The organism is Streptomyces paradoxus, from assembly GCF_014202475.1.
In the GTDB taxonomy this organism is placed as follows: domain Bacteria; phylum Actinomycetota; class Actinomycetes; order Streptomycetales; family Streptomycetaceae; genus Streptomyces; species Streptomyces paradoxus.
In genome coordinates, this window is record NZ_JACHGV010000017.1 from 1 (window position 1) to 112558 (window position 112558).

At 71.5% G+C, this 112558-nt stretch carries 101 protein-coding genes and 6 pseudogenes; 57 read left to right on the plus strand and 50 right to left on the minus strand.

What is annotated here, in order from left to right:
* From HNR57_RS35570 to HNR57_RS35590, 5 genes are all read right to left on the minus strand, one after another.
* The coding region (locus tag HNR57_RS35570; RefSeq protein ID WP_184566894.1) for an SDR family NAD(P)-dependent oxidoreductase at nt 1-537 on the minus strand (537 nt) is incomplete at its 3' end.
* A gap of 77 nt (nt 538-614) precedes the next feature.
* Entirely contained in the window at nt 615-1724 is a 1110-nt protein-coding gene (locus HNR57_RS35575) for an alanine racemase (protein ID WP_184566896.1), read from the minus strand.
* 149 nt (nt 1725-1873) lie between these two features.
* The gene (locus HNR57_RS35580) at nt 1874-2362 is read right to left on the minus strand and encodes a RidA family protein (RefSeq protein ID WP_184566898.1); all 489 of its coding nucleotides are present in this window, start codon (nt 2360-2362) and stop codon (nt 1874-1876) included.
* An 861-nt stretch (nt 2363-3223) separates the two neighbouring features.
* Complete coding sequence (locus tag HNR57_RS35585; RefSeq protein WP_184566900.1) at nt 3224-4195, minus strand: succinylglutamate desuccinylase/aspartoacylase family protein; 972 nt, start codon at nt 4193-4195, stop codon at nt 3224-3226.
* 212 nt (nt 4196-4407) lie between these two features.
* Nucleotides 4408-7434, minus strand: coding sequence for an aminotransferase class III-fold pyridoxal phosphate-dependent enzyme (locus HNR57_RS35590; protein WP_184566902.1), 3027 nt, complete (start codon nt 7432-7434; stop codon nt 4408-4410).
* Nucleotides 7435-8330: 896 nt separating this feature from the next.
* On the opposite strand from HNR57_RS35590, the gene HNR57_RS35595 reads away from it, so the two are divergent.
* The 4 genes and pseudogenes from HNR57_RS35595 to HNR57_RS35610 form a co-directional block, all read left to right on the plus strand.
* On the plus strand, nt 8331-9548 hold the full coding sequence (locus HNR57_RS35595; RefSeq protein ID WP_184566905.1) for an RsbRD N-terminal domain-containing protein: 1218 nt from the start codon (nt 8331-8333) through the stop codon (nt 9546-9548).
* A 510-nt stretch (nt 9549-10058) separates the two neighbouring features.
* Complete coding sequence (locus tag HNR57_RS35600; RefSeq protein ID WP_184566907.1) at nt 10059-10742, plus strand: haloacid dehalogenase type II; 684 nt, start codon at nt 10059-10061, stop codon at nt 10740-10742.
* A gap of 57 nt (nt 10743-10799) precedes the next feature.
* The gene (locus HNR57_RS35605; RefSeq protein WP_184566909.1) at nt 10800-12083 is read left to right on the plus strand and encodes an NAD(P)/FAD-dependent oxidoreductase; all 1284 of its coding nucleotides are present in this window, start codon (nt 10800-10802) and stop codon (nt 12081-12083) included.
* A gap of 106 nt (nt 12084-12189) precedes the next feature.
* Nucleotides 12190-12372 (plus strand): annotated as a pseudogene (locus HNR57_RS35610) (transposase); the annotation flags it as partial.
* An 83-nt stretch (nt 12373-12455) separates the two neighbouring features.
* On the opposite strand, the gene HNR57_RS35615 reads toward HNR57_RS35610, so the two are convergent.
* Nucleotides 12456-13142 carry a GntR family transcriptional regulator gene (locus tag HNR57_RS35615; protein ID WP_184566911.1) on the minus strand — a complete coding sequence of 229 codons (687 nt, stop codon included), beginning with the start codon at nt 13140-13142 and terminating at the stop codon, nt 12456-12458.
* 257 nt (nt 13143-13399) lie between these two features.
* Here HNR57_RS35615 and HNR57_RS35620 point away from each other — a divergent pair, with 257 nt between their 5' ends.
* The 5 genes and pseudogenes from HNR57_RS35620 (at nt 13400) to solA (ending at nt 17577) form a co-directional block, all read left to right on the plus strand.
* Nucleotides 13400-14080, plus strand: a complete 681-nt coding sequence (locus HNR57_RS35620; protein WP_184566913.1) for a haloacid dehalogenase type II — start codon at nt 13400-13402, stop codon at nt 14078-14080.
* 74 nt (nt 14081-14154) lie between these two features.
* A complete protein-coding gene (locus tag HNR57_RS35625; protein WP_184566915.1) occupies nt 14155-14640 on the plus strand; it encodes a RidA family protein in 486 nt (161 codons plus the stop codon).
* A gap of 58 nt (nt 14641-14698) precedes the next feature.
* Nucleotides 14699-14914: pseudogene (locus tag HNR57_RS40720) on the plus strand (hypothetical protein); the annotation flags it as partial.
* A 93-nt stretch (nt 14915-15007) separates the two neighbouring features.
* On the plus strand, nt 15008-16411 hold the full coding sequence (locus tag HNR57_RS35630) for an NAD(P)/FAD-dependent oxidoreductase (protein WP_246555334.1): 1404 nt from the start codon (nt 15008-15010) through the stop codon (nt 16409-16411).
* 20 nt (nt 16412-16431) lie between these two features.
* The gene (solA, locus tag HNR57_RS35635; protein ID WP_184566919.1) at nt 16432-17577 is read left to right on the plus strand and encodes an N-methyl-L-tryptophan oxidase; all 1146 of its coding nucleotides are present in this window, start codon (nt 16432-16434) and stop codon (nt 17575-17577) included.
* 136 nt (nt 17578-17713) lie between these two features.
* Here solA and HNR57_RS35640 read toward each other — a convergent pair whose 3' ends face one another.
* Nucleotides 17714-18892 (minus strand): acyl-CoA dehydrogenase family protein, encoded by a 1179-nt coding sequence (locus HNR57_RS35640; protein WP_184566921.1) that lies wholly within the window; start codon nt 18890-18892, stop codon nt 17714-17716.
* Between the two features lie 76 nt (nt 18893-18968).
* Nucleotides 18969-19343, minus strand: a complete 375-nt coding sequence (locus HNR57_RS35645; protein ID WP_062931270.1) for a four-helix bundle copper-binding protein — start codon at nt 19341-19343, stop codon at nt 18969-18971.
* A 129-nt stretch (nt 19344-19472) separates the two neighbouring features.
* Here HNR57_RS35645 and HNR57_RS35650 point away from each other — a divergent pair, with 129 nt between their 5' ends.
* The 10 genes from HNR57_RS35650 to HNR57_RS35695 all read left to right on the plus strand — a co-directional run bounded on the left by HNR57_RS35650 (nt 19473) and on the right by HNR57_RS35695 (nt 28364).
* Nucleotides 19473-19823 (plus strand): DUF6479 family protein, encoded by a 351-nt coding sequence (locus HNR57_RS35650; protein WP_184566924.1) that lies wholly within the window; start codon nt 19473-19475, stop codon nt 19821-19823.
* A 47-nt stretch (nt 19824-19870) separates the two neighbouring features.
* Nucleotides 19871-20224 (plus strand): DUF8129 domain-containing protein, encoded by a 354-nt coding sequence (locus HNR57_RS35655; protein WP_184566925.1) that lies wholly within the window; start codon nt 19871-19873, stop codon nt 20222-20224.
* A 163-nt stretch (nt 20225-20387) separates the two neighbouring features.
* Complete coding sequence (locus HNR57_RS35660) at nt 20388-20894, plus strand: SigE family RNA polymerase sigma factor (protein ID WP_184566927.1); 507 nt, start codon at nt 20388-20390, stop codon at nt 20892-20894.
* Nucleotides 20895-20905: 11 nt separating this feature from the next.
* Nucleotides 20906-21430: a cellulase gene (locus HNR57_RS35665; protein ID WP_184566929.1), complete on the plus strand. Its 525-nt coding sequence runs from the start codon at nt 20906-20908 to the stop codon at nt 21428-21430.
* Between the two features lie 138 nt (nt 21431-21568).
* On the plus strand, nt 21569-22840 hold the full coding sequence (locus HNR57_RS35670; protein WP_246555324.1) for a glycosyltransferase: 1272 nt from the start codon (nt 21569-21571) through the stop codon (nt 22838-22840).
* The gene (locus HNR57_RS35675; protein WP_184566931.1) at nt 22837-24099 is read left to right on the plus strand and encodes a putative hexosyltransferase; all 1263 of its coding nucleotides are present in this window, start codon (nt 22837-22839) and stop codon (nt 24097-24099) included. Before HNR57_RS35670 ends, HNR57_RS35675 begins: the two co-directional genes overlap by 4 nt.
* A 121-nt stretch (nt 24100-24220) precedes the next feature.
* On the plus strand, nt 24221-25885 hold the full coding sequence (locus HNR57_RS35680; protein WP_184566934.1) for a purine-cytosine permease family protein: 1665 nt from the start codon (nt 24221-24223) through the stop codon (nt 25883-25885).
* A 167-nt stretch (nt 25886-26052) separates the two neighbouring features.
* Nucleotides 26053-26508, plus strand: a complete 456-nt coding sequence (locus HNR57_RS35685) for a hypothetical protein (protein WP_184566936.1) — start codon at nt 26053-26055, stop codon at nt 26506-26508.
* Nucleotides 26509-26636: 128 nt separating this feature from the next.
* Nucleotides 26637-27125, plus strand: coding sequence for a cation:proton antiporter regulatory subunit (locus HNR57_RS35690; RefSeq protein WP_184566938.1), 489 nt, complete (start codon nt 26637-26639; stop codon nt 27123-27125).
* Nucleotides 27126-27131: 6 nt separating this feature from the next.
* Nucleotides 27132-28364 carry a cation:proton antiporter gene (locus HNR57_RS35695; RefSeq protein ID WP_184566940.1) on the plus strand — a complete coding sequence of 411 codons (1233 nt, stop codon included), beginning with the start codon at nt 27132-27134 and terminating at the stop codon, nt 28362-28364.
* 87 nt (nt 28365-28451) lie between these two features.
* Here the strand turns inward: HNR57_RS35695 and HNR57_RS35700 are convergent, their stop codons facing one another.
* The 9 genes and pseudogenes from HNR57_RS35700 to HNR57_RS35735 all read right to left on the minus strand — a co-directional run bounded on the left by HNR57_RS35700 (nt 28452) and on the right by HNR57_RS35735 (nt 36064).
* On the minus strand, nt 28452-29033 hold the full coding sequence (locus tag HNR57_RS35700; protein ID WP_184566942.1) for an Rv1733c family protein: 582 nt from the start codon (nt 29031-29033) through the stop codon (nt 28452-28454).
* 211 nt (nt 29034-29244) lie between these two features.
* Nucleotides 29245-29418 (minus strand): annotated as a pseudogene (locus HNR57_RS40095) (winged helix DNA-binding domain-containing protein); the annotation flags it as partial.
* A 170-nt stretch (nt 29419-29588) separates the two neighbouring features.
* Nucleotides 29589-30716: an LLM class flavin-dependent oxidoreductase gene (locus HNR57_RS35705; protein ID WP_184566944.1), complete on the minus strand. Its 1128-nt coding sequence runs from the start codon at nt 30714-30716 to the stop codon at nt 29589-29591.
* Nucleotides 30717-30782: 66 nt separating this feature from the next.
* Nucleotides 30783-31766, minus strand: a complete 984-nt coding sequence (locus HNR57_RS35710; RefSeq protein ID WP_184566946.1) for an ABC transporter substrate-binding protein — start codon at nt 31764-31766, stop codon at nt 30783-30785.
* 34 nt (nt 31767-31800) lie between these two features.
* Complete coding sequence (locus tag HNR57_RS35715; RefSeq protein WP_281403943.1) at nt 31801-32565, minus strand: amino acid ABC transporter ATP-binding protein; 765 nt, start codon at nt 32563-32565, stop codon at nt 31801-31803.
* Entirely contained in the window at nt 32562-33494 is a 933-nt protein-coding gene (locus HNR57_RS35720) for an amino acid ABC transporter permease (RefSeq protein ID WP_184566948.1), read from the minus strand. The genes HNR57_RS35715 and HNR57_RS35720 overlap by 4 nt, the downstream gene beginning before the upstream one ends.
* Before the next feature lie 4 nt (nt 33495-33498).
* Nucleotides 33499-34437 carry an ABC transporter substrate-binding protein gene (locus tag HNR57_RS35725; protein WP_184566949.1) on the minus strand — a complete coding sequence of 313 codons (939 nt, stop codon included), beginning with the start codon at nt 34435-34437 and terminating at the stop codon, nt 33499-33501.
* Nucleotides 34434-34931 carry a GNAT family N-acetyltransferase gene (locus HNR57_RS35730; protein WP_184566951.1) on the minus strand — a complete coding sequence of 166 codons (498 nt, stop codon included), beginning with the start codon at nt 34929-34931 and terminating at the stop codon, nt 34434-34436. The genes HNR57_RS35725 and HNR57_RS35730 overlap by 4 nt, the downstream gene beginning before the upstream one ends.
* Entirely contained in the window at nt 34928-36064 is a 1137-nt protein-coding gene (locus tag HNR57_RS35735) for an LLM class flavin-dependent oxidoreductase (RefSeq protein WP_184566953.1), read from the minus strand. The genes HNR57_RS35730 and HNR57_RS35735 overlap by 4 nt, the downstream gene beginning before the upstream one ends.
* Nucleotides 36065-36613: 549 nt before the next feature.
* Here HNR57_RS35735 and HNR57_RS35740 point away from each other — a divergent pair.
* The 3 genes from HNR57_RS35740 to HNR57_RS35750 all read left to right on the plus strand — a co-directional run bounded on the left by HNR57_RS35740 (nt 36614) and on the right by HNR57_RS35750 (nt 39648).
* Nucleotides 36614-37603, plus strand: a complete 990-nt coding sequence (locus tag HNR57_RS35740) for an amino acid ABC transporter permease (RefSeq protein WP_184566955.1) — start codon at nt 36614-36616, stop codon at nt 37601-37603.
* A 117-nt stretch (nt 37604-37720) separates the two neighbouring features.
* Nucleotides 37721-38959: an acyl-CoA dehydrogenase family protein gene (locus HNR57_RS35745; RefSeq protein WP_184566957.1), complete on the plus strand. Its 1239-nt coding sequence runs from the start codon at nt 37721-37723 to the stop codon at nt 38957-38959.
* 212 nt (nt 38960-39171) lie between these two features.
* On the plus strand, nt 39172-39648 hold the full coding sequence (locus HNR57_RS35750; protein ID WP_246555326.1) for a DUF6174 domain-containing protein: 477 nt from the start codon (nt 39172-39174) through the stop codon (nt 39646-39648).
* Between the two features lie 482 nt (nt 39649-40130).
* Here HNR57_RS35750 and HNR57_RS35755 read toward each other — a convergent pair whose 3' ends face one another.
* Nucleotides 40131-41225, minus strand: a complete 1095-nt coding sequence (locus tag HNR57_RS35755; protein ID WP_184566961.1) for a carboxylate-amine ligase — start codon at nt 41223-41225, stop codon at nt 40131-40133.
* Nucleotides 41226-41664: 439 nt separating this feature from the next.
* Between HNR57_RS35755 and ctaD the strand changes: the two genes are divergently transcribed.
* Nucleotides 41665-43377: an aa3-type cytochrome oxidase subunit I gene (gene ctaD, locus HNR57_RS35760; protein ID WP_184566963.1), complete on the plus strand. Its 1713-nt coding sequence runs from the start codon at nt 41665-41667 to the stop codon at nt 43375-43377.
* A complete protein-coding gene (locus HNR57_RS35765) occupies nt 43374-43748 on the plus strand; it encodes a hypothetical protein (protein WP_313675718.1) in 375 nt (124 codons plus the stop codon). The genes ctaD and HNR57_RS35765 overlap by 4 nt, the downstream gene beginning before the upstream one ends.
* Nucleotides 43749-43757: 9 nt before the next feature.
* On the opposite strand, the gene HNR57_RS35770 is transcribed toward HNR57_RS35765, so the two are convergent.
* A complete protein-coding gene (locus HNR57_RS35770; RefSeq protein ID WP_184566965.1) occupies nt 43758-43922 on the minus strand; it encodes a hypothetical protein in 165 nt (54 codons plus the stop codon).
* Nucleotides 43923-44436: 514 nt separating this feature from the next.
* Between HNR57_RS35770 and HNR57_RS35775 the strand changes: the two genes are divergently transcribed.
* From HNR57_RS35775 to HNR57_RS35795, 5 genes are all read left to right on the plus strand, one after another.
* Nucleotides 44437-46473 (plus strand): glycoside hydrolase, encoded by a 2037-nt coding sequence (locus tag HNR57_RS35775; protein WP_184566967.1) that lies wholly within the window; start codon nt 44437-44439, stop codon nt 46471-46473.
* Between the two features lie 68 nt (nt 46474-46541).
* On the plus strand, nt 46542-47507 hold the full coding sequence (locus HNR57_RS35780) for a glycoside hydrolase family 6 protein (protein ID WP_184566969.1): 966 nt from the start codon (nt 46542-46544) through the stop codon (nt 47505-47507).
* 184 nt (nt 47508-47691) lie between these two features.
* Entirely contained in the window at nt 47692-48684 is a 993-nt protein-coding gene (gene dhaK, locus HNR57_RS35785; RefSeq protein WP_184566970.1) for a dihydroxyacetone kinase subunit DhaK, read from the plus strand.
* A 49-nt stretch (nt 48685-48733) separates the two neighbouring features.
* Nucleotides 48734-49333, plus strand: coding sequence for a dihydroxyacetone kinase subunit DhaL (gene dhaL, locus HNR57_RS35790; protein WP_184566972.1), 600 nt, complete (start codon nt 48734-48736; stop codon nt 49331-49333).
* Nucleotides 49326-49736, plus strand: a complete 411-nt coding sequence (locus HNR57_RS35795) for a PTS-dependent dihydroxyacetone kinase phosphotransferase subunit DhaM (protein WP_184566974.1) — start codon at nt 49326-49328, stop codon at nt 49734-49736. Before dhaL ends, HNR57_RS35795 begins: the two co-directional genes overlap by 8 nt.
* A gap of 64 nt (nt 49737-49800) precedes the next feature.
* On the opposite strand, the gene HNR57_RS35800 is transcribed toward HNR57_RS35795, so the two are convergent.
* Entirely contained in the window at nt 49801-50499 is a 699-nt protein-coding gene (locus HNR57_RS35800) for a glycoside hydrolase family 75 protein (protein ID WP_184566976.1), read from the minus strand.
* Between the two features lie 409 nt (nt 50500-50908).
* Here HNR57_RS35800 and HNR57_RS35805 point away from each other — a divergent pair, with 409 nt between their 5' ends.
* Both HNR57_RS35805 and HNR57_RS35810 read left to right on the plus strand, forming a co-directional pair.
* Nucleotides 50909-51898, plus strand: coding sequence for a fibronectin type III domain-containing protein (locus tag HNR57_RS35805; RefSeq protein ID WP_184566978.1), 990 nt, complete (start codon nt 50909-50911; stop codon nt 51896-51898).
* Nucleotides 51899-52068: 170 nt separating this feature from the next.
* Nucleotides 52069-52599 (plus strand): hypothetical protein, encoded by a 531-nt coding sequence (locus tag HNR57_RS35810; protein ID WP_184566980.1) that lies wholly within the window; start codon nt 52069-52071, stop codon nt 52597-52599.
* Nucleotides 52600-52684: 85 nt separating this feature from the next.
* On the opposite strand, the gene HNR57_RS35815 is transcribed toward HNR57_RS35810, so the two are convergent.
* The gene (locus HNR57_RS35815) at nt 52685-53236 is read right to left on the minus strand and encodes a PadR family transcriptional regulator (protein ID WP_184566982.1); all 552 of its coding nucleotides are present in this window, start codon (nt 53234-53236) and stop codon (nt 52685-52687) included.
* A 28-nt stretch (nt 53237-53264) separates the two neighbouring features.
* Nucleotides 53265-55280 (minus strand): NADPH-dependent 2,4-dienoyl-CoA reductase, encoded by a 2016-nt coding sequence (locus HNR57_RS35820; RefSeq protein WP_184566984.1) that lies wholly within the window; start codon nt 55278-55280, stop codon nt 53265-53267.
* 97 nt (nt 55281-55377) lie between these two features.
* Here HNR57_RS35820 and HNR57_RS35825 point away from each other — a divergent pair, with 97 nt between their 5' ends.
* Nucleotides 55378-56547, plus strand: a complete 1170-nt coding sequence (locus HNR57_RS35825) for a M20 family metallopeptidase (protein WP_184566986.1) — start codon at nt 55378-55380, stop codon at nt 56545-56547.
* Nucleotides 56548-56554: 7 nt separating this feature from the next.
* On the opposite strand, the gene HNR57_RS35830 is transcribed toward HNR57_RS35825, so the two are convergent.
* Nucleotides 56555-56923, minus strand: coding sequence for a hypothetical protein (locus HNR57_RS35830; RefSeq protein ID WP_184567119.1), 369 nt, complete (start codon nt 56921-56923; stop codon nt 56555-56557).
* 250 nt (nt 56924-57173) lie between these two features.
* Between HNR57_RS35830 and HNR57_RS35835 the strand changes: the two genes are divergently transcribed.
* Nucleotides 57174-59276, plus strand: a complete 2103-nt coding sequence (locus HNR57_RS35835; protein ID WP_184566988.1) for a SpoIIE family protein phosphatase — start codon at nt 57174-57176, stop codon at nt 59274-59276.
* On the opposite strand, the gene HNR57_RS35840 is transcribed toward HNR57_RS35835, so the two are convergent.
* The gene (locus HNR57_RS35840) at nt 59224-60072 is read right to left on the minus strand and encodes a putative protein N(5)-glutamine methyltransferase (protein ID WP_184566990.1); all 849 of its coding nucleotides are present in this window, start codon (nt 60070-60072) and stop codon (nt 59224-59226) included. The two genes, HNR57_RS35835 and HNR57_RS35840, sit on opposite strands and share 53 nt — an antisense overlap.
* A gap of 309 nt (nt 60073-60381) precedes the next feature.
* Here HNR57_RS35840 and HNR57_RS35845 point away from each other — a divergent pair, with 309 nt between their 5' ends.
* From HNR57_RS35845 to HNR57_RS35880, 8 genes and pseudogenes are all read left to right on the plus strand, one after another.
* The gene (locus tag HNR57_RS35845) at nt 60382-60756 is read left to right on the plus strand and encodes a MarR family winged helix-turn-helix transcriptional regulator (protein WP_376772331.1); all 375 of its coding nucleotides are present in this window, start codon (nt 60382-60384) and stop codon (nt 60754-60756) included.
* 110 nt (nt 60757-60866) lie between these two features.
* Nucleotides 60867-61472, plus strand: a complete 606-nt coding sequence (locus HNR57_RS35850) for a sulfite oxidase-like oxidoreductase (protein ID WP_184566994.1) — start codon at nt 60867-60869, stop codon at nt 61470-61472.
* Nucleotides 61465-62220 carry a ferredoxin reductase gene (locus tag HNR57_RS35855; RefSeq protein WP_184566996.1) on the plus strand — a complete coding sequence of 252 codons (756 nt, stop codon included), beginning with the start codon at nt 61465-61467 and terminating at the stop codon, nt 62218-62220. The genes HNR57_RS35850 and HNR57_RS35855 overlap by 8 nt, the downstream gene beginning before the upstream one ends.
* A 201-nt stretch (nt 62221-62421) precedes the next feature.
* Nucleotides 62422-63007 (plus strand): annotated as a pseudogene (locus HNR57_RS35860) (Rv1733c family protein).
* A 157-nt stretch (nt 63008-63164) separates the two neighbouring features.
* Complete coding sequence (locus tag HNR57_RS35865; RefSeq protein ID WP_184566998.1) at nt 63165-64133, plus strand: acetylxylan esterase; 969 nt, start codon at nt 63165-63167, stop codon at nt 64131-64133.
* A 112-nt stretch (nt 64134-64245) separates the two neighbouring features.
* Nucleotides 64246-65412, plus strand: coding sequence for a serine hydrolase domain-containing protein (locus tag HNR57_RS35870; protein WP_184567000.1), 1167 nt, complete (start codon nt 64246-64248; stop codon nt 65410-65412).
* A 130-nt stretch (nt 65413-65542) separates the two neighbouring features.
* Nucleotides 65543-66352 (plus strand): GntR family transcriptional regulator, encoded by an 810-nt coding sequence (locus HNR57_RS35875; protein ID WP_246555328.1) that lies wholly within the window; start codon nt 65543-65545, stop codon nt 66350-66352.
* A gap of 68 nt (nt 66353-66420) precedes the next feature.
* Nucleotides 66421-67242 carry an alpha/beta fold hydrolase gene (locus HNR57_RS35880; protein ID WP_184567002.1) on the plus strand — a complete coding sequence of 274 codons (822 nt, stop codon included), beginning with the start codon at nt 66421-66423 and terminating at the stop codon, nt 67240-67242.
* Between the two features lie 7 nt (nt 67243-67249).
* On the opposite strand, the gene HNR57_RS35885 is transcribed toward HNR57_RS35880, so the two are convergent.
* On the minus strand, nt 67250-67993 hold the full coding sequence (locus HNR57_RS35885) for a class I SAM-dependent methyltransferase (protein WP_184567004.1): 744 nt from the start codon (nt 67991-67993) through the stop codon (nt 67250-67252).
* 4 nt (nt 67994-67997) lie between these two features.
* Nucleotides 67998-68561: a PadR family transcriptional regulator gene (locus HNR57_RS35890; RefSeq protein WP_184567006.1), complete on the minus strand. Its 564-nt coding sequence runs from the start codon at nt 68559-68561 to the stop codon at nt 67998-68000.
* Nucleotides 68562-68630: 69 nt separating this feature from the next.
* Between HNR57_RS35890 and HNR57_RS35895 the strand changes: the two genes are divergently transcribed.
* The 4 genes and pseudogenes from HNR57_RS35895 to HNR57_RS35910 all read left to right on the plus strand — a co-directional run.
* Nucleotides 68631-69029: a nuclear transport factor 2 family protein gene (locus tag HNR57_RS35895; protein ID WP_184567008.1), complete on the plus strand. Its 399-nt coding sequence runs from the start codon at nt 68631-68633 to the stop codon at nt 69027-69029.
* A 70-nt stretch (nt 69030-69099) separates the two neighbouring features.
* Complete coding sequence (locus HNR57_RS35900) at nt 69100-69927, plus strand: class I SAM-dependent methyltransferase (RefSeq protein ID WP_184567010.1); 828 nt, start codon at nt 69100-69102, stop codon at nt 69925-69927.
* A 247-nt stretch (nt 69928-70174) separates the two neighbouring features.
* Nucleotides 70175-71317, plus strand: coding sequence for a transcription termination factor Rho (rho, locus tag HNR57_RS35905; protein WP_184567012.1), 1143 nt, complete (start codon nt 70175-70177; stop codon nt 71315-71317).
* A gap of 88 nt (nt 71318-71405) precedes the next feature.
* Nucleotides 71406-72242: pseudogene (locus tag HNR57_RS35910) on the plus strand (D-alanyl-D-alanine carboxypeptidase family protein); the annotation flags it as partial.
* Between the two features lie 59 nt (nt 72243-72301).
* On the opposite strand, the gene HNR57_RS40725 reads toward HNR57_RS35910, so the two are convergent.
* The 15 genes from HNR57_RS40725 to HNR57_RS35980 all read right to left on the minus strand — a co-directional run bounded on the left by HNR57_RS40725 (nt 72302) and on the right by HNR57_RS35980 (nt 88481).
* A complete protein-coding gene (locus tag HNR57_RS40725; protein WP_313675732.1) occupies nt 72302-73681 on the minus strand; it encodes a glycosyltransferase 87 family protein in 1380 nt (459 codons plus the stop codon).
* Nucleotides 73678-75072, minus strand: a complete 1395-nt coding sequence (gene mptB, locus HNR57_RS35915) for a polyprenol phosphomannose-dependent alpha 1,6 mannosyltransferase MptB (RefSeq protein ID WP_184567016.1) — start codon at nt 75070-75072, stop codon at nt 73678-73680. The genes HNR57_RS40725 and mptB overlap by 4 nt, the downstream gene beginning before the upstream one ends.
* 158 nt (nt 75073-75230) lie before the next feature.
* Nucleotides 75231-76163, minus strand: coding sequence for a glutaminase (locus tag HNR57_RS35920; protein ID WP_184567018.1), 933 nt, complete (start codon nt 76161-76163; stop codon nt 75231-75233).
* A gap of 34 nt (nt 76164-76197) precedes the next feature.
* Nucleotides 76198-77607 (minus strand): aspartate ammonia-lyase, encoded by a 1410-nt coding sequence (gene aspA / locus HNR57_RS35925; RefSeq protein WP_184567020.1) that lies wholly within the window; start codon nt 77605-77607, stop codon nt 76198-76200.
* Between the two features lie 119 nt (nt 77608-77726).
* A complete protein-coding gene (locus HNR57_RS35930; RefSeq protein WP_184567022.1) occupies nt 77727-78743 on the minus strand; it encodes an asparaginase in 1017 nt (338 codons plus the stop codon).
* 32 nt (nt 78744-78775) lie between these two features.
* Nucleotides 78776-80218 carry an amino acid permease gene (locus HNR57_RS35935; protein WP_184567024.1) on the minus strand — a complete coding sequence of 481 codons (1443 nt, stop codon included), beginning with the start codon at nt 80216-80218 and terminating at the stop codon, nt 78776-78778.
* A complete protein-coding gene (locus HNR57_RS35940; protein WP_184567121.1) occupies nt 80215-80904 on the minus strand; it encodes a FadR/GntR family transcriptional regulator in 690 nt (229 codons plus the stop codon). The genes HNR57_RS35935 and HNR57_RS35940 overlap by 4 nt, the downstream gene beginning before the upstream one ends.
* A 176-nt stretch (nt 80905-81080) precedes the next feature.
* On the minus strand, nt 81081-81917 hold the full coding sequence (locus HNR57_RS35945) for an undecaprenyl-diphosphate phosphatase (RefSeq protein ID WP_184567026.1): 837 nt from the start codon (nt 81915-81917) through the stop codon (nt 81081-81083).
* 81 nt (nt 81918-81998) lie between these two features.
* Nucleotides 81999-82346: a fluoride efflux transporter CrcB gene (crcB, locus tag HNR57_RS35950; protein ID WP_184567028.1), complete on the minus strand. Its 348-nt coding sequence runs from the start codon at nt 82344-82346 to the stop codon at nt 81999-82001.
* Nucleotides 82343-82723, minus strand: coding sequence for a putative PII-like signaling protein (locus tag HNR57_RS35955; RefSeq protein WP_184567030.1), 381 nt, complete (start codon nt 82721-82723; stop codon nt 82343-82345). Before HNR57_RS35955 ends, crcB (HNR57_RS35950) begins: the two co-directional genes overlap by 4 nt.
* A complete protein-coding gene (gene crcB / locus HNR57_RS35960; RefSeq protein ID WP_184567032.1) occupies nt 82720-83172 on the minus strand; it encodes a fluoride efflux transporter CrcB in 453 nt (150 codons plus the stop codon). The genes HNR57_RS35955 and crcB (HNR57_RS35960) overlap by 4 nt, the downstream gene beginning before the upstream one ends.
* A gap of 168 nt (nt 83173-83340) precedes the next feature.
* Nucleotides 83341-84300, minus strand: coding sequence for an SMP-30/gluconolactonase/LRE family protein (locus HNR57_RS35965; protein ID WP_184567034.1), 960 nt, complete (start codon nt 84298-84300; stop codon nt 83341-83343).
* Between the two features lie 48 nt (nt 84301-84348).
* Complete coding sequence (locus tag HNR57_RS35970) at nt 84349-84606, minus strand: ArsR/SmtB family transcription factor (protein WP_184567036.1); 258 nt, start codon at nt 84604-84606, stop codon at nt 84349-84351.
* 185 nt (nt 84607-84791) lie between these two features.
* Nucleotides 84792-86351, minus strand: a complete 1560-nt coding sequence (locus tag HNR57_RS35975; RefSeq protein ID WP_184567038.1) for a glycoside hydrolase family 53 protein — start codon at nt 86349-86351, stop codon at nt 84792-84794.
* A 108-nt stretch (nt 86352-86459) separates the two neighbouring features.
* Complete coding sequence (locus HNR57_RS35980) at nt 86460-88481, minus strand: beta-galactosidase (RefSeq protein WP_184567040.1); 2022 nt, start codon at nt 88479-88481, stop codon at nt 86460-86462.
* 184 nt (nt 88482-88665) lie between these two features.
* Here HNR57_RS35980 and HNR57_RS35985 point away from each other — a divergent pair, with 184 nt between their 5' ends.
* The 5 genes from HNR57_RS35985 to HNR57_RS36005 all read left to right on the plus strand — a co-directional run bounded on the left by HNR57_RS35985 (nt 88666) and on the right by HNR57_RS36005 (nt 93392).
* Nucleotides 88666-89985, plus strand: coding sequence for an ABC transporter substrate-binding protein (locus HNR57_RS35985; RefSeq protein WP_184567042.1), 1320 nt, complete (start codon nt 88666-88668; stop codon nt 89983-89985).
* Nucleotides 89982-90959 (plus strand): carbohydrate ABC transporter permease, encoded by a 978-nt coding sequence (locus HNR57_RS35990; RefSeq protein ID WP_184567044.1) that lies wholly within the window; start codon nt 89982-89984, stop codon nt 90957-90959. Before HNR57_RS35985 ends, HNR57_RS35990 begins: the two co-directional genes overlap by 4 nt.
* A complete protein-coding gene (locus HNR57_RS35995; protein ID WP_184567046.1) occupies nt 90956-91864 on the plus strand; it encodes a carbohydrate ABC transporter permease in 909 nt (302 codons plus the stop codon). Before HNR57_RS35990 ends, HNR57_RS35995 begins: the two co-directional genes overlap by 4 nt.
* Complete coding sequence (locus HNR57_RS36000) at nt 91861-92892, plus strand: LacI family DNA-binding transcriptional regulator (RefSeq protein WP_184567048.1); 1032 nt, start codon at nt 91861-91863, stop codon at nt 92890-92892. Before HNR57_RS35995 ends, HNR57_RS36000 begins: the two co-directional genes overlap by 4 nt.
* Nucleotides 92893-92966: 74 nt before the next feature.
* Complete coding sequence (locus HNR57_RS36005; RefSeq protein WP_184567050.1) at nt 92967-93392, plus strand: MarR family winged helix-turn-helix transcriptional regulator; 426 nt, start codon at nt 92967-92969, stop codon at nt 93390-93392.
* Here the strand turns inward: HNR57_RS36005 and HNR57_RS36010 are convergent.
* Nucleotides 93389-93787, minus strand: coding sequence for an SseB family protein (locus tag HNR57_RS36010; RefSeq protein WP_107460221.1), 399 nt, complete (start codon nt 93785-93787; stop codon nt 93389-93391). The two genes, HNR57_RS36005 and HNR57_RS36010, sit on opposite strands and share 4 nt — an antisense overlap.
* 344 nt (nt 93788-94131) lie before the next feature.
* On the opposite strand from HNR57_RS36010, the gene HNR57_RS36015 reads away from it, so the two are divergent.
* From HNR57_RS36015 to HNR57_RS36030, 4 genes and pseudogenes are all read left to right on the plus strand, one after another.
* Nucleotides 94132-95265 (plus strand): MFS transporter, encoded by a 1134-nt coding sequence (locus HNR57_RS36015; protein WP_184567123.1) that lies wholly within the window; start codon nt 94132-94134, stop codon nt 95263-95265.
* A gap of 33 nt (nt 95266-95298) precedes the next feature.
* A pseudogene (locus tag HNR57_RS36020) lies at nt 95299-97057 on the plus strand (glycoside hydrolase family 35 protein).
* Complete coding sequence (locus HNR57_RS36025; RefSeq protein WP_184567125.1) at nt 97051-99438, plus strand: beta-galactosidase; 2388 nt, start codon at nt 97051-97053, stop codon at nt 99436-99438. Before HNR57_RS36020 ends, HNR57_RS36025 begins: the two are co-directional and overlap by 7 nt.
* Nucleotides 99439-99527: 89 nt before the next feature.
* On the plus strand, nt 99528-100598 hold the full coding sequence (locus tag HNR57_RS36030; RefSeq protein ID WP_184567052.1) for a LacI family DNA-binding transcriptional regulator: 1071 nt from the start codon (nt 99528-99530) through the stop codon (nt 100596-100598).
* 10 nt (nt 100599-100608) lie between these two features.
* Here the strand turns inward: HNR57_RS36030 and HNR57_RS36035 are convergent, their stop codons facing one another.
* Entirely contained in the window at nt 100609-102576 is a 1968-nt protein-coding gene (locus HNR57_RS36035) for a heavy metal translocating P-type ATPase (RefSeq protein WP_184567054.1), read from the minus strand.
* Nucleotides 102577-102778: 202 nt separating this feature from the next.
* Between HNR57_RS36035 and HNR57_RS36040 the strand changes: the two genes are divergently transcribed.
* Nucleotides 102779-104428 carry a PucR family transcriptional regulator gene (locus HNR57_RS36040; RefSeq protein ID WP_184567056.1) on the plus strand — a complete coding sequence of 550 codons (1650 nt, stop codon included), beginning with the start codon at nt 102779-102781 and terminating at the stop codon, nt 104426-104428.
* A 195-nt stretch (nt 104429-104623) separates the two neighbouring features.
* Here HNR57_RS36040 and paaE read toward each other — a convergent pair whose 3' ends face one another.
* From paaE to paaA, 5 genes are read right to left on the minus strand one after another with little or no spacing between them, the layout of a single operon-like run.
* Nucleotides 104624-105739 (minus strand): 1,2-phenylacetyl-CoA epoxidase subunit PaaE, encoded by a 1116-nt coding sequence (gene paaE, locus HNR57_RS36045; protein WP_246555330.1) that lies wholly within the window; start codon nt 105737-105739, stop codon nt 104624-104626.
* Nucleotides 105739-106254, minus strand: a complete 516-nt coding sequence (gene paaD, locus HNR57_RS36050) for a 1,2-phenylacetyl-CoA epoxidase subunit PaaD (RefSeq protein ID WP_184567058.1) — start codon at nt 106252-106254, stop codon at nt 105739-105741. The genes paaE and paaD overlap by 1 nt, the downstream gene beginning before the upstream one ends.
* Nucleotides 106248-107075 carry a 1,2-phenylacetyl-CoA epoxidase subunit PaaC gene (gene paaC / locus HNR57_RS36055; RefSeq protein ID WP_184567060.1) on the minus strand — a complete coding sequence of 276 codons (828 nt, stop codon included), beginning with the start codon at nt 107073-107075 and terminating at the stop codon, nt 106248-106250. Before paaC ends, paaD begins: the two co-directional genes overlap by 7 nt.
* A 10-nt stretch (nt 107076-107085) precedes the next feature.
* Nucleotides 107086-107379, minus strand: a complete 294-nt coding sequence (gene paaB / locus HNR57_RS36060) for a 1,2-phenylacetyl-CoA epoxidase subunit PaaB (protein WP_031142175.1) — start codon at nt 107377-107379, stop codon at nt 107086-107088.
* On the minus strand, nt 107376-108362 hold the full coding sequence (gene paaA / locus HNR57_RS36065) for a 1,2-phenylacetyl-CoA epoxidase subunit PaaA (protein ID WP_184567062.1): 987 nt from the start codon (nt 108360-108362) through the stop codon (nt 107376-107378). Before paaA ends, paaB begins: the two co-directional genes overlap by 4 nt.
* A 158-nt stretch (nt 108363-108520) precedes the next feature.
* On the opposite strand from paaA, the gene paaI reads away from it, so the two are divergent.
* Entirely contained in the window at nt 108521-108949 is a 429-nt protein-coding gene (gene paaI / locus HNR57_RS36070; protein WP_184567064.1) for a hydroxyphenylacetyl-CoA thioesterase PaaI, read from the plus strand.
* Nucleotides 108946-110304, plus strand: a complete 1359-nt coding sequence (gene paaK, locus HNR57_RS36075) for a phenylacetate--CoA ligase PaaK (protein WP_184567066.1) — start codon at nt 108946-108948, stop codon at nt 110302-110304. The genes paaI and paaK overlap by 4 nt, the downstream gene beginning before the upstream one ends.
* Before the next feature lie 22 nt (nt 110305-110326).
* On the opposite strand, the gene HNR57_RS36080 is transcribed toward paaK, so the two are convergent.
* Together HNR57_RS36080 and HNR57_RS36085 are read right to left on the minus strand one after the other, a co-directional pair.
* Nucleotides 110327-111538 carry a PP2C family protein-serine/threonine phosphatase gene (locus tag HNR57_RS36080; RefSeq protein WP_184567068.1) on the minus strand — a complete coding sequence of 404 codons (1212 nt, stop codon included), beginning with the start codon at nt 111536-111538 and terminating at the stop codon, nt 110327-110329.
* 114 nt (nt 111539-111652) lie between these two features.
* Nucleotides 111653-112411: an IclR family transcriptional regulator gene (locus HNR57_RS36085; protein WP_184567070.1), complete on the minus strand. Its 759-nt coding sequence runs from the start codon at nt 112409-112411 to the stop codon at nt 111653-111655.
* Between the last annotated feature and the right edge of the window lie 147 nt (nt 112412-112558).

Genomic DNA, 112558 nt, shown 5'->3' on the forward strand with positions numbered 1-112558 from the left:
GACGGTCAGGCCCGGAGCGACGACGTTGACCCGGATGTTGCGCGGGGCCCATTCGATCGCCGCGCCCTTGGCGAGCATGATGAGGCCCCCCTTGGCGGCGGAGTACAGGACCTGCCCGGACATGCCGACCATGCCCAGCCGTGAACTGACGCAGACGAACGAGCCGCCGGTCTCGGGCATCAGCGGCGCGAAATGCTTCATCACCAGGAACGCGCTGAGCAGGTTGCTCTCGAGCACGTTCTTCGCGTCGTCGTAGGCCATCTCGGTGAGCGGACTGGTCGCCTGCAGGCCGTGGTTGAGGACGACGACGTCGACGGTGCCGAAGGACTCGGCGGCCTGCTTGGCCAGGTGCTCGACGAACGTCTCGTCGTTGAGGTCTCCGGGAACATACAGGTCGTCGGGCTCAGCGCTGTCGAGCCGCTCCCTGCGGCCGGTGAGCAGCAGCCGCGCGCCCTCGCGGCGGAAGTGGGAACTCACCGCCTGCCCTATGCCGCTGCTGGCGCCGGTCACCAGGGCCGTGACGTTGTTGAGTCTCATGTCAGGCACTCCTCATTACGGGGGAGGTCGGTCGGGGGTGAGGGCTTGGGGAGGACGGGGGTCCCGTCCCGTGCCGGTCAGTTGAGGAATCCGCGGGCGTCGACCGGCCACCGCTCCAGCGACATGCCCGTGCTGTCGGAGACGATCAGCTCCTCGAAACCGAGGACGACGGGGCATACATGGTTGGGCACCACCGGTACAACGCTTCCGACGCTGGGGCGGAAGTCGCCGTCCGGCAGCGGGAGGAACCCGTGGTACTCGTTGACCTTGGACAGGACCGCCTTCGTGCCGGCGATGCCGCCGTAGCCGATCTCGGGGCTTCCTTCTTTGCTGAGGGCCTTGTTGCCCACATCGACGATGACCTGGTCGGGGACCCAGTCGCTGACCACGGTGCCGGCGACGAACAGCGCGATCTGGTCCTCCGCGCAAGCACCCAGCCGGGCGTTGTTCAGATCGCCGAAGACGTACTCGCCGGGACGGATCTCGGTAATCACGCTGCTGCTGGTGGAGAACTCGACGGTGGGCGTGGAGCCGGCGCTGACCACCTCAGCGGTGACCCCGACGCCTTCGAGGCTGCGTACAGCGGTGGCGAGCGCGGCCTCCTGGTCCTGCGCGGCCCGCCGGCGAGCGTCGCGACCGAGGCAGCCGTGACCGGGATAGGTGAAGACGCCCGCCGGCACCAGACCGCGCTTGCGGGCGGCGAGCGCGAGGTCGCCCGCAAGCTCTGGCGGCGCCCCGGAACGACGGGCGCCGCAGTCGACCTCGATCACGACCTGCAGGCGGTCCGGTTCGTCTCCCATCGCGTCGGCGAGGGCCTCGATCGCCGCGACGTTGTCGACGCCGACCCGCAGCCGGACGGACTCGGCGAGCCGGCGGATCCGGGGCTTCTTCGATCCCGCGGCCCAGATCGGGTAGGCGAGGAAGATGTCGTCGAAGCCGGCTGCGGCGAAGACCTCTGCCTCACCGACGTTTCCCGCGGTGATCCCGACCGCGCCGGCCTCGATCTGGCGCCGACCGATCTCCACGCACTTGTGTGTCTTGACGTGCGGCCTGACCTTGATGTTGTGCTGGTCGGCGAAGCCCTGCATGCGGTCGATGTTGCCCTGCATGACGTCGACCAGCACGATCGGCGCGGGGGTGTCGATCCGCTCGACCAGAGCATCGAGTGCTCGTTGCAGCTGATTCACGCTGCCCTCCTTGTGGTTCTGCCTGGAACGATCGAGGGGAACGATCCAGGGGAAATGATCGAGGGGCGCGGGTGCTGACTCCCCTCGATGCCGAACGCGCGTGCCCCGCGATATCGCGCGCACTCGGGTACACCGCCGTCGGGGCCGCCCTACGCAGCGGCGATGACCATCTGGATCTCGACCGGACTGTTGAGCGGCAGCCCGGCGACACCGATCGCGGTACGGGCGTGCCGTCCGTTCTCGCCCAGTACCTCGATGAGCAGTTCACTGGCCGCGTTGGCGACCTGCGACTGCTCACCGAAGTCCGGCGTACTGGCCACGAAGACCAGCATCTGCACGATCCGGACCCGGTCCAGATCGCCCACCGCCTGCACGGCGGCGGCGAGGCAGTTCAGCACGGCATCGTGCGCGAGTGACCGCGCCGTCTCGAGGTCGATGTCCCTGCTGACAGTGCCCTGCCCCAGCAGCCAACCGTCCCGGTAAGGCAGCTGGCCCGAAATGTGGATGCTGGAGCCCACCGTCCGGTGGTGCACGTAGTGCGGGTTCTCCCGGAGCTTGGGAAGGGCCAGCCCCAGGGCCTGAAGCCGATCGGAAGCCGAGTCGGTGTTCGCCGCCGAAGTCTCATGATTCTTGATCATCTGTACTCGGCTCTCCTCTCGAGTAACGGCGGCGACAAAACCCCTTATGGCGGCTTAAAACCGTCACCTATTGTCGTTTGTCGACCATATGGCTGTCCATCGAGTACTGTCAATACGAACTTCAACCTCGAACGCGGCCGCGGAATCAGTTCGAGAGTGCGATGTGGCGGTTCAGGGCAAGCGCGCAGCGGCCGTTCAGGCAAGTGTGTAGCGGCCGTTCAGGCAAGCGCCTGTGGCGTGAGACGCCAGGCGGGTCCGGGACTGACCGAGTGTCTACGGGCACTCGCGGGCCGGGAGGAACGCCGGCCCCATCACCGTGCCGGGACGACCGCCGGCGAGGACATCATGGATACTCTGCCGTCCGCGGTCGCGCCTCCAGCACGGCGCACCCACCGTGGCCGCGACTGAGGCCCGGACGCCGCACCAGTGTGGGGGACGGCATCCGGGCAGGCCAAGAACGGGGCGCCCGGAGGGAGGAGCCTCCGGCTCGACCGGGTGCAGGAGGCGAGGCCGTGGCGGTCGGCCTTCAGCGGGCCGCCGCTCCGGTCGAAGCGGACCAGACTGGTCGCGGAGGTTCTTGCGCGTGCCTTTCGCGGTGGCCGTCCTGACGCTGGCCACCGCGACGGACGGGGTGGCAACACCGAGTGAGCCGCGAGTCCACTCCAGTCGGCGCTGGTGACGGCCGCTTCCTTCTTCAGCCACCGGTCGATGTCCGTGTCGAAGCCCTTGTCGTAGTGGTTGGGCGGATCGGCGAGTTCGTTGCGCTCGTCCTCCGTGAGCTTGCGTGGGCCACCGGGGAGGACGGGTTCAACGGGAAGGCCCCACTGGGATGGGGACGGTTCGGTGGGGGTCTGAGGCCCGTCAGTCGTGGGGGGTGGCGATGGCGGCGAGGTGTGTGCCGGGGCGCACGGTCAGCCCGCTCATGTTGTAGATGATCATTCCGGTGGAGACGGCGGCGACCTTGTGTTCGGCGCCGTCGGCCGGGTCGATGATGCGGCCGATGGTCTGCCCCTCGGTCACTTCGTCACCGGTGACCGCATCCGGGTACCAGAGGCCTGCGGCCGGAGACTCGACGTCGCCCGTCCAGATCCAGTCGCGTGGCTGCACGGTCGGCTGCTTGATGTGCTCAGACGCCTCGATGGCACCGAGGTGGCGCAGGAGACGGTACAGGGCGTCGAGCAGCCTGCGCACGGTGGCCGGGTCCCGGTCGCCGAGTTGGCCGGTCTCGACGAGGATCGCGGGGACACCCTGCCGGTTCGCCGCGGCGTGGCTGTTGCCGCCGTCGGCGCTGGTGCCGAAGATGACCAGCTCGTATCCGACCGCGTGGGCCATCGCCCTGTTCTTCGCGTCCAGAGCGTCGTCGCCGGTCAGGCGGTAGCCGACGAAGTCGAGCAGATACTGGTCGATGCCGCCGCTGTGCAGGTCCACGTAGGCGTCGGCGCCGTCGATCAGGTGCTCGAACAGCCAGGCCGCCATGCGGTCGCTGGGCCCACCGTCCTTGTCGCCGGGAAAGACGCGGTTGATGTTGACGCCGTCCAGCGGGGAGATGTTGAGCCTGCCCCCGTAAACGGCCGGGGGGTTGGCCACCGGGCAGATCACCAGCTGGCCGGCGACCTCTTCCGGTTCCAGCAGCCCGGCCAGGCGGGTGGCGGCGTCGACGCCGATGAACTCGCCGCCGTGGACACCACCGGTGATCACGACCCTGGGGCCGGGGCGGGAGCCGTTGACGAGGATCAGGGGGACCTCCGCCGTCGTGGAGCCGAGGTCGGCGGACAGGCTCCCGCGGGTCTTCCGGCCGGGCTCGGCCCGCAGCGCGCCGATGGTCAGGGTCATGGCTCTCCTCGTTCGGGCTCAGGCCGCGGAGCGGCCGATTGTGGTGAAGAAGTCGATCGACTGGGAGGCGCGGCGCTCCGGGGCGAGGTCCGCGGCGATGTCGCCCATGGCGGGCGAGAGCTTGAAGCCCTGGCCGGAGTGGCCGGCCAGCAGGGCACTTCTCGCTTTCGCAGGCCACTCTCGTTCCCTGCCTCAGTGGACGGTTGCCCGTCTCAGGACTGAACGGCCGAGCGCAGCTCGGGCAGGGACAGGACCTCGTCCAGCACGTCGACGTAGAGATCCACGTGCTCGCGGCGGAAGGTCATGGGCGGTTTGATCTTCAGTACGTTGTCGTGCACGCCATTGGGGAAGACGATGACGCCTCGCTCCTTCATGAGTTCGGTGACCATGAAGGCCTGCTCAGTGGCCGGCATCTTGGTGGTGCGGTTGCGGACCAGTTCGACGCCGAGGTAGAGCCCTTCCGCCCGCACGTCACCGATGAGCGGTTGGCGCTGCTGGAGCTCGCGCAGCGACTGGGCGAAGTACCCGCCCACGCTCACGGCGTTCTCCCTCAGTCCATCCTGCTCGACGATGTCGAGCACGGCCTCGCCGATCGCGCAGGAGACCGGGTTGCCGCCGAAGGTGTTGAAGTACTTCATACCCGTGTCGAACGCGTCGGCGATCTCCCGAGTCGTGACCACCGCCGCGAGGGGATGCCCGTTCCCGAGCGGTTTGCCCATCGTGACGATGTCCGGGACCACCCCCTGGAGCTCGAACCCCCACCAGGGCCCGAGTCGTCCGACGCCGACCTGGACCTCGTCGGAGATGCACAGGGCGCCCGCCCGCCTGGCAGTGGTGAACACGCCGTCGAGGTAGCCGTCGGGAAACACGATGTTCCCACCCGATCCCATCAGGGACTCGGCGATGAAGGCGGCCGGGGGGCGGCCGTCGGCCGTGATCCGCTCGATGACAGCCGCGGCGTCGCGCGCGTACTTGACTCCGGCGTCCGTGTCGTCGTACCCGTAGGTGCTGCGGTAGCGGTCCGGGATGACGACCTCGTGGGTGGTCGCGGGTGCACCGGCGCCGCCGGGGCCCTTGTAACGGTTCGGGCTGATCCCGGTCACCACGCCGGTGTTTCCGTGGTACGCGCCGTCGATGTTGACGATGTGCCGGCGACCTGTCACCTGGCGGGCGATCCGCAGCGCCAGGTCGTTTGCCTCGCTGCCGGTGCACACGAGGAAGACGACCTCGAGCGGGTCGGGCAGGGTGGCTACCAGCTTCTGCACGTAACTGGCGATCTGCGGGTAGACGAAACGGCTGTTGGTGTTGAGCTTGCGCATCTGTCGGGTGGCGGCGGCCGTCACCCGTGGCTCGGCATGGCCGACGTGGGTGACGTTGTTCAGTGAGTCCAGATAGGCCAGGCCGTCCTCGTCGTGGAACCACACGTCCCGCCCACGCACGAGGTTCATCGGGGTGCGGTAGTAGTTGCGCTGGGAGCGGGCGATGTGGCGACGGCGCACTGAGACGACGTCGTCGATGGTGGGGGCCGCGGCGGGGGATTCGGTGAACCCGAGGAGCCGGGCGGGGTCGGGTGACAGGTGGCTCCACACCTGCCGTGCGGAGGGCGGCACGGCACGAGGGGGCGGCCACGTGGCCATCCGTGCGGTGCGGTGGACCTGCACCTGGACGCAGGGCGCGAGCGGGTCCGTCTCCTCGCTCGCGCCGGCACGTCCCAACGGCGCCCCGGCCGGGACTGTCGCCGCAACGGGCGGCGTGTCGTCGAGTCCCCACCAGCACGTCCAGAACTCCAGCCCTTCGACCTCATGTCGCAGCACCAACGGCATCCCTGCGCCACCGCGGGCCTCGACGATGCCGGACAGCGGGCTGGCAACCTCCTCGGCGTCGGCCACGATCAGCGAGCCGCCGACCTGAACCGTCGCGGGCTCCTCGGCTCCCGGGCGGCGCCGGCCCCCCAGGAGCAGCGATGCGCTGAGGTGGGGCACGTAGCCCCGTCGCCGTCGTCCGTCGAGGATGTTGTCGATGCTCGCGCGCAGCGCCCTCGCGTCGTGCCAGTCGACTTCGTCGTAGAGATCACTTGCCGGTCGCAGGTCGAGCAGTTGCGGGGCCGGTGCGTACGGGTCACCGTCTCGGGCCGCCTCTACCAGGACCTCTTCCAAACCCCGCTGCTCCCGCGTCGGGGGGAGCCCACACGCGACCCGGAACATCGCCTCGGCGACGTCGGGGCAGACCTCGGCCACCTGCGCGATCGCGGGCCATGTGTGTTGCATGCGGGTCCGCCCGTACGGCGTGTCGCTCTCGGCGACCCGGCGCGTCCACGTCACGGCGTTCATGCACAGCCGGGCGGCCGCCAACGGATAGACAGCCGCCAGTTCCTCAGCCGTCAGGGGGAGCACCGAGTGGAAGCCGGCCACGACTTCGGCCGCCGCAGCGAGCGGGTCGGCCTTGCGGACCATGGCGTAGCCCGCCGCGATCGCCACCTCCGCCGCGCGCACACTGTAGAGCGAGTCGCCCAGGTCGACGATGCCCGAGATCCGCAGCACCCCGTCCTCGTCAGCGTCGGCCAGGACGTTGGCGTCATTGAGATCCTGGTGTACGACGCTCCGCGGCAGTCGGTCCCATGCCGGCAGGAGATCGTCGTACCAGCCCATGATCGTGCGCACCGACTCCCGCCGGTCCGCGTCCTGTACAGCGTGCAGCGACGCCTCGACGATCTCAGCGGCCCGGCGCATGTCCCAGTCGTGCGGTTCCAAGCCCACCGGTGGCTCCACGCTGGAGAGTCCGAGGCTCAGCCGCCCAGCGGCCTCTCCCAGCTGGCGCAGAAGCGCTGCGGGGTGGTCGTCGAGATCCGCCAGGACCCGACCCTCAAGCCAGCTCATCACGCGAACCACGTGCGTTCGGCCCTCGTGGACGACGGCGGCAAGGAACTTCCCCTCGCGTATCGGGACCAGCCGTGGAACCGGAAGGTCGGGAACGGTGGAGGCCAGATGCTGGAGGAGCGAGTTCTGCCAGAGAACGTCGGCCGAGTCCGGCTCCGCGCGGGTGACCCGTACGAAGTAGCGCATGCCGTCGTCGCCGGTGATCCGGACGTTCTGGTCGACCTCCCCTCCCAGGGGGTGCTGGACATATCCCTCGAGTCCGAAGGACTGCCGCAGCACGTGATCGAGGAGCGGGCCCGGCAGTTGGCCGGTGTGACCGGGGGTGGTCGTTCCGTCCTGGCCTGTGGTGGTCACAGAGGTCATCGGTGCGTTCTCTCTCTCGTCGTCAGGTCGCTCATCACTCACCGTGGGCCTGTGTCACGACGCTCAGGTCGTGGCCAGTCCCCCGCCGCCACCCGTGTCCGCCACCCGTGTCGGCTTTGCCCGACGCTGTCAGCCAGTTCCCGGACGGTCCGATCGATCGCGGTTCCCGGAGGCGGCGGGCAGAGCTGCCGCGGCTGTGTCTCGATCGCTTCACGGGCTGCGCAGACCTTGGCCAAGTCGACGACCGACAGGTCCAGGGCGAACTCCCCCGTTTGGTGCTCCGCCTCGATGCCCCACTCCGAGGGCCGCAGGGGCCCGGGCCGGGACGCGCTCCAGCACTTGGTCGGCATCAGGTCCGAGGTGGGCCGTCCGTCAAAGGCGGAGCGCTCATCGAGACCTGTCATCTGCTCACGCGGCGGCGGCGGTTATGACGTCCCAGGTGACGTTGGAGGGAGCACCCCGCGCAGCGCCTGGGCGGGGTCCAGCGGTGTCCTCATGGTCCTCGACCCTCGCCTTGAGCTCGGCGTAGTCTCTGGGGGATCCTGGGTGATCTCGATCCCGCTCTGCCTGGCGAACCGCTGACACCGACCCGAGGAACGCGGCGTCCTCAGCAGCGCCTGCTCAAGGTGACGGACTGAGGATCAGGTGCCTACGGAAGTGCCATAGCTGCTCCAAGTGCGTGGTCATGTCACGAGCTTTCTCCGGCCCGAGGTGATGCGTCAGATGAAATACCGCGGAGAATCCGGCAACAAGGGACGCGAGGCCGCGACATCGACCCCGTATTTTGTGCTTGTGCACAATTACTGCCAGGGAGTCCCACCGGCATGTCAGCGGTATTACCCGGAGACGGCCCCGGATCCGTCCGGTGACGGCTGTCGTCGGGAGAGGCGGTCCTCATGAGCGGCCCGGGACGCCGTCAGGGCGGGGCCCGCCACGACGCCGTGCAGGCGATCGCGCGCCGGCTCCTGGAGGAACGTCTCGACGAACTGACCTCTCGTGCTCTCGAACGACTGGAAGCCGAGGAGCCCGCGTACGCGTCGGCGGACTGGGACCCGGTCCAGAAACGGGAGGGGATGCGACGAACTCTCGAACTCGCCCTGACCCGGCTGGCCGGCGGTCCCGTGCCCCGGGCGGTCTCGCGCGCCACCGAGGACGTGGGACGCGAGCGAGCGGAGCAGGCGTTTCCCCTGACCGCTCTGATGCACTCCTTCCAGCTGGACCTCAGGACCCTGTGGGAGGCCGTGCTCGCAGAGGGGCGAGCACGTGGCATCAGCGCCGATCCCGACTTCCTCGACGGGTTGATCCGCGTCTGGGAGGCGACGGACGCCAACAGCGTTGAGGTCGTCGATGCCTACCGCCGCACCGAGCGCGACCTGGCGAGCCATCGTACGGAGGTGCGCAACCGCGCCTTCACCCGCCTGGTCCTGGAAGGGGAGCAGGATCCCTCCATCGTCGCCGAGGCCTCCACGTTGCTGGGCTTCTCCGAGAACGTCGCCCTGACTGTGGTCGTGGTCGAATCCGTTCCTACCGGGGACCCGGCTGTGTCCCAGGTCGACGACGCGCTGCGTCGGGGCGGCCTGCTGCGTCACTTCGGTTGGATGGGCGACGAGCTCCTCGGCATCATCGGTCACGGACGGCGCGATGAAGAGGCCGTGCTTGCCATGCTCCGGCCGTTCGCCCCGTGGCGCTGCGGCGTCGCGGAAGTCCCCGGCCTGGCGCTGACGGCGCGGGGCATCCGGTTCGCACGTGCCGCGATCCGCAGCTCCGCGCAGCCCGGAGTGCGGCACGTGGAGGGCCACTGGATCGGGGCGATCATGTCGGCGCAGGAGGAGCTCACCGGTGCGATGGCCACCGGCGTGCTGCGCCCACTGCTCGAGCTGCGCGACCGCGACAGCATCGTCGAGACCCTGCGCTGGTACCTCGACCTGGGCTCGGTCGCCGAGGTGGCCGCACGCACCTACCGTCACCGGAACACGGTGGGCAATCGCCTGCAGGCTGTGGAAGAGGCGACCGGGCTGAAGCTGTCACGACCGAACGACGCCGCCCGGCTGGTCTTCGCCCTGGCTTGGCTGGAGACGGACGCGGGCGCCCGCTTCCGGGCGACGATGTCCTGATCCACCGATTGGTGGACGGGGCAAGGCAACCGGCCGGGGCCGCGACCGAGAGAGCTGGAGCCAAAGCGCGGCGGTCAGAGGCCACATGCCCTTCATGAGAACGGCATCCTTGGCGGCCGACAGGCCGGTCACGCCGCCGGGCAGCAGCGCCAAGCGGCCGCAGTTCGCGCCGGAGCCGCTCGCGGTGCCTCTCAGAAATTGTGCACAGGCACAAAATACGCGGTCGATCTCGCGGCCTCACGTCCCTTGTTGCCGGATTCTCCACAGTGCTTCACTGACGCATCACCTCGAGCCGGAGAGGCTCATCGCATCGGAGCAGCAATGATGCTGCCGCCGACTACCTGATCAGCATTCGCCGTCCCCGGCCTGTCCGGGGGCTCGTCCTCCAGCGGCGGCCCCTCGGGCACCCCTCAGCCCCAAACCCCGATGCGGCCGGCCTGGCCGCACTCGACGAGATCGTGACTCCCGGTAAACGGAATGCCCTCTATGCCCGGAAAGAGGTCTAATATCATGCGTCAGATCGTCACCTTCGATGCCTACGGCACCCTGGTCGACTTCCAGCTCGGCCCCACCACCCTGAAGGTCCTGGCCGACCGGCTGGACCTGGACCGTCTGAACGTCGACGAGTTCCTCGACGACTTCCGCATCATGCGGTTCCACGCCGTCCTGGAGGCATACCGCCCCTTCCGCGAGCTGCTGCCCTCCAGCCTGGAGATAGCGATGCGTCTGCACGGCCTGGAGTACCGGCAGTCCGACGGCGAGGCCCTGGTCGCGGCCGTGCCCACCTTCGGCCCCCACCCCGAGGTCCCGGCCGCCCTGCGGGCGCTGAAGTCCCGGTACGAGATCGCCATCATCTCCAACACGGACGACGACCTCATCGCCCAGAACCTGGCCAACATGGGCGTCGAGTTCGACCATGTCATCACCGCCCAGCAGGCCAAGGCGTACAAGCCGTCCCGGCAGACCTTCGAGTACGCCTTCCAGGCCATGGACATCGACCCCGCCCAGGTCATCCACGTCGCCCAGGGCTGGGAGTACGACCTCATCCCCACCCGCGACCTCGGCCTCGCTCGCCGCGTGTGGATCAACCGCTACGGCCACAACGGCTCCATCGGCGCCCGCGGCAGCGCCGACTACCAGCCCTTCGACGAGCTGCCCGACCTGTCCGGCCTGCCGGCCCTGCTCGGCTGCTGAAGCCGAGACCCGGACAACACACCCCTGGACTACCAGGAAGACCCGAGGACGTACGTCATGAAGCAGATCCCCTACTGGCTCGACACAGCTCCTGCCTTCCCCGACCGGACCGGCAAGCCCCTGCCCGAGCAGGCGGACCTGGTGGTCATCGGTGGCGGCCTCACCGGCCTGTCCACCGCCTACCACGCGGCACGCAAGGGCGCCCACGTCGTCCTCGTGGAGAAGGACAAGGTCGGCTCCGGCGCCTCCGGGCGCAACGGCAGCATGTGCACCCAGGGCATCACCATCAGTCCCGACGAGGCGCGCAAGCGCTACGGGCAGCCGCGGGCCCGGGAACTGTACGACGCCTTCCGCGAGGCGGTGGACCTGGTGGAGGAGCTGACGGTCAAGGAGCAGATCGACTGCGACTTCCACCGCGTAGGGCGTCTGGGCGTCGCGTTCAAGCCGCAGCACTTCGAGGGCATGCGGGCCAAGCAGCGCGACCTGGCCGACAACTTCGGCCACGACACCACGCTGCTGAGCAAGAGCGATCTACGTGCCGAGCTGGGCTCCGACTACTACCACGGAGCCCTGCTCGACCCGCTCAGCGCGCACCTTCACGTCGGCAAATACGTCCATGGCCTGGCCGAGGCCGCCGAACGCGCCGGGGCTCAGATCCACGAACGCAACGCCGCCACCGCGCTGCACCGCCTTCCCGAGGGCGGTTTCCTCGTCGAGACCCTGCACGGCACCATCCGCGCCACGCAGGTCATGGCGGCCACCGACGCCTACACCGACAAGGCCATGCCCTGGTTCCGCAAGCGGCTGATCAACGTCGGCAGCTTCGTCATCGTCACCGAGCCACTGGGCGAGGAGCGGGCCCGGCAGCTCATCCCCAACAACCGCGTGGTCGTGTCCTCCAAGAACATCGGCCACTACATTCGCATCACCCCGGACAATCGCCTCGCCTTCGGCGGCCGGGCCCGCTTCGCCCCCTCAGACCCCGCCTCGGACGTCAAGAGCGGTGACGTCCTGAAGCGGGAGATGACCGAGATCTTCCCGCAGATGGCCGGGGTGAAGATCGACTATGTATGGGGCGGCATGGTCGGCTTCTCCTACGACCGCGTTCCGCACGCGGGCGAGGCCAACGGCCTCTACTACTCCATGGGTTACTGCGGCCACGGCGTCCAGATGGCCACCTACATGGGCCGCGCCATGGTCGAGGTCATGGACGGCCACCCGGAGGCCAACCCCATGCGCGGCTTCGGCTTCCCCAAGGTTCCGGTGCCGTTCTACAACGGCACCGCCTGGTTCCTGCCCTTCGCCGGGGCGTACTACAAGGCCAAGGACCGGCTGCTCTGACCCTCTGCAAGAGGCATTCGTCAAGTTGCGTTAGACGTCGTTTCCTTGGTGTGCTCGTTGCTTCGCGCATGACGGATTGGTCAAGCGGTTGGAGCCGGACGGGTTTGGACTCGAGTCCAGCGAACGCCTTGGCCGCCGCAGGTGGGTGATCGAGCAGACGATGTCGTGGCTGTCCGGCTACCGCAGACTCACCCACCGCTACGAGCGTAGTTGCCGCAACTACCTGGCCTTTCTCAGGCTGGCTGCCGGGCTCTGCTGCTACAAGCGCCTCGTCCGCCTCACCAGTTAGGACACGGTCTTAGGCAGTAGGGCGCGGGAGGCCGAAGAGGACCGGGAGATCGGCGATGTCGATGGTCTGCTCGTAGCATGGACTCAGACATGCCGGGACGCGGGCTCCCCCGGATCTCCCGTCTTGGCCCCCAGCCCCATGGGGAAATGGGCAGCCAGTTCCTGGCGGAACGCGTCGGTGTCGCCTTCCAGGGCAACGGCGGCCAACCGCTCGTGCTCGACGACCAGTTGCTGCGGGTCGTCGCTGTAGGTGCGGTGGTCGACGCTGAGGTGGAGGCGCAGCTTGGTCTCCCAGCCGTTCCAGAGACTCTGCAGGACGCCGTGCCCCGAGAGCTCGTAGAAGAGCCGGTGGAAGCGGAGGTGCGCGTCGATGCTGGCCGGGATGTCGTCCTTCTCCATGGCCCGGCGGAGATCCTCGACGGTTTGCAGCAGCTGGGGCCGCTCAGGACCGCGCAGCGCTTCGGCCGAGAGCTCGGCGGCGTACGGCTCGACGCGCAGCCGGACCGAGTCGATCTCGGCGACCTCCCGAGCGCTCACCTCCACGACGAACGCCCCACGGTAGGGGATCTTCACGACTAGGCCTTCCTCCTCCAGCTTGGTCAGCGCCTCGCGCAGCGGGGACCGGCTGATGCCGAGATCCGCGGCGATGTGCGCCTCGCGCAGCTGGCCACCAGGAGGCACGGTCCCGTCCAGGATGGCGGCACGCAGTGTGCGGTAGACGCCGTCCGGCGTCGTCATCCGCTGCTCCTGCCACTCGAACTTGTGGTCCACCCCGTGGCCCTCCCTCCGTGATTGCCGACCACTTGGTCGTTTGTCGACTATACCTCCGCCGCTTGCATCAACGTCATCGAGTGGGCCGCGCCGGTGGATCACCTCATGCGCACAGAGGGGGGTCGGCGCCGTCCTGCCCAAGGCGCTCCTCTGGCGCTGTTGACAGCTCAGACATGCCCGGTCGACAATCGACCAGACGGATGGTCGATTGTCGACCAAAGCTTCAGACTGCTCCACTTAAACACACAGGAGGACCAGTGGCATTCGACATCAAGCCCAAGTTCGCGACGTTCGACATGAACGGAACGCTGATCAAGTTCAGCATCAACGACACGATGCGCGAGATCCTGGGCGACCGACTGCCGGCCGGGGTCGCCGATGAGTACCTGCGGATCTGCAAGGCGTACCGGATCGACGAGTGCACGGGCGCGTACCAGCCGTTCCACCAGGTCGTCGCGCGTTCCATGGAACGCGCCTCGCGCAGGGTCGGTCTGGAGTACTGCGAGGACGAGGCGCGGGCGGTGTACGAGCGCATCCCCACCTGGGGCCCCTACCCCGGTGTCACCGAGGCGCTGAACCGCCTGGCCGAGGCGGTCCCGCTGGTCATCATCACCAACAGCGACACCGCGCACGCCGTGCGCCTCGCGGAGAACCTCAAGGCCCCGTTCGAGGTCGTCATCAGCGCCGAGGAGATGGGCGTCTACAAGCCGCGACTCAGCGCGTTCGAGTACATGTTTGACAAGCTCGGCGTGACACCCGACGAGATCGTCCACGTCTCCGCGAGCCCCATGTATGACCACCGACCCGCGGCCATCATGGGCATCGAGAACAAGGTGTACGTCGACCGCGGCTTCGAGCACGACGAGCACTGGCTCGGCTACGAGCGGATCACCGACATCGCCGACCTCCCGGTCCTCTTCGGCCTGCCGCGCCCCTGACGTCCGAGCGGAGAACTGGAGAACCCGAGAAACAGGAGAACTGAGGAAATGGTCCACAGCAAGGCGGTGGCGGCATGAGCCTGCCCCTGCCTCAGAGCGTCAAGGGCAACTCGGCTTCGGAAAGGCTCCAGAACATCGGACTGGAGCTGCCCGACCTCCCCGGCAACGCATACTTCGTGCACCACCGGGCGGTGGACTCCAGCATCCACATCTCCGGCCAACTCCCTTACCGGGACGGTGAGTTGCTGGGTCAGGGCGTCGTCGGCCGGGACGTGGAGCTGGAGACCGCGAAGGAGCTCGCGCGCCATGCCGTGCTGAACTGCCTCGCCGCCGCCGTGCAGGCGGTGGACGATCTGGACCGGGTCCGGATCGTGCAGATGCTGGTCTTCGTGGCCAGTACGCCGGACTTCGGTGAGCAGTCGCAGGTCGCCAACGCGGCCAGTGAACTGCTCATCGAGGTACTGGGCGAGAACGGACGGCACGCCCGTACCGCGATCGGTGTCGCCGGGCTGCCGCTCAACACCCCGGTCGAGATCCAGATGATCTGCACCGCGGTGTAGCGGCGCGTACCGAAGCGCCGATGGTGCCGGTCGACGTGATGTGGGAACCATCGGCCGTGTGCAGGACTTCGGCGCCGAGCACAGCCTCGACTCCAGGCCATACGTCACAACGCACATATCAAGGCCTCCCTCCAGCGCAGGTCAGCGGCCCCGGGGCCCCCATCCGCGGGCGTGGGGGGGCTCGGGGCCGGCGCCGGCACCCGCTCAGGCACCTCGCCACTTCCCCGAGGAGATCGCCGCCGCCGTCCTCTTCCTCGCGTCGTCTGAGTCCTCGTACATCACCGGGGCAACCCGCCCCGTCGACGGCGGCCACACCGCCTTCCAGCACCGGCCCACACGGTTCCCAGACACAGAAGAAGGACACGACATGAACGCGCTTGCGGCACCACCCCGAAACGGAGAGCTCGGCTTCTGGGTGGCCCAACTGGCCGACACAAAGCCCTCGTTCCCCCACTTCACCGGCCAGGACTCCGTCGACGTGGCCATTGTCGGCGGCGGCTACACCGGCCTGTGGGCGGCGTACTTCGCCAAGAAGCTCGAACCGTCGCTCTCCGTCGCCGTCTTCGAGGCCGAGCAGGTGGGCTACGGCGCGTCGGGGCGCAATGGTGGCTGGCTCTCGGCCATGCCGCCGGGAAACCGTGCCACCTTCGCCCGCGCCGGCGGAGGGCTGGAGGCGAGCCGGGCGCTGCAGCAGGAGTTCGTCGCCGGCGTCGACGCGGTCCTGGACATCCTTGAGGCCGAGGGGATCGATGCCGATCAGCACAAGGGCGGAGCGCTCGTCGCCGCCCACACGCGGGCGGGGCTGGGCCGCCTTGTCACCAGGCGTGATGCCGAACTGAAGTACGGGCTGACCGACGACGAAGTCCACCTGCTCGACCGGGACGAGTTCCAGTCCCGGATCAACATCTCCACCGTCCACGGTGGGCTCTTCTACAAGCACTGCGCGCGGATCCACCCCGCGAAACTCGTCTACGGCCTCGCCGACACCCTGACCTCCATGGGCGTCAGGATCTACGAGAGCAGCCGCGTGGACCGTGTCGAGGGCAAGACCCTCACCCTGGCCAACGGACGCGTCACCGCGGCGAAGACGTTCATCTGCACCGAAGGCTATTCGGGACAGCTGCTCGGCAGCCGGACCCTGATCCCGGTCAACTCCTCGATGATCGTGACCAAGCCCCTCCCGAAGGAGGCATGGCAGCAGATCGGCTGGGACGGGCCCCAGTGCCTCAACGACTCCGCGCACACGTTCATCTACGCCCAGCGGACGGCGGACGGCCGTATCGCCATGGGGGGCCGTGGTGTCCCCTACCGCTTCGGGTCCGGTACGGGAGGAGCCGGTGCGACCGCCCAGTCCACCATCGACCTGATCTCGCACAAGCTCGGATCCTTCTTCCCGGGGATCCCCTTCGAGGTGGACCACGCCTGGTCGGGAGTCCTGGGCGTCACGCGTGACTGGAACGGCGGCGTGCACTGGGACCCGGCATCCGGGATCGGATCGTCCACCGGCTACGCGGGACACGGTGTCACGGCGGCCTATGTCGGCGGCAGGACTCTCGTGGAGCTCGCCTTCGAGAAGGAAACCGAACGGACCACGCTTCCCTGGGTGGGCTACCGGGCGCCGAAGTGGGAACCGGAGCCCATCCGCTGGCTGGGTGTTCATGCCATGTACCGGCTCTTCGGTATCGCCGACCGGTGGGAAGAGCGCAGGGGCTCCAGCAAGACCTCACTCCTGGCCAGATTCGGCAGCCGCCTCGCCGGACTTCACGAGTAAACGAAAAGGGGACTGCTGTCATGGACGCAAAACTCGCAGTCATCGGCTTGGGCAGCATCGGAAGCATGGCCCTGTGGCAGGCCTCCCGGCTGTCCGACTCGGTAGTCGGTTTCGAGGCCGCCACCCCCGCCCACGGCCGCAGTGCCGTCGGCGGGGACACCCGCCTGTTCCGCATGATCTACCTCGGCAGGCCCGAGTACTACCCCATCATCGAACGCTCCCGCGGCCTGTGGGCCGAGCTCGAAGCGGAAACCGGGCAGGACATCCTCACCGCCACCGGGGGGCTGTCCATCGGGACGGCAAACGGCAGCTACATCAACAGCCTCCTCGAGGCAACGCGCGTCACCGGAGCCGAGCACCGAGTCCTCAGCCGGGAGGAGATGGCGGAACGCTATCCCCAGCACAACCTCCGCCCCGACGACTGCGCCGTCTACGACCCCCGCGCCGGCGTTCTGCGCACCGACCGCGCCGTCAGCGCCGCCGTCGCGGCGGCCCAGGCCAACGGCGCCACCGTCCTGCAGAACACACCCGTGGACAGCATCACCGAAACCGACCACGGCGTGGTCGTCACCTCGGGCGACAGAATCTGGACGTTCGAGAAGGTCATCGTCGCCTCGGGCGGCTGGTCCCGAAAACTCATGCCCGACCACCTCAAGGCCGTCACCGAAACCCATCGTCTCGTCCTGACCTGGTTCATCGCCCAGGACGGCACACAGTTCTCGCCGGAGAACTTCCCCGCCTTCAGCCGGTGGTACGAGGATCGCTCCCTGTACGGCGCACCCGCCGTCGACGGCGTAACGGTCAAGGCATCGGTGGACGGACCGCTGGCCGGGCGCGCAAGGGCAACCCCCGACCCGGACTCCGTACCCAGAGAACTCACCCGGGAAGAAATCGAAAAGGCCACCGAGATCGTCACCGAATTCTTCCCCGGCCTGATCCCCACCATCGCGCGCGCCGACGCCTTCCCCGACCTCTTCACCCGGGACAGGCATCCCCTCCTCGGCTGGCTGGATCAGAACAGCAGCATCTACTGCGCCACCGGATTCTCCGGCAAGGGCTTCAAAATGGCGACCGGCTACGGCCACATCGCCGCACACGAGGCGCTCGGCAAACAGACCATGGAAGGCCTGGACTTCGTGCGTCCGGACCGGTTCAAGACCAGGTAACCGCCCACTCCTGCCGCCTCGGCGCAATGGCCTCGGTATCGCCATCCGGCTCAATTTGGCCGCCATCGACATCCCGTTGGTTCTCGGTGACAACCATCCTCGGTATGTGACAACTAGCGTCGGTGGTCACACGCCGTCAGCGCCGGACCCTCGGCATCCCCAGCCCGATCCACGAGATGATCTCCCGCTGGATCTCGTTGTTGCCGCCGCCGAAGGTGAAGATGACCGCCGAGCGGTAGCCGCGTTCCAGTTCGCCGCGCAGGACCGCGCCGGCCGAGCCCTCCTTCAGGGCGCCGGGGGCCGCGACGATCTCCATCAGCCAGGCGTAGGCGTCGCGCCGGGCCTCGGAGCCGTAGACCTTGACGGCTGAGGCGTCCTGCGGGGTGAGGGTGCCGTCCTGGACCGCGCCGACCATCTGCCAATTGAGCAGTTTGAGGGCGTCCAGCCGGGTGTGGGTGCGGGCCAGGAGGCGGCGTACCCAGGGCAGGTCGGCGACGCGACGGCCGTCGGCGAGCTTGGTCTCCATCGCCCAGCGCTGCACGTCGTGCAGGGCGCGGATCGCCATGGTGCCGTGCGCGGCCAGGGTCACGCGCTCGTGGTTGAGCTGGTTGGTGATCAGCCGCCAGCCCTGGTTCTCGGCGCCGACCCGGCGGCTGACGGGGACCCGGACGTTCTCGTAGTAGCTGGCGGTGGTGTCGTGCGAGGCGAGGGTGTTGATCAGGGTGCAGGAGTAGCCGGGGTCGGTGGTCGGCACCAGGAGCATGGTGATGCCCTTGTGCGGCGGGGCGTCGGGGCCGGTGCGGACGGCCAGCCACACCCAGTCGGCCGTGTCGCCGTTGGTCGTCCAGATCTTCTGGCCGTCGACGACGTACTCGTCGCCCTCCCGTACCGCCCTGGTGCGCAGGGACGCGAGGTCGGTGCCGGCGCCCGGCTCGCTGTAACCGATGGCGAAGTCGATCTCGCCGGAGAGGATCTTCGGCAGGAAGTACGCCTTCTGCTCGTCGGTGCCGTACCGCATGATCGTCGGGCCGACGGTGTTCAGCGCCATGAGCGGCAGCGGGACGCCGGCCTGGGCGGCCTCGTCGAAGAAGATGAATTGCTCCATGGCCGTCAGGCCGCGCCCGCCGTACTCCTTCGGCCAGCCCACACCGAGCCAGCCGTCCGTGCCGAGCCGCCGGATGGTCTCGCGGTAGAACCGCTTCTGGGCCGCCGGGTCGCCGTGCCGGGCGTACTGGTGGTCCGGGACCAGTCCGGCGAAGTAGGACCTCAGTTCGGTGCGCAGCCGCTGCTGCTCGGGCGTGTATTCGAGGTGCACGGCGCCTCCAGGCTCCCAAGGCCGGTCCTGTCGGCGCACACCGTAGAACGTGTTCCAGAAATAGGGAATGGCGTTGTCAGTTCAGCGTGGCGAGGAAGTCTGTGCACGCCCGCGCGCAAGCACGGCACGCCGCCGCCGAGTCCTCCGCTCCTGGTTGCCGGTCGAAGACGTGGGCGGCCTCCAGGCACACGGTCCGGCACCACTCCACCTGGACCCGGATGGTGCCCTCGTCCACCTGGTTCTGCTCGGACAGCACACGGCAGGTCGCGTCACAGACCTCCGCGCACATGATGCCCTTGCGTCGTACGAGTTCCTGGTTCTCGGTGCCGTCGGGATCCACTAGGCTCGCGCGCAGCGCGCACGCCCGCGCGCACTCGGTGCACGCCTGCGCACAGGCGAAACGGTCCTCCAGGAACCGGAACAGCTCCTGCTGGGATGTCGTCGAAGTCACACCGCGCGGGTAGCCCCGGTCGGCACCGGTCAAACCGGTGTTCCCCGCGGAGAACCGTTCACGAACCGCCTTGCCTCCGCCGGTCGAGGGGGCCGGGTTCATGGTGGGGACCAGGGGTACCCGCGTGCCATGAATAGCGCATGGATGGAGATGGCCGCGGGCGGCGACGCCCCCGGCTTCGGGTTCGTCGTGACCGGTCTGGTGGTCGTGGCCCTGCTGCTGGGCGCCTTCATCCTGGGCCTGCGGCACAAGCGCCGGCGCCCGCCGCGGCCCGACGAGCAGCCCAGGCTCCCCGACGGCGGTCCGGTCCGCGAGACGCTGGAGCGCCGTGAGCCCGACGAGATGCCCAGAAGCGAGCAGCGTCTGACCCCGCACGAGCTGAAGACTCAGAGCGACCGGACCAGCGCCTCGCAGACGCGCCCGCGCTGGAACGAGGGCAGCAGCGGCGGCTTCGGCAGCGGCGGCCCAGGGGCCCGCTGAGCGGCCGCCGGCCCGTACGGCACGTCGGACACAGGGAAGTGAGAACCATGGCCGATCCCGCCCGCGGCACCCTGCCACTGCCCGACTACGACCAGCTGCCGATCGGCGGCCTGGAGAGCCGTGTGCGGTCGCTGTCCGCGGACGAGGTCGAGCAGCTGCTCGCATACGAGCGGTCGCACGCCGACCGGCTGCCGGTGACCCGGCTGCTGGGCTCCCGGCTGGACCAGTTGCAGGGGGGCGCCGAGCTGACGTCCGGCGACCCGAACGCCCTGCGCCCCGAAGCGGGGCCGGGCGGCCGGGGAGGCTCTCCCGTGTCGCCGGCGACCTCGCCGCAGCCGCACAGCCCGCCGCCGCACGGCACACCGGACCAGCCGGCTCAGCCGAAGGGTGACCGTACATAGGAAGCCACCCTGCTCAGAAAAGGGCCCGTGCCTGTGCACGGGCCCTTTTCCATGCCCCACCTCAGGCCAAGTGATGTGGATCACAGGTTTAGGGTGCAGCGTGGGGCGAGGTCCAGCGTCTTTTGAGAGGTGTAGGGGGCCACTGAGACGCAGGACGGTGAGGATGGAGCAGGTTCGGGCGGACGGCTTCGACGAGTTCGCGGCCGCCCGTTGGTCGGCGCTGCTCCATGTCGCGCGTCTGCTCACGGGGGGCGACCGGCAGCGTGCCGAGGATCTGGTGCAGGAGGCCTTGGTCAAGTTGTGGTTCGCCTGGCCGAAGGTCGCCGAGCAGGCTCCGGAGGCGTACGTCCGCACCGTGCTGGTGCGGCTGGCGGCCCGCTCGGCGCGGCGGCGCTGGTGGGGGGAGCGCCCGGTCGATCAGCTGCCGGACCGGGCCGACCCGGGCGACATGTCGTCGGCCGTCGCGGAGCGTTCGCGGCTGGAGGCGGCGCTGGCCCTGCTGTCGCCCAAGCAACGGGCCGCGGTGGTGCTGCGCTACTACGAGGACCTGCCCGAGTCCCAGGTCGCCCAGGCCCTGGGCTGCCCGGTGGGCACCGCCCGGTCCCATGCGTCACGCGGAGTCGCGCGGCTTCGCCAGATCCTGTCCGACGCCGTCAGGCCCGTGGGGTGAAAGGAGAACCGATGGACGACTTCGAGCGGGACCTGTCGCGGCTGATGCGCGACACCCGGCAGCACATCCCCTACGAGCCCGAGCACCGGCAGCGGCTGCACGCGGGTATCCGGGCCCGCCGCCGGTCGCGACTGCTGTGGAAGGCGGGCGGCTCCGCCGTCGCGGTGGCCGGGCTCAGTGTCGGGCTGGCCCTGCTGCCCAGCATGCTCACCCGGGCACAGCCCGCCGATCACCGGCCGCAGCCGACGACGAGCCCGACGACCTCGCCGGACAGCACGCCGACGACCGCACCCCCGGCGCCCAGCACGACTCCGACGCAGCAGCCCGAGACGACCCTGCCCGCGACCATGACCGGCAGCAGCACACCGTCCGGGCCGACGAGCGAGCCGGCCGGCGACCCCAGGCCGACGGCCACGGCATCCGAGAGCCGGACCACCTCGGCGCCGTCCGCGCCGCCGCCCTCCCCGACACCGACGACTGCTCCTCCCTCCGCACTGGATTCCGAGGAACCCTCCGCATCGGTCTACCCCGAGTAGCCGCCTGAGCAGCCCTCGCCATCAGGGGCGTCCTCGCCCCGAACCCCTTCACCGCAACCACCCGCCACGGGCGCCCTCGGCCTGCCCGGAACCGGCGCCCGGGCATGCCCCGCGCCAGAAGAGGACCGTGAAAGAGCCATGCGAACCGTACGGCGGTCGGCCCTGATGGACCGCCCGATACCCGAGCCGGCCGCGTTGCCCCGGCGGGCGCCCCTGCCCGCGCACCACCCGGACCCCGTCCTCGACGTGGTCGTCCCCGTGTACAACGAGGAGAACGACCTGGAGCCCTGCGTCCGGCGGCTGCACGCGCACCTCGGCGAGACCTTCCCCTACGCATTCCGGATCACCATCGCCGACAACGCCAGCACCGACGCCACCCCGCGGATCGCCGCACGGCTGGCCGCGGAACTGCCCGGCACGGACTGGATCCGGCTCGCCGAGAAGGGGCGGGGCCGGGCGCTGCACACCGCGTGGTCACGCTCCCGCGCCCCGGTGCTCGCGTACCTGGACGTGGACCTGTCCACCGACCTCGCCGCACTGCTGCCGCTGGTCGCGCCGCTGATCTCGGGTCACTCGGACATCGCCATCGGCACCCGGCTGGCCCGGGGCTCGCGGGTGGTGCGCGGACCGAAACGGGAGGTCATCTCCCGCTGCTACAACGGGCTGCTGCGCTCCACGCTCGCCGTGGGGTTCTCCGACGCGCAGTGCGGGTTCAAGGCGGTGCGGCGGGACGTCGCCGAGCGGCTGCTGCCGCTGGTGGAGGACCGCGAGTGGTTCTTCGACACCGAGCTGCTGGTGATCGCCGAGCGCGCGGGGCTGCGCATCCACGAGGTGCCGGTGGACTGGGTGGACGACCCCGACAGCCGGGTGCACATCCTCTCCACGGCCCTGGCCGATCTGCGGGGCATGGCCAGACTCGGCCGGGCCCTGGCCGGCGGCCGGCTGCCGCTGACCGCGCTGCACCGCAGCGACGGCCTCGACGGAGAACTGCCCGCGGGCCTGGCCCGGCAGGCGGTGCGCTTCGCCGCGGTCGGCGCCGCCAGCACCCTGTGCTACCTGCTGCTGTACACCCTGCTCAGACCGGCGACGGGAGCGCAGGCAGCCAACGCGCTCGCCCTGCTCGCCAGCGCGATCGCCAACACGGCGGCCAACCGGCGGCTCACCTTCGGGGTGCGGGGCCGCGACGGCGCGCTCCGCCACCAGCTCAAGGGCCTGGCCGCCTTCGTGGTGGGGCTGACCCTGACCAGCGGTTCGCTGGCCGTCCTGCACCACACCGCACCCGGGGCGGGCCACCGGGTCGAGCTGGCGGCGCTGATCGCCGCCAACCTGGCCGCGACGCTGCTGCGCTTCCTCCTCTTCCGGGCCTGGGTGTTCCCGGCCCGCCGTACGACAGGACCCACCGCCCCATGAGCACCGTCCAGCTGCGCCGCCCGCCCGCCGGTGTCGGCCCTTCCGAAGTCCCTCGCGCAAGGCGGGAGTTGCGCCCGAGGTTGCGCGCCGCCGCCGTCCGCTACGGGCCGGTGCTGCTGACGTACGGCGTGCTGAAGCTGGCCGGCTTCGCCGTCTTCATGTACCTGCTGGACTCCGCGGGCGACTTCCGGAAGAAGAACCCGCGCTTCGGCGGCGGTGAACACGCCTGGGACGTCCTGGCGAGCTGGGACGGCTGGTGGTACCAGCAGATCGCCGAGCACGGGTACGACCCCGCCCTGGAGCCCATCCCGGGCGCGAAGGGCCTGATCACGCTGGAGGGCAACTCGGCGGCGTTCTTCCCGCTGTACCCGACGCTGATGCGGCTGGTCTCGGAGTGCACCGGACTCGGCCTGTACGGCGCCGGCATGACGGTCTCCGTCATCGCCTCGTTCGTCGCGGCACTCGGCGTCTACGCCGTGGCGAAGCGGCTGGGCGGCCACCGGGCCGGTCTGGTCGCGGCCGGGCTGTGGGCGGTGTGGCCCGGCTCGGGCACGGAGTGGTCGGGCTACTCGGAATCCCTCTACACGGCCCTGGCCGCGTGGGCCTGTCACGCCGTCATGTCCCGCCGCTGGCTGACCGCCGGTCTGCTGACCTGTGCGGCCGGGCTCTGCCGGCCCACCGCCGCGGCGCTGATCGCCGCCCTCGCCGTCGCCGCGCTGCTGTCCCTGCGCCGGCGCGCGGACGGTGTCGTGCGTCCGCTGGCAGCCGTGGCGATCGCACCCCTGGGACTGTTCGGCTATCTGGCCTGGGTCAACTACCGCATGGGCGACATCAACGGCTACTCCAAGCTCCAGGACGGCGCGTGGGCCCACAAGTTCGACGGGGGAGCCCACACGTTCAAGGTGCTGACGTCCCTCCCCGTCGGACACTTCGACTATCTCTTCGCCAGGGCCTTCGAGGACGTCATCGGCGTCTGCGTCGTGCTGGCGGTGCCGGCGCTGACGGTGCTGCTGCTGCGTCTGCGTCCACCGGCCGTCCTCGTCGTCTACACGGTGCTGTCGTACCTCATGGTGATGACGACCCAGCAGATCTTCGGCAACGTCTCGCGCTATCTGCTGCCCCTCTTCCCGCTGTTCGTCCCTCTCGCCCTCGCGATGAGCCGGCTCGGATGGCCTTCCCTGACCGCGGTCCTCGGCACGGCCGCGCTGGCCTCCGGGTCGTACGCGGGGTACGTGCTCTTCGAACTCGGAGTGCCGTAGCGGCCGTCGACGCGTGAGATGCCTCCGAAACATTTCCTTCACTCAGGAAGTATTTAGGGGTAACGCCCGCTGCCTACCGTGCCTGCCCTGTCGTCCCCGACCCGCAGCAAGGAGGCGTGGCATGAGTGCCGAGCCACGACTGGCAGAAGTCGCCGAGCCGGAACCCGCGCAGGAGGCAGCGCGGGGTACGGATCAGGCCGTCAAGGAGACCCTGGAGGACTACACCCTCCGCTTCGCGCCACGCAGTTACCGGCGCTGGACCCCGATGGTGGTGGCGACGACCGCGCTCGGCGGCATCGCCTACATGGCCGACTTCTCCATCGGGGCCGGCATCGGCCTGGCCCACGGCACCGGCAACGCGCTGCTCGCGATCGCCGTCGCCGCCGTCGTCATCTTCGTGACGGGCTTTCCGCTCGCCTACTACGGGGCCCGCTACAACATCGACCTGGACCTGATCACCCGCGGCTCCGGCTTCGGCTACTTCGGCTCGGTCCTCACCAGCGTCATCTTCGCCAGCTTCACCTTCATCTTCTTCGCCCTCGAAGGGTCGATCATGGCCCAGGGCCTGAAGCTGGGCCTCGGACTGCCGCTCTGGCTGGGCTACTTGGTCTCCACCCTGATGGTGATCCCCCTGGTGATCTACGGCATGACAGCGCTGAGCAAGCTCCAGGTGTGGACCACCCCGATCTGGCTGCTGCTGATGGTCGGCCCGCTGGTCTACCTGGTCGCCACCGACCCGGGCACCGTCGACCGCTTCCTCGCCTACGCCGGCACCGACGGGGACGGCGGCGTCAACACCGCCTCCGTGCTGCTCGGCGCGGGCGTGTGCCTGTCGCTGATCGCGCAGATCGGCGAGCAGATCGACTACCTGCGCTTCATGCCGCCCAAGACCGAGGCGAACAAGCGCGGTTGGTGGACGGCCGTGGTGATGGCCGGTCCGGGCTGGGTGGTGCTGGGCGCGCTGAAGCAGGCCATCGGCGTGTTCCTCGCGGTGTACATCATCGCCGAGGTCGGTCCCGCCGCCGCGCCCGAGCCGATCCAGCAGTTCAAGCACGCCTTCGACGCGATGATGCCGTCCTGGATCGTCCTCCCGCTGGCCGTGGCCCTGGTCGTGATCAGCCAGATCAAGATCAACGTGACGAACGCGTACTCCGGCTCCCTCGCCTGGACCAACTCCTTCACCCGGGTCACCGGGCGCTACCCGGGCCGGATGGTCTTCGTCCTGGTCAACCTGGGCTTCGCGCTCGCCCTGATGGAGGCCGACATGTTCAGCTTCCTCAACAGCATCCTGGGCTTCTACTCGAACTGCGCGATCGCCTGGGTCGTCACCGTGGCCACCGACATCGGCATCAACAAGTACGTGCTGAAGCTGTCCCCACACGCACCCGAGTTCCGCCGGGGCATGCTCTACGCCGTCAACCCGGTCGGGGTCGTCTCCTTCGTCGCCGCCTCGGGGCTGTCCATCGCGATGTACTTCCACGCCCTCGGCGACACGCTCCAGCCGTACTCCCCCGTCGCCGCGGCCGTCATCGCCTTCGTCCTCACGCCGCTGATGGCCGTGGTCACCAAGGGCCGGTACTACCTGCGCCGCACCGACGACGGCATCGCCGAGCCCCTCCTGGACGAGGACGGCAACCCCAGCGCCGTCACCTTCGAGTGCCACGTGTGCCGACAGCAGTTCGAGCGGCCGGACGTCGCGGCATGCCGGACGCACGACGCGGTCGTCTGCTCGCTGTGCCTGAGCACCGACAAGACCGGCGACCACGTCCTGCCGGCCGCGGTCTGACCGTGGGCGGGAGCGCGGCCGGGCGCTCCCGCCGTACGGCACGTTCCAACTCGGTCTCGGACGCGCTGTGCGGGACCGGCCGGGGCGGCGGCTCCGGGGCCCGGGCGGCATACTGATCTTGCGCTGGCCGGTGACCGGGCCGACGGTCGGAGAGGGGATGACGGGACGTGACCACCGATGAGCATGACGGGCGGGGAACTCCCCACGAGCCGCCCGGCATTCCCCCGGCCCCCGACGACGTGTGGCTGAAATTCCTCACGGACAGCGAGTCCGCCATACGCGTCTCCGCTCCCCGGGAACCCTCCGCCGCGGAGCGGGCGGCGGGGCGGCGGCTCCAGCCCCCGCACGCCGTCGGCGACCTGTGGCAGCCGGAGGAATTGTGGGTGCGCGTGGCGTGGCAGGACCTGGACCGCCCCGCCAAGGTCCGGCGCGTGGGACGGGTCGTCGCGACCGCGGCGGCCGTCGCCCTGGCCCTCGGGGCCTGGTCCCAGCTGTCCACTGGCGCGGAGACCGGCCACCGGCCCGGCGAGAGCACAGTGCGGCAGGTGGAGGGCGCGACCGCCCGGCTGCCCACGGCCACACCCGTCCCGCCCGCATCCCCGTTCCCGCAGCCGTCCCGATAGCCCACGCGAGGGGGGTACGGTCGCGCCCCGCCGCCTACTATGAGCCACACAGGCCGGATCTGGGCGCTCGTCCGGGCGCGGCCCCCCACAGGCAGGAACGCGCAGGCACCGACCGAAGGGGGACGGAGATGAGCGCGCCACGCCTCAGCAGCACCCCGTTGCCCGGCATAGGGGTCCGCTACGACCTGACGACACGGGACCACGGCCGGCGCCTCTCGGTGGTCGCGCACCGCGACGGGCACCGGACGGTCAGCGCCTACCGCGAGGACGACCCGGACGCGTGCGACCTCTCGGTGCGGCTGTCGTCGGAGGAGGCGGCCGCGCTCATCGACGCCCTGATGCCCGAGCACCACACGCCGAACCTGCTGTCCACCACCGACCTGGGGCTCGTCGCCGAACGGATCGAGCTGCCCGTCTCCTCGCGCTGGAACGGGCGGCTGCTGGGCGAGTCCCGGATCCGCGCCGAGACCGGCGCGTCCGTGGTGGCGGCGCTGCGCCGGGCGGAGGCGATCCCCTCCCCCACTCCGGACTTCCGGCTGGCCGGTGGCGACATCCTCATCATCATCGGGACCCGCGAGGGCGTGGAGGCGGCCGCCGCGATACTCGGGCGGGAGTGACCCGCCATGCAATCCTCCACGGTCTTCCTGATCGAGTTCGGCTGTCTCATCCTCGGGCTGGGGCTGCTCGGCCGGTTCGCCGGGCGCTTCCGCTTCTCGCCGATCCCCCTCTATCTGCTGGCCGGGCTCGCCTTCGGGAAGGGCGGGCTGCTGCCGCTGGGCGCCAGCGAGGACTTCGTCGCCGTCGGCGCCGAGATCGGTGTCATCCTGCTGCTGCTCATGCTCGGCCTGGAGTACACGGCCACCGACCTCGTCTCCCACCTCAGGACCCACTACCCCGCCGGTCTCCTCGACGCCGTCCTGAACGCCCTGCCGGGCGCGGTCCTGGCCCTGCTGCTCGGCTGGGGCCCGGTCGCCGCCGTCGTCCTGGCCGGCGTCACCTGGGTCTCCTCCTCGGGCGTCATCGCCAAGGTCCTGGGAGACCTGGGGCGGCTGGGCAACCGTGAGACCCCGGCCATTCTGAGCATCCTCGTCCTGGAGGACCTCTCGATGGCGGTGTACCTGCCCATCGTCACGGCCCTGCTGGCCGGGGTGGGCCTGGTCGCGGGCGGCGTCACCCTGGCCATCGCCGTGGGCGTGCTGGCCCTGGTGCTGGTCCTCGCGGTGCGTTTCGGCCGCCTCGTATCGCGCTTCGTCTCCAGCGACGACCCGGAGAAGCTGCTGCTGGTCGTCCTCGGTGTGACGCTCGTGGTGGCCGGGGTGGCCCAGCAGTTGCAGGTGTCGGCGGCGGTGGGCGCCTTCCTGGTGGGCATCGCGCTGTCGGGTGAGGTCGCCGAGGGCGCGACGAGTCTGCTCGCGCCGCTGCGGGACCTGTTCGCCGCGGTGTTCTTCGTCTTCTTCGGCCTGCACACCGACCCGGCCAGCATTCCGCCCGTGCTGCTGCCCGCCCTGGCCCTGGCCGCCGTCACCACCGCCACGAAGATCGCCACAGGCTACTGGGCCGCGCGCCGCGCGGGCATCGGGTCCAGGGGCCGCTGGCGCGCCGGCGGCACGCTCGTCGCCCGCGGCGAGTTCTCCATCGTCATCGCCGGGCTCGCCGTCACGTCCGGCATCGAGCCCTCCCTCGGGCCGCTGGCCACGGCGTACGTCCTCATCCTGGTCCTGCTGGGCCCGCTGACCGCCCGCTGGACGGAACCGCTGGCCACGCGCCTGACCGGACGGTCCCGCCGGCGCGGGGCGCCGGTTCCCCCGGGCGCGCACGAGGCACTCGGCGACCAGGACACGGTCGGCCGCACCTGAGCGAGCCGCCGGGACTGCCGGTGAGGACGCCCACCGCGTGCCGCCGGGCACGCGAGAAGCCCAGCGGGACAGCCGGTGCCGCCGTGATCAGCCCGTCTTCCAGCCCCTGCGCGTGTCGATCCGCTCCCACTCGGCGTCCCACTGGGCGAGGCGCCGCCGGTCGAGGGCCAGGCGGGTCAGCCAGGCGGCTGCCAGGACCGTTCCGCCCGCGAAGAGCCCTGCGAGCGCGCCGCCCATCGCGGTGTGCAGCCACACCTCGCCGCTGGACACCGGCCGGCTCGTGATGTCGCCGCTCCGGTTCACCCACACGGAGATGGTGCTCCCGGCGGGGGCCCTGGGCGCCACCCGGGCCTCTTCCCGGTGCGTGGAGCCGTCGGGCGCGGTCCACCGCACCTTGCCCCACACCCGGTGGTCGCTCGCCGTACGTGCCGGAGACGGACCGGGCGCGTCCTCGACGACCACCGCCGTCACCTGCCGGCTCTCGGCCCGCTGCCGTTCGGCGGCCCGCTCGACCGCGCTCGCCGCCATCACCCCGGCGACCAGCCCGCCCAGCAGGGCGAGCACCCAGCCGCCCAGCACGACCCAGGCTTCGACGACGTCGACGCGCCGTTTGAGCGCGTTGCGTCGCCACCGCCACCACCGCACGGTCACCCGCTCTGACGCTTTCATGGGCCGACACCCCCTCGTGAGCACCGGCAGCACTCTTCCAGTGTGCGCTTGACTGCCGCTGATGCTCGCCGATCAATGCCCGGCGGCTCGTCGCGAGGGTGCGCGGGCGTGGTTCACGCGGGAGACGCCGCGATCCGTACCCGGTCGCGGCGACGGACAGGTGGCGGTGCGCGTCGTCAGATGATGCGGCTGCGGTCGTGGTAGCCGACCGAGGATCGCGTTGTCGAGGCCGCGACCAGAGCCCGGGGCACGGCTCCTGCGGTTGCTGCGCCTGGAGGCCGCACAGGCGTGCGACGGCGTCGAGGACCGGGAGGTCGGCGCGGTCGAGGAGCAACTGCCGGGCGAGGGTGGCGCGGTTGAGCGCCCGGGCGTCGAGAACGGTCATCGGTGCACCTCGGCGTTTGCGTCGTGTGCCGACCCGTGGTCAAAGGGTGTCCGGGCGGCGTGCGCGCTCACCGTCGCAGGCGATGCGGTCAGGTCGTGACCGCGTCCCGCTCACCGTCGCACGGGATGCGGTCAGGTCGTGACCGCATCCCGTGCGGCGCCGGCTGCGGGTCACCGGCGTCGCCACTCCTGCGCGAGGAGCCGGTACGAGCGCACCCGGTCGGCGTGGCCGTGCGTGATCGTCGTGATGATCAGCTCGTCCGCGCCGGTGGCCTCCTGCAGGTGTTCGAGCTGGTCCGCGACGCGGCCGGGCGAGCCGACGAACTGGGTGCCGACGCGGTCGGCGACCAGGGCCCGGTCCTGCTCGGTCCAGGGGTGGGCGCGGGCCTGCTCGGGGGTGGGGAAGGGGATCGCGCCCTCGGCGGTGCGGATGCTGCGGACCCATGGCCCGTATCCGGTGGCCAGTTCGCGGGCCGTCTCGTCGTCCTCGGCGACGACGACGTCGGCGGAGACGCTGAGGTAGGGCTTGTCGAGGTGGTCGGACGGCTGGAACGCGGCCCGGTAGCCCTCTGCCGCCTCCAGGACGGTGGCCGGGCTGACGTGGTAGTTGGCGGTGAAGCGCAGGCCGTTGCGGCCGGCGACCTCGGCGCTCTCGCCGCCGCTGCTGCCGAGGATCCAGACCTGGACGTCGGCCCCCTCTCCGGGGACGGCGTGGGCTTCGAGTCCGTCCGCCGAGCGGTAGTCGCCGCGCAGCAGGGCGAGGATGTCGCCGATCTGCTCGCCGTAGTCCTGGTGGCGGGCGCCCGGCTGCTGCAACAGCTGCTGCTGGAGCCGGAGCCGTGGTGAACCGCGCAGGTGGTCGGGTGAGAAGCGGGGCGGAATCTTCAGGCCGTTCGGGGTGCGGCCGTCGACGACGGGCGTCGTGGTCGGCCGGGGTTGTGCGCTCTGCCCGGGGGGACGTCCGCCGGAGCGGCCGAGGCCCAGGTCGAGGCGCCCGGGGTGCAGGGCGTCGATCAGGCCGAACTCCTCGACGGTGGACAGGGCGGTGCGGTGGCCGAGTTGTACGGCGCCCGAGCCGATCCTGATCGTGGAGGTCGCGGAGGCGGTCAGGGCGAGCACCACGGCGGGAGAGGTCCCGGCGACGCCCGGGTTGAGGTGGTGCTCTGCGAACCAGTAGCGGCTGTAGCCGAACCGCTCGGTCTGCCGGGCGAGGTCGATGGTGTTCCGCAGCGCCTCGGCGGCCGTGGCGCCGGACGGGATCGGGACGAGGTCGAGGACCCCGAGAGGGATACCGGACATGGTCGGGTGCTCCTCAGCGGTCGGTGGGCCAGGATGCGGCAGTCGGGCTCGTGGCGGGCGGCACGGTCAGCTGCCGTCCTTCGGCAGGCCGGGCGGGTTGATCTCCGACCTGGTCACGGCCTCGTCGGACAGGCCCCAGCGCTTCAGCACCTTCGCGTAGGTGCCGTTGTCGATGATGTGGTTGATCGCGTCGGCGAGCGGCTTGGCCAGTCCGCTGTCCTTCTTGGTGGTTGCCGCGATGAGGCCTTGGAGACCCGCGCCGGCCCCCGAGTACGTGCCGACGACCTCCGTCCTCCCGCTGGTGGCCGCGTGGTGGGCGGCGGTCGGGTTGGGGCCGAGGTAGAGGTCGATCCGGCCGGACTGGAGAGCGAGGTAGGTGTCGCTCTCGTTCTGGTAGTACTTGATGTCCACCGGCTTGCGGCCGGCCTTCTTGTTCTGTCCCGACCACTCGACCAGCAGCTTCTCCTGGTTGGTGCCGCTGCTCACGGCGACGGTCCTGCCCGCCACGTCCTTCGGCCCGGTGACCTTCAGGCCGCTGCCCTTCTTCGCCGCGAACCCCAGGTTGTCCTCGCGGTAGGTGGCGAAGTCGTACTTCTCCTTGCGTTCCTCGGTGACGGTGATGTTGCTGAGGCCCGCGTCGTACTTGGCGCTGTCGAGGCCGACGAAGATGTTCTCCCACGACACGGTGTTGATCTCGGGCTTGAGGCCGAGCACGTTCGCGACCAGGTGCGCGAGGTCGGTCTCGACGCCGATGACGGTCTTGTTGTCGGTGGCGTAGAAGGTCAGCGGCGCGGCGGAGCCGGACGAGGAGACGAGTTCCAGTGTGCCTCTTTTGCGGATCTTCTCCGGGACTTCCGCCGCTATGGAGTCGACCTTTCGGGTCGTGACGCGCTTCTGGTCGGGGCTGATGTTGATCTTCGTCTTGCTGCCGTGCTGGGCCGCGACCTCGGTCGTGCCGCCGTCGGTGGGGTTGGCGCAGCCGGCGAGGACGAGGGCGGTGGCGAGTCCGAGCGTTGCTGCGGTGGTGCGGCGGGCGGCGAGGGTGGCCACGGTGGTGCTCCTTGCGTGCGTAACGGGCGGGTGATCAGAGGACCTTGGAGAGGAAGGCGCGGGTGCGCTCGTGCTGCGGGGCGTCGAGAACGGCCGAGGGCGGGCCCTGCTCCACGACGACCCCGGCGTCCATGAACACCACGGTGTCGGCGGCCTCACGGGCGAAGCCGATCTCGTGGGTGACGACGATCATGGTGGTGCCGGTGCGGGCCAGGTCCTTGATGACGTCGAGGACCTCACCGACCAGTTCGGGATCGAGCGCCGAGGTGGGTTCGTCGAAGAGCAGCACCTTGGGTTCGAGGGCGAGCGCGCGGGCGATGGCGACGCGCTGTTGCTGACCGCCGGACAACTGCCGGGGGTAGGCACCGGTCTTGTCGGCGAGCCCGACCCGCTCCAGCAGCCGGCGGGCGGTGTCCTCCGCCTCCTTGCGCGGGCGGCCGAGCGCCGAGACGGGGGCCTCGACGAGGTTCTCCAGCACGGTCAGGTGCGGGAAGAGGTTGAAGTTCTGGAAGACGAATCCGATGTTGGTCCGCTGCTTCAGAACGTCCTTCTCCTTCAGCTCGTGCAGCTTGTTGCCCGAGCGGCGGTAGCCGATGAGCTCACCGTCGATGCTGATCCAGCCGCGGTTGACCTTCTCCAGGTGGTTGATGGTGCGCAGCAGCGTGGACTTGCCGGAGCCGGACGGGCCGAGGATCACGGTGACTTCGCCGGCGCTGACCTCCAGGTCGACGCCGCGCAGCACCTCCTGGGGACCGAAGCTCTTGTGGACGCCGTGGACATCGACCATGACGGCACTCATGAACTCTCCTTCGTCACGAAGCGCCGGGCGCGCTGGAACGGGGTGGGCGGCGGGGTGCGGTCGGCGCCCCGGGCGTAGCGGCGCTCGACGTAGTACTGGGCGACCGACAGCAGAGAGGTCAGGACGACGTACCAGGCGGTGGCGACCAGGAGCAGCGGGATCACGCGGCCGTTGCGGCCGTAGATCACCTGCACCTGGTAGAAGAGCTCGCCGATGGACATCACGTAGACCACGGAGGTGCCTTTGAGCAGGCCGATGATCTCGTTGCCCGCGGTGGGCAGGATGGCGCGCATGGCCTGCGGCAGGACGATCCGGCGGATCTGCCGCAGCCGGGGGATGCCCAGCGCGGCGGCGGCTTCGAGCTGTCCGTCGTCGACGGCGAGGACGCCGCCGCGGACGATCTCGGCGGCGTAGGCCGCCTGGTGCAGGGTCAGCCCGATGACCGCGGCGCCGATGGTGCCGATCAGGGTGTTGCTGTCGACGGAGAAGAACACCGGGCCGAAGGGGATGCCGAGGCCCAGCTCCTTGTACAGGGCGCTGAGGTTGAACCAGAACACCAGCTGGACGATCATCGGGATCGACCGGAAGATCCAGATGTAGGCCCAGGCGACGGTCGAGAGCAGCGGGCTGCGCGACAGCCGCATGAAGGCGATCACGGTGCCGAGGAGGAAGCCGAGAACGGTGGCGTAGGCGGTGAGCTGGAGGGTCACCCACACCGCCTGGACGATCGTCTCCGAGAGGACGTAGTCGCGGAAGACGTTCCACTCCCAGACGGGGTTCGTGGCCAGGCCGTGGACGAACTGGGCGATCAGCACGATCACGGCGGCGCCTGCGGCCCAACGGGCGTAGTGGCGGGTGGGGACGACCTTCAGTTCGGCCGGGTCTTCGACCAGCCTCGGGGCCGGTTCTGTGATGGTGTCGCTGCTCATGGGGTCACCTGTGCTCGGGCGGGTTGATCCGCGACGCGTCGATCGCGGAGGCGGAGGTGCCCCATTTCTTGAGGATCCGGGCGTACGTGCCGTCCTTGATCAGTTCGTCGACGGCGGCCTGGAAGGCCCTGGTGAGCGGGGAGTTCTTGGCGAAGGCGAAGCCGACGTCGAGGCGGTGGTACTCGCCGAGGAAGGTGGTCTGCGCGGCGGGCTGGGCGGCCTGGTAGCGCAGGCCGTTGATGGTCGACATGATCGCGTCGATGCGGCCCTGCTGGAGCGCGGTGAGGGTCGCGGCGTTCTCCGAGTAGACCTTCACCTCGTACGGCTTCTTGCCGGCTTTCGCGCAGACGTCCTTCTGCGCGGTGAGGGTCGTCTCGAAGGTGGTGCCGGCGCCGGTACCGAGGGTCAGCCCGCACACTTGCCTGAGGTCGGTGACCCTCTTCTTGAGTGTGGTGTTGCCCTTCTTCACGGCGAAGCCCTGGCCGTCGTTGATGTAGGTGACGAAGTCGACGGTCTTCAGGCGCTCGGTGGTGACGCCGAAGTTGCCGGTGCCGACGTCGTACTTGCCGCTGCCGAGGGCGGGCAGGATCGTCTCGAAGGAGGCGTCCCGCCGGTCGAGTGTCACGCCCAGGACCTTGGCCACGGCGTCGGCGATGTCGATGTCCTGGCCCGCGGGGGCCTTGTCGGGGCCGTTCGGGTAGTAGGCCCCGGGCGGGAACCCGACGGAGCTGCCGATGCGCAAGGTGCCCGCCTTGCGGACGTCGGCGGGCAGCAGGGCGGCGACGGAGTCCACCTTGCGTACAGCGGCGACCGGGTTGTCGGCCGGTGCGGGGGAAGCCTGGGCGCCCGCGGGGGTGGCGCCCGGGGTGGCGCCGCAGGCGGTCAGCGCCAGGGCGGGCAGCAGCACGAGGGCGGCGGCGCTGCGCAGACGGGTTCTCTTCACTGCTGGGGAGCCTCTCCGAGGTGTTTCTCGAACGGCAGCGGGCCGATGCTCTCCGGGTCGGCCTCGGTGTCGAACAGCGGGGTGTAGCCGGCGGCCAGGTAGAGGCCGCGGGCCTCGGGCTGGCGTGGGCCCGTGGTGAGGTACGCGCGCCGATAGCCCCGGCCCGCCGCCTCGCGCTCCAGCTCGGCGACGACGCGCCGGGCCAGGCCGCGACGGCGGTGGGCCGAGTGGGTCCAGATCCGTTTCAGCTCGGCCGTGGCCGCGTCGTACCGGCGGAAGGCGCCGCCCGCGACGGCCTCGCCGCGTTCCAGCAGCAGCAGGAGGAGACCGCCGTGGGGTGGGGTGAACTCCTCGTCGGGGTAGCGGGCGATCTCGGCGTGCGCGTCCCTGCCGTAGCGCCGGGAGTACTCGTCGCCGAGTTCGCGCAGGAGCGGCTCGACCCGGGGATCGGAGACAGCTACCTGAATGACCGTCAGCTCCGGTGCGGAGGTCATCCGTTCACCGTCGCGAGGGGCTGGGGGTCGCGGGAGGCGCGCTCGGCGTCACGCTTGGCGACCTCCTCGCGGACGATCGGGATGACGTGCCTGCCGAAGTCGATGGCGTCGCCCAGCAGGTCGTAGCCGCGGGCCGACAGGATGTCCACGCCGAGGTCGTAGTAGTCCAGGAGGGCTTGGGCGACCGTCTCCGGGGTGCCGACGAGGGCGTTGGAGTTTCCCGCGCCGCCGGTCGCGGCGGCGGTCGGCGTCCACAGGGCGCGGTCATAGCGCTCCCCCGCCTCGGCGATGGCGATCAGCCGCTGGGAGCCGGTGTTCTGCGGCTGGGTCTGGCCGTTGTGGCGCTTGGTGATCGCCTCGCCGCGCTCCCGTCGGGCCTTGATCGCGCCGACCGTGCGGTGGGCCCTCTCCCAGGCCAGTTCCTCCGTCGGGGCGATGATCGGGCGGAACGCCACCTGGATACGGGGAACTTCGGTGCGTCCCGCGGCCTTCGCGGCGGCCCTCACGTTCTCGATCTGCTCGGCGGTCTTCTCCAGCGGCTCCCCCCACAGGCAGTAGATGTCGGCCTCGGCGCCGCCGGCGGCGTACGCGGCGGGCGAGGAGCCGCCGAACGACACGTTCGGGCGCGGCTGCTGGACGGGGAAGACGTCGCTGACGAAGTCGTGGAAGCGGTAGTGCTCGCCCTCGTGGTCGAAGGGTTCGTGCGTGGTCCAGATCTTCTTGACGATCCGGATGTACTCGCGGGTGCGTGCGTAGCGCTCGTCCTTGGTGAGGGTGTCGCCCTCCCGGCCCTGTTCCCGGTCGTTGCCTCCGGTGATGAAGTGCACGGTCAGGCGGCCCTCGCTGATCTGGTCGAGGGTGGCGAAGGTCTTCGCGGCGAAGGTCGGGTACGACACGTTGGGCCGGTGGGCGAGGAGGATCTGGAGCCGGTCCAGCCTGCTCGCGATGTAGGCGGCGGCCGGTGCCGGATCGGGTGATCCGGAGCCGTAGGCGAACAGCACGCGGTCCCAGCCGTGCTCCTCGTGAGCCCGGGCGAGCCTGAGCGTGTAGTCCTTGTCGAAGGCGGCGCCGGAGCGCGGCGTGGTTTCCGATCCGTTGTGGGTGGCGGCGATGCCGAGGAACTCCACGGGCATGGGTTCGGCCCTTTCTCAAGTCGTCCTGCGCCGCGCCGAGGAGCACCGGGGCACGGCGGGGCAGCCCTCGGCGCGCTCGGGTACGACGGCGCGCCTCAGGGCGTGATGAACAGGGGTGATGACGATGACGCCGGGGTCTGGGCCCAGGGCGGGGTGGAACGGCGGCAGCGCGTGTCAGAAGGGGGACTCGGCCCGCGACGGGGGCACCGAGGGAGGGAAGGGCCGGTCAGACGGCCCGCTGCCGCGTCAGGCGCAACACGCCGCGGACCACACCCGACCGAAGTCGATGTGGCCACGGGTGACCAGGCGCTGCTCGGCGTTCATGCGACTACTTGAGCAGGACGACTCGTCTTTCGTCAACCAGGGCCCGTATGGCGGACGGGAGTTGGGTCCGACCGGCGCGCGGGCCTGGCGTGTGGTTGACACCCGTGTGTGCCGCCCCCATACGATCGGGGCACCGCGTTGAGGGACGCGGCGAGCGTGATGACGCCGAAGCCGGGCTCCGGCCCCGTATCCGTGCCGCGCCTCCCTCCCCTGGAGAACCTTCTGATGGTCTCGCCGTCCGACCTCACCGACTCCGCCCCCGCCCCTTGCCCGGCACGTCCCGAAGCATCCGGCCCGGGGTCCGACGACGATCTGCCGCGGATCGTGCCGCGCCGGCACGTCGGACGTCTGCTGGCCGCCGCCGTCGCGCTGCTGCTCTTCGCCATGGTCGTCACCTCCGTGGTGCGCAACCCGGCCTTCCAATGGGGCGTGGTCGGCGGGTACTTCACCACCGCCGCCGTGCTCGACGGCCTGCTGCTCACCCTGTGGCTGACCGGTGTGGTGATGGTGCTCGGCTTCGCGCTCGGCGTTCCGCTGGCGGTGATGCGGCTGTCCGCCAACCCCGTGCTGTCCACCTTGAGCTGGGGCTATGTGTGGGTCTTCCGGTCCACTCCGCTGCTGGTCCAGCTGCTGCTCTGGTTCAACATCGGCGCCCTCTACCCGACGCTCGGCCTCGGGATCCCGTTCGGTCCGCAGTTCGTCACCGTCAAGACGGTGAACCTGCTGGGCCCGGCCCTGACGGCCGTCATCGGCCTGACCCTGCATGAAGCCGCCTACGCGGCCGAGGTGGTGCGCGGGGGCATCCTCTCCGTGGACGCCGGGCAGGCGGAGGCCGCACAGGCCCTCGGCATCGGCAGGGCGCGCACCCTGCGCAGAATCGTCGTTCCGCAGGCGATGCGCTCCATCGTGCCGACCTCGGGCAACATGCTGATCGGCACCCTGAAGGGTACGAGCATCGTCAGCGTGCTGGCCGTGCACGACCTGCTGTACTCGGTGCAGCTGATCTACAACCAGACGTACCAGGTCATTCCGCTGCTGCTGGTGGCCACGCTCTGGTACATCGCCGTCACGACCGTGCTGAGCGCGGGGCAGTTCTACGTGGAGCGGCACTACGCCCGGGGCGCCGCCCGTGCGCTGCCGCCGACGCCCGTGCAGCGATTGCGGGCCCGGCTGGCCGCCCACCACCGTTCCCTATCTTCCCTATCGAAATACTAGGAAAGTATTGACGGCGCCTTGCGCTCCCGCGCAGGATGATGCGCATGGCCCACACATCTTTCCCGCCGGTGAGGCTCAACGTGCCACTGTGCAAACGGACTTGAGGAGAACCCTGCGATGGGCGTTGCCCCGGCGCCGTCCGGCCCCGCCGCGGAGTTCGACCAGGCCCCAACGGCCGGACCCGACCGTGCGTACTGGCTGCGCGTGGCCCGCGAGACGGCGGAGGATCTCGCCACGGACGCGGTGGCCAGGGACCAGGCGGGCAAGCCTCCCTTCGACGAGGTGTCGCGGCTGCGCGAGTCGGGGCTGCTGACGCTCCTCGTCCCCACGGAAACCGGGGGCGGCGGCGCCGACTGGGCCGAGGCGTACGCCGTGGTCCGGGAGATCGCGGCGGCCGACGGCGCCATCGGCCAGCTGCTCGGCTGTCACTACTTCACGTCCTGGAGCGCCCGGTTCCTCGCCGGAGCGGCCCTTGCCGCCCGGCTGGAGCGGCGGTCCGCGGCGGAGCAGTGGTGCTGGGGCGGTGGCCTGGCCCGCCAGGAACCGGCGCTGACGCTCGTCAAGGACACGCGGGGGTACGTCCTCAACGGCCGGCAGAGCTATGCCGCAGGCGTCCTGGTCGCCGACCGTCTCGCCGTACGGGCGGTGCGGGCCGACACGGGCGAACCCCTCGCGCTCGTGGTCGATCCCGCCCTCGCGGGCGTGGTCGTGGACGGTGACGCAGACCCCTTCGGCCAGCGGCTGGCGGCGGGCGGCAGCGCGGAGTTCGACGCCGTGCCGGTCACGGCCGACGACGTACTGGGGTCCCTCTCGGCGGACGAGGACGTCCTGTCGCCCCTGACGGCCCTGATGTCACCGGTCGGCCGTCTGCTGTCGGTACAGCTCCGGCTCGGCATGGCGGAGGGCGTGCTCGCCGAGGCCCGTGAGTACAGCAGGACCGGCCCGTCGCACCGGCACCCGGACTGGCCGGTGGGCTCCCCGCAGGATCCGCAGGTGCTGACGGCGTACGGGGAGCTCACCGTGCTCACCCGCTCGGCGTCGGCTCTGTCCGACGAGGCACGCCGGGCCGTCCAGGGCGGACTGGCCCACGGCGAGGACCTCACCTACGAGGAGTACGCGGAGATCTCCGTCCTCGTGGCCATGGCCGAGGCCGCCGCGTCCAGGGCGGTCCAGGAGTCCACCGCCCGCGCCCTCGACATCATCGGCGCCCGCTCCGCCTCGGCGCGGCTGGGCTTCGACCGGTTCTGGCGCAACGCCCGGACCCACACCCTGTACGAGCCCGTCGGCCACCGGCTCCGGGACGTCGGCGACTACTTCCTCAACGGTGCACACCCTCCGTTCGTCCTGCCCGTCTGACCAGCGGCGACGGGCCGCCGGCTCGCGCCGCAGGGTGCATCACCCACGAGCGGAGCAGGAGGCCTGGCCGGCCGGGACGACGGTGCCGCGACTGGCCCGGGACCCCACCGAACGTTCCCCGGGCGGCCGGCGTCATAGCCGTAGCCGTCGTCGAAGGGACCGCCGCCATGACTGCCGTAGCCCGTGCCGCCCGATCCGTTTCCCATGCCGTCTTGATCGGAGGGCTCCTCTGCGCAGTCGCCGCCTGCGGCACCGAGACGTCGGGGTCCCCCGAGGCGCAGAGCGCACCCGGTCGCCATCGAGGCTCCTGGCAGGAGCCCGCCTCCTACACCTATACGCTCCGGTCGAGCGAAGGAGAGCGGAGCCTGCTCGGCACGTTCCGGATCTCGGTCCGCGACGGCACCGTGGTCAAGGCGGTGGGCCTCGACGACACGGGACGCCGCACGGTCGAGAGCACACCCGAAGCCGTACCCACGCTCGGCGGACTCCTCGCCGAAGTCGAACAGGCCCGACGGGACGAGGCGCACACGGCCGAGGCGACGTACGCGGCCGACGGGCATCCGGTGCGGATCGTCCTGGACTGGGAGGAGAACGCGGTCGACGACGAGGCCCGCTACGCCATCACCGCCTACGATCCCGCGGACGACCGGCGCGCCCGGGATCGCACCGACCCCCGCCCGGGAACGTGATGCCGACGACCGGCGATCGGTCCTTGCCCATCCCCTTGCGCACCGCTTCCTTCGCGCGGTCCACCAGGCCGGCGACAGGACCGATGGCCACATTGGCCGCGCCGGACTGGACGCCCGGCTGAGGGCGGGGCTGGACGGCTACCCGCGAAACGGCGCCGCGGAGACGAAGCGCGCACCCCCGCGACGGGGCCGGCACCGGCGGGCGTGCCGCGCTTCTCATGAGGATCAGCGACCTCGTCCGGGCGTACCGGCCGGCACCCGTGGTCGTCCTCCTCGACGAGCCGGCCGCCATGGTGCGGTGGTCAGCGTCGTCCGGCGCGTGCACCGCCTGCGCAGCCGCTGCTGTCGGTGGGCGAGGCACAGCGCGCCCGTCCGCCGTGCGCGCGAGGCGCGCGCCGACACCGCGGGCACGCGACCGGTCGTCCACGCCCGCGCCGACACCGCCGTCGCGCCGCGGCGGCCCGAGGAGCCGTTCCGCGGCGTCACGGCATCGTGCTCTGCGCGCTGATCAGTTCGGTGACCGCGCGCAGACCGCCCTGGGCGAGGGCGGCGCGCTGCCGGTCCGCGCCGGTGCCGTCCTGCAGCAGCCGGTGGACCAGGGAGGTGACCTGGCGGGTGTCACCGGAGGCGTCGAGGGCGGGGGCGACGTGCCGCAGGAACTCGTAGAGCACGTCGCCCGCGCGGTGCGGTGTGCCTTCGGGGTCGATCAGGGTGTCGCCGAGCCCGTGCCGGGCGGCGTGCCACATGGCGGCCTGCAGCAGTTCGGGCGCGCAGTCGGGCAGGGGCGTGCCGGCCTCCGCTTCCGCCAGTGAGGTCTCCACGAGGGCGCGGATGATCGCGGCGAGCAAGACCGCCTCGTCCGCCCGTAGCTGGACGTCCGGGCACCGCACCTCGATGGTGGGGTAGGTGGCCGAGAGCCGGGCCTGCCAGTAGAGCTGACCGGTGTCGGAGATCAGGCCGGACTCCCGCAGCCGTTCCACCCGCCGGTCGTAGTCCGCGGCGTCCTCGAAGTGCGGGGGCATGCCGCTGACCGGCCACCGGCTGAAGATCACTGTGCGCCAGCTGGCGAAGCCGGTGTCGTGCCCGTCCCAGAGCGGGGAGTTCGCGGCCATGGCCGTCAGCGTCGGCAGCCGGAAGCGGATCCGGTTCAGGACCTGCACGCCCGCCTCCCGGTCGGGGACGGCGACGTGCACATGCGTGCCGTTGACCAGTTGCTCCGCCACCAGTTGCGGCGCCTGGGTGACCATCGCCCGGTAGCGGGCCTGGTCGGTGACGGCGATGGGGCGGCCGTGCCGCACCGGTGGTGTCCCGCAGACCCCGATCCGGCAGCCGTGCTCCTCCGCGGCCACACCGACGGCGTGCCGCAGCCGCAGCAGATGGCCGCCGACCTCCTCCAGCGTGTCGCAGACCGGGGTGGCCACCTCGACCTGCGCCTGGAGCAGCTCGTACTGCACCTCCTGGTCGGTCACGAGATGCCCCACGCCCGCCGCGGCACGCACTTTGTCCGCCTGAGGTACCGGCAGGCCCGTGACCGGGTCGAGCAGCAGGTACTCCTCTTCCACGCCGATCGTCGTCATCGACACCCTCTGTTCCGCCCGGCGGCCGGGCCGGATTCCGGTGCGCGGAAGGCGCGCCGCACGCAGCGGTGTCCACCTCTCGGGGCCCGCCCTGGGTTACCGAGTGCCGCGCCCGCGCCGGAACAAAACGTGACACAGACCTAGAAACCGCTTGCGTCGAAAAGGCGCCGGTGCGGTGTCGCCCGCCGGGCCGGGGGCACTCGGCCCCTCCCCTCGGCACGACGAGGAGGATCCTCACCGGACTCACCGGCCTTCCCGTTTCCGCCGCGGGCGCCGCGATCGTGCGCAAACGGCGTTGAGCCCACCGTCCGGTCGAATGGATCACTCCGCCATTCGGCCCACGGACACTCGGCGACAGACAAGGGTGACGAACCGGACGGAATAGGTTCCTCCCGGGCGGATGACCGTCCGTGCACCTTTGCTGCCGAGCGAGGAACTGATGGCGACACACACTGAACCGGTTGCGCCCGTACCGGCGCTGGAGCGCCGCGGCCGGGGGAAGGTGGTCGTCTCCTGGCTGACGACCACCGATCACAAGAAGATCGGGCACCTGTATCTGATCACGTCGTTCGGGTTCTTCCTGGTCGCCGGTGCGCTGGCGATGCTCATCCGGGCCGAGCTGGCCCGGCCGGGGCTGCAGATCGTCTCCAGCGAGCAGTACAACCAGGCGTTCACCATGCACGGCACGATCATGCTGCTGCTGTTCGCGACGCCCACCTTCGCCGGCTTCGCCAACGCCGTCATGCCGCTGCAGATCGGCTCGCCCGACGTGGCCTTCCCGCGGCTGAACATGCTCTCGTACTGGCTGTTCCTCTTCGGCGGCCTGATCGTGCTCGGCAGCTTCCTCACCCCGCAGGGCTCCGCCGACTTCGGCTGGACCGCGTACACCCCGCTCAGCGGCGGGGAGCGCACCCCTCAGGTCGGCGGCGACCTGTGGATCATGGGTCTGGCGCTGTCGGGCTTCGGCACCATCCTCGGCTCGGTCAACTTCATCACCACCATCATCTGTATGCGCGCCCCGGGCATGACCATGTTCCGGATGCCGATCTTCACCTGGAACGTGCTGCTCACCTCGGTGCTGGTGCTGCTGGCCTTCCCGGTGCTGGCCGCCGCCCTGCTGGTGCTGGAAGCGGACCGGCGCTTCGGGGCCCAGGTGTTCAACGCCGAGAACGGGGGCGCGGTCCTGTGGCAGCACCTGTTCTGGTTCTTCGGCCACCCCGAGGTCTACATCCTGGCGCTGCCGTTCTTCGGAGTGATCACCGAGATCATCCCCGTCTTCGCCCGTAAGCCGATCTTCGGTTACACCGGTCTGGTCGGCGCCACCATCTCCATCGCCGGGCTGTCGGTGACGGTGTGGGCGCACCACATGTTCGCGACCGGCGCGGTATTGCTGCCGTTCTTCTCTTTCATGACGTATCTGATCGCCGTGCCGACGGGCGTGAAGTTCTTCAACTGGATCGGCACCATGTGGCGGGGCTCGCTGTCGTTCGAACCACCCATGCTCTGGGCGCTCGGCTTCCTGGTCACCTTCCTCTTCGGCGGCCTGACCGGCGTCATCCTGGGCTCCCCGCCGCTCGACTGGCACGTCACCGACAGCTACTTCGTGATCGCCCACTTCCACTACGTGCTGTTCGGCACCATCGTGTTCGCGATGTTCGGCGGATTCAGCTTCTGGTGGCCGAAGATGACCGGCACGATGCTCGACGAGCGCCTGGAGAAGATCCACTTCTGGACGCTGTTCGTCGGTTTCCACACCACGTTCCTGGTGCAGCACTGGCTCGGCGCCGAGGGCATGCCGCGCCGCTACGCCGACTACCTGGCCGCCGACGGTTTCACCGCCCTCAACACCGTCTCCTCGATCGGCGCGTTCCTGCTCGGCCTGTCGACCCTGCCCTTCCTCTACAACGTGTGGCGGACCGCCCACAAGGGCGAGAAGGTCGAGGTCGACGACCCCTGGGGCTACGGCCGCTCCCTGGAATGGGCCACGTCCTGCCCGCCGCCCCGGCACAACTTCCTCACCCTGCCCAAGATCCGCTCCGAGTCCCCGGCCTTCGACCTGCGTCACCCGGACGTGGCGAGTCTCGACGAGGCGGAGAACACCGGGCAGCGCGACGTGCTCGACGCCGAGGGGCACAAGGGCGACCGGCGGTGAGACGCGGCAGGCGCGGGACTCCGGACGGCGAGCCGAGCAGCGTCCTGGCCGACGAGACCGAGGGCTACCTTCTCGCCCACGCCCACCGTCACCAGGCCCGGCGCGAGGCCGAGGAACTCTGCGCGCGGCTGCCGTGGCTGACGACGGCCCAGGCGGAGGAACTCACCGCCCACTACGTCCGCCGGCGCCTCGACGTCACCCGGCAGCTGATGCTCGGCACGGTGCGGCGAGCCGCAGAGCTGCGGGAGGAGTACGAGAGGCGCTACGCCGAGCTCCGGAGGGCCCTGCTGCGGCGTCACGCGGCCGGCGCCTGCGCGGTCCTGGCCTGTGCCGCCGGTGTGGGCGCGGTGGCCGGTGTGCTCATCCGCTGACGGTCCGGATCAGCGGCCGTAGCCGTCCTCCCGGGGAAGCGACCCGGCGTCGGTACGGCGGCCCGGGCGGCGGGCGGCGTGGCGTTCACCCGGGCCGAGGCCGTTCCGGGCGGCCAGGGCGTCGGCCACAAGACCGGTGACAAAGCCGTGGACGGCCGTGTGCAGGCCGTCCACGACGAGTTCCGCGCGGGGCCAGGTGGTGGGCGGGACGCCGACTCGCGACCGGCGCCAGGCACTTACCTGACGCTTCCAGGGGTTCGAAATTTCGCATGCCATTCGGAAACTAGCAGCGCCAGATATGACAGATGGGAGCTCGAACATGTCATCACTATGAGCGTCTCTATCGAGCAGGCAGCTGACCTGCCACTATCCAGCCATCTAGCTTCGAATGTTTCGACATGAGTAGCGAATCCTGCGAGAAGGATTGACGGGCCCCACGGTCCTCCTATCATCCAGAGTGCTCGACACATCGATGCACGTTCGATATTTCGAACCAGATGCGCGCTCCTCTCGCGCACAGCAAGGCACCTCCCGGTAAGCCACACCACGCCACGGCCGAGCCATGCAGGGAGAACGCCACACATGGATATGTCATGGCTTCATCAAAGGCTGTCATTCGAGCTGCCCGCGCCGTGAACCGGCCCACGGATCGCACCACCAACCCCCCACCCACCCCACGAGGAGACCCATGAACCTGCTGAAACGGCTCGGCTGTCGCCGGGCCTCGGTCCTCGGCCTGCTGGCCGCGACCGTCCTGGTGACTCCCGGGACGGCGACCGGCGCGCCCGACGACGTCCGGGCCGGCACCCTGGGTGCCCAAGCGGCCCAGTCCGGGCGGTACTTCGGAGCCGCCGTGGCCGCCGGGAAGCTCGGCGACGGCACGTACACCGGCATCCTGGACCGTGAGTTCAACTCGGTCACGGCCGAGAACGAGATGAAGTGGGACGCCACCGAGCCGTCCCGGGGCTCGTTCACCTTCAGCCGCGCCGACCAGATCGCCCAGCGCGCGCAGGCCCGCGGTCAGCGCCTGCGCGGACACACCCTGGTCTGGCACTCCCAACTGCCCGGCTGGGTCAACTCCATCAGGGACGCGAACACGCTGCGCGGCGTGATGAACAACCACATCACCACCGTGATGAACCGCTACAAGGGACGCATCCACTCCTGGGACGTGGTCAACGAGGCCTTCGCGGACGGCGGCAGCGGCCAGATGCGCGGCTCGGTCTTCCGGGACGTGCTGGGCACCGGCTTCGTCGAGCAGGCGTTCCGCACGGCGCGGTCGGCCGACCCGGCGGCCAAGCTCTGCTACAACGACTACAACATCGAGAACTGGAGCGACGCCAAGACCCAGGGCGTCTACCGGATGGTGCGCGACTTCAAGTCGCGGGGGGTGCCCATCGACTGCGTCGGCCTCCAGGCCCACTTCGGCGCCGGCGGCCCGCCCGGCAGCTTCCAGACGACGCTGTCGAACTTCGCCGCCCTCGGGGTGGACGTCCAGATCACCGAGCTGGACATCGCGCAGGCGCCGCCGACCGCCTACGCGAACACGGTCCGGGCCTGCATGAACGTGGCGCGCTGCACCGGCATCACCGTCTGGGGCATCCGCGACAGCGACTCCTGGCGCAGCGGCGAGAACCCGCTGCTGTTCGACCGCAGCGGCAACAAGAAGCCGGCGTACAACGCGACACTGACGGCGATGGGCGGCACGCCCACCACCACTCCCACCCGCAGCGGCACGCCCGCCGGCTCCAACGGCGCCACCAACGCCGCCGCTCTGCCCGGCCGTTACGCGTGGAGCTCCAGTGGCACGCTGATCTCGCCGAAGTCGGACGCGACCCACAACATCGCCGGGATCAAGGACCCGACGGTCGTCCGGTACAACGGCAAGTACCACGTGTTCGCGAGCACCGCCGGCTCCTCCGGCTACAACCTGGTCTACCTGAACTTCAGCGACTGGTCCCAGGCCGGCTCGGCCACGCACCACTATCTGGACCGCAGCGCCATCGGGAAGGGGTACCGGGCCGCGCCGCAGGTCTTCTACTACGCGCCGCAGCGCCTGTGGTACCTCGTGTACCAGACGGGCAACGCCTCGTACTCCACCAACCCGGACATCAGCAACCCGAACGGGTGGAGCGCGCCGCGCCACTTCTACTCGTCGATGCCGGACATCATCAAGCAGAACATCGGCGACGGCCACTGGGTCGACATGTGGGTGATCTGCGACAGCGCCAACTGCTACCTGTTCTCCTCCGACGACAACGGGCACCTGTACCGCTCGCAGACGACCGTCGGCCAGTTCCCGAACGGCTTCACCAACACCGTCATCGCGGCACGGGACTCGAAGTACGCGATGTTCGAGGCGAGCAACGTGTACAAGGTGCAGGGCAGTAACCAGTACCTCCTGCTCGTCGAGGCCATCGGATCGGACGGCCGGCGCTACTTCCGCTCCTGGACGTCGAACAGCCTCGCCGGATCCTGGACGCAACTGGCCGCGTCCGAGAGCAACCCGTTCGCACGGGCCAACAACGTCTCCTTCCCCTCGGGCTCCTGGACCCGGGACATCAGTCACGGCGAGATGATCCGGGCCGGCCACGACCAGACACTGACCATTCCGGCCTGCCGGCTCCAGTACCTGTACCAGGGCCTGAACCCCAGCGCGGGTGGCAACTACGACCTCCTCCCGTGGCGGCTCGGCCTGCTGACCCAGACCAACTCGACCTGCTGACCGACCCTGCCCCGGGGAGCGCTTCCGGCAGGAGCGCTCCCCCCTGTCAGAATGCCGAGGTACCCGTCATGCACCGCAGACTCCTCGCCCTGGTGGCAGCGCTCTCCGCACTGCCGCTGGCGCTCGCCGCCGCCCCGGCCGCCCACGCGGCGGACCCGACGACCATGACCAGCGGGTTCTACGTGGACCCCGACTCCAGCGCGAAACGGTGGGTCGCCGCCAACCCCGGTGACGGCCGGGCGTCCGCGATCAACGCCTCGATCGCGAATACCCCGACGGCCCGCTGGTTCGGCTCCTGGAGCGGCACCATCGGCACCGCCACCGGCGCGTACACGGGCGCCGCGGACGCGCGGGACAAGCTGCCCGTCCTCGTCGCCTACAACATCTACAACCGCGACTACTGCGGCGGACACTCCGCGGGCGGGGCCTCCTCGCCGTCCGCCTACCGAAGCTGGATCGCCCAGTTCGCGGGCGGGATCGCCGCCCGCCCGGCCGTCGTCGTCCTCGAACCGGACTCGCTCGGGGACTACGGCTGCATGAGCCAGGCGCAGATCGACGAACGCGAGAGCATGCTGACCGGAGCGCTCGCCGAGTTCAACCGTCAGGCCCCCAACACCTGGGTCTACCTCGACGCCGGCAACCCCGCCTGGGCGAGCGCGGCGACCATGGCCCGGCGTCTGCACGAAGCGGGTGTCCGGCAGGCCCACGGTTTCTCGCTCAACGTCTCCAACTACCTGACCACGGCCGAGAACACCGCGTACGGCAACGCCGTCAACAGGGAACTCAGCGCCCGGTACGGCTACACCAAGCCGTTCGTGGTGGACACCAGCCGCAACGGCAACGGCTCCAACGGCCAGTGGTGCAACCCTTCAGGCCGCCGTATCGGCACCCCCACCCAGCTGGGCGGAGGCGCCGAGATGCTCTTGTGGATCAAGGTGCCGGGCGAGTCCGACGGCAACTGCGGCGTGGGAGGCGGATCTTCGGCGGGCCAGTTCCTCCCGGAGGTCGCCTACAAGATGATCTACGGCTACTGATCCATCGCGGAACCACCTGTCCGGCGGGCTGGAAGCGGCTCCCATCCCTGCGAGTCGCTTCCGGGGGCATCGAGGGCGCGGTGCCGAAGTCGGCGACAGCCAAGATCGACAACTGGTCAAACGTAATGTGGCCTGCGAAGCTGGAGTTCAAGGGCTCATCTACTAGGTTGTCTAGGAGGTTCCCGTGAAGATGCTGATCAACGTCCCGGAGACCGTGGTCGCGGACGCGCTGCGCGGTCTGGCGGCTGCCCACCCGGAGCTGACCGTGGACGTGGAGAACCGGGTGATCGTGCGGCGGGACGCCCCCGTCGCCGGGCAGGTGGGGCTGGTCTCGGGCGGAGGCTCGGGGCACGAGCCGTTGCACGGTGGTTTCGTGGGTCCCGGCATGCTGTCGGCGGCCTGTCCGGGCGAGGTGTTCACCTCCCCCGTGCCCGACCAGATGCTGCGCGCGGCCGCCGCCGTGGACAGCGGGGCCGGCGTGCTGTTCATCGTGAAGAACTACACCGGTGACGTGCTCAACTTCGACATGGCCGCCGAGATGGCCGAGGACGAGGGCATCCAGGTCGCGAAGGTGCTGGTCAACGATGACGTGGCGGTGACCGACAGCCTGTACACGGCCGGGCGGCGCGGCACGGGCGCGACCCTGTTCGTGGAGAAGATCGCGGGCGCCGCCGCTGCCGAGGGCATGCCTCTGGAGCGGGTCCAGGCCATCGCCCGGCAGGTGAACGAGAGCTCCCGCAGTTTCGGGATCGCGCTGAGCGCCTGCAGCACCCCGGCCAAGGGCAGCCCGACCTTCGATCTGCCGCCGGGTGAGCTGGAGTTGGGGATCGGCATCCACGGCGAGCCGGGCCGGGAGCGGCGCGCCATGATGACCTCCGGCGAGATCGCCGAGGCGGCCGTCGAGGCGGTGGTGGAGGACCTGCAGCCGCGCAATCCGGTGCTGGTCCTGGTCAACGGCATGGGTGCGACGCCGCTGCTGGAGCTGTACGGCTTCAACGCCGAGGTGCACCGGGTGCTCGCCCAGCGCGGCGTCCCCGTGGCCCGCGTCCTCGTGGGCAACTACGTCACCTCCCTGGACATGGCGGGCGCCTCGCTCACCCTGTGCCAGGTCGACGAGGAGCTGCTGCGGCTGTACGACGCGCCGGTGAAGACCCCGGGTCTGCGCTGGGGCGTGTGACACACAGGGGGTAGAGGATCACCACGTACCTACCAGGCAAGGAGATCCAGTGCTCGACGCCGATTTCTTCCGCCGTTGGATGACGGCCACCGCCGCGTCCGTCGACCGCGAGGCGGAACGGCTCACCGCCCTCGACTCCCCCATCGGGGACGCCGATCACGGCAGTAACCTCCAGCGCGGGTTCACGGCCGTCGTCGCCGCTCTGGAGAAGGAGGCCCCGGCCACGCCCGGCGCCGTCCTGACCCTGGCCGGACGCCAGCTGATCTCGACGGTCGGCGGCGCCTCGGGGCCGCTGTACGGGACGCTGCTGCGCCGTACCGGCAAGGCGCTGGGCGATGCCGACGAGGTCAGCGCTGAGCAGCTGGCCGAGGCCTTCCGGGCGGGGGTGGACGCGGTCATGACGCTCGGCGGTGCCGCCCCGGGCGACAAGACCATGATCGACGCGCTGGTGCCCGCGGTGGACGCGCTCGGCGACTCGTTCACGGCGGCCCGGACCGCCGCGGAGGAGGGCGCCGTGGCGACGACGCCCCTGCAGGCCCGCAAGGGCCGGGCGAGCTATGTGGGCGAGCGCAGCATCGGCCACCAGGACCCGGGCGCCACGTCGTCGGCGCTGCTGATCGCAGGACTCGCGGAGGCCGCCGGTGAGTGACGAGCAGCTGGTGGGAATCGTGCTGGTGTCGCACAGCGCGCAGGTGGCCGCCTCGGTCGCCGAGCTGGCGAAAGGGCTCGCCGGCGGCGGCCCGGCGGTGCCCGTCGCTCCGGCGGGCGGCACCGAGGGCGGCGGACTGGGGACGAGCTCGGAACTGATCGCCGCGGCGGCCGCGTCCGTCGACCGCGGCGCCGGGGTCGCCGTCCTGACCGACCTGGGCAGCGCGGTGCTCACGGTGAAGGCACTGCTCGCGGAGGGCGACGAACTCCCGGAGCGGACACGCCTGGTGGACGCGCCCTTCGTGGAGGGGGCCGTGGCCGCGGTCGTCACGGCGTCCACCGGGGCGGACCTGGCAGCGGTGGAGGCGGCCGCCACCGAGGCGTACACCTACCGGAAGGTGTGAGCGACGACTGCGGCCGGGCCCGCCCGGCCGCGGTCCCTCCGCGCCGTGACGCCTCGTCAGCCGCTCACTCCGCGATGGCCCGGGTCCCGTCGGTGAACCGCTTCGCCACCCGCTCCCCCTCCGTCACGGCCGCCGCGTGGTCCTCGATGGGCGACACCTTGGTTTTCTTGAAGACGATGTAGGTGACGCCGGAAGGGGCGCCGCCGCCGTGCGGGTCGGCGCGGATACCGAGGGCCTTGGCGGTCGCGTAGGACGCCTCCCCGATGATGCCCTGCGGGCCGGTGTCGCCGACGACCGCGTACTGCACCCGGTCGCGGTGGACGACGGCCACCACCGACCCGCCGCCGATGCCGTGGTCCCGGTAGTCCCAGAGGCCGCTCGGCGCGGGTACGACGATGAAGGGCAGACGTTCGGCGCTCAGCGGGCGGCCGTCGGACTGGGTGTAGGCCGTGCTCGCGGAGAAGTACGGGTCGGTGCGGCTGTTGCAGCGGGGCCCTGGGCGGCCGTCGCAGTCGATGTCCATGTCGGCCTTCCAGAACACCGCGTCGGGGGTGCCGCAGACCGGGATGTTCGCGGGAGCGCCGTTGTCGCTGCGGTAGCGGCCGCGCGACACGGGAGCACAGTCCCGCACCTTGGCGAGCAGTTCGGCGGCACTGACGGTGTTCTCGCGCCATACCGCGGGGTGGATCTGTGCGGCGGGCGGTGTCGTCGGGGCGAGCAGGGCGGCGCTGGCCGCGGCCAGGGTGAGCGACTGGACACGCACGATACGGGAGCCTCTCGTGGGGGACCTGACGGGCACTCAGCCCAATCTGGGCCCGGGGCGATCACCCGGCCACCCTTGGGGGGCCGGACGGTGCACGTCCCCAACCTCCGACAGGGGCCGGGGGCCTGAGTCCGTGTGAGACTCCGGCCGCCCCGGCCGCCCGCGCCGGCGCGGGACCTGCGACGACAGCTGTCCGCGCGACAGGCCTGAACTCCCCGGATTCCGCCAGGAGTTCGGCCGTGAGGACCTTCAGCATACGTAACTCTCCCGGGCGATCGCGTCCGGCGGGGGTGACGCTCTTCACCGGAGGCGGCTTCCGCGCCACGGGCGACGCCCTCTTGATGTGATCGCGCCAACCACGTCATATTGGTCCGGACCATTCACATGTGCCACCCCGGGAGGCAGTGCCGTGCGAAGCCGTTCCGCCGCCCCCTCGTCCCTCCTGCGTCGCCTGGCCCTCTGCGGCACGCTCGTGCTGGTCGCCTCCTGCGGCCGGGCCGGAGCGGAGGAAGGGGGCGGCGGTGCCGCTCCCGGCGCGCCCACGGGTGTCACCGCCGCGGCGGGCAGCGCGACGAGTGTGCACGTCATGTGGAACGCGACCGCCGGGGCGGAGGCCTACGAGGTGTATCGCGGCACCACGAAGGTCACCGAGGTGCCAGGTTCGAAGCACATGGTGGACGTCCCCAGGCTGCGGCCCTCGACGCGCTACGTCTTCTCCGTACGGGCGCGCGGCGCCGACGGGCGGCTCGGGCCGCCGAGCCGCCCGGTGCGGGCGAGGACGCCCGGGGCCGTCGCGGACGACCGCTCCGCGCCGACCCGCCCGGCGGCGCCCGCGGGCCGGGCGGCCGGAAGCCGGGCCGTCCAGCTGTCCTGGTCCGCCTCGACGGACCACCGGGGCGTGGCCTCGTACGACATCCACCAGGGAGCCACGAAGATCCACAGCGTGGGCGGCGGCCAAACGGCCACGGTGCTCACGGGGCTGCGGCCCGGCACGGACTACGTGTTCACCGTCCGGGCCCGGGACGCGGCCGGCAACGTCTCCCCCGCCAGTGCCGCCGTCCGCCTCACCACCCCGGGCACGGGCGACGGACGCGCCACGGCCCCCACGGGCTTCCGGGCGACGAGCCACCGTGAGGACGGGGCGTACCACGTCGACCTGAGCTGGGTGCCGCCCCGCGTGGACGGTGAGATCGCCGAGTACCAGGTCCAGCTGGACGGCCGGCCCGCCACGTCCCTGGTGTACGGCGGCAGCGTGCCGCGCGACCGGGCCACGTACAGCTTCTACGTGGGGCGCGAAGCCGGTGTCACCCACCGGGTCCGCGTCCGGGCGATGCTGCCGGACGGCACCTGGGGAGGTTTCTCGGCGGAGCGGGCGGTGACGACGGGCGCGGGGCGCTGACGTACCCCGCCGCATCGGCCGGCAGCGGGAAGCCGTCACCTGCACGGGGGCGCTCGGAGTGCGGCGGGGGCCCGGGGCGCTTTGGCTGGCCCCGAGGCAGCACGGGCGTTCCCCGACCCTCGGCGGCGCAAGGGATGTACCGCCAACCGTGCCGCCGGAGGGCAGTCCACATGCGCAACTCATCGTCAGTTCTCCGCTCCGGCCTGACCGTGGCAGTCGCCGCGCTGCCCCTCGCCCTGGCTTCGGCCGCTGTCGCGGGCCCGGGCATCTCCGTGAGCACCACGGGGTCCACGGTGTCGGTCACGACCAGTGCGTGCACCCAGATCAACGGCAGCTGGGGCACCGCCTCACTCCTCACCAGCAGCCAGGGCAGCTTCGCCCAGGGCCGCCAGGTGACGCTGTCGGGGACGGCCACGAGCCAGTCCGCCGCCTGGTCGAGCGTCACCCCGGGCACGTACACCGTGATCGTCATCTGCTCGGACGGCACCACCGCGGGCACTCAGTCCGTCGTGGTCTCCACCGCCCCCTCACCCTCGCGGTCCGTGACCCCCTCCCCGTCCCGCGGCGTCATGGGCGGGATCGGCGGGTCCTCGACGGACTACGGCACCGTCACGCTGGTGGCGGGCGGCACGCTGGTCGGGGCGGGCCTGCTCGGGACGGCCTGGTACCTGCGCCGGCGCAACAAGCCGCACCGGCTCTGATCCGGTGCGAACGGCGGCCCGCACCTTCCGAAGCGCTCCGGTCGGGCGGGCCACCGTCATGTCGCGGCGAGGACGGGCAGGACGCTCAGGTCGGTTCGCCGTCCGGGAGTTCCGCGAAGTCCGCCAAGGCGCGCCGCAGCCACTGGGTCCAGAAAGTCTCCAGGTCGATGCCGGCCCGCAGCACCAGATGCCGCAGCCGGTCCTCGGTGCCGTCCCGGCCGGGCGGGAAGTCGCGCTGCTCGATCTCCTCGTACTCCGCCAGCTGCCGCTCGTGCAGTTCCAGATGGCGCCGCAGATCGGTCTCCAGGCCCGCCGTGCCGACCACGGCCGCCGCCCTGAGCCGCAGCAGCAGGGTGTCGCGGTGCGGCTTGGGGTCCTGGGACGCGGCAGTCCAGCGGGCCAGTTCGGCGCGGCCCGCGGGCAGGACCTCGTAGCTCTTCTTCTGCCCGCGGGCCGGCTGCTGTGACGGCAGGGCCCTGATGAGGCCGTCGGCCTCCAGTTTCCCGAGCTCGCGATAGATCTGCTGGTGCGTCGCCGACCAGAAGTAGCCGATCGACCGGTCGAACCGGCGGGTCAGCTCCAGCCCGGACGACGGCTTCTCGAGCAGGGCGGTGAGGATCGCGTGCGGGAGTGACATGGCCTCATCCTAGGGACGCGTCAGCGCACTACAGGGCGGCCGCGAGCTCGGTGCCCTGCTTGATGGCGCGCTTGGCGTCCAGCTCGGCGGCCACGTCGGCGCCGCCGATGAGGTGCGCGCTGCACCCGGCCGCGAGCAGTTCCTCGTACAGGCCGCGGCGGGGCTCCTGGCCCGTGCAGAGCACGATCGTGTCGACCTCCAGCACCGTGCTCTCCTCGCCCACGGTGATGTGCAGTCCGGCGTCGTCGATCCGGTCGTAGGTCACGCCCGGGACCATGGTGACGCCGCGGTGCTTGAGCTCGGCGCGGTGGATCCAGCCGGTGGTCTTGCCGAGGCCGGCGCCGACCTTGGAGGTCTTGCGCTGGAGCAGGTGGACGATGCGCGGCGGGGCGGGCCGCTCCGGCGCGGCGAGGCCGCCGGGCCCGCGGTAGTCCATGTCGACGCCCCACTGGCGGAAGTACGTCTGCGGGTTCTCGTGCGCCTTGTCGCCGCCGTCGGTGAGGAACTCGGCGACGTCGAAGCCGATGCCGCCCGCGCCGAGGATCGCGACCCGGTCGCCGACGGGGACGCCGTCGCGCAGGACGTCGAGGTAGCCGACGACGCTCGGGTGGTCGACTCCGGGGATCTCGGGGGTGCGCGGGGTGACGCCGGTGGCGACGACGACCTCGTCGTAGCCGTCGACGTCCGCGACCGTGACGGGCGTGTTCAGCCGGATGTCGACCCCGTGCCAGTCGAGCTGGGTGCGGAAGTAGCGCAGCGTCTCGTCGAACTCCTGCTTGCCGGGCACCTTGCGGGCGACGTTGAGCTGGCCGCCGATCTCGCTCGCCGCGTCGAACAGCGTCACGTCGTGCCCGCGCTCGGCGGCGGAGACCGCGCAGGCCAGCCCGGCCGGTCCGGCGCCGACGACCGCGACACGCTTGCGCAGCCGGGTCGGGGAGAGGACGAGCTCGGTCTCGTGGCAGGCGCGCGGGTTGACCAGGCAGGAGGTGATCATGCCGCTGAAGGTGTGGTCGAGGCAGGCCTGGTTGCAGCCGATGCAGGTGTTGATCGCCTCGGGGCGGCCGGCCGCGGCCTTGGTGACGAAGTCGGGGTCGGCGAGCATGGGGCGGGCCATCGACACCATGTCGGCGGCGCCCTCGGCGAGCAGCTCCTCGGCCAGTTCGGGGGTGTTGATGCGGTTGGTGGTGACGAGCGGGACGGACACCTCGCCCATGAGCCGCTTGGTCACCCAGGTGTACGCGCCGCGCGGCACGGAGGTCGCGATGGTGGGGATCCGGGCCTCGTGCCAGCCGATGCCGGTGTTGATGATCGTCGCCCCGGCGGCCTCCACGGCCTTGGCGAGAGTGATCACCTCGTCGAGCGTCGAGCCGCCCGGGACGAGGTCGAGCATGGACAGCCGGTAGATGACGATGAAGTCCTCGCCGACCGCCTCGCGCACCCGGCGCACGATCTCCAGCGGGAAGCGCGTCCGGTTCTCGTACGAGCCGCCCCAGCGGTCGGTGCGGTGGTTGGTCTGCAGGGCGATGAACTCGTTGATGAGGTAGCCCTCGGAGCCCATGATCTCGACGCCGTCGTAGCCGGCCTGCCGGGCGAGACGGGCGGCGCGGACGTAGTCCTCGATCGTCCTCTCGATGTCGGCGTCGGTGAGCTCGCGGGGCGGGAAGGGGCTGATCGGCGCCTGGACCGGGCTCGGGGCGACGAGGTCCTTGTGGTACGCGTACCGGCCGAAGTGCAGGATCTGCATCGCGATCCGCCCGCCCTCGCGGTGCACGGCGTCGGTGATGACCCGGTGCTGCTCGGCCTCCGCCTCGGTGGTGAGCTTCGCGCCGCCCTCGTAGGGGCGCCCCTCGTCGTTGGGGGCGATGCCGCCGGTGACGATCAGGCCCACTCCCCCGCGGGCGCGGGCGGCGTAGAAGGCGGCCATGCGCGCGAAACCGCCCTCGGCCTCCTCCAGGCCCACGTGCATGGAGCCCATGAGGACCCGGTTGGGCAGGGTCGTGAAGCCCAGGTCGAGGGGGGTCAGCAGGTGCGGGTAACGGCTCATCGGGCCCTCCGTGCGCGGTGTCGTGCCTGTAGTTGTAGAGGACTACCGACGGTTTATGCAACTAGTTGCACAAGGTGATGGAGGGCACAGTAGGGCCATGACCAGGGACCTTGGACCGCTGAGCGCGGTGGTGGACCTCGCCGGTGAGCTGATCCGCCGCCCGAGCCGGGCCGGCCTCGACGACCACGAACCCGTCCTGGCGCTTCTGGAGGACTGGCTCACCCGTCGCGGGCTGCCGCACCGCCGGCTCCACGACGACACCGGCCGCCCGGTCGCGCTGCTGGTGGAGATCGCCGGGGGCCGGCCCGGGCCCTGGTGGGCGCTGGACGCCTGTGTGGACACCGCCCCGTACGGCGACGAGAGGGCCTGGTCCTTCCCGCCCGCCGCCGGGGACGTCGTCGACGGCCGGCTGCGTGGCCGGGGCGCGGCGGACTCGAAGCTCGCCGCCGCCCTGTTCTGCCACATCGCGGCCGAGCTGCACGGCCGGGCGGCCGGGCTGCGCGGCGGGCTCGCGGTGCTGCTCGACGCCGACGAGCACACGGGCGGCTTCGGGGGCGCACGGGCCTATCTCGCCGATCCGGACGCGGCCCGCCCGGCCGGGGTGATGATCGGCTACCCCGGTCCCGACGAGGTCGTGGTCGGCGGGCGCGGGCTGTGGCGGGCCCGGATCGCCGTGCACGGGACGTCAGGGCACTCCGGGTCGCGCCGGGAGGTGGTCGGTGCGGTGTCGCGGGCGGCGCATCTCGTACGGCTGCTGGACGCGTCCCCGCTCCCGGGCGTGAGCGGGGAGTTCCCGCTGCCACCGAAGCTGACGGTGACCTACTGCCACGGCGGCGAGGGCTTCTCCGTCGTCCCGGACCGGTGCGAGATCGGCGTGGACGTCCGCACCACGCCGGGCTTCGGCGCCCGTGCCTCCGAGGATTTGGTCCGAGCGGCGGTGGCGGAGCTGGACGCGGCGCTGCCCGCCCCGCGCCCGACGGAGGTCACGGCGGTGACGTCCTGGCCGCCGTACCGGCTGGCGGAGAACGAACAGCCGGCCGTCGCTCTCCTGGGCGCAGCGGCCGCGCAGGGGCTGCGGGTGCGGGCCAAGACCGCGGGCCCGTCCAACATCGGCAACCTCCTCGCGGCCGAGGGCATCCCGGCCACGGCCGGCTTCGGCCTGCCCTACGCGGGGCTGCACGGCGTGGACGAACAGGTGGACCTGGCGAGTCTGCCGGTGGTGCACGCCGTCTACCGGCGGGCCGTCCTCGGTCTGCTGACAGGGTGAGTGGCGGTCACCTGCTCTGCAGGCGCACGTGGAGTTCCTTCTCCTGGTCGCCGGAGACCGTGCTCAGATCGTGCACGTCGAACAGCGAGTCCAGAGTCGTGCGGAACCGTTCGATCGCCCAGTAGCCGCCGTGCAGGTCGGCTTCCACGGAGGACGACAGGTGCACCGGTCGCGCGCCTTCGTGCTCGTCGGCGACGTCGAAGGTGCCGAGCCACACCGTAGGGCGGGTGTCGTGCAGTTCCTCGGGTACGTCGTCGGCGCACCGGTCGGACTCGAAGCAGGAGCACAGCGCGTCGAACACGATCCGGGCGTCGTGCTTGCTGCACCCGCTGATCTCCACCGAGACGGAGTGGGGGTGCGGTCGCTCGTGGTCCATCGCCATCGTGATCGCTCCTCTCGTGGCCACCGGATGCCGTATCCGCCCCTACCCCAGCAAAGCACCACCTTCCGGCGAGCACTACCGGCGGTGCCCCGCTTCCGGTGACGCGTTTGCGGGGCGGCACGCGCCGCGCTGGGAGATGGTGGAAGGTGACGGAAGGGGCCTTCGGGAAGCGGCTCCGCGCGGTAGAACATGGGGTGTCGGCACACGACGGCGTGTCGCGAGGACGGCGAAGGCGGGGCGTGGGATGAGTGCAGCCGGGTCTCCCGAGTCCGAGGGTGACGGTCCGGTGCGCGGGTCGGCGCGCCCGAGCGGGCTGCTGGACGTGCTGCGCGTGGCCTCGGTGGTCCTGGACGCCAAGGGCCGCATCGTGCTGTGGAGCCCGCAGGCCGAGGAACTGTTCGGGTACGAGGCACGGGAGGCGCTCGGGCAGTACGCCGCCCGGATCATGGTCCACGAGGAGCACGTCGACCTCGTGGTCAAGCTGTTCGCCGACGTCATGGGCACCGGGCAGAGCTGGGCCGGGGCCTTCCCGGTCCGCCGCAAGGACGGCGGCACCCGGCTGGTGGAGTTCCGCAACATGCGGCTGCTGGACGACCAGGGCGACGTCTACGCGCTCGGACTGTGCGCCGACCAGACGACCGTGCACCGGCTGGAGCGGGAGGTGGCGCTGTCGACCCGGATGATCGCGCAGTCCCCGATCGGGCTGGCCGTGCTGGACACCGAATTGCGGTACGTCTCGGTCAACCGGGCGCTGGAGGAGATCAACGGCGTGCCGGCCGAGGAGCACCTGGGCCGCACCCCGCGGGAGGTGGTGCCCCGGATGGACGTCGACGCTCTGGAGAGTGCGACGCGCCTCGTTCTGGAGACGGGCACACCGGTCGTCGACCAGTCCACGGTCGGCCGCACCCCGGCCGACCCGCACCAGGATCACGCCTGGTCGGTCTCGCTGTACCGGCTGGAGAACGCCTTCGGGACCGTGCTGGGCGTGGCCGTCTCCATCGTCGATGTCACCGAGCAGTACCGGGCGGGCATCGAGGCCGAGGCCGCCCGACGGCGGCTGGCCCTGATTGCCGACGCCTCGGGGCGGATCGGCACCACGCTGGACCTGGACCGCACGGCCCGCGAGCTGGCCGAGGTAGCCGTGCCGGAGCTCGCCGACATCGCGGCCGTCGACCTGCTGGACGCGGTGGTGCAGGGCCGGCGTACCAGCCTGGGCCCCGCCGAGTCGGCCGTGATCCGCGCGCTGGCGGTGCAGGGGTACGACTCCGCCGAGGCGCTGGAGGCGGCCGACCCGCCCGGGCAGGTGGCCCGCTACGCTCCCGACCGGCTCGTCACCCAGTGCGTGCGCACGGCGAGCCCCGTGATGCTGCCGGAGGTCAAGGACGCGGACCTGGACCGTATCGCCCGCTCCTCCGAGGCGGCCGAGCTGCTGGGCCGGGCGGGGGTGCACTCCTATCTGGCCGTTCCGCTGATCGCGCGGGGCGAGGTGCTGGGGGCGCTGGACCTCAAGCGCACCCGCAACCCGCTGCCGTTCAGCGAGGACGACCTGCTGCTGGCGCGTGAGCTGGCCGCCCGGGCCGCCGTGCAGATCGACAACGCCCGCTGGTACCAGAGCGCCCGCGAGACCGCGCTCACCCTCCAGCGCAGTCTGCTGCCCAGCCATCCGCCGGTGACGGGCGGGCTGGAGGTCGCCTCCCGCTACCAGCCGGCCGGGGCCACGAGTGAGGTCGGCGGCGACTGGTTCGATGTGATCCCGCTGGACGGCGGCAAGACGGCGCTCGTCGTGGGCGACGTGATGGGCAGCGGCATCCCCGCGGCGGCGGCCATGGGGCGGCTGCGGACGGCGACCAACACCCTCGCCGCCCTCGACCTCGATCCGAACGTGCTCCTGGAGCACCTCGACAAGATCACCGCAGGCTTGGAACAGACCATCGCCACCTGCGTCTACGCCGTGCACGACCCCCATCTGCGCCAGTGCCGCATCGCCAACGCCGGACATCTGCCGCCGGTGCGCGTCCGGCCCGGCCGGTCCCCGGAGCTGCTCGACCTGCCGACCGGGGTCCCGCTCGGCGTGGGCGGTGTCGCCTTCTCCACCACCACCGTCGACCTCGAACCCGGCGACCGGCTGGTGTTCTACACCGACGGCCTCGTCGAGACCCGGCGTGACCCGCTCGACGAACGGCTCGGCACCCTGCTGTCCCTGCTCGACGGGCCCGACCGGCCGCTGGAGGAGGTCTGCGACCTGCTGCTGCGCACGCTGCACGAGCCGGACAACTTCGACGACGTGGCACTGCTCATCGCGCGGGCGACCCCGCCGGACCGGGGGCTTGCGGGGCCTGCGGCCTGACGCCGGTCACCACATGGGCGTACAGCTCCTCGGACACGGCCAGCCGTGTCGCCAGGCCGGCGCGAGCGAAGGCCTCGACGGCGGCCGGGGCCTGGTGCCGGCTCGTCTCCACCAGGACGCAGCCGCCGGGGGCGAGCCAGCGGGGCGCCTCGGCCGCGACCCTGCGCAGCACGTCGAGGCCGTCCGTGCCGCCGTCGAGGGCCACCATCGGCTCGTGGTCCCGGGCCTCCTGGGGCAGCAGGCCGATCTCGTCGCTCGGCACGTACGGCACGTTGGCCGCCAGGATGTTGACGCGGCCGCGCAGCGCGACGGGCAGCGCCTCGAACAGATCGCCTTGGTGGACCTGGCCGCCGGTGGCGGCGATGTTGCCGCGGGCGCACCGCACGGCAACCGGGTCGATGTCGGCGGCGTGCAGTTCGATGTCGCCGAGCGCGGCGGCCAGCGCCGCTCCCACGGCGCCCGAGCCGCAGCACAGGTCCACGACGACACTCGCCCCGGGCGCCCGCTCAAGGGCCTGCTCCACCAGGAACTCGGTGCGCCGGCGCGGCACGAAGACACCGGGCGCTACGGCGATGCGCAGACCCCGGAACCCGGCCCAGCCGACGACGAGTTCGAGCGGCAGGCCCGCGACGCGGCCCTCGACCATGGCGGTGGCCTCGGCCGGGGTGCGTGCGGTGGCGAGGATCAACTCGGCCTCGTCCTCGGCGAAGACGCACCCCGCGGTGCGCAGGGCGGCGACGACCGCGTCACGGGACGGCGGCGTGGCAGGGGGCACGGAGGAAGACACAGACGGCATGAAGCCCAGAGCCTTTCGGGAACCGAAGGGCGCTCCGGCGATCGCCTACGACCGGCGATCCGCGCGACGTCGAGAGGAGAGCACCCGAGCTGACACAGCGGTAATGGGTCTCACCTCCTCGGCTTCCGACGGCCGGGTCCTCCCCGGCCGGACGGCAACCCTACCCGACGGACCGGCCGCCCCGGACGGCGAGCGTGACACCGCCCGGTCAACTGGTTGGGTTGTGCAACCATGGGAGGAGCCGTGCAGCACCGTGGTGAGGGAGGTCCCGTGCACAGCGCCGACGCCGTGGAGACCATCCAGCGGGAGATGACGGTCTTCGCCCGCCGCGCCCGGGCCGCGGCGGGCCGGATGCACCCCGAGCTGTCGCTGGTGTCGTACACCCTGCTGGGGCACCTGGAGGAGAGCGGCGGTTGCCGGGCCACCGACCTGGCCGCCCACTACGCCCTGGACAAGTCCACCGTCAGCCGCCAGGTGGCCGGGCTGGAGAGCGCAGGTCTCATCGAGCGCCGCCCCGACCCGGCGGACCAACGCGTCCAGGTCCTGCACCTGACGCGCTCCGGGCGGGACATCCTGTCCCAGGTCACCGAGAGCCGCCGGGCGGCCTTCCGGGAGCGCCTGGCCGGCTGGCCGGCGGAGGACCTGAACCGGTTCGCGGAGTACCTCGTGCGCTACAACGCGTAGGCCGGTCCCGGCCGGCGGGGCCGGGACACCCTGCACGTACGGTTGAGGGCGCAATCACCGAGCACACCGGTCCGGCGGGGCACCGCCGGCCGGCCCGGAGGCACCACCGCATGCACATCACCCGAGGCTTCACCGGGCGACCGCGCGTCGCCGACCCCGGTCTGCCGCCCGGCCAGTACGACGCGGGCGACGACTGGCCCGTGCTTTCCGCCGAGGTAACTCCCGAGCTGGCGCCCGCCGACTGGACGTTCCGCGTCGACGGCCTGGTGGCCGAGCCCCGCACCTGGGACTGGGAGGAGGCGCACCGGCTGCCGCCGTCGGCGTACGAGGGCGCCATCCACTGCGTGACGAGCTGGTCGAAGTTCGGGGTGCGCTTCGCGGGCGTGTCCCTGGACGCGTTCCTAGATGTGGCCCGGCCCCATGTGTCGGCCACCCATGCCGTCGCCTACTCGCACACCGGCTACACGGCGAACCTCCCGCTGGCCGACCTGACCGGCGGACGCGCCTGGATCGCCTGGGAGTACGACGGAAAGCCCCTCGCCCCCGAGCACGGCGGCCCGGCACGGCTGCTGGTGCCGCACCTGTACTTCTGGAAGAGCGCCAAGTGGATCGCGGGCCTGCGGATTCTCGACCACGACGAGCCGGGCTTCTGGGAGAAGAACGGCTACCACGAGCGGGGCAACCCGTGGGAGGAGCAGAGGTACTCCGGTGACTGAGACCTTCGTGCCCCCCACGCGGTTCGCCGTGCCCGGGCGCATCGCCGTGAGCGAGCAGGCCGCGTCCGAGTGGCAGACCGCCACCATCACCGGGATCCGCCGCGAGACCCCGCGGGTGGCCACCTTCCGGCTCGCGGTGCCCGGCTGGCCGGGGCACCTGCCCGGCCAGCACCTGATGGTGCGGCTGACCGCCGAGGACGGTTACGCGGCCCAGCGGCACTACTCGATCGCCTCCGCGCCGGACGGCACCGGGCAGATCGAGCTGACCCTGGACCACGTCGAGGGCGGCGAGGCGTCGGGCTGGTTCCACACCGTCGCCCGGCCCGGGGACCGGGTCGAGGTGCGGGGGCCGGTGAGCGGCTTCTTCGCCTGGCCTGGCGACCGGCCCGCGCTGCTCATCGGGGCCGGCTCCGGCGTCGTACCGCTGATGTCGATGATCCGGCACCACCGGGCCCGGAAACTCACCGTGCCGCTGCGGATGGTGGTGTCCGCGCGCAGCCCCGAGGAGCTCGTCTACGCCCGGGAGCTGGGCGCGGAGACGACCCCGGTCTTCACCCGGAGCGCGCCGGATGGTGTGGCGGTAGGACGTATGGCGGCCGCACATGTGGCGCCACTCCTGGCCGAGCAGCCTTCCGGTGGGTGGGAGGCCTATGTGTGCGGCTCCAACTCCTTCGCCGAGCACGCCTCCCGGCTGCTCGTGACGGCCGGTCAGCCGGTGGACCGGATCCGCATCGAGCGTTTCGGCTGACCCCGGCGTTTCGCCGCGGTCGCGCCGGGCACCCAGCCGGAGGGCCGGCGCAGGGCGGTCCCGCCGTGCGTACGGCCGGGGGCGATCGACGGGCGCCGGAGGGGGTACTCCGTCCGTGAGGGCACTCGCACGCGTGGCGCGGAGGGAGCGGCGGCGCACGGCCGCTCCGGGCCTCCGGCCGGTGACCGCGAGGAGGTGTACATGGGAACCCGGGTGCGCGGCTGGCGTTGGCGGAGCAGTCCGCTGCGGCGCCGGTCGGATGTCATCGAGGCGTGGACGGTGCTGGTGGTCGCCGTCCTCATCCTCGTGGGCGCGCCCCTGGCCGGAACGGCCGCCGCCCGGTGGGCCCACGGCGAGGCGCGGTCGGTGTCGGCCGAACAGCGGGCCGAGCGGCACCGTGTCCGGGCCGAGGTGGTCGACCGGAACGACGACACCCTGCCCTCGGTGCAGGCCGGTGGGCAGCACGCCTACCGGGCCACCGTGCGCTGGACCGAGCCGGGCGAAGGCACGCGCACCGCGACGGCCCGGGTTCCCGCGGACAACCCGGCAGGGGGAGACCGTGGACGTCTGGTTCGACGAGCGGGGCCGGAACGTGCTGCCGCCGGTGGACGACTCGGCGGTCTGGCAGCACACCCTCACCATCGGTACCTGCGCCGCGGGCGGCGCGGTGCTCGTGGTGCTCGTCGGCCACTTCCTCGTACGCCGGGTGGCGCTGCGCCACCGGCTCGCCGAGTGGGACCGGGCGTGGGCCCGTACGGAACCGCAGTGGACGCACCGCGACGCGTGAGACACGGCGTCGGACATCCGCCGCGTCGCACATCCGCGCCGGTGGCCGGTGCCCCGGAGCCAGGCCGGAAAAGCACCCTGGTCAGCCCTCCGACCGCCCCCGTAGTGTGATCATCCGCACTGCCCTCGTAGCTGTTCCTCACCCAAGGCGGTCCTGCATGGCCCTGTTCGACCTTCCGCTCGACGAACTCCGCGAGTACCGCAGCGCGGCCAACGAACCCGAGGACTTCGACGCGTTCTGGTCCAAAACCCTCCAGGAGGCGCGCGGGCACGATCTGGATGCCCGCTTCGAACCGGTCGATACGGGCCTGTCCACCGTGCAGGTGCTCGACGTGACGTTCGCCGGTTTCGGCGGTCATCCGGTCAAGGGCTGGCTGACGCTCCCGGCGGGGGCGGACGGCCCGCTGCCGCTGGTCGTGGAGTTCATCGGCTACGGCGGCGGGCGCGGGCTGCCCCACGAGCACCTGCTGTGGGCGTCCTCGGGCCGGGCGCACTTCGTGATGGACACCCGCGGGCAGGGCAGCGCGTGGGGCGGGGGCGGCGGCACGGCGGACCCGGTGGGCGGTGCGCCCGCCTACCCCGGTTTCATGACGCGCGGCATGGACGCCCCGGAGAACTACTACTACCGCCGGGTCTACACGGACGCCGTGCGCGCCGTGGAGGCGGCCCGCTCGCACCCCCTCACCGACCCGGCGCGCACGGTGGCCGTCGGTTCCAGCCAGGGCGGCGGCATCACGATCGCGGTCGGCGGCCTGGTCCCGGACCTGGCGGGCATCGCGCCGGACGTGCCGTTCCTGTGCGATTTCCCGCGCGCGGCGACGATCACGGACCGGCACCCGTACCGGGAGATCGGCCTCTACCTCAAGACGCACCGCGGCCGCACCGAGGACGCCCTGCGCACGCTGTCCTACTTCGACGGCGTCCACTTCGCCGCCCGCGGCCGCGCACCGGCGCTCTTCTCCGCCGCCCTGGAGGACCAGACCTGCCCGCCTTCGACCGTCTTCGCCGCGTTCAACGCCTGGAACCACGAGGACAAGGCCATCGAGGTCTACGACTTCAACGACCACGAGGGCGGCGGCCCCTTCCAGCAGGCGGCCAAGCTGCGCTGGATGCGCTCGTACATCTGATCCGGCCGTTCATTCCCGGCGGACTTCCACCCGGTCCGACCAGTCGGTACGTTCATCGCGCCCGGGCCGCGACGCGGCGGCACGGGCCGGAGACGGTCGGCGGAGGGGGCTCATGTCCGGGAACGGCATACAGGTGCACGGTCGCTGCGACGCGCGGTTCACGGCGGTACGCACGGCGTTCGAGGAGAACTTCCGGGAGCGGGACGAACTGGGCGCCGCAGTGGCCGTCACCGTCGGCGGCGAGACCGTGGTCGATCTGTGGGGCGGCTGGGCGGACGCGGCCCGCTCCCGCCCGTGGGAGCGGGACACCCTGGTCAACGTGTGGTCCACGACCAAGGGGCCGGTGGCGCTGTGCGCGCACATCCTCGCCGACCGGGGGCTGCTGGACCTGGACGCGCCGGTGGCCGCGTACTGGCCCGAGTTCGCGGCGGCGGGCAAGGAGAAGGTCCTCGTCCGGCACCTGCTGTCCCACCGCGCCGGCCTGGCCGGCCTGCGCGAGCCGCACACGCTGGAGCAGCTCTACGACTGGGAGCTGACCACACAGCGGCTCGCGGCGGCCGAACCCTGGTGGGAGCCGGGCACCCGGTCCGGCTATCACGCGCTGACCTACGGCCACCTGGTCGGCGAGGTCGTACGGCGGGTGTCGGGGCTGCGGCCGGGGGCCTTCCTGGAGCGGGAGGTGACGGGGCCGCTCGGCATCGACTTCCGCATCGGCCTGCCGGAGCGGGACTCCGTCCGGGCGGCCGAGCTGGTCCAGCCGACGGTCGCGGCGAGCAGTGAACAGGCGGCGGTCTTCGCCCAGTTGGCGCCCGCGGCCATCGCGGCGCTGACCAACCCGGCGGTGTCCGCCGCCGCGGCCGGCACGCCCGACTGGCGGGCCGCGGAGATCCCGGCGGCGAACGGGCACGGCACCGCGCGGGCCGTCGCCGGGCTCTACGGCGTCTTCGCGGGGCGCGGCTCGTACGGAGGCCGTCGCATCCTGTCCCCGGAGGCGGCCGAGCGGGTGCGCGAGGGGCAGGGCAGCTGCCGGGACCTGGTGCTCGGCGCCGGCTTCGAGCACGAGACGGAGGTGGGGCTCGGGCTCTGGCTCAGCGGCCCCGACGGCTCGTACGGACCCAACCCGCGCGCTTTCGGACACGACGGCTTCGGCGGTTCCTGCGGACTCACCGACCCGGAGGCGGGGGTTTCCCTGGGCTATGTGATGAACCGGATGGGGCCTCGTATCGCCAACGACCCGCGGAAGACGGCCCTGGTCGACGCCCTGTACAGCGCGCTGTGAAGGCGGGCCCGGGCGGGCCGGTTTCGGCCGAACCGCCCGGCCACCCTTCCCAGCTGGTTTAGACCAATGCTAGATGTGGTGGCGCACCGAGCCCGTACGGCTACCGAACGTCACCGACAGGAGGGGCGGCATGGCCCGCACCACCCCGCACGACCCCCCAGCGGACGAGGGGGAGCCCCTGTACCGGCGGATCGCGACGGAGCTGCTCGGCGAACTGCGCGACGGCACCGTCCCGCCCGGAGAACGACTGCCCGGGGAAAGGCGGCTGGCCGGTCACTTCGGGGTCAGCCGGGAGACCGTGCGGCAGGCGCTGGAGCTGCTGCGCCGCGACGGCCTCGTCGCCACCGACCGGCGCGGCAGCCACGCCACCCTGCCCGGCCTGCCGGTCGAGACCCCGGCGTCGCTCACCTTCCCGGTCGGGGCCCGCACGGCGGCCCCGGGCGGCGTCGCCCGCGCCACGGTCACCTGGGAGGCGCCCCCGGCGGACCACGCCGAGGCCCTGGAACTGGCCCCCGGCCGCCCGACCCTGGTCCACCGCTACCGGTACGCGACCGCCGACGGACAGGGCCTGCGGACCGCCGTCACCTCGTTCTCCGCCGTGGCGCTCGCGGAGGTGGAGGAGCTGGCCCGCTACCGCGACCGCGCCGACGGCACCGCCGCCGCGCAGCTGCGGCGGGCCTACGACTGGATGCGCCGGGCCGGTCTGACCCTGCACCACCGCGATGCCATCACCCCTCTGGCGAGCACCCCGTCGGTGCGGGTCACCCGGCGGGTGCACGACCAGTACGCGCGCCCGCTGGAGATCACCGATCTCGTGGTGGACGCCCAGCGGGACGCTCTGGTCTACGAGTTCACGCTTCCGGGCCGGGCGGCGCAGGCCGCGACGGACGGACGCCGGTCACCCGTTCGGCGGATTGCCGGCGCCGGTTCCCTGACATGACGGAGATCATCGGAACACGGCACGGCTTCCCCGCACCGCTCCCCCAGGCGACTCCCGAGAGGACCCCCATGGCCACGTTCACGACCTCCGACGGAACCGAGCTCTACTACAAGGACTGGGGCGAGGGGCAGCCGGTGGTGTTCAGCCACGGCTGGCCCCTCAACGCGGACGCGTGGGACGGACAGGCCCGGCTGGTCGCCGAGCACGGCTTCCGGGCGATCGCGCACGACCGCCGCGGGCACGGCCGCTCCGGACAGCCGTGGCAGGGCAACCACATGGACCGGTACGCCGACGACCTGGCCGAGCTGATCGAGGCGCTGGACCTCGGCGACGCGGTCCTGGTGGGCCACTCGACCGGCGGCGGCGAGGTGGCCCGCTACATCGGGCGGCACGGGACCGCGCGGGTCGCCAAGGCGGTGCTGCTGGGTGCGGTGCCGCCGCTGATGCTGCGCACGGAGGCCAATCCGGAGGGCACGCCGAAGGACGCCTTCGACGGGATCCGGGCCGGTGTCGCGGCGGACCGCGCGCGGTTCTACTGGGAGCTGAGCGAGAGCTTCTACGGCTTCAACCGGCCCGGCGCAGCCGTGTCGGAGGGCGTGCGGCGGGCGTTCTGGACGTGGAGCATGCAGGCCGGCCTGAAGGGCGCCTACGACTGCGTCGCGCAGTTCTCGGAAACCGACTTCACCGAGGACCTGCGGCGCATCGACGTGCCGACGCTCGTCGCGCACGGGGACGACGACCAGATCGTGCCGATCGCCGCCTCGGCCCACCGGACCTCCCAGCTCGTCAAGGACGCGACGCTGAAGGTGTACCCGGGTGCGCCGCACGGCCTGGTCGGCGACTTCGAGAAGGCGTTCAACGACGATCTGCTGAACTTCCTGCGCGGCTGACGAAGGCCTACCGCGGACGCCGGGGCCGGTCCGGCAGCCGGGCCATGACGAGCCGCACCCGGGGGCTGCCGTCCGGCCGGCGTCCGAACTCCGGGAGCGCCTGGAGCTCCACCCGGAAACCGGCCCCGGTGAGTTCACGCCGCACGTCCCCGAGGCGGAACGCGCGGTAGTACATGACGAACGGAGGCCGCCAGAGGGCGTTGCGCACCCGCATCACGGTGTCGAAGCCGAGCAGCATCCAGTAGCCGGGCGAGCCCGGGCGGGGCGGCGCCACCACCGGGAACGCGAAGCACCCGCCCGGCCGCAGGACGGACCGGACCTGCGCGAACAGCCCGGGCAGTTCGCGGGGCAGGAAGTGCCCGAAGGCCCCGAAGCTCACCACCAGGTCGAAGGCGGGTGCGAAGGGCAGGGCGCGGGCGTCGGCGCGGACCCAGGAGACCGGCGGGCCCGTCGGCGTGACCTGCTGCCGTGCGACGTCGAGCATGCCCGCGCTGAAGTCGACGCCGGTGACCCGCTCCCGGCACACCCCGGCCAGCACCCCCACGCCCGCTCCGGTGCCGCAGCACAGGTCGAGTCCGGCGCCGTAGGGCCCGGTCCGCCGCAGCGCCGAGCCGACGGCGTCGAGGACCGCGTCGGGTGTCCGGAACGGCGTGCGGTCGAACTTCGGCGCGAGGAGGTCGTAGCCGCGCTCGACGGACGACAGCGCCTGGACGGCGAGCTCGCGCAGGCTGGGGCCTTCGGGGCTGAACATCGGCTCAGCCTAGGGGAGCCCGCTGCTTCAGAACGGCCAGTACGCGCTCGCACCAGCGGAGGTTCTCCTCCTCGAAGCCGATGCCTCCCATCAGGGTGAGGTACGGGCCGACACGGTCGGCCTCCCGGAGGTACTCCTCCTCGCTGCGGCCGTCCAGGAGGCGCTCGCGCACGCGCCGGTAGCGGGCGAGCTTGCCGCGGGCCCACGCCGCGCGCTCCTCGACCAGCGCGCGGGTCGCCCCGGGATCCGCGCCGTCCATCGCCTGGATCTTGATGAGGAGTTCGTCGCGGATGGCGGTCGGTCGCCGGGTGGGTGCGGCGGCGAAGGTGCTCAGGTCCTCACGCCCGGCCTCGGTCAGCGTGAACATGCGCTTGTCGGGCCGCCGTTCCTGGCGCACCACCCTGGCCTCGATCAGTCCGTCCTGCGCGAGGCGCTCCAGTTCCCGGTAGAGCTGCTGCGGGGTCGAGGCCCAGAAGTTGGCCAGCGACACGTCGAACACCTTGGACAGCTCGTACCCCGAGGCCTCGCCCTCCAGAAGCGCGGCGAGCACGGCGTACTTGAGAGACATGTGGACACCGTATCAACGGTTGACTAGTCTACTCCGCACCTACTCAATAAATTGACTAAGGCGGGTTCGATGCGTGCATTCCGTGAGGCGGTCGAGAAGCTCGACCTCGACGCCGCCGAGGCGCTGCTGGCGCCGGACGTCGTCTTCACCAGCCCGGTCGTGTTCAAGCCGTACGCCGGGAAGGCGATCACGGCCGCGATCCTGCGTGCCGTCTCCGAGGTCTTCAAGGACTTCCGCTACGTCCGCGAGATCAACGATGTGAACGGCCGCGACCACGCCCTGGTCTTCACCGCGCGGGTGGGTGACCGGGAGATCAACGGCTGCGACTTCATCCACCTGGACGAGGACGGGCTCATCGACGAATTCACGGTGATGGTGCGCCCGTTGTCGGGGGCCCAGGCTCTCGCCGCGGCCATGGGCGAGCAGTTCGAGCGGATCGCCGAGGAGGCGCGCACCCGTTCGGCCTGATCGACACGTCCCCTGATCGGTTTCCCGCGTTCTCCCGGCACCCGCGGCCGCTTCACGGTTGGATGTCCCCATGACGTCCGCCGAGCACGACCGGCTGATGCGGGCCAACCAGGCGAACTGGGACGCCCGCACGCCCGTCCATCTCGCCAGCCGCTTCTACGGTCTCGACCAGAACCTCGACCCCGAGCGCTGGTTCGCCCCGTTCGAGTGGGAGGACCTCGGCGAGCTGGCCGGGCGGGACGTGCTGCACCTCCAGTGCCATCTCGGCACGGAGACGATCGCCTTCGCGCGGCGCGGCGCCCGGGCCGTCGGTCTCGACTTCTCCGAGGCGTCCGTGGCCGCCGCCCGGGACATCGCCGCGACGTCCGGCGCCGACGTGACCTACGTGCGGGCGAACGTGTACGACGCCGTCGAGGCCCTGGACGGGCGGCTGTTCGACGTGGTGTACACCGGCAAGGGCGCCCTGTGCTACCTCCCCGACCTGGACCGGTGGGCGCAGACCGTTCACCGACTCCTGCGTCCCGGCGGCCGGTTGTACGTCGTCGAGTTCCATCCCCTGCTCAACTCGCTCGGGCCGAAGCCCGCTCCGGGCGAGGGACCCGAGCTGCTGCTGCGCCACGACTATCTGGGCGGCGCCGGCCCGGTGCACCGCGACGGGACCCACACCTACACCGACGGCCCGGCCGTCGAGGGCGCCACGGACAGCTACGAGTGGATGCACGGAATGGGTGAGGTCGTCACCGCGTTGACGGACGCGGGACTCGCCGTGCGGCGGCTCCGGGAAGGGGACGAACTTCCCTGGCCGCGCTGGCCGCGGATGGTCCGCTCGGAGTCCGGCTGGTGGCGGCTGCCCGAGCCGCGGATCCCCTTGCTGTACGGGCTGCTGGCCGCCCGCTGAGGTAGCCCTCCCCGCCCACCTCCTTCGGTGGTACAGTGCGAAGAGCACTCGTGCACGCCCCTCTTTGCGGGCGCCGGTGCCAGTTCTTCTCTCTCTTCACTCCTTCCAGCGCCACGACGTTCTCCGTCGTATCCGAGGTGCTGTCTCTCCGCCGCCCGGAAGCGTGCCCCAGGCCCTCCTCTCGCGGCCCTCTCCCCCTCCCCTCGCACGACCCACGCCTGCCGTCCGTGAAAGGACACACATCACCATGACCACCACACTCGAAAACCCGCCCGCGCAGCAGCAGTCCCCGGACCGGAGCGTGTCCGGTGTCCTCGACGTCGACGCGAGCGGAAAGGGGCACCTGCGCGGCGAGAACTGCCTGCCCACGCCCGCCGACGCCGCCGTCTCCCCCGCGCTGATCCACCGGTACGGCCTGCGCAAGGGCGATCTCGTCGAGGGCGTACTCGGCGACCGGCGCGGCCTCACCGACGTCGTACGGGTCGACGGCCGCACGGCCGGAACCCCGCGCGCCCGGCGCGTCTTCCGGGATCTGACGCCGCTGCATCCGCACGAGCGGCTGCGGCTGGAGCACCCGGCCGCCGGGCTGGCCGGACGCGTCGTCGACCTGATCGCGCCGGTCGGCAAGGGCCAGCGCGGGCTCATCGTGGCCCCGCCCAAGACCGGCAAGACCGTCCTCCTCCAGCAGCTCGCGGCCGCCGTCACCGGCAACCATCCCGAGTGCCGGCTGATGATGCTGCTGCTCGACGAGCGGCCCGAGGAGGTCACCGACATGCGGCGCTGCGTGCGGGGCGAGGTGTACGCCTCGACGTTCGACCGCAGCGCCAAGCAGCACACCGCGCTCGCCGACCTCGTGATCGAGCGCGCCAAGCGGCGTGTCGAGGCCGGCGAGGACGTCGTCGTCCTCCTCGACTCGCTGACCCGGCTGTGCCGGGCGCACAACAACGCGGCCGCCAACGGCGGCCGCATCCTCACCGGGGGCGTCGACGCCTCCGCGCTGACCGGCCCGAAGCGGTTCTTCGGGGCCGCCCGGTCGGCCGAGGAGGGCGGCTCCCTCACGATCCTCGCGACCGCTCTGGTGGAGACCGGCTCCCGGGCCGACGACTTCTACTTCGAGGAGCTGAAGAGCACCGGCAACATGGAGCTGCGTCTGAGCCGGGACCCGGCGTCCCGCCGGGTGTTCCCGGCCGTCGACATCATCCCCTCGGGCACCCGCCGCGAGGAACTCCTGCTGCCCCCGGCCGAATTGGCGGCCGTCCACGGTCTGCGGCGCGTGCTGCAGGGCCGGGACGGGCAGGGCGCTCTGGAGACCCTCCTGGAGCGGATGCGCGAGACACCGGACAACGCGACGTTCCTGCGGCGCATCCAGCCGACCCTGCCCTCGCACTGACGCCGGGAGCTCATCCATTCGGGTGCCGGCGCGCGGTGTGCGGCCCCGTCGTCGCCGTGCGGAGCAGGTCCGTTTCTACGTTGATCGTATGATCATCGGATTCTCTTCCCGGGTGACCGTGTCGGCCGGTGCGCTCTGCCTCGCGGGGCTCCTGGCGCTGACGCCCGCCGCGACGGCCGACCCCGGCGGGGCGGAGCCCACCCCACCGGGCGGACCGAGGGCCGCGGCACCGCACCCCTCCCTGCTGTACCGTCCCGGCACCCAGGTCCGCCTGCGCGCCGGGGCGCCCCGTGTCCCGGAGGTCTCCGCGCTGTCCTGGGTGGTGGCCGACGCCCGCACCGGAGAGGTGCTCGCCGCGCACAACGCGCACCGCAGGCTGCCCCCGGCCAGCACCCTGAAGACCCTGTTCGCCCTCACCGTGCTGCCCGGACTGCCGGCGGGCATCCGGCACACGGTCCGCGCACGGGAGCTGAAGGGCATCGGGGCCGGCAGCAGCCTGGTCGGGGTGGCAGAGGGCCATACGTACCGGATCGCCGACCTGTGGCGCGGCGTCTTCCTCAACTCGGGCAACGACGCCGTGCACGTCCTGGCCGAGCTCAACGGCGGCTGGAGCCTCACGGTCCAGCGGATGCAGGCCAAGGCCCGGTCCCTCGGCGCCCGTGACACCCGCGTCGTCTCGCCCGACGGCTATGACGCACCGGGCCAGGTGTCGTCGGCGTACGACCTGACGGTGTTCGGCCGGGTGGGGCTGCGCAACCCCGACTTCGCCCGGTACTGCGCCACGGTCGAGGCCAAGTTCCCCGGTGGCGGCAACTGGTCGTACCCGATCCTCAACACCAACCGGCTGCTCAGCGGCGCTAAGGGTGTGAAGCCGTACCGGGGCCTGATCGGGATCAAGAACGGCTACACCAGCAAGGCCGGCAGCACGCTCGTCGCGGCGGCGCGGCGGGACGGGCGCACCCTGGTCGTGACGGTGATGAACCCTCAGGAGGGCGACGGGTCCGCCGTGTACGAGGAGGCGCGCTCGCTCCTCGACTGGGGCTTCGAGTCGGCCGGGAGGGTCGAGGCGGTGGGCTCGCTCGGCGCGCCGGCCGCGCGGCCGGCGGTGACCACGCCGCCCGCGGTCGCGGCGGCGGTGCCGCAGGAGCAGGGGTCCGTCTGGACGGAGGCGGGGCTGATCGCCGGTGCCGCCGGTACGGGCGCGGCGGTCGTGGTGCTGGTGCTGCGGCTTCCGGTCCGCAGGCCCGGCCGGAGCTGACCCGCCGGCAGCCACAGCAGCAGGCCCAGGGTGATCCAGGTGTAGGTGTTGCCGCCCAGGAACCCGTCGACGCCGGACGCGTCGTCGAACCACAGCCACACCACGCTGGTGCACAGCACCGCGTACAGGGCGCCCGCCACCCGGGGGCGCCCCGCTCGGACCAGCACGGCGAAGGACGGCAGCAGCCAGACGAGATGGTGCACCCAGGTGATCGGGCTGACGAGACAGGCGGCGAGTCCGGTCAGGGCGAACGCCGCCGGCCAGTCGCCCGCGGCGGCCGCCCGGCGCGTCCGCAGCGCCCACACACCGAGGATCAGCAGGACCGCCACCGCCCACACCGCACGGTCCGGTTCACCGAGCCGCGCCAGGACGCCCTGCACCGACTGGTTCGAGACGTAACCGAGGCGCCCCACGCGGTCGGTGTCCCACAGCGCCTCGGTCCAGTAGAAGCGCGAGGCGTCCGGGTCCACCCCGGCCGCGAAGGCGGTGGCCCCGAGCGCGACGGCGGTGGCGACCGCCGCCGCGCGCCGGCGTCCGGCCACCAGCAGCAGAGCGATGAACAGCGCGGGCGTGAGCTTGACCGCGGCCGCGAGGCCGATGCCGACGCCCGCCAGGCGTCCGCGTCCGGTGGCGAGCAGCGTCGCGTCGGCGAGCACGAGCGCCAGCAGCAGGAGGTTGACCTGCCCGAAGCTGAAGGTGTCGCGGAGTGGTTCGAACAGGGCGAGCAGACAGGCGGTCAGGGCCCAGCCGTACCAGCCGTGGCGCCGCCAGTCCGGTCCGGCGAGCAGGCGCAGGACCACGGCCAGGGCGGCCAGGTTGAGCAGCAGGGCGGCGGCGATCGCGGCGTGCAGACCCAGCAGGGCCATGGGCAGCATGGCGACCGCGGCGAACGGCGGGTAGGTGAAGCCGTACGGCGTGCCCGGCACCCGGTAGTCGTAGACGCGGCCGCCGTGGTGGACCCAGGAGTCGATGCTGCCGTAGTAGACGCGCAGGTCGAACCAGTCGCGCAGCAGCGGCACGGTCGCGGTGAAGAGCGTCACCAGCGTGGCGAGGGCGAGCACCAGCAGCAGCCGGCCCCGGTCGGTGCGCGGCGGGGCCGGGGTCATGCCGTCCGTCCCGGCGCCGGGGCGAGTTCGGCCTGGCGGGCCTGCCACAGCACGACGACCGCGAGGGCCCCGCCGGAGACGGCCAGCACGAGTTGTCCCGTGTCCGCCGGGCCGCCGCTGGGCAGGACGCACAGCGCGAGCACGCCGGTCACCGCCGCCGTGCGGTGGCGTACGGACGTACTGGGTGCGGCGGCGGCGATGAGGAACAGGCCCCACAGGGCGTACCAGGGGCGGATCGCCGGGCCGAGCGCGGCCACCGCCGCCAGGGACAGGCCGAGCGCGTACACGGGCCGGGGGCGCAGCCGCAGCCAGATCAGCACGATCGCGGTCCCCGCGGCCAGGATGCCCAGGGCGTGCCAGGCGGGTACCGCCAGCGGCGCGAGGCTACTGCCCAGGTGTTCCAGCAGGGCCCGGGTGGCGCGCCCGAGGAGGGTGGTCAGGGCCCAGTTCTGGGGTGAGGCGGGGGTGTTCAGGGCGCCGATCCAGCCGTATCCGGTGCCGGCCACGGCCGTCGCGGCGACGGTGGTCCCGGCGGCTGCGACGGCGGTCGGCACCAGCGCCTTCACCGGGCTGCGGCCGGCACGGACCTGGAGGACGACGACGGCGGCGAGACCGAGCACGGCGGGCGCCTTGACCAGGGCGGCGAGGGTGACGAGGACCGCGCCGAGGACCGGCCACCGGCCGAGTGCCGCCACCAGGCCGATGCCCAGCAGGCCGAGCATGACGGCGTCGTTGTGGGCGCCCGCGACGAGGTGCAGCAGGACCAGCGGGTTGAGGGCGCCGAGCCACAGCGCGGCGGACGGGTCGGCGCCGCTGTGGCGGGCGAGGCGGGGCAGCGCGGCCGCCATCAGGGCCACGCCGGCGAGGGCGACGAGCCGCATCCCGAACAGTCCGGCGGGCAGTTCACCGCGGGTCAGGCCCGACAGGGCCGCCGCCACGGCGAGGAACACCGGGCCGTACGGGGCGCCGGTGTGCCGCCAGAGCGGGGCGACCTCGTCGGCGAGCGGGCCGCCCAGCCGGGACGGCCCGTGCGCGTACACGTCCATGTGCGCCTCGACCATCGCTCCCTGGGCGAGGTAGCTGTAGACGTCGCGGCTGAACAGCGGCGGGGCGATCAGCAGCGGGGCCGCCCAGACGGCGAGGACGAGCAGCAGGTCGCGGGGAGCGGGTGGTCTCGGCCTGCGGACCAGCCGGCCGAGCAGCGCCCAGGCCGCGATCAGCAGGACGACGCCGAAGTACACGCCGACCAGGCCGAGGGCCGCGCGGGCGGAGGCCGGGTGGAGGAGGTCCCCCACAGGCAGGGCACCGGCCGTCTCACCGCCCAGGGCGAGGCAGGCGGTACCGGCCAGACCGAGTATCTGGCAGCGGCGGAGATCGACGGGGAAAGCCATGGCCAACACTCGGGCAGTGTGTCAACGGCGCATGTCCGGCAGGGGACGCTTCCCTCTCCATTGGGCGGCCCGCTTGTGACCGGCCGGTGATCACCGGCCGGGGCGTTGCCGGCGCGGCTGCGGTCCTGCCGCGACGGCGACCCGGACGAGACCGTTGGTCAGAAGACCGACAGGCCGGTCAGGGTCGTGAAGCGGTCGAGGGCCGCCACGCCCGCCACCGAGTTGCCCCGCTCGTCGAGGCCCGGGCTCCACACGCACAGGGTGCAGCGGCCGGGCACGACCGCGATGATGCCGCCGCCGACTCCGCTCTTGCCGGGCAGGCCCACGCGGTACGCGAAGTCGCCCGCCGCGTCGTAGGTGCCGCAGGTCAGCATGATCGCGTTGATCTGCTTGGCCTGGCTGCGGGTGAGCAGGCGGGTGCCGTCGGCGCGGATGCCGTGCCGGGCGAGGAAGCTCGTGGCGAGCGCGAGGTCGGCGCAGGACACCGTGACGGAGCACTGGCGGAAGTACTGATCCAGGAGCGTCGGCACGGGGTTGTCGATATTGCCGTAGGACGCCATGAAGTGGCCGAGGGCGGCATTGCGGTCGCCGTGGGCGGACTCGGAGGCGGCGACCTCCTCGTCGAAGGTCAGGTCCGGGTTGCCGCTCTCCGTCCGCAGAAACGACAGCAGTTCGCCCGACGCGTCGCCGGTACGGGTGTGCAGCCGGTCGGTGACGACGAGGGCGCCCGCGTTGATGAACGGGTTGCGCGGGATGCCGTTCTCGTACTCCAGTTGGACGAGGGAGTTGAAGGGGTTGCCGGAGGGCTCGCGGCCCACGTGCTCCCACAGGGCGTCGCCCTCGCGGGCCAGGTCGAGGGCGAGCGTGAAGACCTTGGTGAGGGACTGCGCGGAGAACGGCTCCCGCCAGTCCCCCACGCCGTACACCGTGCCGTCGAGGTCGGCGACGGCCATGCCGAAACGGCGCGGGTCGCGGGCCGCGAGCGCCGGGATGTAGTCGGCGGGCCGGCCACGGCCGGGGGTCCGCTCGATCTCCTCCGCGATGCGCTCCAGGACCGGCTGGAAGGTCGTCGACGACGTCATGATCGCCATTCTCCTCCTGCCGGTCCGGGTGCGCTCTCGTAGGTCAGGCCGGGGTCCGGCCGCTGCCGGCCAGGACCTCGGGGCGCAGCAGGTCGGCGAGGGTCTCGGCGGGGAGCAGGCCTTTTTCCAGGACGAGTTCGGCGACGCCGCGGCCGGTGGTGAGGGCTTCCTTGGCGATGTCGGTGGCGGCCGTGTATCCGATGTGCGGGTTGAGGGCGGTGACCAGGCCGATGGAGTTCTCCACGCTCGCGCGCAGCGCCTCGGTGTTGGCGGTGATGCCGGACACGCAGCGCTCGGCCAGGGTCAGGCACGCCGCACGCAGATGCGTGATGGACTCCGACAGGGAGTGCAGGATGATCGGCTCGAAGGCGTTGAGCTGGAGCTGTCCGGCCTCGGCGGCCATGGTGATGGTGACGTCGTTGCCGATGACCTCGAAGGCGACCTGGTTGACCACCTCGGGTATCACCGGGTTGACCTTGCCGGGCATGATCGATGAACCGGCCTGCACCGGCGGCAGGTTGATCTCACCCAGGCCCGCGCGCGGGCCGGAGGACAGCAGCCGCAGGTCGTTGCAGCTCTTGGAGAGCTTGACCGCGATCCGTTTGAGCACACCCGACATCTGCACGAAGGCCCCGCAGTCCTGGGTCGCCTCGACCAGGTTGGCGGCGGTGACCAGCGGGAGTCCGGTGATGGCCGCGAGGTGACGGCGGGCCGACTCGGCGTATCCGGCGGGAGCGTTGAGGCCGGTGCCGATCGCGGTCGCACCCAAATTGATCTCATGGATCAGCTGGACGGCCTCGGCGAGACGGGACCGGTCCTCGTCCAGCATGACGGCATAGGCCGAGAACTCCTGGCCCAGCGTCATGGGCACCGCGTCCTGCAACTGGGTCCGGCCCATCTTGAGCACGTCGCGGAACTCGACTGCCTTGGCCGCGAACGTGTCCTGCAGCACCGCCATCGCGTCGAGCAGCCCGCGCACCGCGAACACCGTCGCGATCTTGACGGCGGTCGGGTAGACATCGTTGGTCGACTGACCGAGGTTGACGTCCTCGTTGGGGTGCAGGAAGCCGTACTCGCCCTTGGCGTGACCCAGCAGCTCCAACGCCCGGTTCGCCACGACCTCGTTGGCGTTCATGTTCGTCGAGGTACCGGCACCACCCTGGACGACGTCGACCACGAACTGCTCATGCAACTTGCCCGTGCGGATCTCCCGGCACGCGGCGACGATCGCTGCGGCCTTCGCCGGCTCCAGCAGGCCGAGCTCCTCGTTCGCGAGGGCGGCGGCCTCCTTGACCGCGGCAAGGGCCTCGATCAGATGCGGGTACGCGGAGATCGGCATACCCGTGATGGGGAAGTTCTCCGTGGCGCGCAACGTGTGCACACCCCAGTAGGCATCGGCGGGAACGTCACGGTCGCCGAGCAGATCGTGCTCGGAGCGGGTGGCGGCGGACATGAGGGTGAGCATCCTCTTTCTGAGGGAAGTGGTGGGTGCGCGCCCTTCAGGGGCGCGGGGAACTGCGCGATCAGCCACAGGGGCGCCGCAGCCGCCGGACGGGAGAACCCGGCACGTCGTCAGGCGCGGGCCGCACCGGCAAGCGGCTCCAGCGAACGAACGGGCCGCACCCGCCCGACCTCCTGGCCACCGCCCAGCAGCGGCTCGCCCTGGAACTCGGTGAGCAGCTCGGGGTCGACGCCCGCCCGGGCCAGCGCGGCGGCGGTCACCGGCACACGGGCCCGGTTCGCACCGTCCGCGATCTTCACGGCGACGGCCCGCCCATCGGCCAGCGCGGCGACCTGCACGCCCTCGAAGCCGTCCTTGGACAACAGCCCCGGCACGGCCCGCATCAGCGCGGCGACGTCCCGCCCGGAGCCGGAGGCCATCTCCGCGTGCTCGCGCATCGCGTCGGCGACCCGGGCCTCGGGCGTCCCCGGCGCGGCGGTGACGATCCGGGCGGTGGCGCGGGCGAGGCCGTGCAGCGAGATGGAGAACAGGGGTGCGCCGCAGCCGTCGACGGTGACCCGGGCGATGCGCTGCCCGGTGAGGTCCTCGACGATCTCGGCGATGGCCTGCTGGAGCGGGTGGCCGGGGTCGAGGTAGTTCTCCAGGGGCCAGCCGTTGAGCATGCAGGTGTAGAGCATGGCGGCGTGCTTGCCGGAGCAGTTCTGGGCGAGCCGTGAGGGCAGCCGGCCCTCGCGCACCCAGGCGTCCCGGATGACCGGGTCGAACGGCATGTCCGTGACGTTGCGCAGATGGTCCTCGGTGAGACCGGCGAGGTCGAGGATGCGCCGGGCCCCGGCGAGGTGGCGTTCCTCTCCGGAGTGGCTGGCCGCCGTCAGGGACAGGAGTTCGCCGTCGAGCGGCAGCCCGGCCCGGGCCATGGCGACGGCCTGGACGGGCTTGATCGCGGAACGGGGGTAGAAGGCGGCCTCGATGTCTCCGATCTGGAGCGCGACCCCTCCGTCGGCGTCGAGGACGACGACGGAGCCGTAGTGGATGCCTTCGACGATTCCGCCGCGGATGAGGTGGGCGACGGGGGCGTGGACGGGTTCACGGACAAGGGGTGCGTCCGCGAGGGAACTGCTGAACATCACTGCCTGCTTCTCTGGGAGCGGCGCGTTCCTCACGCGTCGGCTCCGGTGGTGGACTTGCGCGCGATCCGGCCGCGGATGGCGAACCATCCGGCGACCAGGGCCCCGACGATCAGCGGCAGGCACAGCACGGTGGTGCGTCCCGCGCCGCCGTCGGCGTACATGAGGACCAGGACCGAGGCGAGGAACGCCAGCGTCACGATCTCGGTCCAGGGGGAGCCCGGCAGCCGGTAGCCCGGGCGGGTCAGCTCGCCCCTCTGGGTCTTCTGCCAGAAGAGGAGATGACAGATCATGATCATGCCCCAGGTGGCGAGGATGCCGATCGCGGCGAAGTTCAGCACGATCTCGAACGCCTCGGCGGGCACGACGAAGTTGAGGCCTACGCCCAGCACACAGATGCCGCTGGTGAGCAGGATGCCGCCGTAGGGGACCTGGCTGCGGCTCATCACGGAGGTGAACTTCGGCGCGGATCCGGCCATGGCCATGGAGCGCAGGATGCGGCCGGTGGAGTACAGGCCGGAGTTGAGGGAGGACATGGCGGCGGTGAGGACGACGAGGTTCATCACGCCGCCGGCCGCCGGGACGCCGATGTTGGACAGCACCGTCACGAAGGGGCTCTCACCGGCGGTGTACTTGTTCCACGGCAGCAGCATCGACAGCAGCACGACCGAGCCGACGTAGAAGACGCCGACGCGCCACATGATCGAGTTGATCGCCTTCGGCATGATCTTCTCGGGGTTCTCGGTCTCTCCGGCCGCGACGCCGACCAGTTCGACGGAGGCGTAGGCGAAGACGACGCCCTGGATGATCAGCAGCATGGGCAGCAGGCCGTGCGGGAAGATGCCTCCGCTGTCGCCTATGAGGGACGGGCCGGGCGTGTGGCCGTCGACGGGGTGCTGGGTGACCAGCAGGAAGATGCCGATGCACATGAAGACGACGAGCGCGCCGACCTTGATGATCGCGAACCAGAACTCCAGCTCACCGAAGATCTTCACCGAGATCAGGTTCACGGTGAGCACCACGGCCAGCGCGATCAGCGCGATGACCCACTGCGGGATGTCGGAGAACATGCCCCAGTAGTGGGTGTAGGTGGCGACGGCGGTGATGTCGGCGATGCCGGTGGTCGCCCAGTTGAGGAAGTACATCCAGCCGGCGGTGTAGGCGCCCTTCTCCCCCATGAACTCACGGGCGTAGGAGACGAAGGCGCCGGAGGAGGGCCGGTACAGCACCAGTTCGCCGAGGGCGCGTACGACGAGGAAGGCGAAGAGGCCGCAGACCGCGTAGGCGATGAAGAGGGACGGGCCGGCGTCGGCGAGGCGGCCGCCGGCGCCGAGGAACAGGCCGGTGCCGATGGCTCCGCCGATGGCGATCATGTTGACGTGCCGGGACTTCAGGGACTTGCTGTAGCCCGCGTCTCCGGCATCGACATGGGTGGAACGTTTCTGCACATCGTCGTGCAGGGACTGCTCGCTCACGCCTCGGTTCCGCCTTCCATGGGGGTTTCCGTGGGGGTGTCCGTGCGCGAGGAGCGCACGATGTCGGTGAGGGTGGTCTCGACGCGGTCGAGGTGGTGGGCCATGGCCTCCACCGCGTCGTGTTCGGAACCGTCGGTCAGTGCCTCGACGATGGCCCGGTGCTCGCGGTTCGACTGCTCGCGGCGGCCGCCCAGCTCGTTGAGGAAGGCGGACTGGCGGGCCAGCGCGTCCCGGATCTCCTCGATGACCCGGCGGAAGACCGGGTTCTGAGCGGCCTCGGCGACGGCGAGGTGGAACAGCGTGTCCATGGCGACCCACGCGGTGGTGTCCGTCTCCCGCTCCATCCGGTCCAGCAGGTGGGCCAGGTGGTCGAGGTTCTCCGGGGTGCGACGCCGGGCCGCGTAGCCCGCGACCGGGATCTCGACGTGGCGGCGTACCTCCAGCAGATCGCTGGCCGCGTAGTCGCCGAAGGTGGGGTCCTCGACGGTACTGGCCACGACGAAGGTGCCCTTGCCGGTCCGGGACACGGTCAGACCCATGGTCTGCAGCGCCCGCAGCGCCTCGCGCAGCACCGGCCGGGAGACCTCCAGGCCGCGGCACAGCTCCGCCTCGGAGGGGAGCTTGTCGCCGATGGCGTAGTCGCCCCGTTCGATGGCGCCGCGGAGGTGCGCCAGCACCGCTTCCATGGCACTGACACGTCGCACGGGCTGTCCGGCTGTCCGGCTGTCTGACAGGTTCACGGGAGAGATACTCCGGCCGACGGAAGCTGCTGTCAAGCGGCGGCCTCTGATGGGGCACGGGGAACTGCGCGACAAGCCACGAAGGCGCCGCAGACACACGACGGCGCCTCCCGGCAGACCACTCAGCTGTGCAGCGCACCCGCCCCGAGCAGCCCGAACAGCAGCACTCCCACCACGATCCGATAGATCACGAAGGCGTTGAACGAGTGCTTGGCGACGAACTTCAGCAGCCACGCGATGGAGGCGTACGCCACGACGAAGGAGACGACCGTGCCGACGGCGAGCGGCGCCGCGCCCACCCCGGTGCCCAGGGCGTCCTTGAGCTCGTACAGGCCGGCACCGGTGAGCGCGGGGATGCCGAGGAAGAAGGAGAGCCTGGTCGCGGCCACACGATCCAGGTCGAGGATGAGCGCGGTGGACATGGTGGCGCCGGAGCGGGAGAAGCCGGGGAAGAGCAGGGCGAGGATCTGGGAGCTGCCGACCAGCATCGCGTCCTTGACGGAGGTGTCGTCCTCGCCGCGCTTGTGCCGGCCCATCTGGTCCGCCGCCCACATCACGCCGCTGCCGACGATCAGCGAGCCGGCGACCACCCACAGCGAGGCGAGCGGGCCCTCGATGAGCGGCTTGGCGGCGAGTCCGACGGCGACGATCGGGATGGTCGCGCAGATGACCCACCAGGCGAACTTGTAGTCGTGGTGGTACCGCTCCCCGCGGTCGCGCAGGCCTCTCCCCCAGGCGGAGACGATCCGCACGATGTCCTTGAAGAAGTACACGAGCACGGCGGCGATCGCGCCGACCTGGATGACGGCCGAGAAGCCGACCACGGCGTCGTCGTCGACGGGGATGCCCATCAGCCCCTCGACGATCTTCAGATGGCCGGTCGAGGAGACGGGGAGGAACTCGGTCACCCCCTCGACGGCTCCGAGGACGACGGCCTGACCGACGCTGATGACGCTCATGGGATCCAGTTCTGCTCGGGGGCTGGAGCGGAGGGGACCGTCCTACTACACCCGGACGAGAACGGATTTCATGGACGCGTCTCACATACCCGCCAGTGCCGCCCCCGCGAAGGCCGCGGCGAGACCGGCCGCCACACTGGCCGCGACGTTGAGGGCGGCCTGGAGGCGTGCCCCGGTCTCCGCCAGCCGCAGCGTCTCGTAGGAGAACGTCGAGTATGTCGTCAGGGCCCCGCACAGGCCGGTGCCGAGGAGCAGTTGAAGGTGGGTGGCGGCTCCGGTGAGCAGGCCGAGGACCAGGCAGCCGGTCACGTTCACCGTGAAGGTGCCCCAGGGGAAGACGGAGTCGTGCCGGGCCTGGACCGCCCGGTCGGTGAGGTAGCGCAGCGGGGCGCCGACCATCGCACCGCAGACGACCAGCAGCCAGTTCACAACGACCTCTTACCCTTCGTGTCCGCTGTGCCGGGATCGTCCCCGCGTCCGGAGTACCGGATCACCTCGCAGTCCTCCAGGGTCACGAGTCCCTCGGCGACGATGCCGTCGAGCTGCGGGAGGAACGCGCGGACCCGTGGTTCGGTGTCGACGATCACGACCGCGACCGGCAGGTCCTCGCTCAGGGACAGCAGCCGTGAGGTGTGGATGAGGGAGGAGGCGCCGAACCCCTCGATGCCGCGGAAGACGCTGGCGCCCGCGAGGCCCGCCGCGTGGGCCCGGTGGACGATCTCCGAGTAGAGGGGCTTGTGGTGCCAGGTGTCGCTCTCGCCGATGAGGACGGTCAGGCGCAGGGCACTGCCGGTGAGCCTCGTCATGGCTGCCTCCCTTTCAGGGCGCGGCGGGTCGTCCTGGCCGCGAGCCACACCGCTGCGAGCGCTGCGAGCGGGGTCGCGGCGAGGTAGGCCAGACCGGTGCCGGCCTGGCCTCCGTCGATGAGTCTGCGGATGTCGACGGCGTAGGTCGAGAAGGTGGTGAAGCCGCCGAGGACGCCGGTGCCGAAGAAGGGCCGGACGAGGGGGTGGGCGGGCCGGATCTCGGTGATGACCACCATGAACACACCGATCACGGCGCAGCCGGCGATGTTGACCCAGAAGGTCGTCCAGGGGAAGCCCTTCGGGGCCGTGGTCCACCAGAGGGAGGCCGCGTAGCGGGCGGTCGCGCCCACTCCTCCGCCGAGCGACACGACCGCGACGACGGGCGCCTGTGCCCGCCAGGAGGGCGGCCGCCGGGCCGGAGGCCGCCGGCGCTCTTCGGGGGCTGTCATGGTGGTACGTCTCCTACTCGCCGGGGCCCGGGTCGTGCGGGCGCGTGCCGTCGCAAGTAGGGACCGTTGGCGGCGTCACTGCCGCGGTTCGGGTACGGCGGGCCCCACCGCCGCGCCGCGGTGGATGCCCGCGGCCGCGTTCAGGTTAACCCCGGGGGCGGAGCGGGGTCACCTCGGGGCGGGTGCCTCGCAGACCGCCACGCCCCGTTCCCGGACACTGCCCAGGACGAGGTGGCCGGCCGCTTCGCACACGCTGGTGGCCATGCGGTAGCCGGAGTGACGGCGGGCCAGGTGATGGACGACGCCGCCCTGGTCGTCGAAGGCCATGACGCCGATCGTGCCGGTGGGGCGGAAGGGCGCGCGCACGGCCAGCCGCGCGGCGGCGGCGCGGACGCCGGGCGCGCCGCGGTGGAGCAGGTCGAGGGCCGGGACCCGGGGCCCGGCGAGCGCGACCCAGATCGGTCCGCCGGGCGCACCGCGCCAGAGGTTGTCGGGCATGCCCGGGAGGTTCTCGGCGAACGGCTCGCTCCGCCCGGCGTCCGGCCCGGTGAGCCAGTGGCGCAGGAGCCGACGGGCGCCGGTCTCGGCGACCACGAGGAAGGACTCGTCCGCGCCGACGGCGACCCCGTTGGCGAACTGCAGGCCGTCCAGCACCACCTCGGGTGTGTCACCGCCGGGGGCGAGCCGCAGCAGCCGTCCCGTTCCGGTGTGTTCGACGATGTCGCCGATCCAGTGCTCCAGCGGGTACCGGCGGCTGGAGACGGTGAAGTAGACGCTGCCGTCGGAGAGGGAGATGGCGTTGCTGCAGAAGCGCAGCGGCTCCCCCGCCACCGAGTCGGCGAGGATCCGGACCGTGCCGTCGCCGGTGCCGACGCGCAACAGTCCGCGTTCGGCGTCGCACACCAGCAGGTCGCCGTCGGGGAGGAGTTCGAGCCCGAGGGGCCTGCCGCCCGTCTCGGCGATCACCTCGACGCGGGCCGCGACCGGGTCGGCGAGGGCGTCGAGCCGCAGGATGCGGCCGTCCGCGACGCCGGTGAGGACCCGGCCGCGCGGATCGGCGACCACGTCCTCGGGGCCGGGGCCCACCGCGACGTAGTGGCGTGGGACGAGTGCCGTGGGGCGGTCCATTGCGTGCGTGTCCTCCACCGTCGGGGGCGATACTGCTGTACGGGTCGCCTACCAGCCCTTCTCAAACATCCTGGCGACCTCCGCGATCCGCATGTCGTCGCGGTGGTAGCGCACGCGGCCCGCGGATCTGCTGGTGCGCAGCATGCCGATGGCCTCCAGCAGCCGCAGATGGGTGACGGCGACCGGGCGTGGCAGCGAGAACCGCTCGGCGACGGCGTCCGCGGTGACACCGTCCGCAGCGGGGCCCGGTTCCTTCAGCCAGGCCAGGATGCGGAGCCGCGTCTCGCCCGTGGGAGTCCTCAGCATGTCGAGCCCCTGCCTCGCGGCTTCGCCCTCTCACCGCGTCTTCCCACTGTCTCGCAGCCGATGCCGCCGCGTCCGGGCTTCGGCATCGTTGACCGATACCGAACTGCCGTACGGCACAGCGGAGTTCGGACAGGGGGGAGGCGGCAGGGGAAGAGGCCCGGACGTGAGACCCCTCCCCCGCGCGCTCAGCGGTGGCGGAACCAGGACATCGACGAGAGCGCCCGGTCGTCGTAGCCGAACAGCGCCTGGTTCTCCCAGGCGTTGCCGGAGGCCGCGTCGGTCGGGTCCCAGCCGTTGCCGTTCACCGCGGTCCAGGTCGCCTCCCAGTAGAAGACGCCCAGGCCACGGCCGTTCGGGACGGCCTCCACGATGCTCATCATGTCGTTCATCCACCGGGTCTGGCCGGTCACGCTCGCCGGGTAGCCGGGGACCAGTTCGGCACTGGTGTCGATGATGCTCTCGTGCGTGTCCTCGCTGTCGAGGCGGAACGGGTAGGCGGTCTCGGCGACGAAGACCGGCTTGCCGTAGCGGGCGGCCGCGTCGTCGAGGGTGGTCTGGAAGTCGGCCAGGGTGCCGTGCCAGTAGCCGTAGAAGGACAGGCCGATCGCGTCGAACCTCACGCCGTTGGAGCGGGCGCTGTCGAACCACCAGCGGGTGCCCTCCAGGTCACCGCCCTCGGCGAGGTGCAGCGCCACGGTGGTGGACGGGTTGACCGCCTTGACCGCGTCGTAGCCGGAGTTGAGCAGCCCGGCCAGCTGCGTCCAGTTCGAGGTGGAGCCCTCGTTCCACAGCATGCCGCCGTTGATCTCGTTGCCCACCTGGACCATGTCGGCGGTGGTGCCCTGCGCCTTCAGGGCGTTCAGCACGTCGTAGGTGTGGTTGTACACGTCCGTCTTCAGCCGGCCGTAGGAGTGCCCGGCCCAGGCGGCGGGTTTGTCCTGGCGTCCCGGGTCGGCCCAGAAGTCCGAGTAGTGGAAGTCGACCAGCAGCTTCATGCCCTGCGCCTTGACGCGCTTGGCCGTGGCCAGGACGCGGGCCTTGTTGTTGTAGCCGTCGGCCGGGTTCACCCAGACCTTGAGGCGGGCGTAGTTCATGCCGGACGACGCGAGGACGGACAGGGGGTCCGCGGCGGTGCCCGAGCCGTTGCGGTAGACACCGCCCTTGGCCTCGCTCTTGGCCAGCGACGAGATGTCGGCGCCCTTGATCGACGCACCGGTCGTGCCGGACGTGAAGGTCAGGTCGTCGACATTGATCCAGTTGCCCGCGTTCGCGTCACTGTTGACGCTGATGGTGCACTGGTTGCCGGTCACCTTGACCGGCACGACGATCCTGATCCACCCGTCGGCCGAGACCGGCAGGTCGGTGCGCTGTTCGGCGCCGCCGCAGTTCTTCAGCGCCAGGTACGCGGACTTCTGCCCGCCGCCGGAGCGCACCCAGGCGGTGAGCTTGTAGTTCCCGTTGGTGAGTCCGGACAGGTACTGGTAGGTCTCCACCTTGTAGGCCGAGGAGGACCAGTGGGTGAGGCGGTGGCTGCCGCCGTGGCCGCCGGACTCGGTGAACGAGGCGCCGGTGGCGCCGTATTCGGACCAGCCGCTCGGGGCGGCGGTGCCCGCGCCGTCGGCTTCGAAGCCGCCGTTGGTCAGCGTGCTCGCGGCGTGGGCGGAGGTGGCGGGCAGCGCGGTGAGGGCGAGTCCTGCGGCGAGCGGCAGCAGCAGGGCCCTGAGGGTGCGTCTGGGATGGAACATCGTCGTCCGTCGTCCCTTCGACGTGGGGATGAGGGCCTCACCAGGAGGTGAGTGAGGGGCGGGCCCTCCGCCCGCGGCTCGTGGCTCGCGCGGGCGGAGGGAGTCGGTTCAGCCGTCGAGCCGTACGACCCGGACGGCTCCGGCCGGGACCTCCAGGCGGCCGGCGGCTCGGTCACCGGTCAGCAGCTCGGTGCCGGGGACCTCCAGCGGCACCTTGGCGTCGGAGCCGGTGTGATTGACGGCGAAGAGGTAGGTGCCCGACTCGCCGGTGCGGCGGACCACTTCGACGTCCCGGGGCAGATCGGCGCGCGGGGCGAGCCCGGCGTCCTCGCCCGCACGGCCGAGCAGCGCGTCGAGGCCGTCGGCGCCGAGCCGGGTGGAGACGTACCATGCCGTGCCCTCGCCGAGGCGGTGCCGGGTGACGGCGGGCAGACCGGCGGCCGGGCCGTCGGCGTAGACCGAGACGGTCTCGGCGCCGCGCGGGACGACGAACTCCGTCCACACGTCGGCGGAGGGTTCGGTTCCGTCGGGGCCGGTGACGCGCACCCGTTCGCCGGGGAGCAGCGGTGAGAACTCCTCGACGGTGAGGCCGAGGACGTCCCGCAGCGGGCCCGGGTAGGCACCCTCGTGGACGGCGTCGTGCTCGTCGACGATGCCGGAGAAGTACGAGACGACCAGCGTGCCGCCCTGCTCGACGTACGCCTTCAGGTTGCGGCCGGCCGCCTGCGTCATGAGGTACAGGGCCGGTACGACGACAAGGGGATACCTCGACAAGTCGGCTTCCGGGTGGGCGAAGTCGACGGTGAGGTGGCGGTCGTAGAGGGCCTCGTAGAAGGCGTCGGCGCGCTCGCGGGCGTCGTGGTCGACGCTCGGGCGCCAGTCGAGGGTCTGCGCCCACCACGAGTGCCAGTCCCAGAGCACGGCCACGTCGGCCTCGGTGCGGGTGCCGCGGATCTCGCTCAACGCCTCGACACTCGCGCCGAGTTCGACGACCTCGCGCCACACACGGGTGTCGGTGCCGCCGTGCGGGACCATCGCCGAGTGGAACTTCTCGGCGCCGCGCCGGGACTGGCGCCACTGGAAGAACAGGGCGCCCTCGGAGCCGCGCGCCACGTGCGCCAGGGAGTTGCGGGCCATCTGGCCGGGGGCCTTGGCGGGGTTGCGGAGCTGCCAGTTGACGCCCGAGGTGGAGTGCTCCAGCAGCAGCCAGGGGGCGCCGCCCGCGACGGACCGGGTGAGGTCGGCGGCCATCGCCAGGTTGACGTGGGTGCGGCGGCCGTCGGTGATCAGGTAGTGGTCGTTGGTGACCAGGTCGACCTCGCGGCCCCAGGCCCAGTAGTCGACGGAGTCGCACTGGCTCAGCGCCGTCATGAAGTTGGTGGTGACCGGGACGCCGGGTGAGAGGCGGTGCAGGATGTCCCGCTCCATGCGGAAGTTCTCGCGCATGGTGGCGTCGGCGAACCGCTTGTAGTCCAGCGCCTGGCCGGGGTTGACGGCCGCGGGGGTGAGCCGGGGCGGGTTGATGTCCTCGAAGGCGGCGTAACGCTGGCCCCAGAAGGCGGTGCCCCAGGCCTCGTTGACCGCGTCGACCGTGCCGTAGGTGGTTGCCAGCCAGCGGCGGAAGTGGGCGGCGCACGACGCGCAGTAGCAGGCGGAGACGGGGACGCCGTACTCGTTGTGGACGTGCCACATCGCCAGGGCCGGGTGGTCGCCGTAGCGCTCGGCGAGCTTCGTGGTGATGGCCGCGGCTGCGGCGCGGTAGTCGGCGTTGCTGTGGCAGATCGCCGCGCGGGAGCCGAACTCGTAGCGCACGCCCTCGGCGGTGACGGGAAGCGCCTCGGGGTGGGCCCGGTAGAACCAGACGGGCGGGACGACGGTGGGGGTGCCGAGGTCGACGCGGATGCCGTGCTCGTGCAGCAGGTCCAGGAGCCGGTCCAGCCAGCCGAAGTCGTGACGGCCGGGTGAGGGCTCCAGCAGCGCCCAGGAGAAGATCCCGACGCTCACCATCGTGACGCCGGCCTCCCGCATCAGCCGGACGTCCTCCTGCCAGACGCTTTCCGGCCACTGCTCGGGGTTGTAGTCCCCACCGAAGGCGAGCCTGGTGAGGCCCCTGGGGGTGGTCTCCGGCATGGAAGGTCTCCCGGTCGATCGAAAAATTGGGAACGTGCACACACAGCTGCGCAGCGTGGAGGCCAACATAACCGCACAGCAACAACCATTGACAAGTGTCCGGGATGTTTCTCTACTGTGAACGCTCACAGAAGCATGGCAGGTCCTCGCAGCAGGCGAGGGCCGCAGGTCAGGGGAGAGATCCATGCCGTACACGAAGCGCCGCCGCCTCGTGAGAACCGCCGTCGCCATAGCCCTCGGCGCCACCACCCTCGCCGCCTGCGGCTCGGAATCCGCGGACAGCGACACCGAGTCGGGCCCGGCCTCGCTGACGTACTGGACGTGGACGCCCGGCATGGACAAGGTCGTGGACCTGTGGAACAAGGGGCCGGGCAAGAAGGACCGGATCACCGTCACGGTGAAGAAGCAGGCGTCCGGTGACACCCTGGTCACCAAGATCCTCACCGCGCACAAGGCGGGCAAGGCGCCCGACCTGGTGCAGGCGGAGTACCAGGCGCTGCCCACACTCGTCAGCAACGACGCGCTCGCCGACATCTCGAAGACCGTCGGCGAGGCGGAGGACAAGTTCGCCGACGGCGTCTGGCAGCAGACGACCCTCGGCACGGACGCGGTCTACGCGGTCCCCCAGGACATCGGGCCGATGATGTTCTATTACCGCGAGGACCTGTTCAAGGAGTACGGCCTGACGGTCCCGACGACCTGGGACGAGTTCGCCGAGATCGCCCGCAAGCTGAAGAAGGCGGCGCCCGGCAAGGACCTCACCACCTTCTCCGCCAACGACTCCGGTCTCTTCGCGGGCCTCGCCCAGCAGGCGGGCGCCAAGTGGTGGACGACCTCCGGCGACCAGTGGAAGGTCTCCATCAACGACGCTGCGACCCGCAAGGTCGCGAAGTTCTGGGGCGGCCTGGTGAAGGAGGGCGCCATCGACAACCAGCCGATGTACACGCCCGCCTGGAACAAGGCGCTCAACACCGGCAAGCAGATCGCCTGGGTCAGCGCCGTGTGGGCGCCGGGCACCCTGACCACGGCCGCGCCCGACACCAAGGGCAAGTGGGCCATGGCCCCGCTCCCCCAGTGGTCCGCGAGCGACAACAGCACCGGCAGCTGGGGCGGTTCCTCCACCGCCGTCACCACCGACTCCAAGCACCGCGCGGCCGCCGCGAAGTTCGCCGCCTGGCTGAACACCGACGGCAAGGCCCTGAACGCGCTGGCGAAGGAGAGCGGCATCTACCCGGCCGCCTCCAACGCCCAGACCAGCGGCGCCTTCCTCAAGCCGCCGGCCTACTTCGCCAACCAGGCCGACTTCTACACCAAGGCCGCCGACATCGCCGAGACCACCGCGCCCGCCGCCTGGGGCCCGAACGTCAACGTCGCCTACACCACGTTCAAGGACGCCTTCGGCGCCGCGGCGAAGAGCAAGTCGGACTTCGGCGCCGCGCTGGACGAGATGCAGGCCGACACCGTCGCCGACATGAAGAAGCAGGGCTTCGAGGTCGCGGAGTGAAAAGCACGGCACGCCGGCGGTCGTACGGGGTCAAGGGGGCCCCGTACGCCCACCCGTCTCCCACCACCACCCTCAAACGAGCGCGAAGCGCCCCCTATCTTTTCCTCCTCCCCGCGACGCTCCTGTTCGCACTGTTCTTCGCGCTGCCCATCGGCTACGCGGTCTGGCTCAGTTTCCGCAAGGTGAAGGTGTCGGGCCTCGGCCTCGGCTCCGGCGCCCGCAAGGAGGTCTGGGCCGGCCTGGAGAACTACACCGACGCCCTCTCCGACAGCGAACTGCTGCACGGCACCCTGCGCGTCCTCGGCTACGGGTGCATCGTCGTGCCCGTCATGCTCGGCCTGGCCCTGCTGTTCGCGCTGATGCTCGACTCGGAGAAGGTGCGGCTCGCGCCCGTCACCCGGCTCGCGATCTTCCTGCCGTACGCCATCCCCGGTGTGGTGGCCGCCCTGCTGTGGGGTTTCCTCTACCTGCCGGACGTCAGCCCCTTCTACTTCGTGCTCGACCGGCTCGGGATGCCGCAGCCGGACCTGCTGGACGGCGGGCCGCTGTTCCTGGCCCTGTCGAACATCGCGGTCTGGGGCGGTACCGGCTTCAACATGATCGTCATCTACACCTCGCTCCAGGCGATCCCGGCGGAGGTGTACGAGGCGGCGAAGCTGGACGGCGCCACCCCGCTGCAGATCGCGCTGCGGATCAAGATCCCGATGGTGTCGCCCTCGCTGGTGCTGACCTTCTTCTTCTCGATCATCGCGACGCTCCAGGTGTTCAACGAACCGACCACCCTCAAGCCGCTCACCAACTCGGTGTCCACGACGTGGAGCCCGCTGATGAAGGTGCACCGGGACGCCTTCGGCGAGGGTGACATCTACGGAGCCGCGGCGCAGGCCGTGATCATCGCCTTCGCCACGCTCCTCCTCTCCTTCGGCTTCCTGCGGGCCGCGAACCGTCGCCAGAAGCAGGAGGCCGCCCGATGAGCTCCCTCGCCGTCCACCAGACCGAGCCGGTGGCGGGCAGCACGCCCGGCACCGCCCAGGACCGCCCGCCGCTGCGCCGCCGGATCGCCCTGATGCCCACGGTCACCCTGCTGCTGGGCGCGCTCTACTGCCTGCTCCCGGTCGCCTGGGTGGTCATCGCCGCCACCAAGTCCGGGCGGGAGCTGTTCTCCACCTTCACGTTCCTGCCCGGCACGGGCTTCGCCGGCAACATCCGGGACCTCAGCGCCTACCGCGACGGTGTCTACTGGCAGTGGATGGGCAACTCCGCGCTGTACGCCGGTCTCGGGGCCCTGTTGTCGACCTGCGTATCGGCGATCAGCGGTTACGCGCTCGCGATCTACCGTTTCCGCGGCCGCGAGACGCTCTTCAACGTGCTGCTCGCGGGGGTGCTGATGCCGCCCGTGATCCTGGCCGTCCCCCAGTACCTGCTGCTGGCGAAGGCCGACCTCACCGACTCGTACCTGTCCGTCCTGCTGCCGCAGATCCTCTTCCCGTACGGTGTCTACCTCGCGCGGATCTACGCCGCCGCCGCGGTGCCCGCCGACGTGATCGAGGCGGGGCGCATGGACGGGGCGAGCGAGTGGCGGATCTTCACGCGGATCGCCCTGCCGATGATGATCCCCGGGATGGTGACGGTGTTCCTGTTCCAGTTCGTGGCGATCTGGAACAACTTCCTGCTGCCGTACATCATGCTCAGCGACGACGAGAAGTTCCCGATCACGCTCGGCCTGTTCACGTTGCTGGAGCAGGGCGCCAACACCCCGGCGCTGTACACCCTGGTGATCACGGGCGCCCTGCTCGCGGTGCTCCCGCTGGTCGCCCTCTTCCTGGTCATCCAGCGGTTCTGGAGCCTGGATCTGCTCTCCGGAGCCGTAAAGTCGTGACCATGAACGCTGCCGGAGGCAGGCGCAGGCCGCCCACGATCCATGACGTGGCGCGCGAGGCCGGTGTCTCGCGCGGCACCGTCTCGCGCGTCCTCAACGGCGGGCACTACGTCAGTCCGGCCGCCCAGGAGGCGGTCAACGCGGCCATCCGCAAGACGGGTTACGTGGTCAACCGGCACGCCCGTTCCCTGATCACCGGGCGGTCCGACTCGATCGGCTTCCTGCTCACCGAGCCGCAGGAGCGGTTCTTCGAGGACCCCAACTTCAACGTCCTGCTGCGCGGCTGCACCCAGGCGCTCGCCGCGCACGACATCCCGCTGCTGCTGATGCTGGCGGGCACCGAGGACGAACGGCGGCGCATCACGCGGTACATCACCGCCGGGCACGTCGACGGGGTGCTGCTGGTGTCCAGCCACTCCGGTGATCCCGTCGCCGAGCAGCTGCGCGAGGCGGGGGTGCCGCTGGTCGCGTGCGGGAAGCCGATCGGGCTGGCCTCCAAGGTGAGCTACGTGGCCGCCGACGACCGGGACGGCGCCCGCGACATGGTGCGTCACCTGCTGTCGCTCGGGCGGCGCAGGGTGGGCACCGTGACCGGTCCGCTGGACACACCCGGCGGCGTCGAGCGCCTCGCCGGTTACAAGGAGGTGCTGGCGGAGGCGGGCCTGGAGTTCGACGAGCGGCTGGTCGTCTCCGGTGACTACAGCCGGGCGAGCGGCGAGGCCGGCGCCGAGCACCTGCTGGCGCGGGCGCCGGACGTCGACGCGGTGTTCGTCGCCTCCGACCTCATGGCGCAGGGAGTGCTCACAGCCCTGCACCGGGCCGGGCGGCGGGTGCCGGAGGACGTGGCGGTCGGCGGTTTCGACGATTCACCGGCCGCCGTGGCCGCCGGCCCCGAGCTGACGACCATCCGGCAGCCCTGGGACCGCATCAGCAGTGAGATGGTCCGGGTGCTGCTCGCGCTGATCGGGGGCGAGGATCCGGCGGCGGTGATCCTGCCGACGGAGCTGGTGAAGCGGGAGTCGACGTGAGGCCGTGAGTGCGGACCGGGAGGCCGGTCTGCATGCACCGTCATGGAACCGTGCACCGGTGTTACCGTTCCCATATGGCGGCGAAGACGGCTGGTGGGCAGCTGGAAGACCGGTGGCGGGACATCCTGTCGGCGCACGCGCGCACGATGTGCGAGATCGACCGGGCGCTGCATCCGCACGGCCTCGGCGCATCCGACTTCGAGGTCCTGGACATGCTCGCGAACGCGGCGCCCGGGGAGGGCGAGCAGTGCCGGGTGCAGAACCTCGTGGGGCGGGTCCACCTCAGTCAGAGCGCGCTGTCGAGGCTGATCGCCCGGCTGGAGAAGGACGGGCTGGTGGCCCGGTCCGTGTGCGCGGAGGACCGCCGGGGCGTGTGGGTCGCCCTGACGGCCAAGGGCCGTGACCTGCACGCCGAGGTGCTGCCGCTGCAGCGGGCAGCACTGAGCCGGGCGCTGGGCGAGCAGTCACCCAGGCCCGGATCGCGCCGGTGGCCTTCCTAGCGGGCCAGCAGGGTGCGCACTCCCTCCGAGGTCAGCGTCAGGCGGTGCTCCGAGCTGCCGTCGATGGTGAGCGACAGGTCGTCGGCCGGCCACTGCGCGGCGAGGGCCCCGAGGGGCACCAGGCGGTAGCGGGACACGAACGGCAGCAGCCCGGCCATCTCCACCTCTGAGGTGAACACGGGCACCACCGGTTCGCCGCCCGGCTGCTCCAGCACCGGCAGGGCCACCGCCGACGGGTTGGCGGCGTCCGAGTCGTTGGCGTCGTCGGGCACGGGGATGAGCACGTCGCTGTTGGCGAGCGCGTCCAGAGCCGCCGTGTCCTCGGTGTTCTCGGAGAGGACGTCCAGAGCCCGCTGGGCGGGCGTGGGCGTGGGGTCGTTTGCGGGTGTCTCCATGGCAGATTCCCTGGTAGCGGCGGTCGTGCGGCCCGCCCCGGGCATGATCCGCCCCGGGAACGGTCCTGCTCGCGTACCCGAACGGGACCGGGGCAACCCTGGTGGATCTCCGAGGTTCGTGGGAGCTCGGGGGAGATCTCGTGGCGAGCCGGGGGATGCCGGGCCGTCGGAGGACACCTGGGCAGCCGGGGGCTGTTGACCCCACTGATGTTACCGGTAACATCAGTTCCCTGATCCAGACGTACGCGCCTGTGCCCTCCGCCCACCCACCCGGTGGCCCGTCCTTCGGAGTCCGCGTGATCGAAGAGCGCGTTGCCCGTCTCTCCTCCGCACCGCCCGGCCCCGTGTTCAGCAGGGCCGCCGTAGTGGCCTCTTGTACCGGCTTCGTGCTCATCGGGGCGTTGCAGGCGCTGTACGGGCCGGCGATCCCGGCCTTCCGTGCGGAGTTCGGGCTGTCGCCCTCCGCCGCGGGACTGGGGCTGAGCGCCCACTTCGTCGGTGGTGTGGCCGGTGTGCTGCTGTTCGACCGGCTCTACGGCCGGGTCGGCAACCGGCGGATCCTCGGCAGTTCGTATCTGCTGATGGCCGTCGGCGCCGCCGGCTTCGCGCTGGCGCCCGACTGGCCCACCGCCCTGGTGGCGGCCCTGCTGGCCGGGTTCGGCTTCGGCGGTATCGACTACGGCCTCAACCAGCTGTTCGCCGTGGGCTTCGGCCACCGTTCCACCGCGATGCTCAACATCCTCAACGCCCACTTCGGCATCGGCGCCATCCTCGGGCCCGCCGTGATCGGCGCGGTCGGCTCCGAGCATTACCCGGCCGTCTTCCTCGCTTTCGCCGTCGCCAACCTGCCGCTGCTGCTGTGCCTGAGGGGCGTGCGGAACCAGGTGCCCGTCCCGGCCGGAGAGCAGAGCGGCGGCACAGGCGTGCTCGGGCGGAGCCTCGGCTCCGTCCTCGCCGTGTTCGTCGTCCTCTACGTGCTGCACGTCGGCATCGAGGCCGGTGTGGGCGGCTGGGAGCCCACGCATCTGGAGACGGTCGGCTACGGCGCGGGCGTCGCCGCGACCGCCACCTCCGTGTACTGGCTGATGATGACCGTCGGCCGCTTCCTGGTCGCCCCGCTCGCGCTGCGCTTCTCCGCCCAGGCCATCATCACCGTCTCGTGCGCGGGCATGACGGTGTGCCTGCTGGCCGCGACCGTCCCGGCCCTCGCGCCCTACGCGTACGCCGGTGTCGGTCTGTTCATCGCGCCGATCTTCCCCACCGGGCTGCCCTGGCTGAACCGCGCCGCCCCGCGGGCCCGGCGGGCCGGCGCCCTGGTCATCGCGGCCTCCATGGCCGGCGGTGTCGCCGCGGGGCCTGCGCTGGGCAAGGCCATCGAGTGGTCCGGGATCCGCGCCGTGCCGCTCCTGCTGTGCGGCGTGTCGGCACTCTGCCTGGCCGCCACACTCTGGCTGATCCGCGCCACCCGCTCCCGCTGAATCCACTCCTCTGTCCCGAAGGGAAGCTTCCGCATGCCCGCCCTGACGACGACGTCCGACGGATTCCTGCTGCACGGCGAGCCGTTCCGGATCATCTCCGGCGCGCTGCACTACTTCCGCGTCCACCCCGGCCTGTGGTCCGACCGGCTGCGCAAGGCGCGGCTGATGGGCCTCAACACGGTGGAGACCTACATCCCGTGGAACCACCACCAGCCCGATCCCGAGGGCCCCCTCCTCCTCGACGGCTTCCTCGACCTGCCCCGCTTCCTACGGGTCGCCCAGGACGAGGGGCTGCGGGTGCTGCTGCGTCCCGGGCCGTTCATCTGCGCCGAGTGGGACGGCGGCGGTCTGCCCGACTGGCTGACCTCCGACCCGGACATCCGGCTGCGCACCAGCGACCCCCGCTTCACCGGGGCCGTCGACCGCTACCTCGACCTGCTGCTGCCCGCGCTCCGGCCGCACCTGGCGGCGGCGGGCGGTCCCGTCATCGCCGTACAGGTGGAGAACGAGTACGGGGCCTACGGCGACGACTCCGCGTACCTGAAGCACCTGGCCGACGCGTTCCGCTCGCGAGGCGTCGAGGAACTGCTGTTCACCTGTGACCAGGCCGATCCCGGACACCTGGCCGCGGGGACCCTGCCCGGCGTCCTGGCGGCCACGACCTTCGGCAGCCGCGTCGAGCAGAGCCTCGCGCGGCTGCGCGAGCACCGTCCCGAAGGGCCTTTGTTCTGTGCCGAGTTCTGGATCGGCTGGTTCGACCACTGGGGCGGGCCGCACCACGTCCGGGACGCGGCCGACGCCGCCGCCGATCTGGACCGGCTGCTGTCCGCCGGGGCGTCCGTGAACATCTACATGTTCCACGGCGGCACCAACTTCGGCTTCACCAACGGCGCCAACCACAAGCACGCCTACACGCCCACGATCACGTCGTACGACTACGACGCCGCGCTCACCGAGAGCGGCGACCCCGGCCCGAAGTACCGTGCCTTCCGCGAGGTCATCGCCCGTCATTGCGCCGTACCGGACGGGCCCCTCCCGGCGGCGGGCCCGAAACTTCCGCCCACCGACGTCGAGTTGAGCGACCGGGCGGCCCTCATGCCGCTTGCGGGGCCGCCCGTGAGCGCCGACGTCCCGCTCACCATGGACGCGCTCGGGCAGCGCACCGGTTACGCGCTCCTACCGCACCACGCTCCCCGTCGGCGGCGACGGCCTGCTGCACTTCGCCGGTGGGGTCGGCGACCGCGCCCTGGTCTTCGTCGACGGCGCCCCCGCCGGTGTGCTGGAGCGCGAACGGCACGACGAGACGCTGCCCGTGCGCGTGCCGCGTCCCGGGGTGACGCTGGACGTCCTCGTCGAGAACATGGGCGGCGTCAACTACGGGCCTCGCATCGGTGCGCCCAAGGGCCTGCTCGGCCCCGTCTCCTTCAACGGCACCGCCCTGCGCGGCTGGGACTGCCACCCGCTGCCGCTCGACGATCTGGACGCGGTGCCGTTCGCCCCGGCCGGTGACGCGCCGGTCACCGTGCCGGCGTTCCACCGCGGCACCTTCGAGGTCCGCACCTCCGCCGACGCCTTCCTCTCCCTGCCCGGCTGGTCGAAGGGCCAGGCCTGGGTCAACGGCTTCCACCTGGGCCGCTACTGGAACCGGGGCCCGCAGCGCACGTTGTACGTCCCCGCACCGGTGCTGCGCCCGGGCGCCAACGAACTCGTCCTGCTGGAGCTGCACGGCACCACCGCCACCCGTGCCCTGCTCACCGGCACCCCCGACCTCGGCCCGGAGAACACCTGGTGACGCATCTGCTGCGCGTGCCCCCGCCTGCCGCTCCCCCGCTGACCGGCCACCTGCCCTTCACGGACGCGCCGGGCGTGCCCGACCCGATCGAGGTCACCAGCCGCTGGCTCACCCGGGGCGGCCGCGCCTGGCTCCCGGTCTCCGGCGAGTTCCACTACTCCCGCTGCCCGCACGGGGAGTGGGAGGAGGAACTGCTGAAGATGAAGGCGGGCGGGGTGACCGCCGTCGCCTCCTACGTCATCTGGATCCACCATGAGGAGATCGAGGGCCGGGTCCGCTTCGACGGCCACCGCGACCTGCGGTGCTTCGCCGAGCTGTGCGCCCGCCACGGCCTGGACTTCATCCCCCGGATCGGCCCCTGGTCCCACGCCGAGGTACGCAACGGCGGCCTGCCCGACTGGCTCCTGGCCCGCGCCTGCACCCCCCGCACCGACGACCCGGCCTATCTGGAGCCCGTACGCGCCTGGTTCACCGCGATCGCCGGCCAGTTGCGCGGTCTCGACCGGGCGAGCGGCGGCCCGATCGTCGCGATCCAGATCGAGAACGAGCTGTACGACCAGCCGGGCCACCTGCGCACGCTGAAGCGCCTGGCACAGGAGGCCGGGCTGAGCGCACCGTTGTGGACGTCGACCGCCTGGGGCGGCGTGCAGCTCCCCGGTGACGAACTGCTTCCGCTGTACGGCGGCTATTCCGAGGCGTTCTGGACGGAGGCCGACGGCGGCTGGCCCGACACCTGCCGCAAGCACTTCTTCTTCACCCACGAGCGCGACGACGAGGGCATCGGCGCCGACCTGCGGCCCACGGCCGTGCGCGGAGCCGGCCCGGCTCCGACGGACCGCTTCCCCTGGGCGACCTGCGAGTTGGGCGGCGGCATGGCGGTGGCCTATCACCGGCGGCCGAGGGTGGAGGCAGCCGATGTCGGCGCCCTGGGGCTGACCAAGCTCGGCTGCGGGTCCGTGTGGCAGGGCTACTACATGTTCCACGGCGGCACGAACCCGGCCGGCGAGCTGACGTCCCTGCAGGAGTCGCACGCCACCGGCTACCCCAACGACCTGCCCGTCCTGACCTACGACTTCCAGGCCCCGCTCGGCGAGTACGGGCAGGTGCGGCCCTCCTACCACGAACTGCGCCTCCAGCACCTGCTGCTGGCCGGATTCGGGCACCGGATCGCCCCGATGCGGTCCGTGCTGCCCGAGCAGCCGCCGGCGGGGCAGCACGACCGGGACACCCTGCGCTGGGCCGTGCGGACCGACGGGACCTCGGGCTTCCTCTTCGTGACGAACCACCAGCCGCACGAGCCGCTGCCGGGCCACCCGGACACGGCCTTCACGGTCGCCTTCCCCGACGCGCCCTCGCTGACGCTGCCGAGCACTCCCGTCACCGTCCCCTCCGGCGCGTACTTCTGCTGGCCGCTCCGGCTGGACGTGGCCGGGCTGCGGCTGGAGTGGGCCACGGCGCAGCCCGTGTGCGCCGTCGAGGCGGACGGCCGTACGGTCCTGGTGCTGGCCGCGACGGACGGCATCGCCCCCGAACTCGCCCTGGACGCCGACACGGTGGGGTCCGTCGAGGTGCCCTCCGGGGAGATCACGCCGGTCGCCGGGCGGGTGCTGGTCAGCGGGGTGCGGCCCGGGACGGACGCCCTGGTGGAGGTGGAGGCGGCCGACGGTTCACGCGTCGGCCTGCTGGTCCTGGACGCGGCGACGGCCCGGACGGTCTACCGGGGCCGGGCGTGGGGGGCCGAACGGCTGGTGCTGTGCGGGGACGGAGTCGTCTTCGACGAGCACCGTCACGAGGTGCGCCTGCACAGTCCCGCCGCCGAGCCGACGTTCGCGGTGCTGCCCGCACCGGATTCCGCCCTGGTGGTGGAGGGGGCCGGTGTCCGGGAGGCGGCCGACGGTGTGTTCACGCGCTACACGGTCGACGCCGGGCCGCCGGCGGGGACCGTCGCGACCGTCAGGTCCGTCAGGCCCGCCGGCCCGGCGCCCGAGCCGGTGACCGGCGTGCAGGGCCGGGCGAGTGTGCCGGGCGAGAAGGACGTGGACGCGGCGGCCGCCGAGTACCGGGTCGACGTACCGCAGGACCTGCTCCGGAACCCCTCCGGCGTGCTGCTGCGGCTGCGCTGGACGGGGGACCTGGCCCGGGCCTGCGTGGGAGACGCTCTGGTCGCCGACCAGTTCTGGTCGGGGCGGGTCTGGGACATCGGGCTGGACCGGCTGCCGGCCCGGGCGCTGCGCACGGAGGGCCTGCGGCTGAAGGTGCTGCCGCTCGCCCCGGACGCCGCCGTGCATGTGCCGGAGCAGCCGGATGACACCTGGCGGGAGGCGCGGGTGCTGGACGCCGTATGGGTGGTCACGCGCCGCTGGGCGGTCCGGACCGGCTGAAGACGTTCCGGGCACACCGTCCGGCCTATGCTGTGCTCCTGCCGGGCGGGTTCAGGACCGCCGTACCGACGTCGAGGACATCACCCGCCATGACACCGAGCGCTGCCGACGGCCCTGCGCCCAAGGGCCGCAGCAGGCGCAACTTCGCGGGGGCGCGGCCGGTGATGGCCGACGTGGCCCGGATGGCCGGGGTCTCCAAGCAGACCGTCTCGCGGGTGCTGAACGACCATCCGGCCGTCCGGCGCGAGACACGCGAGGCGGTCCTGGAGGCCATGCGCACGCTCGGCTACCGGCCCAGCCGCAGTGCGCGGTCCCTGGCCAGTGGCAGGACCCGGATGCTCGGGGTCATCTCCTTCGACGCCGCGCGCTACGGGCCCGCCTCGATCCTGACCGCGATCAACACGGCGGCCCAGGAGGCCGGTTACCTCGTCAGCTCCATCGCCCTCGACACGGCCGACCACGACACCGTCGTCGAGGCCGTGAACCGGCTGTCGGCCGAGGGCGCGGACGGCGTGATCGCGATCGCGCCGCAGCTGTGGGTGGGCCGCACGCTGGCCGAGACGACCGGCCTGGGCACTCCCCTGGTGGTGCTGGAGAACGCGCTCGACGAGGAGACCCCCCTGGTCACCGGCGATTCCCGCACCGGCGCCCGCAAGGCCACCGAGCACCTCCTCGGCCTCGGGCACCCCACCGTGTGGCACATCGCGGGCCCGACCGGCTGGACCTCCGCCGATCATCGGATGGCGAGCTGGCGGGCGACGCTGCGGGCCGCAGGTGCCGCCGTTCCGGCTCCTCTCGTCGGGGACTGGAGCGCCGACTCCGGCTACGAGCTGGGCCGTTCGCTGGCCCGGCGCCCCGATGTGACGGCGGTGTTCGCCGGCAACGACCAGATGGCGCTCGGCCTGCTGCACGCCCTGCACGAGGCCGGGCGGTCCGTGCCCGGGGACGTCAGCGTCGTCGGCTACGACGACGTTCCGGAGGCGGCGCACTTCCTGCCGCCGCTGACCACCGTGCGCACCGACTTCGCGGAGATCGGCACCCGTTCGCTGCGGCTCCTCCTGGACCGGATCGACGGCCCGGGCGAGCGGCCCCGCGGCGACACGCTCGTGCCCGTGGACCTCGTGGTGCGGGCCAGCAGCGGTCCCCCACCGGTGCGCTGAGGGGCGTTCGTCAGCCGTTCCCCTCGGCGGCGGCCCGCTGCCAGGCTCCTTCCCTCAGCAGCCGCAGCCCGTTCAGGCCGACCAGGACCGTGGAGCCCTCGTGGCCCGCGACGCCCAGCGGCAGCGGCAGGTTCCCGGCCAGGTCCCAGATGACGAGACCGGCGATGAACACCCCCGCGATGACGAGGTTCTGCACGACCAGCCTGCGGGCGCGGCGGGACAGGGCGACGGTGGCGGGCACCGCGGCGAGTTCGTCGCGCACGATGACGGCGTCCGCCGTCTCCAGGGCCAGGTCGGATCCGGCCCGGCCCATGGCGATGCCGGTGTGCGCGGCGGCCAGGGCGGGTGCGTCGTTGACGCCGTCCCCGACGACCAGCACCTTGCGGCCCGCGCCCTCCATCTCCTGGACGGCGGCCAGCTTGTCCTGCGGCAGCAGCCCGGCGCGCACGTCGTCGATGCCGGCCTCGACGGCGAGATGCGCGGCGGCACGGGGGTTGTCGCCGGTGAGGAGTACCGGGGCGGTGCCGGTGAGGCTGGCAAGGGCGGCGACCGTGGCGGCGGCGTCCGGGCGCAGCCGGTCGGCGATGCCGAGGAGTCCGGCGGGGGTGCCGTCGACCACGACCAGGACGGCGGTGCGGCCGGACTCCTCCAGTTCCGCGGCGGCGCCGGGGGTGTCCTCCAGCAGCCGGGCCGGTGCGCCCACCGCGACCGTGCGGCCGCCGACGACGGCGGTGACGCCGACGCCGGGCGCGGAGGTGAAGTCCTCCGCGCCGGGCAGGCCGGGGCCGCGCTCGCGGGCCGCGTCCACCACCGCCCTGGCCAGCGGATGCTCACTGGGCCGCTCGGCGGCGGCCGCCAGCGTCAGCAACTCCTCCTCGTCCAGGCCGGATCCGGGCAGCGGCCGCACGTCGGTGACGCGGGGGCTGCCCTCGGTGAGCGTGCCGGTCTTGTCCAGGGCGACCGCGTCCACCTGGCCGATCCGCTCCATCACCACGGCCGACTTCACGAGCACGCCGTGCCGTCCGGCGTTGGCGATGGCCGACAGCAGCGGCGGCATGGTGGCCAGCACGACCGCGCACGGGGAGGCGACGATCATGAACGTCATGGCCCGCAGCAGCGCGTCGGTGAGCTGTTCGCCGAAGGCGATCGGCACCAGGAAGACGGCGAGGGTCGCGGCCACCATGCCGAGCGAGTAGCGCTGTTCGACCTTCTCGATGAACAGCTGCGTGGGCGCCTTGGTCTCGGACGCCTCCTGCACCATGCGCACGATGCGGGCGATCACCGAGTCGGAGGCGTCGCGCTCCACCCGGATCCTGAGAGCGCCGGTGCCGTTGAGAGTGCCGGCGAAGACCTCGTCGCCGCGCTCCTTCGGGACGGGCAGCGGCTCGCCGGTGATGGTCGCCTGGTCCACCTCGCTCGCCCCGTCGAGCACCCGGCCGTCTGCGCCGACGCGCTCCCCGGGGCGTACGAGGACGGTGTCGCCGACCTCCAGCTCCTCGACGGACACGGCCTGTTCACCGCCGTCGGGGCTCAGCCGGGTGGCCGTGGCGGGGGCCAGGTCGAGCAGGCCGCGGACGGAGTCGGCGGTGCGGGCCGTGGCCAGGGCCTCCAGCGCGCCGGACGTGGCGAAGATGACGATGAGCAGGGCACCGTCCATCACCTGCCCGATGGATGCGGCGCCCAGGGCGGCCACGACCATCAGCAGGTCGACGTCGAGGGTGCGTTCCTTCAGCGCCTTGAGCCCTTCCCAGCCCGGCTCCCAGCCGCCCGTCACGTACGACAGGGCGTACAGCGGCCCCCAGGTCCAGGCCGGGGCGCCGGTCAGCTGCAAGGGCAGGGCGAGCAGGAAGAAGGCGGTGGCCGCGGCGGCCCAGCGTGCCTCGGGGAGCGCGAGGACGCGGGTACGCCGCCGGGCCACCGCCCCGGGGCGCTCGGGCTTCGTCCGTTCGACCGGCTGCGGCGTGAGGGTGGAGGTCATCAGGGGTCCTTCTGGCGGGGGCGCGTCGGCGCCCCACCATACAGGAACACATGAAGACTCATTCATGCCTTCATGTGGCAGCCGTGTCGCGACACAGGTCCCGGGGTCATCGCACGGGCACGGCCACGTACTGGTACTCCAGGACAGCTCTTGCGCAGGTCAGCACCGCTTGTCAGAGTGACCGGGCACGCAGGGAGGCACCGTGAACGATCACCCCCCGACGGCCGGCCGCGACTCCGCCCCGGCCGGTCGCGCACCGACTCTCGCCGACGTCCTCGCCCTGCCGGTGCTGGCCGCCGGACAGCCCCAGGTGGTCACGGGCGTGACCGAGCTGGGCCGGCCGGTGCGCTGGGTGCACATCACCGAGCTCACGGACCCTGCCTCCTTCCTCAAGGGCGGCGAGCTGGTCCTGACCACGGGCATGCCGCTGCCCGAGGACACCGCGGGTGTCCGCCGGTACGTCGACGAACTCACCGAGGTGGGAGCGGCCGCCCTGGTCATCGAACTCGTACGCCGCTACCACCGGCCGCCCGACGCCCTCGTGCAGGCCTGCCGGGCCCGGGGGCTCCCCCTGGTCACCCTCGCCCGGGACGTCAACTTCCTGGAGGTCACGCAGGTCGTGCACGCGCTGATCCTCGGCAACCAGGCCGACGCGATGCGGCGGACCCAGCGGATCCACGAGGCGTTCACGGCGCTGACGTTGCGCGGGGCGGGGCCGGAGGACGTGGTGCGCGCGGCCGCGGAGATGAGCGGCCGGACGGTCGTGCTGGAGAACCTGGCGCACCAGGCGCTGATCTGCGAACCCTCGGGAAGCACGGTGGAGCAGGCGCTCGGGGGCTGGGAGCAGCGCTCCCGGGCGGCCGAGCCGGGCGACCGCACCGAGGTGGGCGGCCCGGAGGACTGGCTCACCGCGCCCGTCTCCTACCAGGGCGAACGCTGGGGGCGTCTGGTCATGCTGCCCGCCGACGGGCCGGCTTTCGGGCCGGAGCACGTCACCGTCCTGGAACGGACGGCGATGGCCCTGACCGTGGCCCGGCTCATCCACTCCACCCCGTGGGAGCACACGGCCCACCGCAACGCCCTGCGCGAGCTGGCGGAGCAGCGGCACCACTCCGCCGAGGACCTCCGGGCCCGCTGCGCCGCGCTGGGTCTGCCCACGGAGGCCGGTGTCTTCCTGGCCGTCCTCGTGGATCCGGGACCGGGCGGGGCGGGCGCCGAGCCGGAGACCCGGATGCACCGGGAGCTGCGGTCGGCCGGGATCCCGGCCCTGGTCGGCGAACTGTCCCCGCGCCGCCTCGGCGTCCTGCTGGCCCTGCGTCCTGACCAGCCCTGGCGGCCCGTGGCCGAACGCCTCAGCCGGACCGCGCTGGCACTGGCGCCGGAGGCGATCGTCGGAGTCGGCTCGGAGGTGGCGGATCTCGCCGACACCGCACGCTCGTTCCGGGAGGCGGCCCGGGTCATAGAGGCCACCCCGCCCGGCCAGCCCCTCCCCGCGGACCGTTCCTTCCACGAGCTGCCGGACATCGGCCTGCGCCGGCTGCTGTACGCGCTGCGCGAGGACACCCGGATCCAGGACTACACGGAACGCCTGCTGGGCCGGCTCATCGACCACGACACCCGGCACGGCACCGACCTGCTGGCGACCCTGGGCCACTACCTCGACGCCGCCGGCAACAAGACCACGGCGGCCCGTCGCGGTGGCCTGTCCAGGGAGACCCTGTACCAGCGCCTTCGCATGGTCGAACGCCTCCTCGACACCGACCTCGAATCCGGCGACCGGCGCACCGAACTCCATGTGGCCCTCACGGCGTTGCGGGTCCTGCGCGCGGACCGGGGACCGCACTCCCTGTAACGCTTTGTCCGTCCCGTTCCAGGAACGAGTGAGAGGCACCTGTCGACGGGAAGGGGACATCGGTGGACGACGCGGAACGGTGACGGAGTGGGCCTGCTGCGGCAGTCGGCGACCCGCGGCTCTTCGAGGAGTTCCACCGGCGTCATGTCGACGAGGCCAGGCCTGCGGCCGCAGGCCGGCCCGCCCTCCGCGGGCTCAGGTGTCGAAGTCCACCGTCAACGCTTCGGACACCGGGAACGTCTGGCACGTGAGGACGTAGCCCGCGTCGACCTCGGACGGTTCGAGGGCGAAGTTGCGGCGCATGTCGGCCTTGCCGCCGGTGACCAGGGCGCGGCAGGTGCCGCAGACTCCGCCCTTGCAGGCGAAGGGCAGGTCGGGGCGGGTCTGCTGGGCGCCTTCAAGGAGGGTGCGGTCGCGGGGCAGGGGGGCGGTGGTGGAGCGGCCGTCGAGGGTGACGGTGACCTGGCTGACCGGGCCGGAAGGGCCGGTCTCGGCGTGCCGGACCTCGCGGACCGGCTCGTCGTCGGCGTAGAAGAGCTCCTGGTGGACGCGGTCGGCGGGGACGCCGAGGCCGGTCAGGACCTGCTGGGCGGCGCGCACCATGCCGTGCGGGCCGCACAGCCACCAGTGGTCGGCGGACTCCACGTCGACCAGCGCGTCGACGAGCGCGGAGAGCCGCTCGGCGTCGAGGCGGCCGGAGAGCACCTCGGCCTCGCGGGGCTCGCGGGAGAGGACGTGTGCGAGCTGGAACCGCGCCGGGTAGAGGTCCTTCAGGTCGGCGAGTTCGTCGGCGAACATCACCGTGCCCGTGCGGCGGTTGCCGTAGAGGAGGGTGACGGTCGAGCGGGGGTCGGCGGCTAGGACGGACTCGGCGATGGAGACCATGGGGGTGATGCCGGAGCCCGCGGCGATCAGGACGTGGTGGCCGTGGGCGGTGAGATCTGGGGTGAAGGCACCGGTGGGTGCCATCACCTCGACGGTGTCGCCGGGGCGTACGTCGTTCACCAGCCAGGAGGAGAACAGGCCGCCCGGCACCACGCGGACGCCGATGCGCGGCGCGGTGCCGGCGGGGGCGCAGATCGAGTACGAGCGGCGCTCGTCCCGGCCGTCGATGTCGCGCCGCAGGGTGAGTGACTGGCCGGGCGCGAAGGTGAACTCCTCGGCCAGCTCGGCCGGGATGTCGAAGCTCACGGCTGCCGCGTCCTCGCACAGCGGCTGCACGGCGGCGACCCGCAGGGGGTGGAAGACCGGACGCCGGCGGACACGCGCGCGTGCCGCCGGGACGGGGGCCGGCTCCATCAGGTCCTCCATCAGATCTCCTTGAGGTACTCGAACGGCTCGCGGCAGGCGAGGCAGCGCCACAGTGACTTGCAGGACGTGGCGCCGAAGCGGGAGGTCTCCTCGGTGTCCGGGTGACCGCAGCGGGGGCAGGGCACCGAGCGGCGGGTCGGCGACAGCACGAGCGGAACCGGACCGGTGGTGCGCGCGGGCGCGGTGCCGGGCGGGGCGATACCGTGCTCGGCGAGCTTGCGCCGGCCGGCGGCCGTGATCCAGTCACTGCTCCACGGCGGGTCGAGGACCGTGCGGATCTCCACACGCGCGTATCCCGCCTCGCGCAGCCGGGCGGCCACGCCCGCGCGCATCTCCGCCATCGCCGGACAGCCCGAGTAGGTGGGGGTCAGGCTCGCGACCACCGTGCCGTCCTCGGTCAGTGCCACCTCCCGCAGCACTCCGAGGTCGGCCAGGGTGAGCATGGGCAGTTCGGGGTCGGGCACCTGCTCGGCGATGTGCCGGGCCCGTCGCGCGTCCAGGAGTGCCGTCACCATGTCGCCCCCGGGTGGGCCCGGGCCACTCCCTGCAACTCGGCGAGCAGCGGGGCGAGGTGCTCGGTGTGCTCCCCGGTGCGGCCCGAGCCGGGCAGCGGGCGGTAGACGGGCATGGGCAGCCCGGCCGCCTCCGTGACCTGGCGGAGGACAGCGACGACCTCGTCGCGCACGTCGTACGCCGTGAACAGCTCGCCCAGGTAGGGCGCCACCTGCTCCTGCGCCTTGCGCATCCGGCGGTGCGACTCCTCGGTGCCGTCGCCGAGGCGCACGGCCCACTCAGCCGCGTACTGGCGGTGGTAGGCCAGCTCCTTGACGCCCTTGGCGGCGATCGCCGCGAGCACCGGGTCGCCGTGTGCGGTGAGCCGCTCGAAGTGCGCGAGGCGCCAGCTGGCGAGGACCAGCAGCCGCACGATGGAGAACGCGAAGTCACCGTTGGGGAGTTCGGCGAGGCGTACGTTGCGGAACTCGCCGGCGTCGCGGAAGTAGGCGTAGGCGTCCTCGTCACGGCCGGTGCCGTCGGCCTGGCCCGCGCGGGAGTACAGCAGGCGGGCCTGGCCGAGCAGGTCGAGCCCGATGTTGGCCAGCGCCACCTCCTCCTCCAGCTCGGGGGCGCGCGTGGTCCACTCGGCCAGCCGCTGGGCGGAGACCAGGGCGTCGTCGGCCAGGGTCACGCACAGATCCGCCAGCCCGGCGGCGTCGACGCCCTCGGGCACGGTGGTGTCCACGCCGTGCAGGGGGTCCTCGAAACCGGTGCCGTAGGCCCAGCGGGTGTCGTCCTCATGGCCCTCGGCGAGGGTCATGTAGACGTGGTCGTCGCTCATGCCCTGTCCTTCAGATGTGGGGGACGTCGTCGGGGATGTCGTAGAAGGTCGGGTGCCGGTAGACCTTGTCGGCGCTGGGCTCGAAGAAGGGGTCCTTCTCGTCGCGCGTGGAGGCGGCGATGTGCTCGGAGCGCACGACCCAGATGGAGACGCCCTCGTTGCGCCGGGTGTAGAGGTCGCGGGCGTGGGTGAGCGCCATGCGGTCGTCGGCGGCGTGCAGCGAGCCCACGTGGACGTGGTTCAGGCCGCGCTTGCCCCGCACGAACACCTCGTACAGCGGCCAGTCCTGCTTGTCGGCGGTCATGCCACCGCTCCCTTCGGCTCGCGGGCGGCCTGCTTGGCGGCGTGGGCGGTGGCCGCCTCGCGCACCCAGGAGCCCTCCTCGTGGGCCGTGCGGCGCCGTTCCATCCGCTGGTCGTTGCACGGGCCGTCGCCCTTGATGACCCGCATCAGCTCGTCCCAGTCGGGCGTGCCGAAGTCGTGGTGGCCCCGCTCCTCGTTCCAGCGCAGCTCCGGGTCGGGGAGCGTGACGCCGAGCTTCTCGGCCTGCGGGACGGTCATGTCGACGAACCGCCGGCGCAGTTCGTCGTTGCTGTGCCGCTTGATCTTCCATGCCATGGACTGCGCGGAGTTGGGCGAGGCGTCGTCGGGCGGGCCGAACATCATCAGCGACGGCCACCACCAGCGGTTCACGGCGTCCTGCACCATCTCGCGCTGCTCCCGGGTGCCGCGCATCATCGTCATCAGCAGCTCGTAGCCCTGCCGCTGGTGGAACGATTCCTCCTTGCAGATCCGCACCATGGCGCGCGCGTACGGCCCGTACGAGGAGCGGCACAGCGGCACCTGGTTGCAGATCGCGGCGCCGTCCACGAACCAGCCGATCACGCCGACGTCCGCGAAGCTCAGCGTCGGGTAGTTGAAGATCGACGAGTACTTCTGGCGGCCCTCGATCAGGCGCCCGGTCAGGTCGGCGCGGTCGGCGCCCAGGGTCTCGGCCGCCGAGTAGAGGTAGAGCCCGTGTCCGGCCTCGTCCTGGACCTTGGCGAAGAGAATGGCCTTGCGGCGCAGCGACGGGGCTCGGGTGATCCACTCGCCCTCCGGCTGCATGCCGATGATCTCCGAGTGCGCGTGCTGCGCGATCTGCCGGATCAGTGTCCTGCGGTAGCCCTCCGGCATCCAGTCACGCGGCTCGATCCGCTGGTCCCGCGCGATCGTCGCGTCGAAGTGCTGCTGGAGAACCGGCTCGGCGCCGTCCGTCTCCGCAGGGCTGGAGCGTGTCGTGTTCATCCGTCCCCCTTCCCAACCGACCATTCGTTCGGTCCATGGTAGGACAAGCCGGCGCGCCTTGGTAAGACCCTGACCCTTGACAGTCACCGGGGCTGCTGGATTACTGGGCAGCGCCAAACTAACCGAATGGTCGGTCGGGCTACAAGGTGGTGCGAGACATGACCCATACCGCTGACGCGACGCCGGCCGCGGAGGCGATGTTCGCCGCGGACCGGGCTTCTCGCGGGCTCGGGATCGAGCTGCTGGTGCATGGCGAAGGGACCGCCGTGCTGCGGATGACCGTGACCCCCGCGATGGTGAACGGCCACGGGATCGCCCACGGCGGCTACGTCTTCCTGCTCGCCGACAGTGCCTTCGCCTGTGCGTGCAACAGCCACGGCCCGGTGACCGTCGCGGCCGGGGCGGACATCACCTTCGTGGCCCCGGCGCACGAGGGCGACGTGCTCGTGGCACGGGCCGAGGAGCGCGTGCGCTACGGCCGCAGCGGCGTCTACGACGTGAGCGTCCGGCGGGGCGACGAGGTGATAGCGGAGTTCCGGGGCCGCAGCCGCAGCATCGGGAGCACGAGGCCGGAGGAGTCGGCATGACCAGGGAAGCGGACACCGCGACGGATTTCGCGGTCACGGCCGGCCCGCGGCGCGGCGAGCCCCTCCCCCACGACCTGCTCGACGACGGGGAGCGCCTGACGCGTGAGCAGCTGCGCGAGCTCCAGCTCGACCGCCTGCGCCGCAGCCTGCGGCACGCCTACGACAACGTGGAGGCGTACCGGAAGAAGTTCGACGCGGCCGGGGTCTCCCCCGACGACTGCCGCTCGCTGGAGGACCTGGCCCGCTTCCCCTTCACCACGAAGGCCGACCTGCGGGACACCTACCCGTTCGGGATGTTCGCCGTCCCCATGGACCAGGTGCGGCGCGTGCACGCCTCCAGCGGGACCACCGGCCGCCCCACGGTGGTGGGCTACACGGAGAACGACCTGTCGATGTGGGCGGACCTCGTCGCCCGCTCGATCCGCGCCGCCGGCGGGCGCCCGGGCCACAAGGTGCACATCTCCTACGGCTACGGACTCTTCACCGGCGGGCTCGGCGCGCACTACGGCGCTGAGCGCGCGGGTTGTCTGGTGATCCCGGCCTCCGGCGGCATGACCGCGCGCCAGGTGCAGATCATCCAGGACTTCCGGCCCGAGATCATCATGGTCACCCCGTCGTACATGCTCACCCTGCTCGACGAGTTCGAGCGTCAGGGCATCGACCCGCGCGGCAGCAGCCTGCGCATCGGCATCTTCGGCGCCGAGCCGTGGACGGAAGAGATGCGCCGCGAGATCGAGGAGCGGACGGGCATCCACGCCGTCGACATATACGGCCTGTCCGAGGTGATCGGTCCCGGTGTCGCCCAGGAGTGCGTGGAGACCAAGGACGGGCTGCACGTGTGGGAGGACCACTTCTACCCCGAGGTCGTCGACCCGGTCACGGGTGAGGTGCTGCCCGAGGGCGAGGAAGGCGAGCTGGTCTTCACGTCCCTGACCAAGGAGGCCCTGCCGGTCGTCCGCTACCGCACCCGCGATCTGACCCGGCTGCTCCCCGGCACGGCCCGGCCCGCCTTCCGCCGCATCCGGAAGATCACCGGCCGCTGCGACGACATGATCATCCTGCGCGGGGTGAACGTCTTCCCCAGCCAGATCGAGGAGATCGTGCTGCGCACGCCCGGCGTCGCCCCGCACTTCCAGATCCAGCTGACCCGGCGCGGCCGCCTGGACCACATGACCGTGCGCGTCGAGACCCGCCCCGGCACCGGCCCCGGGCAGCGCGAAGCCGCGGCGGGGGCGATCGCCAAGGCCGTCAAGGACGGCATCGGCATCACCGCCGACGTGACGGTCGTCGAGCCGGAGACCCTGGAACGCTCCGTGGGCAAGATCCGCCGGGTGAAGGATCTGCGCGAGGCGTGAGCCGCCGGGGCCCCGGCGGCTCTCAGGGGCAGCACTTCACCTCGGACGGCCGGGCGGTGGGGCCGGGGTGGCCCGTCGCGGAGGCCACCGCCGGGCCGGCGGCCGGTTTGCGGATCAGGAGCAGGGCCGCGTCGTCGTGCAGCCGGCCGCCCACATGGGCCAGGAGTTCGTCGTGCAGGGCGTCGAGGGTGCGCGCCGGCTCCTGGGAGACGTGGCGTTCCAGCCCTTCGGCGAGCGGGTAGAAGGCCTGTCCGCCGTCGCGGGCCTCGGTGACCCCGTCGGTGTAGAGCAGCAGTTGGTCGCCGTCGGCGAAGGGCAGCGTCTGCAGCCCGGGCGTGTGGCCCGCGAGCGCGCGCAGACCGAGCGGCGGGGCCGGGAGCGGGGGCTCCACGGCGCTTATGCTCCCGGAGGCGCTGACCAGCAGCGGAGGCGCGTGCCCGCAGTTCACGACCTCCAGGTGCCCGTCCCGCGGGTACCCGGCGACCACGGCGGTGACGAAGTCGTCGTGTCCGAGGTTGCGCGCGAGGCTCCGCTCGATGCGCTCGACCACGGCGAGGAGATCGGGCTCGTCGTGGGCGGCTTCCCGGAAGACACCGAGCACCAGCGCCGCGGTGCCCACGGCCGGAAGCCCCTTGCCACGCACGTCGCCGACGATCAGCCGGACGCCGTGCGGGGTGGGTATCAGCGCGTACAGGTCCCCGCCGATCCGGGCCTCGGCCGCAGCCGCGCTGTAGCGGACGGCCGCCTGGAACGGCCCGACCGTCGCCGGCACCGGTTTGAGCAGCGCGTGCTGGGCGGTCTCCGCGACCGAGCGGACGGCGGCGAGCACCCGTTCCCGCCGCCCTCGCAGGACGCTGGAAAGGCCACTCGCGAGGGTGACCGTCACCAGGGCCGCCAGCACGGCGGTCAGCTCCCGGCCCGGCACACCGTCCCGGACCCCGAGCAGGGCGCCGAGCAGCGCGGTGAGGAAACCGGCCCAGAAGACACCGCGCGGCCCATTGGTCGTCGCCGCCAGAGCGGGACCGGCCACGAGCAGGGGCAGCCAGATCATCCCGGCACCGTCGGCGAGGCCGGAGAGCACGACGACGCAGACGACCAGCGCGGGCAGGGCGGGCGTGGCGGCGGCCAGCTGCGCGAGTGCGCGTCTGCGGGCCGACCTCCTGGCACCGGCCACTCGGACGCTGAACGGCCGTGCCGGCCGGTGACCGTCACCAAGGTCTCGCGCATGGCTCATGTCGCTATCGATGTCCTCACCTGTGAACGGGGCGCGAGGCTCGGGAGCGCCCACGGAATGTCCGGTTTCATCCAGAAAACGGGGTGAGCCGGGGCACGGGCAAGGAGAGGATTTTCAGATAGTGAGCGACAGGCCCCTCGTCACGCGGCTCGCGGTCGGGAGCAGCCGTTCGCGGATCTCCGGCAGCCGGGAGAGCCGGTTCGACGGCAGTGAGACGCCGAGGGAGCCGATGGTGTCCCCGCTGTAGACCGGGACGGCGACGCAGACCGTGCCGAGGGAGTACTCCTCCAGGTCCGTGATGGCCGGGGCCATCGGCGGGGCCTCCAGTCGCCGGAGCAGTTCCGGGAGGCTGGTGATGGTCCGCGGGGTGAGGTCGGCGAGGTGGTGGCGGGAGAGGTAGTCCCGGCGGGCCTCCTCGTCCAGTTCGCGCAGGACGGACTTGCCCAGCGCGGTGGCGTGCCCCGCGTCCTCGAATCCCACCCAGAGGTCGACGCGCGGTGTTCCGGGGCCGTCGACGATCTCCGCGACCCGGATCTCGCCCTCCTCGTAGAAGGTGAGGTAGGCGGCGGTGGCGAGTTCGTCCCGCAGGGCGGCGAGGGTGGGCCGGACGCGGCTGAGCAGCGCCTGCGCACGCCCTGTGGACTGCAGGGTCTGGAGCTTGTCGCCGAGGATGAAGCCGCCGTCGTCCAGTTTGCGCACGTACCCGTCGTGCACGAGGGTCCGCAGCAGGTGATAGGCGGTGGCCAGGGGCAGACCGGTCTCGCGCGCCAGCTGCTTGGCCGGCGCGCCGGTCTCGTGCGCGCTCACCGCCTCCAGCAGCCGCATGGCCCGCTGGACGGAGTTGATGAGCGTTGGGCCGTCTTGCGCACCCATACGAACAGCGTGCGTCAGGCGTACGGCCCGGGCAAGGGGAGCGGGGTGGAGCGGCTCGGGCCGGTCGCCGTGCACCAGGCATCGCGGCCGTGCGCGCGAGGCCCCGGTGACCCGGCAGCACCCGCAGGGCCCGCGTGCCCGTTCGGC

Excerpts from the sequence above, each read along its gene's own strand:
- HNR57_RS35780 (WP_184566969.1), top strand. The coding sequence starts at position 46,542 with ATGCACCGCAGACTCCTCGCCCTGGTGGCAGCGCTCTCCGCACTGCCG.
- HNR57_RS35665 (WP_184566929.1), top strand. The coding sequence starts at position 20,906 with ATGGACGACTTCGAGCGGGACCTGTCGCGGCTGATGCGCGACACCCGG.
- crcB (WP_184567032.1), bottom strand. The coding sequence starts at position 83,172 with ATGACAGCCCCCGAAGAGCGCCGGCGGCCTCCGGCCCGGCGGCCGCCC.
- HNR57_RS36010 (WP_107460221.1), bottom strand. The coding sequence starts at position 93,787 with ATGGAGACACCCGCAAACGACCCCACGCCCACGCCCGCCCAGCGGGCT.
- HNR57_RS35630 (WP_246555334.1), top strand. The coding sequence starts at position 15,008 with ATGAACGCGCTTGCGGCACCACCCCGAAACGGAGAGCTCGGCTTCTGG.
- paaK (WP_184567066.1), top strand. The coding sequence starts at position 108,946 with ATGACCAGGGAAGCGGACACCGCGACGGATTTCGCGGTCACGGCCGGC.
- HNR57_RS35735 (WP_184566953.1), bottom strand. The coding sequence starts at position 36,064 with ATGCCCGTGGAGTTCCTCGGCATCGCCGCCACCCACAACGGATCGGAA.
- HNR57_RS36035 (WP_184567054.1), bottom strand. The coding sequence starts at position 102,576 with ATGACCTCCACCCTCACGCCGCAGCCGGTCGAACGGACGAAGCCCGAG.
- HNR57_RS35890 (WP_184567006.1), bottom strand. The coding sequence starts at position 68,561 with ATGTCTCTCAAGTACGCCGTGCTCGCCGCGCTTCTGGAGGGCGAGGCC.
- HNR57_RS35880 (WP_184567002.1), top strand. The coding sequence starts at position 66,421 with ATGGCCACGTTCACGACCTCCGACGGAACCGAGCTCTACTACAAGGAC.
- mptB (WP_184567016.1), bottom strand. The coding sequence starts at position 75,072 with ATGGCTTTCCCCGTCGATCTCCGCCGCTGCCAGATACTCGGTCTGGCC.
- HNR57_RS35885 (WP_184567004.1), bottom strand. The coding sequence starts at position 67,993 with ATGTTCAGCCCCGAAGGCCCCAGCCTGCGCGAGCTCGCCGTCCAGGCG.
- HNR57_RS35900 (WP_184567010.1), top strand. The coding sequence starts at position 69,100 with ATGACGTCCGCCGAGCACGACCGGCTGATGCGGGCCAACCAGGCGAAC.
- HNR57_RS35965 (WP_184567034.1), bottom strand. The coding sequence starts at position 84,300 with ATGGACCGCCCCACGGCACTCGTCCCACGCCACTACGTCGCGGTGGGC.
- HNR57_RS35590 (WP_184566902.1), bottom strand. The coding sequence starts at position 7,434 with ATGACCTCTGTGACCACCACAGGCCAGGACGGAACGACCACCCCCGGT.
- rho (WP_184567012.1), top strand. The coding sequence starts at position 70,175 with ATGACCACCACACTCGAAAACCCGCCCGCGCAGCAGCAGTCCCCGGAC.
- HNR57_RS35940 (WP_184567121.1), bottom strand. The coding sequence starts at position 80,904 with ATGGAAGCGGTGCTGGCGCACCTCCGCGGCGCCATCGAACGGGGCGAC.
- HNR57_RS35945 (WP_184567026.1), bottom strand. The coding sequence starts at position 81,917 with ATGAGCGTCATCAGCGTCGGTCAGGCCGTCGTCCTCGGAGCCGTCGAG.
- HNR57_RS40725 (WP_313675732.1), bottom strand. The coding sequence starts at position 73,681 with ATGACCCCGGCCCCGCCGCGCACCGACCGGGGCCGGCTGCTGCTGGTG.
- HNR57_RS35850 (WP_184566994.1), top strand. The coding sequence starts at position 60,867 with ATGCACATCACCCGAGGCTTCACCGGGCGACCGCGCGTCGCCGACCCC.
- HNR57_RS35865 (WP_184566998.1), top strand. The coding sequence starts at position 63,165 with ATGGCCCTGTTCGACCTTCCGCTCGACGAACTCCGCGAGTACCGCAGC.
- HNR57_RS35920 (WP_184567018.1), bottom strand. The coding sequence starts at position 76,163 with ATGGCGATCATGACGTCGTCGACGACCTTCCAGCCGGTCCTGGAGCGC.
- HNR57_RS35695 (WP_184566940.1), top strand. The coding sequence starts at position 27,132 with ATGCAATCCTCCACGGTCTTCCTGATCGAGTTCGGCTGTCTCATCCTC.
- HNR57_RS35825 (WP_184566986.1), top strand. The coding sequence starts at position 55,378 with ATGACCAGGGACCTTGGACCGCTGAGCGCGGTGGTGGACCTCGCCGGT.
- HNR57_RS36005 (WP_184567050.1), top strand. The coding sequence starts at position 92,967 with ATGGCGGCGAAGACGGCTGGTGGGCAGCTGGAAGACCGGTGGCGGGAC.
- HNR57_RS35985 (WP_184567042.1), top strand. The coding sequence starts at position 88,666 with ATGCCGTACACGAAGCGCCGCCGCCTCGTGAGAACCGCCGTCGCCATA.
- aspA (WP_184567020.1), bottom strand. The coding sequence starts at position 77,607 with ATGTCCGCCGCCACCCGCTCCGAGCACGATCTGCTCGGCGACCGTGAC.
- HNR57_RS35720 (WP_184566948.1), bottom strand. The coding sequence starts at position 33,494 with ATGAGCAGCGACACCATCACAGAACCGGCCCCGAGGCTGGTCGAAGAC.
- paaE (WP_246555330.1), bottom strand. The coding sequence starts at position 105,739 with ATGGAGGACCTGATGGAGCCGGCCCCCGTCCCGGCGGCACGCGCGCGT.
- HNR57_RS36080 (WP_184567068.1), bottom strand. The coding sequence starts at position 111,538 with ATGAGCCATGCGCGAGACCTTGGTGACGGTCACCGGCCGGCACGGCCG.
- HNR57_RS35895 (WP_184567008.1), top strand. The coding sequence starts at position 68,631 with ATGCGTGCATTCCGTGAGGCGGTCGAGAAGCTCGACCTCGACGCCGCC.
- HNR57_RS35595 (WP_184566905.1), top strand. The coding sequence starts at position 8,331 with ATGAGCGGCCCGGGACGCCGTCAGGGCGGGGCCCGCCACGACGCCGTG.
- HNR57_RS35690 (WP_184566938.1), top strand. The coding sequence starts at position 26,637 with ATGAGCGCGCCACGCCTCAGCAGCACCCCGTTGCCCGGCATAGGGGTC.
- HNR57_RS35655 (WP_184566925.1), top strand. The coding sequence starts at position 19,871 with ATGGCCGATCCCGCCCGCGGCACCCTGCCACTGCCCGACTACGACCAG.
- HNR57_RS35845 (WP_376772331.1), top strand. The coding sequence starts at position 60,382 with ATGACGGTCTTCGCCCGCCGCGCCCGGGCCGCGGCGGGCCGGATGCAC.
- paaC (WP_184567060.1), bottom strand. The coding sequence starts at position 107,075 with ATGAGCGACGACCACGTCTACATGACCCTCGCCGAGGGCCATGAGGAC.
- HNR57_RS35995 (WP_184567046.1), top strand. The coding sequence starts at position 90,956 with ATGAGCTCCCTCGCCGTCCACCAGACCGAGCCGGTGGCGGGCAGCACG.
- HNR57_RS35680 (WP_184566934.1), top strand. The coding sequence starts at position 24,221 with ATGAGTGCCGAGCCACGACTGGCAGAAGTCGCCGAGCCGGAACCCGCG.
- HNR57_RS35775 (WP_184566967.1), top strand. The coding sequence starts at position 44,437 with ATGAACCTGCTGAAACGGCTCGGCTGTCGCCGGGCCTCGGTCCTCGGC.
- HNR57_RS35955 (WP_184567030.1), bottom strand. The coding sequence starts at position 82,723 with ATGACGAGGCTCACCGGCAGTGCCCTGCGCCTGACCGTCCTCATCGGC.
- HNR57_RS35605 (WP_184566909.1), top strand. The coding sequence starts at position 10,800 with ATGAAGCAGATCCCCTACTGGCTCGACACAGCTCCTGCCTTCCCCGAC.
- HNR57_RS35625 (WP_184566915.1), top strand. The coding sequence starts at position 14,155 with ATGAGCCTGCCCCTGCCTCAGAGCGTCAAGGGCAACTCGGCTTCGGAA.
- paaI (WP_184567064.1), top strand. The coding sequence starts at position 108,521 with ATGACCCATACCGCTGACGCGACGCCGGCCGCGGAGGCGATGTTCGCC.
- HNR57_RS35820 (WP_184566984.1), bottom strand. The coding sequence starts at position 55,280 with ATGAGCCGTTACCCGCACCTGCTGACCCCCCTCGACCTGGGCTTCACG.
- solA (WP_184566919.1), top strand. The coding sequence starts at position 16,432 with ATGGACGCAAAACTCGCAGTCATCGGCTTGGGCAGCATCGGAAGCATG.
- HNR57_RS35660 (WP_184566927.1), top strand. The coding sequence starts at position 20,388 with ATGGAGCAGGTTCGGGCGGACGGCTTCGACGAGTTCGCGGCCGCCCGT.
- HNR57_RS35930 (WP_184567022.1), bottom strand. The coding sequence starts at position 78,743 with ATGTTCAGCAGTTCCCTCGCGGACGCACCCCTTGTCCGTGAACCCGTC.
- HNR57_RS35585 (WP_184566900.1), bottom strand. The coding sequence starts at position 4,195 with ATGACCCTGACCATCGGCGCGCTGCGGGCCGAGCCCGGCCGGAAGACC.
- HNR57_RS35700 (WP_184566942.1), bottom strand. The coding sequence starts at position 29,033 with ATGAAAGCGTCAGAGCGGGTGACCGTGCGGTGGTGGCGGTGGCGACGC.
- HNR57_RS35740 (WP_184566955.1), top strand. The coding sequence starts at position 36,614 with ATGGTCTCGCCGTCCGACCTCACCGACTCCGCCCCCGCCCCTTGCCCG.
- paaD (WP_184567058.1), bottom strand. The coding sequence starts at position 106,254 with ATGGTGACGGCACTCCTGGACGCGCGACGGGCCCGGCACATCGCCGAG.
- paaA (WP_184567062.1), bottom strand. The coding sequence starts at position 108,362 with ATGAACACGACACGCTCCAGCCCTGCGGAGACGGACGGCGCCGAGCCG.
- paaB (WP_031142175.1), bottom strand. The coding sequence starts at position 107,379 with ATGACCGCCGACAAGCAGGACTGGCCGCTGTACGAGGTGTTCGTGCGG.
- HNR57_RS35745 (WP_184566957.1), top strand. The coding sequence starts at position 37,721 with ATGGGCGTTGCCCCGGCGCCGTCCGGCCCCGCCGCGGAGTTCGACCAG.
- HNR57_RS35840 (WP_184566990.1), bottom strand. The coding sequence starts at position 60,072 with ATGCCGTCTGTGTCTTCCTCCGTGCCCCCTGCCACGCCGCCGTCCCGT.
- HNR57_RS35670 (WP_246555324.1), top strand. The coding sequence starts at position 21,569 with ATGCGAACCGTACGGCGGTCGGCCCTGATGGACCGCCCGATACCCGAG.
- HNR57_RS35810 (WP_184566980.1), top strand. The coding sequence starts at position 52,069 with ATGCGCAACTCATCGTCAGTTCTCCGCTCCGGCCTGACCGTGGCAGTC.
- HNR57_RS35650 (WP_184566924.1), top strand. The coding sequence starts at position 19,473 with ATGAATAGCGCATGGATGGAGATGGCCGCGGGCGGCGACGCCCCCGGC.
- HNR57_RS35830 (WP_184567119.1), bottom strand. The coding sequence starts at position 56,923 with ATGGACCACGAGCGACCGCACCCCCACTCCGTCTCGGTGGAGATCAGC.
- HNR57_RS36030 (WP_184567052.1), top strand. The coding sequence starts at position 99,528 with ATGACACCGAGCGCTGCCGACGGCCCTGCGCCCAAGGGCCGCAGCAGG.
- HNR57_RS35705 (WP_184566944.1), bottom strand. The coding sequence starts at position 30,716 with ATGTCCGGTATCCCTCTCGGGGTCCTCGACCTCGTCCCGATCCCGTCC.
- HNR57_RS35815 (WP_184566982.1), bottom strand. The coding sequence starts at position 53,236 with ATGTCACTCCCGCACGCGATCCTCACCGCCCTGCTCGAGAAGCCGTCG.
- HNR57_RS35580 (WP_184566898.1), bottom strand. The coding sequence starts at position 2,362 with ATGATCAAGAATCATGAGACTTCGGCGGCGAACACCGACTCGGCTTCC.
- HNR57_RS36085 (WP_184567070.1), bottom strand. The coding sequence starts at position 112,411 with ATGGGTGCGCAAGACGGCCCAACGCTCATCAACTCCGTCCAGCGGGCC.
- HNR57_RS35600 (WP_184566907.1), top strand. The coding sequence starts at position 10,059 with ATGCGTCAGATCGTCACCTTCGATGCCTACGGCACCCTGGTCGACTTC.
- HNR57_RS35970 (WP_184567036.1), bottom strand. The coding sequence starts at position 84,606 with ATGCTGAGGACTCCCACGGGCGAGACGCGGCTCCGCATCCTGGCCTGG.
- HNR57_RS35730 (WP_184566951.1), bottom strand. The coding sequence starts at position 34,931 with ATGACCTCCGCACCGGAGCTGACGGTCATTCAGGTAGCTGTCTCCGAT.
- HNR57_RS35715 (WP_281403943.1), bottom strand. The coding sequence starts at position 32,565 with ATGAGTGCCGTCATGGTCGATGTCCACGGCGTCCACAAGAGCTTCGGT.
- HNR57_RS35975 (WP_184567038.1), bottom strand. The coding sequence starts at position 86,351 with ATGTTCCATCCCAGACGCACCCTCAGGGCCCTGCTGCTGCCGCTCGCC.
- HNR57_RS35875 (WP_246555328.1), top strand. The coding sequence starts at position 65,543 with ATGGCCCGCACCACCCCGCACGACCCCCCAGCGGACGAGGGGGAGCCC.
- HNR57_RS35980 (WP_184567040.1), bottom strand. The coding sequence starts at position 88,481 with ATGCCGGAGACCACCCCCAGGGGCCTCACCAGGCTCGCCTTCGGTGGG.
- HNR57_RS35870 (WP_184567000.1), top strand. The coding sequence starts at position 64,246 with ATGTCCGGGAACGGCATACAGGTGCACGGTCGCTGCGACGCGCGGTTC.
- HNR57_RS35835 (WP_184566988.1), top strand. The coding sequence starts at position 57,174 with ATGAGTGCAGCCGGGTCTCCCGAGTCCGAGGGTGACGGTCCGGTGCGC.
- HNR57_RS35755 (WP_184566961.1), bottom strand. The coding sequence starts at position 41,225 with ATGACGACGATCGGCGTGGAAGAGGAGTACCTGCTGCTCGACCCGGTC.
- ctaD (WP_184566963.1), top strand. The coding sequence starts at position 41,665 with ATGGCGACACACACTGAACCGGTTGCGCCCGTACCGGCGCTGGAGCGC.
- HNR57_RS35675 (WP_184566931.1), top strand. The coding sequence starts at position 22,837 with ATGAGCACCGTCCAGCTGCGCCGCCCGCCCGCCGGTGTCGGCCCTTCC.